We start from the raw sequence: 113,528 nt of genomic DNA, 5'->3' as shown, positions 1-113,528 counted from the left end.
ATGGTCGCGGTGGCGGGCTGCGTTGCGCAAGCCGAGGGCAAAGAGATCGTCACGCGTGCGCCGGTGGTCGACATCGTGGTCGGCCCGCAGAGCTACCACCGTCTCGCCGATCTCGTCGCCGAGGCAGGATCTGGCGGCAGGGCCCTGGTCGAGACCGAGTTCCCCCCCGAGGACAAGTTCGCGCATCTGCCGGCCCGGACAAGTGAGCGGAGACAAGTCTCCGCGTTTGTCACCGTGCAGGAGGGCTGCGACAAGTTCTGCACGTTCTGTGTCGTTCCTTACACGCGCGGCGCGGAATATTCGCGGAGCGTGGGAGAGATCGTCGCCGAGGTGGAGCGGCTTGCCGCGCGCGGCGCCCGCGAGATCACTCTGCTCGGGCAGAACGTGAACGCCTATCACGGCAACGGTCCTGACGGGAGGCCGTGGACTCTGGCGCGCCTGTTGCGGCGGCTTGCGGAAATTCCGTCGATCAAGCGGCTACGCTACACGACGAGTCACCCGCAGGACATGGACGACGAGCTGATCGCGCTGTTCGGCGACGAGAAGAAGCTCATGCCCTATCTCCATCTGCCGTTCCAGGCGGGCTCCGACCGCATCCTCGCGGCGATGAACCGAAAGCATACGGCGGATGAGTACGAAGCGCTGATTGCCAAGGTGCGGGCGGCGCGGCCGGACATCGCGCTCTCCACAGATATCGTCGTCGGCTTTCCCGGCGAGACAGACGAGGATTTCGCCGACACCATGGCACTCGTGCGCCGCGCCCGATTCGCGCAAGCCTTCTCATTCAAGTACAGCGCGCGGCCGGGCACGCCGGCGGCGGGCCTCGAGGACCAGGTGCCGGAGGCGGTGAAAAAACAGCGGCTCGCGGTTCTGCAAGGCTTGCTCGAAGGCAGCCGGCATGACTTCGACCGGCAGACGGTCGGACGGAGGCTGCCGGTGCTGTTCGATGGCAAAGGGCGGAAACCGGGACAGGTCGCCGGGCGTTCACCTTATCTACAGGCTGTCCACGTAGAAGGCCCCGAAACGCTGATCGGCCATATCGCCGAGGTTGACATCTCGGCCGCCGGACCGAACAGTCTTACCGGTGTCATAAAATCGGGATTTGAATGGCGCGAGCCAGTTCAGGCGGCCGTTTGACCAGCAAGGCCAGCGTTCGGAAAGCATCCTTGGCACGCGGGCGTGGAGCGGCGGCGAAGCGCGCGAGCGCGGCGCGGATCAACGGAAGCGGAGAGCCGACAGTCGTCTATTTCGACGATATCAGGCTCGTGCGCGATCTCCTCGGCGACTATGACGCAAATCTTGCCGTGCTCGAAGATCGCCTCGGCGTTGAAGCAGTGGTGAACGGCAACGCCGTCGCCTTGCGTGGCCCAGACGAAGCCTGCGCCACGGCGAAGTCGGTGCTCGAACAGCTCTATGCCAGGTTGTCGCAAGGCGAAGCGATCGGCGCCGGCGAAGTGGTCGGCGCGATCCGCCACGCCCGCGTGGCCGAACCCGACGAGGATGCCGACGCGGGCGTCACGGTTCCCACCGCGCAGCAGATCCGCACGCGCAAGCGCCTCATCACGGCACGCACGCCGGCGCAAAGCGCCTATCTCGAATCGCTGCAGCGCAATGATCTCGTGTTCGCCACCGGCCCGGCCGGCACCGGCAAGACGTATCTCGCCGTGGCCTTCGCCGCGGCGTGTCTCGAAGGCGGGCGTTGCGACCGCTTGATCCTGTCGCGACCGGCCGTCGAAGCCGGCGAGCGCCTCGGCTTCCTGCCCGGCGACATGCGCGAGAAGGTCGATCCCTATTTGCGTCCACTCTATGATGCCCTTTATGATGTGCTCGCGCCCGAACGGGTCGAGCGTGGGCTCGCCACGGGCATAATCGAGATCGCGCCGCTTGCTTTCATGCGCGGACGCACCCTCTCCCATGCCATCGTCATTCTCGATGAGGCGCAGAACTGTACGGCGGTTCAGCTCAAGATGTTCCTGACCCGGCTGGGCGAAGAGAGCAAGATGATCGTGACCGGCGACCCGACCCAAGTCGATCTGCCGCCGGGCAAGGATTCCGGCCTCAACGAGGCGATCGACATCCTGCGCGGCATCGACGAGATCGACCACATCGCCTTCACCAAGGCGGACGTGGTGCGCCGCGAGCTGGTGGGCCGCATCGTCGAGGCCTACGAATCCGTCCCCCAAAAGGGTGGGCGCAAATGAGCGAAGGCGGCCCTAGTCGCAACAGCGCCGAGCCTGCCCAACGGGCGGAGCTTGTGGTCGAGGTCGTCCGCCACGGCGGCGCTCGGGAAGCCAGTGGGATCAGCGACGCCACCGTTGAACTCGCCGCACATGCTGCGTTTGCCGTGGCCCCTCCCCGACCGCCCGCGTTCTACGAGATCACCATCGTCCTGACCGACGACGTGGAGATGCGCGAGATCAACCGTTCCTGGCGCGACAAGGATGCCCCCACCAACGTGCTGTCGTTTCCCGCAGGCGATGCGCCCGGCGAGCCGCGCTTTCTCGGCGATGTGGTGATCGCCTATGAGACCGCGCTCAAGGAGGCGATCGAGTCGGGCGTCCCGCTCGCCGACCACATCTCGCATCTCGCGGTCCACGGCATTCTCCATCTGCTTGGCTTCGACCACATAGACGACGAGGCGGCGGAGCGGATGGAAGGTTTGGAGAGAACGGCCCTCGCCTCGCTCGGCGTCGCCGACCCTTATCGAGGCGGGGAGACCGCCCTTGCGGAGGTATCGCCATGAGCAGCAGTCCGTCAGCCGAGCAGGAGCTCGAGGCTGAGCAGACGCCGCGCGTCGAGGAGGACACGACCTGGTTCGAACGCCTGCTGCAGACGTTTGGCCTCGGCGAAGAGCCGGACCTGCGCGAGCTGATCGAGGACGCGCTCGCCCGCAGCAAGAGCGACACGTTGAGCGCTCAGGAGCGCAGCATGCTGCTGCGCATCCTGCGCTTCGGCAAGCTCACGGTCGAGGACGTCATGGTGCCGCGTGCCGATATCATCGCCGTGGAGGAAGGCGTCAGCCTCGAGGAGCTGACGCGCGTATTCCGCAAGGCGGAGCATTCGCGGCTTCCCGTCTATCGCGAAACGCTCGACGATCCGCGCGGCATGATCCACATCCGCGATCTGATGTCGTGGATTACCGAGGAGGCGAACGGCGAGGACGGCAGCCTCGATCTTGCCAAGGTCGACCTCAAACGCAGCGTCGGCTCGATCAACATCGCGCGCGAGCTGATCTACGTGCCGGGCTCCATGTCGGTGCTCGACCTCTTGCTCAAGATGCAGACTTCGCAGCTTCACCTCGCACTCGTGGTCGACGAGTATGGCGGTACCGACGGCCTCGTCTCCATCGAGGACCTTGTCGAGGAGGTGGTCGGCGAGATCGCCGACGAGCATGACGTCGAGGAGGAGCCGCTGATCCGCGTCGATCAGCGGCTCGGGCTGATCGCCGACGCGCGCACGCCGGTCGAGGAAGTCGAACAACATCTTGGCATCGAGCTGGTCCCGGAGGAGCACGAGGAAGACATCGATACGCTGGGCGGCGTCGTGTTCTCCATCGCCGGCCGCGTTCCGGCCAGGGGCGAACTCGTGCATCATCCGACCGGGATCGAGTTCGAGGTTCTCGAGGCCGACCCGCGCCGCATCAAGAAACTGCGCATCCACCTGCCCAAGTCCTCTGAACCCTCGGCAGCTTCCACATCGACTTCTGAGAGCCAGAAATCCTAATGTGGCCGAGCCCGGGGCTCTCCCCTCCTCCTTGAGGGGGACGTGAAGTGGCGGGACCATGCTGAGCACGGCGACGTGGGTCGCGAACTTGAGGGGATGGCGGCGGGCGGCGCTCGCGTTTTCGCTCGGTGCGCTCTCGGTTCTTGCGTTTGCGCCGGTCCACGCTTGGCCCGTACTATTCCTGACGTTCGGCGGACTTGTCTGGTTGCTCGACGGGTGCCATGCGGTGGATGCGGCTCGCGGGGTCAAGCTCAAATGCGCCGCATTCAACGGCTTCTGGTTCGGTTTCGGCTACTTCCTAGCCGGGCTCTATTGGGTCGCCGAGGCCTTTCTCGTCGAGCCGTGGCGGCACGGCTGGCTTGTTCCCTTCGTCATGACGGCGTTGCCGGCCGCCATGGCGCTGTTCTATGCGGCGGCCTGCGCGCTCGCCATAACCATGTGGCGGCCCGGCGGAGGCCGTATTTTCGCGCTCGCCATCGCATTTGGCCTAGCGGAGTACGCCCGCGGCCATGTGCTCACGGGGCTGCCGTGGAACCTGATCGGCTACGGGCTGCTCCCGGAGGGCCCGCTGATGCAACTCGCAGCGCCTTTCGGCGTTTATGGCTTAAGCCTCATGGCGGTTCTTATCTTCGCGGCACCCGCCGCGACGTGGAGCGCGGAGGGCGGTTTTAGCAAAGGCACGGCGGCATTCGCTGTCGCGTTCCTCTTTGCGCTAGGCGTTGGCTATTGGTGGGGCGACCGGCGGCTTGCGGCTGCGACGGTCGAAGAGACGGGGGTGAGACTGCGGATCGTGCAAGCAAATATCGATCAGGCGAACAAGTGGCGGCCCGAGAACAGCGCCGAGATCTTTGCCGACTATCTCGATCTCACAAGTTCGGCCGGGCTCGATCAGATCGATCTCGTAATCTGGCCGGAGACGGCGGTCCCGTTTCTGCTCGCCGACACGCAAGAGGCGCTCGAGGCCATCGGCGGGGCGCTGCCGCCGGACACCTCGCTCCTTGTCGGCTCGGCGCGCCTCGTCGAGGAGCGTGACGAGGCGGGGCGGCTTGAGACAACGCGTATCTATAACAGCCTGCTCGTGATCGACGGCAACGGGCAGGTTATCGGCCACTACGACAAGATTCATCTCGTGCCGTTCGGTGAGTATCTGCCGTTCCAGGATTTTCTGGAGAGCCTCGGCTTCATGCAGATGACGGGCGTTCGCGGCGGCTTTAGCGAAGGCGCCGGACCGCGGTTCCTTGCCGTTCCGGGCGCGCCGCCGGCGAGCCCGCTCATCTGCTACGAGATCATCTTCCCGGACGACGTGGTCGACGCAAATGCGAGGCCCGGCTGGATGCTGAACATCACCAACGACGCGTGGTTCGGATCGAGCGCGGGACCTTATCAGCACTTCCACCAGGCACAGGTTCGCGCCGTCGAGCAAGGCCTGCCGGTGGTCCGCGCCGCCAATACCGGCATCTCCGCGGTGATCGATCCTTACGGCCGGGTTCTCGCCGAGATCGGTCTCGGCGAGAAAGGACTAATCGACGCAGGACTGCCCAAAGTGGGCCAGAAAACTCTTTTCGTCCGGATAGGATCGGCGCTGGAAGTCGTGATTTTGGCGCTGGCGATCGCCGGCTGGCTGGCTTGCGGGTGGCACGTTGGAAAGGGAAAAGTGCGAAAGAATTTGAGCTAACTTGACGGGGCAAGGTGCCCCCCCTATGAACCTTCCGAGATGGGCCCCCCATCAAGACTCTGAGGAACCTTCTTTTTTCAGCTTTGGACTGGTGGAATCGAATGGCAGGTAAGAAGCCTAACCCCGTTGATACGCATGTCGGAAGCCGAGTGCGGCTACGTCGAATGCTGCTCGGCATGAGTCAAGAGCGTCTCGGCGAGAGCATGGGATTGACGTTTCAGCAGGTGCAGAAATATGAGAAGGGCGTGAATCGAATCGGCGCGAGCCGGTTGTTTCAGATCTCGAGAATTCTCGACGTCCCGGTGCAGTTCTTTTTCGAGGAGGCACCGCATATCGGCGAACCCGGCGCGGCGAAGGGCATGGCCGAACCAGACTCCGAAGCCTTTATTCTGGAGTTTCTGAACAGCCGGGAAGGACTCGAACTCAACCGCGCCTTCGTCAAGATCGGCGATGCCAAGGTTCGCAAGAGCGTGGTCGATTTGGTTCGTGCCTTGAGTACGAGCAACTGAGTTACGCGGTTCCCTAGGCTAATCGTCGGGACTTGACCTCCGGGCCAACGGTTGTCAGAACCGGGCGCGACTTTTGAGCCCGCCCGGCCATTCTCTCTTTTTTTGGGGGTACGACGTGTCCCGCGCAAATTACCTCTTTACCAGCGAGTCCGTGTCGGAAGGCCACCCCGACAAGGTGTGCGACCGCATCTCCGATGCGGTGGTTGATCTCTATCTGGCCGCCGATCCCTATTCGCGCGTCGCCTGCGAGACGCTTGTCACCACCAACCGAATCGTGCTCGCCGGCGAAGCGCGCGGACCCGACACGGTGACGCCCGAGGCCATCGAGGCGGCGGCGCGGCGCGCGGTGCGCGAGATCGGCTACGAGCAGAAAGGCTTTCACTGGAAGAACGCCGAATTCGAATACTACATCCACGAACAGTCCGCCGACATCGCCCGCGGGGTGGATGCCGACGCGGCGAGCGCCAAAGACGAGGGCGCGGGCGACCAGGGCATCATGTTCGGCTATGCCTGCCGCGAGACCGAGCCGCTCATGCCGGCGCCGATTTTCTATGCGCACCGCATCCTGCACGAGATGGCGAAGGCACGGCACTCCGGCCGTACGCCGGAGCTCGGCCCTGACGCCAAGAGCCAGGTCACCCTCGCCTACGAGGACGGCAAACCGGTGCGCGCCGCTGCCATCGTGGTGTCGACTCAGCACGGCGAGGACGTGAGTCAGGAGCGGGTCAAGGAGATCGTGTGCGGCTTCGTCGACGAGGTGATGCCGCAGGGCTGGGTCAACGGCCACACGAAATTTTATGTCAACCCGACTGGGCGCTTCGTCATCGGCGGCCCCGACGGCGACGCCGGGCTCACCGGCCGCAAGATCATCGTGGACACATATGGCGGCGCGGCGCCGCATGGCGGCGGGGCGTTCTCCGGTAAGGACCCGACCAAGGTGGATCGTTCGGCGGCTTACGCCGCGCGCTACCTCGCCAAGAACGTGGTGGCGGCGGGGCTCGCCGACAAATGCACCCTGCAAGTTTCGTACGCCATCGGCGTGTCGCAGCCGCTGTCGCTCTACGCCGACCTGCACGGCACGGGCAGCATCAGCGAGGACGATTTGGAGAGGGCGCTGCGCCAGGTGATGGACTTGAGCCCGCGCGGCATCCGCGAGCATCTCGGCTTGAGCCGGCCGATCTACGAGCGCACCGCAGCCTACGGCCATTTCGGACGCCAGCCCGACAACGACGGGGGCTTCTCGTGGGAACGGCTCGACCTGGTCGAGCCGATCCGCGCCGCGCTCACCTAGCTTCTCATTTTTTACCAGGAACCTGTCATGGCCGGGCTTGTCCCGCCTACGCTTCGGCGGGCGAAGGCCCGGCCATCCACGTCTTTACCTCAAAAAAAAATCGTGGATGCCCGGCACAAGGCCGGGCATGACGAAGGGATAATGGTTGACGACCGTAGCCGACAATTGACCGAGACCCGCCCCCTCAGGTCCTATGGCCGGCGCAAGGGCAAGCGCTTAAGCCCGCGCAAGGAGCGGCTGGTCGCCGAACTTCTGCCGCGGCTCCGCCCCGACCTGAAGACGGCGGCACCGCGCGACCTTCGTACCCTGTTCCCTGTGCCGGTCCGCGAGGTGTGGCTCGAGATCGGCTTCGGCTCGGGCGAGCACCTGCTCTGGCAGGCTGAACGGCACCCCGATGTCGGATTCATCGGCTGCGAGCCCTTCATCAATGGGGTCGCCACCTTGCTCGGGGCGATCGAAGACCGCGGCCTAAAAACGATCCTCGTCCATGACGGGGACGTGCGCGACGTGCTTGCCTGGTTGCCGGACGGCGCCATCTCGCGCGCGTTCCTCCTGTTTCCCGACCCCTGGCCCAAGAAGCGGCAGCTGAAACGGCGGCTCGTTTCGCCGGAGCTCATCGACTCGTTGGCGCGCGTGATGGCGTCGGGCGGCGAGATCCGCTTCGCCAGCGACGATATCGACTACGCCGATCAAGCCGCGCTTATAGTGTCCGGCAGCGGCGCCTTTGCCGGGCTTAACCGCCGCTGGCAGCGCCCTGACGACTGGCCGGAAACGCGTTATGAGCGGAAGGCCTTGAGCGAGGGCCGCAAGCCCGTCTATCTCAGTTGGCGGCGTGTTTAACGAGCATCGGTGAGCACCATGCGTCCATTCGTTCTTGCTTTGATGATGTCTCTCATGGCGGGCGCAGCCCACGCCGAGACCGACATCGCCGCCACCTGCTACCGGGATTGCGAGGCAGCGACGGCCTCCAATCCGGAGTTCAAGGCGTGTCTTGCCCGTGCAGCAGACGCGGCGGACGAGAAACTGAACGCCGCCTACAAGGCGCTTCAAGGATCGGTGCGCGCCGCCTCCAAGGAGATGGGCCAGCCCCCGGATCCTCAGCTCGCGTCGCTTACCGCCGCCCAGAAGAGTTGGATCGCCTATCGCGACGCCAACTGTAGCTTCGAAGACGAACTCGCCTTCGGCGGAACCGCAATCGGCGGCAACTATTCGGCGTGTCTCTGCGCCTTGAGCCATGAGCGCATTGCCGATTTCGCGCGGATTCGCCGGCACTTGCTGCTGGGTGACTGAGCAGAAGGCCGCTTGAAACCTTCGGAAAAGGCCGTATATTAGCGGCCAACTCATGATTGGATTTGATCAGGGGTGGGCCGCGGCCCGCTCCTTTTTGTTAGGTTCTTGAGGCTCCCTTCTTTCAGGGGCACGAGCCCCGCCATCGATGTCGAGCCAGACAGTCAACGAAGACCGCCGCTTCACCCGCGAGACGGGCCAGGAGCGGGCCGTTGCCGACCTCGCCGAGCCAATGCTCGAGGAACTCGGCTTCCGCTTGGTGCGGGTCAAGATTTCGGGCCGCGACGGCGGCACGGTGCAGATCATGGCCGAACGGCCGAACGGCGAGATGACGGTGGAGGATTGCGCGACCATCAGCCGGCGGCTGTCGCCGGTGCTCGACGCGTACGACCCGATGCCGGGGCAATATCGCCTCGAGGTTTCCTCGCCCGGCATCGACCGGCCGCTGGTCCGCCCGAGCGACTTCGCGTTGTGGACGGGCTACGAGGCCAAGGTCGAGCTGAAGGAGCCGGTCGATGGCCGCAAGCGCTTCAAGGGCCTAATCGAAGGCGTGGTCAAGGACGAGGTCCGCATGCGGATTGAGCTCGAAGGCAAGGCCGAGCCGGTGACGATCGGCCTTCCCTTCGCGCTCATCAGCGAGGCAAAGCTCGTGGTCGACATGGGCGGCTTCCGGGCGGACCTCGCGGGCAAGAAGCCGGTGCATTGAATTTCCGCGGCGGCAATAGGCTGTCGCAATGAACGCAACTTAGTTGGAGGCTTAACAGATGGCCCAGGCAGGCGTCAGCGCCAACAGGCTGGAGCTCTTGCAGATCGCCGACGCGGTCGCGCGCGAGAAGGCGATCGACCGCCAGGTGGTGATTACCGCCATGGAGGACGCGATCCAGAAGGCGGCCAAGTCCCGCTATGGCAGTGAGAACGAGATCAAGGCCGAGGTCGATCCCAAGACCGGAGAGATCTCGCTTGCGAGGCTGCTGGAAGTCGTCGAGGACGTGACCATGGAGGCGACGCAGATCTCGCTCGCCGAGGCGCGGCGCAAGAACCCGGCGGCGCAAGTCGGCGACTTCATCGCCGAGCCCCTGCCCCCGCTCGATTTCGGCCGTGTCGCGGCGCAGAACGCCAAGCAAGTCATCGTGCAGAAGGTGCGCGAGGCCGAGCGGGAGCGTCAGTATGATGAGTACAAGGACCGTGTCGGCGAGATCGTCAACGGCATCGTCAAGCGCGTGGAATACGGCAACGTCATCGTCGATCTCGGCCGTGCCGAGGCCATCGTACGCCGCGACGAGACCCTGCCGCGCGAGAACTTCCGCTACGGCGACCGCATCCGCGCCTTCGTCTACGACGTGCGCCGCGAGCAGCGCGGCCCGCAAATCTTCCTGTCGCGCACCCATCCCGAATTCATGGCCAAGTTGTTCGCGCAGGAAGTACCTGAAGTCTACGAGGGCATCGTCACCATCAAGTCGGTGGCGCGCGATCCGGGCAGCCGCGCCAAGATAGCGGTGGTCTCGCGTGACTCTTCGATCGACCCCGTCGGTGCCTGCGTCGGCATGCGCGGTAGCCGCGTGCAAGCGGTGGTGAACGAGCTTCAGGGCGAGAAGATCGACATTATTCAATGGTCGCCGGATGCCGCCACGTTCATCGTCAATGCGCTGGCGCCCGCCGAGGTGGTCAAGGTCGTACTAGACGAGGACGCCGAGCGCATCGAAGTCGTGGTGCCAGATCAGCAGCTGTCGCTCGCCATCGGCCGCAAGGGCCAGAACGTGCGGCTCGCCTCCCAGCTCACCGGCTGGGACATCGACATCATGACGGAGGCCTCGGAGTCGGAGCGCCGCCAGGCGGAGTTCGCTGAGCGCTCGGCCACGTTCATGGAGGCGCTCGACGTCGACGAGGTGATTGCCCAGCTGCTGGCCTCCGAGGGCTTCTCCTCGGTCGAAGAGGTGGCCTTCGTCGAGCCGTCGGAAATCTCCTCCATCGAAGGCTTCGACGAGAACACCGCCGACGAAATTCAAACGCGCGCCCGCGAGCATCTTGAGAAGCTCGAGGCGGAGCTCGACGCCAAGCGCAAGGCGCTCGGCGTCGCCGACGCGCTCATGGAGGTGCCGGGCCTCAATACGGCAATGCTGGTGGCGCTTGGTGAGAACGGCGTGAAGACGGTCGAGGACCTGGCCGATTGCGCCACAGACGATCTGGCCGGCTGGAGCGAACGCAAGGACAAGGAAACGATCCGCCATGGCGGCATGCTCGACGGCTTCGGCCTGTCGCGCCCGCAGATCGAAGACCTGATCCTTTCGGCGCGGGTCAAGGCGGGGTGGATCAGCGAGGCCGACCTCGTGGCGGAGGAAACAGAGGGCGAGAGCCAGTTCGAATCCGAAGCAGAGGCCGAGGCTCCCGCAGGTGACGCGGCGCCGGCCGGCGACGCCGACGCGTCATGAGACGGCTGGGAGACAACGCTGTTGCGGCTAGAGACGAGCGAGCGACACGAGATGGAGACGGCGGAGGCTTCGCGCCGCTGCGCCGTCACGCGCGCGCAGCGTCCGCGGGACGAGCTCATCCGCTTCGTGCTGGGGCCTGACGGCGCCGTTGTCCCGGATCTGAAGGAAAAGCTTCCCGGCCGCGGCGTATGGCTCACGGCGGCCCATGACGTCGTGGCCGAGGCCGTCAAACGCAAGGTTTTCGGCCGGGCGCTGAAAGCCGAGGCCACGGCCCCCGGGGGGCTCGCCGATCAGGTCGATGCGCTTCTCGCTAGCGCGGCGCTCCATGCGCTGTCCTTGGCGAACAAGGCCGGCGAGGCCGTGTTCGGCAACGCCAAAGTCGAGGAGGCTCTGGGAAAAGGGCGGGTTCTCCTCCTGATTCACGCATCTGACGCCGCCGAAGATGGTTGCCGGAAGCTTGACGGCAAGGCGCGAAGCGCCGGCGGCGGGGCCGGGATTCCCGCGATTCGCGCCTTCAGTGCGGATGAATTGGGTTTGGCATCGGGCCGGACAAATGTGATACATGCTGCCCTCATCCAGGGCGGAGCGGCTCGAAGGTTCCTCGCGGCAGCCTCGCGCGTAGAGCGCTACCGCAAGGGTAGTGCCGCATTTGCAAGCCGAAACGGATTGGATACGGACAAAGAATGAGCGAAACGAACGAGACCGAAGGCAAGACTCGCGGGCGCAAAATGACGCTCAACGTGCGCCGAACCGTGGAGTCCGGCCATGTGCGCCAGAGCTTCAGCCATGGGCGCTCGAAGTCCGTTCTGGTCGAGAAGAAGAAGCGCCGGTCGATCGGATCGGCCGCCGCGTCGCAAACCATCGAGGAGCCCAAGGAGAAGCCGAAGGCCGCGCCGCGCGTCACCGAGGCGACGCCTAGGATTGCGGCCGACGAGGCGCGGCAGCGCAAGCCCGGCGTCGTGCTGAAGCAGCTCTCCGAAGAGGAGAAGGACCTCCGCGCCAAGGCACTCGAAACCGCCAAGCAGCGCGAGGCCGAAGAGCGCCAGCGCAAGGAAGAGGAGCGGCTGGAGGCCGAGCAGAAAGCGCGGACTAAAGGCGAGGAGACCGCCCGTAAACACCTCAAGGAAGAGGTTGACGAGCAGCCTGCCCGCACACCCGACGCCCGCCACAAGAAAAGCCCGACGGCGCCGCGGCGCGGCGAGGAGCGTCGCGTCCGCGGCCGCCTCACCATTACCAATGCGCTCGACGAAGAGCAGCGCCAGCGTAGCTTGGCTTCGCTGAAGCGCCACCGCGAGCGGCAGAAGAAGCAGGTGATGCCACAGTCCGCGCAGAAGATTCAGCGCGAGGTGGTGATCCCCGAGGTGATTACCATTCAGGAGCTTGCCAACCGCATGGCCGAGCGCGGCGTCGACGTCATCAAGTTCCTGATGAAGGACGGCGAGATGCACAAGATCACCGACGTGATCGATTCCGACACGGCGCAACTCATCGCCGAGGAGTTCGGCCATACCGTGCGCCGCGTGTCCGAGGCCGACGTGGAGGAAGGCTTCATCGGCGCCGAGGACCATGCCGAGGATCTCCAGCCCCGCGCGCCGATCGTCACCATCATGGGCCATGTCGACCACGGCAAGACGTCGCTGCTCGACGCCATCCGCGTGGCGAACGTCGTCAGCCAGGAAGCCGGCGGCATCACCCAGCATATCGGCGCCTACCAGGTCGAGGTCCCGTCGGGGCAGAAGATCACCTTCATCGACACGCCGGGCCACGAGGCGTTCACCGCCATGCGCGCTCGCGGCGCCAAGGTGACCGACATCGTCATTCTCGTGGTCGCGGCCGACGACGGCGTGAAGCCGCAGACGGTCGAAGCCATCAATCATGCCAAGGCGGCCGGCGTGCCCATGATCGTCGCCATCAACAAGATGGACAAGCCGGGCGCCGACCCGAAGCGCGTGCGCACAGACCTGCTCAGCCATGAGATCGTGGTGGAGAGCCTGGGTGGCGACACGCTCGAGATCGAAGTCTCAGCATTGAAGAAGACGGGCCTCGACAAGCTGCTTGAGGCAATCGCGCTACAGGCCGAAGTGCTGGAGCTCAGGGCAAATCCCCACCGCGACGCCGAAGGTGTCATCGTCGAGGCCAAGCTCGAGCGGGGCAGAGGCCCGGTCGGCACGGCGCTCGTTCAGCGCGGCACGCTCAAACTTGGTGATCTGGTTGTGGCCGGGTCGTCCTATGGCCGCGTTCGCGCCCTGATCGACGACCTCGGCGAGCAGGTGAAGGAGGCCGGCCCCTCGGTGCCGGTCGAGGTGCTTGGGTTCGACTCGGCGCCCGAGGCCGGCGACCAGTTCGCGGTGGTCGACAGCGAGGCTCGTGCCCGCGAGATCACCGACTATCGCATGCGCGAGCGGCGCAAGCGGCTTGCCGTGGCCGGCCAACGCGGCAGCCTCGAGCAGATGATGAGCCAACTGAAAGAGGCCGGCGTCAAAGAGTTTCCGCTCGTGGTCAAAGGCGACGTGCAGGGCTCGGTGGAGGCGATTACTTCGGCTCTCGGCAAGCTCGGCACCGACGAAGTCCGGGCGCGCATCGTGCACTCGGGCGTCGGCGGCATCACCGAGTCAGACGTGTCACTCGCCTCGACCTCGGGCGCGGTCTTGCTCGCCTTCAATGTGCGCGCCAACGCCCAGGCCCGGGAAACGGCCGAACGGGAGGGCGTGGAGATCCGCTACTACGCGGTGATCTACGATCTCGTCGACGACATCCGCCAGGCCATGTCCGGTCTGCTCGCGCCCACTGTGCGCGAGACGTTCCTCGGCAACGCCGAGATCCTCGAAGTGTTCACCATCTCCAAGGTGGGCAAGGTGGCCGGCTGCCGCGTCACAGAGGGCAAGGTCGAGCGCGGCGCCCATGTCCGGCTGATCCGCGACAACGTCGTGGTACACGAAGGCAAGCTCTCCACCCTCAAGCGCTTCAAGGACGAAGTGAAGGAGGTGGTGGCCGGGCAGGAGTGCGGCATGGCGTTCGAAGGCTACCAGGACATGCGCCAGGGCGATGTCATCGAGTGCTTCGAGGTCGAGCACGTCCAGCGCACGCTTTAAGCCGCTTCAAACACAGGACCGTCATGGCCGGGCTTGTCCCGGCCATCCACGATTTTGACCTGGTGATGAAATTCGTGGATGCCCGCACTTCGGCCGGGCGTGACGAGTCTAGTAGGATTAGGCATGATCAACCGAGACAAAGGAAAGGCCCCCTCGCAACGCCAGCTCAAAGTGGGCGAGCTGATCCGCCACGCGCTGGCCGAGATCCTCTCGCGCGGCGAGGTCTTGGACCAGGTGCTGGCGCGCCACTCGCTCACCGTGGCGGAGGTGCGCATGAGTCCCGACCTCAAGCTCGCCACCGCCTATGTCATGCCGCTCGGCGGCGGCGAGGCTGACGAGGTGGTCGCCCATCTCGAGCAGCACAAGCGCTTCCTGCGGGGTGAGCTTGCGCGGCGGGTGAGCCTCAAGTTCATGCCGGAGATCAGGTTCAAGGTGGACACCTCGTTCGAGGCTTCGGCCCGCATCGATGAACTGCTCGCCTCGCCGGAAGTTTCCCGCGATCTCGACGACTAGCAGCCTGAAGCCGAGGGCGAGAGCATGGCGCGGCAGCGCAAAGGCAAGGCGGTCAGCGGCTGGCTGATCCTCGACAAGCCGCAAGGCATGACCTCGACCAGAGCGGTGGCGCGGGTGAAGCGCCTCTACGACGCAGCCAAGGCCGGGCATGCCGGCACGCTCGACCCGCTTGCCACCGGCATCCTGCCGATGGCGCTCGGCGAAGCGACCAAGACCATGCCGTTCGTGGTCGAGGGCAGCAAGGCCTATCGCTTCACCGTGCGGTTCGGGACCGAGACCGACACCGACGACGCCGAGGGCGCCGTGGTGGCCACTAGTGAACATCGGCCAACCCGCGCGGAAATCGAGGCGGCATTGCCCAAGTTCACCGGCGAGATCGAGCAGGTGCCCCCGCGCTACTCGGCGCTCAAGGTCGAGGGTGCGCGCGCCTACGACCTCGCCCGCGACCAGGAGGACTTCGAATTGGCGCCCCGCATCGTGACCATCGAGCGCCTCGCCCTCGTAGATCATCCCAATGCCGACCATTGCGTCTTGGAGGCCGAATGCGGCAAGGGCACGTATGTGCGGGCGCTCGCCCGCGATCTCGGCCGCGAGCTCGGCACTCTCGGCCATGTGGAGGCGTTGCGCCGAACCCGGGTTGGCGTGTTCGGCGAGGAGGACGCCATCACCCTCCACGAGCTTGAGGCCGCGGCGAGCGCAAGTGGCGAAGAGGTCTTGCTCGGCCTGTTGCGACCGGTGGAGACCGCCCTCCAGGACCTCACGGCGCTCTCCTTGACCGCCGCCGATGCCGCCAGGCTCCGGCAAGGCCAGGCCGTATTGTTGCGCGGCCGGGACGCCCCGATCATGAGCGGGACGGCCTACGCCGTCTCACGCGGGGCGCTGATCGCCGTGGGCGAGGTGGTCCAAGGCGAGTTCCGCCCCCGGCGCATCTTCAATCTGCCGCACTAGCCTCCGGCGGGTCCGGGTTTTTCCGAAACTTCGTTGCCTGTATGGACCCATAGATTCCGCTAGCCTCGGGCCGGATAATCCCTATATTGCAGCGGTTGCGCGGGCCCTTCGCGGGCCAAACGCGCCACTTTGAACCGACCGTGCTGGACGACATCCCGGCCCGGCCATGTCAAACTCCAAACAGCAAGGATCATCCGATGTCGATCAGCGCTGAGCGCAAGCAAGAGCTCATCAAGGAATACGCGACCAAATCCGGCGACACGGGGTCTCCCGAGGTCCAAGTCGCAATCCTGACTGAGCGGATCACCAATCTCACCGAGCATTTCAAAACGCACGGCAAAGACAATCACTCGCGTCGCGGGCTGCTGAAAATGGTCAGCCAGCGGCGCCGGCTGCTCGACTATGTCAAGTCGGCGGACCAGGACAGGTATCAAAAGCTCATCAACCGGTTAGGCATCCGTCGGTGACGCCCGTGTCGAGGCAGAGCCGCTTTTGGTTCGAGCTTTACGCATTTTGAACGGGCCAGTCCTCGTGCCACTAGGCGACAGGGACGGTCTTATCTTTCCCCACTCATTGGGACATGAACATGTTCGATAAACACACCGTAGAAATCGAATGGGCCCGACGCCCGCTCAAACTCGAGACCGGGCGCATCGCCCGGCAAGCCGACGGGGCCGTGCTGGCCACCTATGGTGAGACATCCGTTCTTGCCACCGTCGTCTCCGCCAAGGAGGAAAGGGCCGGCATCGACTTCTTTCCTCTGACCGTGAACTACCAGGAAAAGACCTTCGCCGCGGGCAAGATCCCCGGCGGCTATTTCAAGCGCGAGGGACGCCCGACCGAGAAGGAGACCCTGACCTCGCGGCTGATCGACCGGCCCATCCGGCCGCTGTTCGCCAAGGGCTTCAAGAACGAAACGCAAGTCATCGCCACCGTGCTGTCGCACGACATGGAGAACGACCCGGACATCGTGGCCATGGTCGCGGCTTCCGCGGCACTCACTCTCTCCGGGGTTCCCTTCCTCGGGCCGATCGGCGCCGCGCGCGTCGGGTATATCGAGGGCAAATACGTGCTGAACCCGATGGTCGACGAAATGCCCGAGACGAAGCTCGACCTCGTGGTCGCGGGCACCGCCGACGCGGTGCTGATGGTGGAATCGGAGGCCAAGGAGCTGCCCGAGGACATCATGCTCGGCGCCGTCATGTATGGGCACCAGCATTTCCAGCCGGTGCTCGACGCCATCGTCAAGCTCGCCGAGCGCGCGGCCAAGGAGCCGTGGGAGCTTAAGGCCGTGGACAACGACGAGGTGCTGGCGCGCGTGCGTGAAATGGCGGAGGGCGGATTGCGCCAGGCTTACAGCATCGCCAGCAAGCAGGAGCGCCGCGACGGCGTGGCTCAGGTCAAGGAGACGGTGGTCACCTCGCTCGTTCCTGCGGACGACGACGGCGCGATGGCGGCGAAGGTGGCAAGCGCCTTCAAGGAGGCCGAGAAGGACGTGGTCCGCTCAGGCATTCTCGAGACTTCGAGGCGCATCGACGGGCGCGATCTCGTGACGGTCAGGCCGATCTCCTGCGAGGTCGGCATCCTGCCGCGGACCCACGGCAGCGCGCTCTTCACCCGCGGCGAGACCCAGGCGCTCGCCGTCACCACGCTCGGCACGGGCGAGGACGAGCAATATGTCGACGCGCTCCAGGGCACCTACAAAGAGACCTTCATGCTGCACTACAACTTCCCACCCTTCTCGGTCGGCGAAGTCGGCCGCATGGTCGGTCCCGGGCGCCGCGAGATCGGCCACGGCAAACTCGCGTGGCGCGCCATTCATCCGGTACTGCCCGACCGCGAGAGCTTCCCCTACACCATCCGCGTCGTGTCGGAGATCACCGAATCGAACGGCTCCTCCTCCATGGCCACGGTGTGCAGCTCCTCGCTTGCCATGATGGACGCGGGCATTCCGCTCAAGCGCTCCGTCGCCGGCATCGCCATGGGGCTGATCAAGGAAGGCGACAAGTTCGCCGTCCTGTCCGACATTCTCGGCGACGAGGACCATCTCGGCGACATGGACTTCAAGGTGGCGGGGACCTCCGAGGGCGTCACGTCGCTGCAGATGGACATCAAGATCACCGGCATCACCGAGGAAATCATGAAGGTCGCGCTCGATCAGGCACGCGGCGGCCGCATGCATATTCTCGGCGAGATGGACAAGGCCCTCAACGCGGCGCGGCCCGAGCTCGGCGAATATGCGCCGCGCATCGAGACCATCCACATCCCGACCGACAAGATCAGGGAGGTGATCGGCTCGGGCGGGTCGGTGATTCGCGAGATCGTGGCGGAGTCCGGCGCCAAGATCGACATTTCCGACGACGGCACGGTCAAGATCGCCTCGGCCAACGCCGAATCGATCCGGGCCGCCATCGCTCGTATCAAGTCGATCGCCGCCGAGCCGGAGGTGGGCGAGATCTACCAGGGCAAAGTCGTCAAGGTGATGGAGTTCGGCGCCTTCGTGAACTTCTTCGGCCCGCGCGACGGCCTGGTGCATATCTCCCAGCTCGCCGATGGCCGGCCGAAGGCCGTCACCGACGTGGTCAAGGAAGGCGACCAGGTATGGGTCAAGCTGCTCGGCTTCGACGAGCGCGGCAAGGTCAGGCTATCAATGAAGGTTGTCGATCAGAAGACCGGCAAGGAAATCGAACGGGCTGAGGCGAGCTAAGGCTCCATGAGCCATCAAGTCTGACGGCTTAGAAAGGGGCGCTTCGGCGCCCCGATTTTTTTGGATTGGGCGACTAGCCGGCGGGAGCTACCGCCACTTTGGCGTCTTTGGCACAGCGCGTGCCGATGATCGAGTACTTGTTGTTTTTGAGTTGCCAGGCAGCGGCCTCGGCATGGCTCTCTCTAATGCAGCTCACAACATCCGTAAATTCATTATCCGGAAGTTTGTACTCCCGGCAATCTTCTCCGGTTGCCGCGAGGCACACCATGACAATCACTTCGAACATCATTCCTCCTTGATAGCTCCTTGGCTCGGTCTCGGCCCAGAGCGCGCTGGCCTACTGGGCGGCCTCACGCCGGGTCGCTTTCTCGACGGCGTTTTCCAGCTCCTCGGCTTGTTCCATCGCCTTAAGCGAGGTCAAATTCGGCATGGCCGTGGTCGAGTAGCCGCAATCCACGAAGTGGATTTCACCGGTCACGGCGCCCGACAAATCCGACAAGAGATAGAGGCCGGCGCCGCCGACCTCGTCGAGCGTCGGCGAGCGGCGCATCGGCGCATGGCGCTGCTGGAAGTGGAACAACGTGCGTGCATCGGAAATGCCGGCCCCGGCGAGCGTGCGCATTGGCCCGGCGGAGAGCGCGTTGACCCTGATGCCCTGGGGGCCAAGATCCGAAGCGAGATACCGCACGCTCGCTTCGAGCGCCGCCTTGGCTACGCCCATGACGTTGTAGCACGGCACGACCCGCGTCGAGCCGCCATAGGTGAGCGTCAGGAGCGATCCGCCATTGGGCATCATCGCGGAGGCCAGCTTGCAGATCTCCGTAAACGAGAAGCACGAGATCACCATGGTGTGCTCGAAATTCTTGCGCGTGGTGTCGCAGTAGCGGCCCTTGAGCTCGTTGCGGTCGGAGAACGCCAGCGCATGCACGACGAAATCGAGCGAGCCCCACTTTTTCCGGATCACCTCGAACACACGCTCGACGCTCTTAAGGTCTTCAACGTCCGCTTCTTCGATGATCTTGGCGCCGATCGATTGGGCGAGCGGGAGGGCGCGACGGCCGAAGGCCCCGCCCTGGTAGCTGAAGGCAAGCTCCGCCCCCTGCCCGTGCAGCACGCGGGCGATGCCCCAGGCGATGGAGCGGTCGTTGGCGACGCCCATCACCAGCCCCCGTTTTCCCGCCATCAACGGGGCCGGCTCAGCAATGTCTCTTGTTGTTGTCATGGTACTTACTCTGTTTAGGGTTGATCTCCGCCGGCTCCCCGGTCGTCAATTCTCCAAACGGCGGAACACGAGTGTGGCGTTGGTGCCGCCAAAACCAAAGCTGTTCGACATTACGGCGTTAATGGCCACACCATCCTCGCGCTTCCGCACGATGGGCATATCGGCAACCTCGGGATCGAGGTTCTCGATATTGGCCGACTCGCAGATGAAGCCGTTGTTCATCATGAGCAGCGAATAGATCGCCTCGTGCACGCCGGCGGCGCCGAGCGAGTGGCCGGTCAATGATTTGGTGGCGCTTATGGGCGGGCATTTGTCGCCGAACACTTCGCGGACCGCCTCGATCTCGCGCACGTCGCCGAGGGGCGTCGAGGTGGCGTGCGGGTTGATGTAGTCGATCTTGCCGCCGTCGAGATTCTGCATGGCCATGCGCATGCAGCGCGCCGCGCCCTCGCCGGACGGCAGCACCATGTCGAAGCCGTCGGAGGTGGCGCCATAGCCGATCAGCTCACCGTAGATCTTGGCGCCGCGCGCCTTGGCATGCTCAAGCTCCTCGAGCACGACGACGCCGGCGCCGCCGGCAATGACGAAGCCGTCGCGTGCGGTGTCGTAGGCGCGGCTCGCCTGTTCGGGCCGGTCGTTGAAGTCCGACGACATGGCGTTCATGGCGTCGAACAAGACGGACAGCGTCCAGTCGAGCTCCTCGCCGCCGCCGGCGAAAACGATGTCCTGCTTGCCGAGCTGGATCAGCTCGCCGCCATTGCCGATGCAATGGGCGGATGTCGAGCAAGCCGAGGAGATGGAATAACTCACGCCTTTGATGTGATAGGGCGTCGACAGAGTGGCCGAGTTGGTGGAGCACATGGCCTTCGGCACCTCGAAGGGTCCGACTTTCTTGGGCCCCTTCTCGCGGGTGGTGTCGGCGGCCTGGACGATGGCGCGCGTGGACGGACCGCCGGAGCCCATGATCAACCCGGTACGCTCATTGGAGACGTCCGTCTCCTCCAGCCCTGCGTCGCGGATGGCCTGCTCCATCGCGATGTAGTTCCAGCCCGAGCCCGCGCCCATGAAGCGGCGCACTTTGCGGTCGATCATGCCTTCCCAATCGAGCTTGGGCGCGCCATGCACCTGGCAGCGGAACCCGAGCTCCTCATACTTATCGGCCTTGACGATGCCGGACTTCGCCTCGCGCAGCGAAGCGAGCACCTCCTGGGCGCTATTGCCGATGGAGGACACGATGCCCATGCCGGTCACGACCACGCGTTTCATGGGGTCAACGTCCTTGAAGCCAACGCCGCACAGGATCAAACACCGGCGGGAGCGGCTTCGCCCGCCTGGAACAGGCCGACCTTGAGGTCCTTGGCCGTGTAAATCGTCTCGCCGTCGGCCTTCAGCCAACCATCGGCCGTGCCAAGGGTGAATTTACGGCGGATCACGCGCTTGAGCTCCACAATATATTCGAGCTTCTTCATGGTCGGCAGCACCATGCCGGTGAACTTCACCTCGCCGACGCCGAGCGCGCGGCCCTTGCCGGGGGCGCCGAGCCAGCCGAGGAAGAATCCCAGCATTTGCCACAGCGCGTCGAGCCCGAGGCATCCTGGCATGACGGGATCGCCCTTGAAGTGGCAGGCGAAAAACCAGAGGTCGGGCTTTACGTCGAGCTCGGCCACGATCCGGCCCTGGCCGTGCTCGCCGCCTTCCTCCTCGACTTGCGAGATGCGGTCGAACATCAGCATCGGCGGCAACGGCAGCTGGGCGTTGCCGGGGCCAAACAGCTCGCCTCTGGCGCAGGCGAGGAGGTCCTCATAGTCGAATTGGCCTTTCCGTTCGGCCATCGGTTTCAGCACTCTCGTAGTCCCTTGCTGTAGACTGGAAATCTGGGGGGTTTCCTAACACAGACGCGGGGTCATCAAAAGCCCGCGGACGAAGCTCCAGAAACCCGTCTCTCAGGTCGCGGAACCCGAGCCAGCCTCGTCTTCCGGCGCTTCAGGACCGGCCGGCGCCGGTGGCGTCCTCAGCAAGCACGGCTCAGCCCCGCACGACGAGGGAGCGCTTGGCTTCGAACAGCGCGACGGCGCGCTCGACGTCCGGCTCGTCCAGCTTCGCCTCGTGAAGCGATTCGCGAAACAGCGCCACAGCCTGATCGAACGCCGCGGAGGAGATGCCCATGCTGCGGTGCACGTGCCTGATTTGCTCATCAGGAATGCTCGCCGGGCCGCCGAGGAGCGAGCAAATGAACCGCGTCTGATGGTTGATCAGGCGCGGCATGTCGACGCTCGCGAAGTAGGGCGCGACCACTTCGGACTCGAGCACCTTATCGTAGAAATTCAGCACGATTCCGGAAACGGCACCGAAACCGCCGATTTTGTCAAATAGGGATCGGCTCATTGGAATGCCCAGGCGAGGCCCATCTCGCTACCACTCGGGGCATTTGCATAGGGCTGAAGGGGTGTTCGCGTCGAGTGCTTTCCACCGGCTAAGCAGTGGCAAAAAGTCAGCCAGGGCGCGGCGTTGCGGCGGACGTGCCTTCAGCCTATATTTCCGTAGCTAACCCTTTGTCTGAGTATACGGCAACGATGGAACGACTGCCCCAAGGGCCACGACAGACGCCCCCCGATACGACGACCGGGGATGTTGCCGAGCTGTTGCGCGGCGCCGGCTTGCGCCCCACGCGCCAGCGGGTTGCGCTCGCGCGGCTCCTATTCGCCGAGGGCGACCGCCACGTGACCGCCGAGAAGCTGCACGAGGAGGCCTTGGCCTCTAAGGTGCCGGTGTCGCTCGCCACTGTGTACAACACCCTCCACCAGTTCACTGAAGCCGGACTGCTGCGAGAGGTCGCCGTCGAGGGCGCCAAGACTTATTTCGACACCAATACGTCGAACCACTACCACTTCTTCTGCGAGCGGAGCGGGAAGCTCCTGGACATCGCGACCGGCGCGATCCGCATCGAGGGCCTGCCGGAGGCGCCCGACGGTATGACAATTTCGCGTGTCGACGTGCTGGTTCGGCTCGTGGCGAAGGACGAGCGCTAGTCCGCCTTTGCCTGCCTATTTCACCTCTTCGCCGCGATAGACGCCCCACAGCTTGTCCTGCTCGGCGTAGCCGGAGTACCCCTCGACGGAAAGTTCACACCACTCTCCGTCGCAGGACATCACATCGCCGAGCACGCCCGACTGAAGCTGCGCCACGGGCCGCGCACCCGTTGAACGGCTACTGTGCAAGGTGACGCTTCCCTCGCCCTTGGACCAGGGGCTGACGAGCACCGTGCGCCGGCCGCTCAGCAGACTGTGAAATACCCAGCCGTCGGCGCCTTCGCTGTCGCGCACACGGCGCCAGTTCTCGGACTCGGCGATAACCTCGACGGGAAGGCCGGCGCGGGAGAACACCCAGACGATGGACTGGTCGGTGCTCGGCCCCCGCCGCACATTCACCTTGTCGGACTTGAGGCTGACGAAACGTGGTACGCGGAGGCCCGTCTTGGAGCCGTCCACGGCGGCCTGCTTGACGCCGTCCTCGGCCGCTGCGCCCCCGGCACCAACGGCTACGGCCAGCCCCAAGGCCACCCCAAATCCGATCACAACGCGATAGCGCACCGTCTCATCCCCGCCTTGGCATGCTGCCGGCCGGAGCAACCCCCGAATCGGCATTCTCTCAATGACGGAGAAAAGTGAAAGGATCGTGGCTCAGGGCTTTTTCCCGGCCCCTACGCCAATATGACGCTTTATCTCGCAAAGCCCCTTCTGTTAGACAAAGCGCGCAAAACTACCGCTTGGCAATCAATCTGGGGGAACCTCCCCGCCCCTGGCCTCCTTACGGGACACGTTATGGCTTCTGACCGATCGCTCGTTATCGTCACGCGTAAGCTCCCCGATGTCGTGGAGACACGGCTCAGGGAGCTGTTCGACGCGCGGCTCAATCTCGACGACAAGCCCTTTTCGCGGGAGGAGCTGATCGAGGCGGTCAAGACGGCGAACGTGCTCGTGCCGACCGTCACCGACCGCATCGACCGGGCCGTGCTCAGCCAGGCCGGCCCCGACCTCAAGCTCATCGCCCAGTTCGGCACCGGCGTCGACAATATCGACCTCGACACGGCGAGGAACCGCTCGATCCTCGTCACCAACACGCCCGGCGTGCTCACCGAGGACACCGCCGACATGACCATGGCGCTGATCATTGCGGTGCCGCGGCGACTTGCAGAGGGCGCCGCCTTGCTGCGCGACGGCACCGACGAATGGCACGGCTGGTCGCCCACTTGGATGCTCGGACATCGCATCTACGGCAAGCGGCTCGGCATCGTCGGCATGGGACGCGTCGGTCAAGCGGTGGCGCGGCGGGCCAAGGCGTTCGGCCTCCAAATTCACTATCACAACCGCCGGCGGGTGGCGCCCGACGTCGAAAAGGCGCTGGAGGCGACCTATTGGGACAGCCTCGACCAGATGCTGGCGCGCATGGACATCATCTCCATCAATTGCCCGCACACGCCGGCGACCTATCACCTGTTGTCGGCACGGCGCCTGTCGCTGATGAAGCCAACCGCCTACATCGTCAACACCGCGCGCGGCGAGGTGATCGACGAGAACGCGCTCGCGCGCATGATCGAGAACAACGAACTGGCCGGCGCCGGCCTCGACGTGTTCGAGCACGAACCGGCGGTCAATCCGAAACTGCTCAGAAGCAACAAGGTGGTGGTGCTGCCCCATATGGGGTCGGCCACGGTTGAGGGCCGCGTCGACATGGGCGAGAAGGTCATCATCAACATCAAGACCTTCCTGGACGGCCACGCGCCGCCCGACCGCGTCCACCCCGCGATGTTCTGATCCAGGGGACAGACGTCAGAGATCAGAAATCAGTCTTTCTGATCACTGATTTCTGACTTCTGATCCCCTGATGTGCTCGGGGCGGAGACCCATGCCGATCAGCCGGGCCGGGATGCGCCGGAGCCTGGGGAAGCGGTTGAGCAGCTTCGCCACCAGGGGCAGTTTCGGCCGCGCCGTCATGGCAAGCACGTTGGAGATGACGCGGTTCTGCATGAAGATCTGGATCGCCTGAGTCATCTCGGTCGGCCATTGGCGCCTTTTCTGCACCAGGCGCAGCACGTCTTCCGTAACCTTTTCTTCCCGAAGAGGCCCGGCCAGAATGTTGGCGGCGGCGACCGCGTCCTGAATGGCGAGATTGATGCCCACACCGCCGATCGGCGACATGGCGTGCGCCGCATCGCCGATGCACAGAAGGCCCGGGCGGTACCAGCGCTTGAGGCGATCGACGCGCACGGTGAGCAGCTTCACGTCGTCCCAGGAGGCGAGCTCGCGCACGCGGTCTGAGAGCTTGGGGTTCAAGGTGGCGATATCGAGGCGGAAGGCCTCGAGACCGCGGCGGCGCAGCTCGTTGAAGCCACCCTTGGGAATGACGAAGGCGCACTGCCAGTAGTCGCCGCGGTTGAGCATGATGAAGAACCGCCCTGCCTCGATGTGGCCGAAGCTGTCGGACCCATCGCCAGGCTGCTTGGAGAGGCGCAGCCACAGCACGTCCATGGGCGCGCCGAGGTCCTCGACCTCCAATCCTGCGAGCTTGCGCACGACGGAGTGTCTGCCGTCGGCGCCGACGACGAGATCGGCACGAATGTCGAGCTCACCCTGGGGCGTTGCCGCCTTCAAGCCGATGACCCGATCGACGTCGGTGATGAGCTCGTCCACCTCCGCCTGCATGCGAAGGTGAAATGTCGGATAGGCTTTGGCCGCCGCGGCGAGGAAGTTGAGAAAGTCCCATTGCGGCATGAAGGCGATGAACTTGCAGTGGGTCGGCAGGTGCGAGAAGTCGGCGATCATGACCTGCTCTTCGCCGATGTGGGCGCTGAGCTCGCTCACTTTCTGATGCGGCTGCTTGAGGAACTCATCGAGCAGGCCGAGCTCGTACATGACCTCGAGGGTAGAGGGGTGAATGGTGTCGCCGCGGAAATCGCGAAAGAAATCGGCGTGCTTCTCCAGCACGACGACCTCAACGCCGGCCCGCGCCAAGAGGAAGCCGAGCATGACGCCGGCCGGCCCGCCGCCGGCGATGGCGCATTGCGTAGTAAGACTCTCAGTGCCCATGACCGCCTTGATAACGGGATTTGGTTAACGCCGGCCTCGCCGTTTGCGTTCGCGGGGACTAGCCGCCGGCCTCCGCCATGAACTTGCGGTGGTGCGACAGGTCGCGGAACCGCGGATTGCGGCCATTCAGCGGGTTTTCCGGGTCCCAGCCGTAGCTCACGACCGCGAACCGTGCCTGGAGAGCATCGTAAAGAAGGAGCCGGGCCACGAGTCCCTCGCCGAGGCCGAGCAGCTCCTTCACCACCTCGACCGCCTGGAGGCAGCCCATGACACCGGCTACCGCGCCGAGAATACCGGCCTCCGAGCAGGGCGGCACGGTGCCTTCGGGCGGCGGCTCTGGGAACAGGCAACGATACGATGGCCGCGGCTTGCCGTCCCCGTCCGTCTCGAAGGCGCGGAACGTGGTGAGCTGGCCGTCGAACGGGCCGACCGCGGCGAACACGAGGGGCAGCTTGGCAAAGTAGCAGGCGTCGTTAACGAGATAGCGCGTGGCGAAATTGTCGGAGCCGTCGGCGACGATGTCATAGCCGCGTACGATGTCGAGCGCGTTCTCAGGGACCAGGCGCGTGGTGTAGAGCTTTGCCTCCACATGCGGATTGAGGCGCTCGATCGCCGCCGCCGCGCTCTTGGTCTTGGCGCGCCCCACGCTCTTTGTGTCATGAGCCACTTGGCGCTCGAGATTGTCGAGGCTCACGCGGTCGTCGTCGATGATGCCGATAGTGCCGATCCCCGCCGCGGCAAGATAGAGAATGAGCGGCGAGCCGAGGCCGCCGGCGCCAACCACGAGCACGCGCGAGCCTTTCAGCCGCTGCTGGCCTTCGCCGCCGATCTCCTTCAGCACCAGATGGCGCTTGTAGCGCTCGATTTCTTCGGGGGTGAGCATGGTCGGACTGTATGCCATCCCCGCCATTTCGTCATTGCCGGGCTTGTCCCGCCTACGCGGGCCGAAGCCTTTGGAAAGTGGTTCAGCCGCTTTGCTTCGGCGGGCGAAGGCCCGGCAATCCACTGGTGACTCCGCAACCTGCCGCCCCGCCCTATTGGATGCCCGGAACAAGTCCGGGCATGACGAAGGCACGCTTGAGGGATAAAGCTGGTTCTGCCGCGCAATTATCCGGTGGAGCCGAAGCCGCCCTGCCCGCGCGTCGTATTCTGAAGCGCGTTGGCCTCGACGATCTCGACATGGGTCACGGGCGCGATCACGGCCTGGGCGATGCGGTCGCCGCGCTGGATGAGAAACGTCTCGCTGCCGAGATTGATGAGGATCACCATGACCTCGCCGCGATAGTCGGCATCGATGGTGCCGGGGCTGTTGAGCACGGTGACGCCATGTTTGAGCGCAAGGCCTGAGCGCGGCCGCACTTGCGCCTCGTAGCCTCGCGGCAGTTCGAACACGAGCCCGGTCGGCACGAGGGCGCGGTCGTTCGGAGCGAGCGCGACGGGTGCGCCCTCCCGCACGGCAGCCATGAGGTCGAGGCCAGCGGCATGGTCCGATTGATAGGCGGGGAGCGGCAGACCCTTGGCGTGGGGCAGGCGCAAGATCCGAAGCTGCACGCTCATTCGGCGGCCGAGCGCACGGTGGCCAAGGCTTCCGCGGCACGGGCAAGGAGCCGGGCCGCCATCTCATCCTTGCTCATGGCCGGCCAGTCCTCGACGCCGGCGCCCGTGACGAGATGCACGCGCGTGCGGTCGCCGCCCATGATGCCGGTTCCGCCCGACACGTCGTTGGCGACGATCCAGTCGGCCCCCTTGGCGCGGCGCTTGGCGGCGGCGTTGTCCACGACGTTCTCCGTCTCGGCGGCGAAGCCGATGACGAGGCCGGGGCGTTGCGGACCCCGCACCGCAATGGTCGCCAGGATGTCCGGGTTCTGCGCGAGGATGAGCGAGACCTCGCCGTCTCCCTGCTTCTTGAGCTTCTGCGCGGCTTCCGCTGCGGCGCGCCAATCGGCGACGGCCGCCGCGCAGATGGCGATATCGGCGGGGAGCGCATCGAGCACAGCATCCAGCATCTCGTGCGCCGTCTCGACCTTGAGCACGGTCGCGCCGTCAGGGTCGGGGAGCGCGACAGGCCCGCTCACCAAGGTCACGCGCGCGCCGAGGGCTGCAGCGGCGCGGGCGAGCGCATGGCCCTGCTTGCCGGACGAGCGGTTGGCGATATAGCGCACAGGATCGAGGGGCTCATGGGTGGGACCGGAGGTGATCAGCACATGGCGGCCGGACAGCGGGCCCTGCTGCTTGGCGGCGAGCAGCCGCTCGATCGCCTCGATGATGGCGGCGGGCTCTGCCATGCGGCCTGGGCCGTATTCGCCGCAGGCCATCTCGCCCTCCTCGGGGCCGACGAAATGGATGCCGTCGGAGCGCAAGGTCGCCAGGTTCCGGCGGGTCGCGGGATGCTGCCACATGCGCACATTCATGGCTGGCGCGGCGAGCACCCGCTTGTCGGTGGCGAGCAGCACGGTGGAGGCGAGGTCGGAGGCCGTGCCCGTCGCCATCTTGGCAAGAAGGTCGGCGGTCGCAGGCGCCACCACGACGAGGTCAGCCTCTCGCGACAACCGGATATGGCCGATCTCAGCCTCGTCCTTGAGGTCGAACAAATCGGTGAAGCACTTCTCCTCGGAGAGCACGGCGAAGGAGAGCGGCGTGACGAACTCTGCGCCGCCAGCCGTGAGGATCACGCGCACCGATGCACCCCGCTCCTTCAAGCGGCGCACGAGCTCGAGGCTCTTATAGGCGGCGATGCCGCCGCCGACGATGAGCAATATGCGCTTGCCTTGCACCTTCGTCTCTCACTCCGCTGTCATTCCCGCGAAAGCGGGAATCCAGTAACCACCGATCTTAGCAATAACTGACTGCACTGATTACTGGATTGCTCGGCCCTTCGCCCGCCGAAGGCGGGTCAAGCCGGGCAATGACAAGAAAATAAGGCGTAATGGTCAACAATCAAAACACCAGCGCGAGAGCGATGGCGACGAGGGCGATGGCGCCGACCCAGACGCCGATCCTGGTCCAGCGGCCACGCCGTCCTTGCGCCTCGGCAAGCCGCTCCACCGAGTGGTCGTCGAGATGCATGCCCTCCTCGACCATGGCGGTGAAGGCGTCCACCGTCCGCTCGGCCTGGAGCAGGAACTTCGGGATATCACCCATGAAGCGGCCCACCGAGGCCGCGCTCTCGGCCGCCTGCTCGAACCGCGCGCCCGCCCCGAACTGGCTCTCCATCCACTCCTTCACCACGGGCTCCGCCGTGACCCAGATATTGAGGTCTGGGTCCATGTTGCGGCCCACGCCCTCGACCACAACCATGGTCTTCTGCAGGAGGAGAAGCTCCGGCCGGGTCTCCATGTCGAACACTTCGGTGTATTGGAACAGTTGGCCGAGCAGGTGCGCCATGGAGATCTCGCTCGCCGGCCGGTCCATGATCGGCTCGCCGATGGCGCGCAAGGCTTGGGCGAACTGCGCCACCGAGTGCTTGCGCGGCACATAGCCGGCGTCGAAATGCACCTCGGCGACGCGGAGGTAGTCGCGGGTGATGAAGCCGTGCAGGATTTCGGCGAGGAAGCGCCGCTCCTTCATGCTGAGGCGGCCCATGATGCCGAAATCCACGGCGACGATGCGCCCCTTGTCGTCGACGAAGAGGTTCCCGGGATGCATGTCGGCGTGGAAGAAGCCGTCGCGCATGGCATGGCGCAGGAAGGTTTGCACGAGCCGAGCGCCTAATTCTTTCAGGTCGTGGCCGGCGGCGTGCAGCTTGTCGTGCTCGGCGATGGGGATTCCGTCGATCCACTCCAAGGTCAGCACGCGCCGCGCGCTCCGCGTCCAATCGACCTGTGGCACGCGGAAGCCTTCGTCGTCCTTCGAGTTGTCGGCCATTTCGGAAATGGCCGCCGCCTCCATGCGCAAATCCATCTCGATGGCGACGGATTTCGCCAAGGTGTCGACCACGGCGAGGGGGCGAAGCCGCCGCGACGGCGCATGGAAGCGCTCGATCATGCGCGCGGCGAAGAAATATGAGTCGAGGTCCTTCTGGAAGCGCTGCTCGATGCCGGGGCGGAGCACTTTGACGGCGACCTCCTTCAGCGTGCCGTCCGGCGTCTTCACCTTGGCCTTGTGCACCTGGGCGATGGACGCCGCGGCGACCGGCGGTCCGAACTCCACGAACAGCTGCTCAATCGGCGCCTCCAGCGCCTCCTCAACGGCCTTCACCGCCTCTTCTTGCGAGAAGGGCGGCAGGCGGTCCTGAAGGGTCGAGAGGTCGCGCGCCAGCTCGCGCCCGATGATGTCGTCGCGGGTGGCGAGGAACTGGCCGAGCTTGATGTAGGAGGGGCCGAGCGAGGTGAGCGCCTTGGACAGCCGCGCCTCATTGCCCGAGGCCCTGCCGTTCTTGCGGAGCGGCGCGGTGACCCGGCCGAACACGCCGAGCGGTCCCGGTAGATTGGCGTGGTCGGGGAGCACGCGCGCGCCGGACCAGGCGATGGTGGCGCCAGCCTTGGTGAGCCGCGCCATATTGGCGATAGCGTTCACGTCATTGCCTCATCACAAACGCCAGCCGGAATGGAGCGCGGCGATGCCGCCGGTCAGATTGCGATAGCGCACGCGGTCGAAGCCCGCATCTTCTATCATCCCCATGAAGCTTTCCTGATCGGGGAAGCGCCTGATGCTTTCGACGAGATAGCGATAGGCCTCGGCGTCGCCGGCGACAAGAGCGCCGAGCCGCGGGATCGCGTTTAACGAATAGGCGTCGTAGAGCGTGTCGAGCAGAGGCATCTGGACGCTGGAAAACTCAAGGCACAGGAAGCGACCGCCCGGCCGGAGCACGCGAAACGCCTCGGCGAGCGCCTTATCGATATGGGTGACGTTGCGGATGCCGAAGGCGATCGTATAGGCGTCGAAGCTCGCGCTCGGGAACGGCAACGCCTCGGCATTGGCCTGGACAAAGCTGAGGCGCTGCACCTTCCCGGCGGCCCGCGCCCGGCCAGCCTCGATCATCGCCGCGCTGATGTCGCAGATGACGGCGCGGCCGCCCTCCCCCGCCTCCGCCAGAAAACGAAAGGCGATGTCGCCAGTGCCGCCGGCGACATCCAGCAGCGCAAACGGAACGGCGCCTTTCGGGGGGTTGAGCGCGTCGATCAGGTCGGCTTTCCACAGCCGGTGGAGACCGCCCGACATGAGATCGTTCATGAGGTCGTAGCGGGGCGCGACCCGGGCGAAGACCTCGTTCACCAAGCCCTGGCGCGCGCTTTCCTCCACAGGCGCGAAACCGAAGCTCGTCTCAGGGGCGCCGGAAGGCCGATTTTTCAGGTGTTCGGACATGCGCGGGACAATAGCGCACGGCCCAAGTTCAGGCTATTGTTGCACCGCAATGAACTTTCTTCCGCACTGCGGTATGAAGGACGGCCATGCCTGAATTGCCTGAGGTCGAGACGGTGCGCCGGGGTTTGGAGCCTGTCCTGGTCGGCAACGCGTTCGCGCGGGTCGAGCAGCGTCGCCCCGACTTGCGCTTTCCCCTGCCGAAGCGGTTTGGCGAGCGGCTTCAAGGCCGCACCGTCGAGGCGCTCGACCGGCGCGCCAAATATCTCTTGGCGCGGCTCGACGACGGCGAGGTTCTCGTCATGCACCTTGGCATGACCGGCCGCTTCTCCATCGATCACGCAAATGGCGCCGTGGCCTCGCCAGGGCAGTTCGCTCACGAACAACGAAAGGTCCCGAAGCATGAGCACGTCGTGTTCCATCTCGGCGACGGCACCGCAGTTCGCTATAGCGACACGCGCCGATTCGGGATCATGGACCTTGTGCCGGCAAAGGCGCTCGAGAGCCACGCGCTGTTCAAGGGGCTCGGCGTCGAGCCGCTCGACGATGGACTCAGCACCGAATGGCTCGCCTCTAAGCTCAAGGGGAAGGCCACGTCGATCAAAGCGGCGCTTCTCGACCAGCGGCTGATCGCGGGGCTCGGCAATATCTATGTCTGCGAGGCGCTATACCGCGCCGGCATCTCGCCTTTGAAGCTCGCCGGATCACTCGCCACGAAATCCGGCATGCCAACCAAAAAGACGGAAACGCTCGTCGAAGGAATCAAGGCGGTGCTGATGAGCGCCATCAAGGCCGGCGGCTCGTCGTTGCGCGATTACCGGCACACCGACGGCAGGCTCGGCCGCTTCCAGCACCGCTTCAAGGTCTACGGCCGCGAAGGCAAACCCTGCCAAAGGAAAGGATGCGGCGGCACCGTCCGCCGCATCGTCCAGGGCGGCCGTTCGACCTTCTACTGTCCAACCTGCCAGAGATAAGGGAACTGACACACATGTTTGTCGAAGACATCGCAAGGGGCGAGCAAGCGTCCGGGGCAAGTTCCTATGAGACGCTGATCGTTACCAGGAAGGGCAAGGTCGGGCTCATCACGCTCAACCGGCCGCACGCGCTCAACGCGCTCAACACGCTCCTCATTAGCGAGCTGAATCGCGCGTTGAAGGCGTTCGAGGCGGACCCCGCCATCGGCGCCATCGTCATCACCGGAAACGAGAAGGCGTTCGCCGCCGGCGTCGACATCAAAGAGATGCACACCAAGACCTTCGTTGAGGCCTATGGCAGCGATTTCCTCGCGCCGTTCGACAAGATCGGCAACATCAGAAAGCCGATCATCGCCGCGGTGGCGGGCTACGCGCTCGGCGGCGGCTGCGAGCTTGCCATGAGTTGCGACATCATCCTCGCCGCCGACAACGCCGTGTTCGGCCAGCCGGAGATCAATCTGGGCATCATGCCTGGCGCCGGCGGCACGCAGCGGCTGACGCGCGCGGTAGGCAAGGCGAAGGCCATGGAGCTTTGCCTGACCGGGCGGTACATGAAGGCCGAGGAGGCCGAGCGGTCAAATCTCGTGAGCCGGGTGGTGCCTGAGGCGGAGCTGATGGACGAGGCAATGAAGGTGGCCGACAAGATCGCCAACCTGTCGCAGCATGCGGTGATGATGATCAAGGAGGCGATCAACCGCGGCTTCGCCACGACGCTCGCCGAGGGCACGCGGTTCGAGCGCGGTCAGTTCTATTCGCTGTTCGCGACCGAGGACCAGAAGGAGGGCATGGCCGCGTTCATCGAGAAGCGCAAGCCCGAGTTCAAGAACCGCTAGAGCCCGCGTTCCCTGCCTTTGAGCCTCCCGCCTCACCGCCGGTGAGTAGTAGTATTGTACCCTGTCAGCCGCACGGGAGGGGGCCATGCAGGGAAAGGTCACGGTCATCGCGTTTCATCGCGCCAAGCCCGGTAAGGAAGAGGCGCTGCGCAAGGCGCTCATTGCCGTGTGCGCGCCAACCCGCGCCGAGAAGGGCTGCCTCAACTACGATCTCCACGCGTCCCCCGACGATCCATGCCTCCACGTGTTCCACGAGAACTGGGAGTCGGAAGCCGATCTCGACGCGCATCTCGCCTCGCCGCATATCGATGCCTTCCGCGCCATCGCCCCCGACCTCCTCGCCGAGCCGCCCGACATCACGCGATGGTATGAGATCAAGGAGTAGTGCGCCGCGACCGGAGTTGACGCATCTCGGGGCGCTCGCTATAGAGCACGGCAAATCTCCCGTTTCTTTAGCCTTTCAGCCGTGGGTTGCGGCCCGAGGGGCGCACCTTAAGGATCCTGAAAATGGCCAATACCAAGTCGGCAAAGAAAGCCGCTCGCCAAACCGTCCGCCGCACCGCCGTCAACAAGACGCGGCGGAGCCGCATGCGCTCGTCCGTGCGCACGGTTGAGGAGGCGATCGCCTCCGGCAACAAAGAGGCCGCTCGGGCCGCCCTGAAGGAAGCCGAGCCGGTCATGGCGCGCACGGCACAGAAGGGCATCCTTCACCGCAAGACGGCGTCGCGCAAAGTCTCCCGCCTCGCCAAGCGCATCAGCGCCATGGGCGGCGCTTAGGCAAAAAAGGGCGGGGGCTGTTGCCCGAACGCCACAGCGATTGCGCACGGTTCTCTGCGCAACATGTCAATTCGACGAATATATCAATTGCTTGACAACCGGCCGCCGGTGCAGCCGGACGATGCTTATCCACCGACTCGCCTCTAGAAAAAAAAATCTTAGGGCCCGGCCTGCGCCAATTGCCCTGCTTTTGCCGGCCAGGGGGCCAGATGCCCGGCGAATCAGGCTTGCGGCACAGAGGCTTGGAGAGAAGGGCTAACCGCTCCGATTACTGGTCATTCGGCGCCGGCGGCCGCCGTTCCATCGCTTGATCGGCGCGGTTTGCGTGTGTATAGTCTAACCATCCGAACGGGGAAGTCCCCTCCTTAACAATCGAGTATCTTGGCCCACGGTGTTCGCCGGGACAGAATTTCTTTGTCTTCGGAGTAAGGAGCCATGCAAAGCTTGTGGAATGCTTATGCGTAAGCTGTGAATCTCGCGGGTGAAAATTGGCTGAAGTCACCCCATATTGTCGTCAACAGAAGAACTGTTCTTGCGTCGTGCTCAGATTTTTTGGGGAGGAGGCTCGATCTTGGGCGCGCAGTCTAACGAAAACGCGGTCGACGAGGTGAATGTGGCGACGGCCTGGAAAGGCCTCATGGAACACCCTCGGTCGCAGCTCGTGGATGTGCGCACCCGCGCGGAGTGGACATATGTCGGGATTCCCGATCTCGGGCCCGTGGGCAAACGCGCTGTCCTCGTCGAGTGGCAGACGTTTCCCGACCAGTCCGTCGACCCGCGCTTCGCCGATCGCCTTGCCAACGAGTTGAAGGCGCTCGGCGTCCAGTTGGACGACGACCTCTTCTTCATTTGCCGTTCGGGTAGCCGGAGCTTGGCCGCGGCCAAGGCGATGGCGGACGTGGGGTATCGTGCCTGCCACAATGTCTCCGAGGGGTTCGAAGGACCGCTCGACGACGAGAGGCATCGCGGCTCCGTGAAAGGGTGGAAGGCGATCGGGCTTCCCTGGCAGCAAAGCTAGGGGCCGATCGATTGGGACGGTCGTGGCTGTCCGCGTCGGTCAAGTTGGCTGCTCAAGTATCTTGCGTGCGGTGCGTAGTGGCGCGAACGAAATGAATGGGAAAGAGCAAGAACCGTGGCACAAGCACATGCACAACGAGAGGAGCAGTGCGCCCCGAGCGATGCGTGGGCGAGAGTCAAGACCCGGCTGCGCGGCGAGCTTGGCGAGGACGTGTACGCAAGCTGGTTCAGAGGCGTGGAGGTCGAGCAGGTGGACGGCGGCATCGTCCATCTCACCGTGGCCACCCGCTTCCTCAGGAACTGGCTGCGCACGCACTACTATGAATCCGTTCTGAGGTTCGCGCGCGCCGAATGGCCGACGGTCGAGCGTGTCGAGTTCACGGTCAGGCAGCCGCATTTCAATATCGAGCCGCCGAAGGAGCAGCCATGCGAGCGGCGAATGCCGGCCGCGCCGGTGGCCGATCTTGCGCCGCTGCCGATGCCGTTGCGCACCGGCTATGGCGGCTTCGAAGGCTCGCCGCTCGACCCGCGGCTTAGCTTTGCGAGCTTCGTGGTCGGGGCGTCGAACAAACTCGCCCATGCCGCGGCGCAGCAGGTGGCGGCCGCCTTCTCGAGCCCGCAAGCGCCCTTTAACCCTCTGTTTCTCCATGGAAATGTCGGGTTGGGCAAGACTCATCTGCTGCATGCCATCTCCTGGGAGGTGAAGCAGCAAAAGCCCGAGGCAGAGGTGCTCTATCTCACCGCCGAGCGCTTCATGTCCGGCTTCGTCCAAGCCTTGCGCGCGCGCGATGCCCTCGCCTTCAAGGAGAAGCTCCGCAACATCGACATTCTCCTGATCGACGACATGGAGTTTCTGCAAGGCCCGACCATCCAGCAGGAGTTCTGCCACACCTTGAACTCGCTGATCGACGGCGGGCGCCAGGTGGTGGTGGCGGCCGACCGCGCGCCGACGCATCTCGACAAGCTCGATATGCGCATGCGCTCGCGGCTGGGCGGCGGCCTGGTGGCCGAGATCAAGGCCATGGACTACGACCTCAGGCACAAGATCCTGGAGAAGCGCGCGCAGGAAGCCTGTGCCGAAACGACTGGGCTCGACGTATCGGAAACGGTGCTTGCGTTCCTCGCCGAGCGACTGACGGAAAGCGGCCGCGAGCTCGAAGGAGCGGTCCACCGTTTGCGCGCGAGTTATCAGCTCACCGACGAGCCGGTGACCATCGTGGTCGCCGAGCAGATCGTGCGCGATCTCATGCGCGGGACGGAGCCCCGCCGCGTGCGCATCGACGACATCCTGAGGACGGTGTCCAAGCACTACGGCGTCAACCGCAGCGATTTGTTGTCGGGGCGGCGTAACCGCTCGATCGTGCGGCCGCGGCAGATCGGCATGTATCTCGCGAAGCTTCTCACCTCGCGTTCGCTGCCCGAAATCGGCCGGCGGTTCGGCAATCGCGACCACACCACGGTGCTACACGCGATCCGCAAGATCGAGCAACTCATGACCGACGACAACCAACTCCGCGAGGAGATTGAGCTTCTGAAGCGCTTGCTGCGCGACTGAGGGGGAAGGGCGGAGGGAGCCTTGGACCAAACCAAGGCCTCCCGCCGCTCTTGCAAATTGCCCCTCGCCGGGTCAAGTTCGACCAGGATTTCCGCCCGCCTCGCCAAGGCTTTCACCAGGGTCGGACCGGAGCCGGTAAGAGCTTCGGGCTGGGTTCACCCGGCATAAAATGCGTCAATTTTCGGGGTATTCTCCAACCATGCGCCTTACCATCGACAAGCCGGGTCTCGCCAAGGCGCTCGCCCACGTGGCGAGCGTGGTCGAGCGGCGCAATACCATCCCCATCCTGTCGAACGTGCTGCTGGGCGCGGGCGCCAACGCGCTCAAGCTGACCGCGACCGACCTCGACATGGAGCTCGTGGAGACGGTGCCCTGCCAGTCTAAGGGGGACGGCGCGATCACGGTGCCGGCGCATATGTTCTACGACATCGTGCGCAAGCTGCCCGAGGGGAACGAGATCACGCTCGAGCGCGACGCCGAGCAGGAGCGGCTCGTCATCACCAGCGGGCCGGCGCAGTTCTCGCTCCAGACCTTGCCGGCTGACGACTTCCCGGCGCTCAGCGTCGACGATCTCGGCCATGCCTTCCCCCTGTCGGCCGCCGAACTCAAGCGCTTGATCGAGAAGACGCGCTTCGCCATCTCCACCGAGGAGACGCGCTATTACCTGAACGGGATCTACCTCCATGCCGCGGAGAGCGGCGGCAAGCCGACATTGCGGGCGGTGGCCACCGACGGGCACCGGCTTGCCCAGGTCGAGCAGCCGCTCCCCTCAGGCGCCAAGGGCATGCCGGGCGTGATCGTGCCGCGCAAGACGGTGCTCGAACTCTCCAAGCTCGTGGAGGACGCCGACGGCGAGGTGCGCATCGAGCTGTCGCCGTCGAAGATCCGCGTCACCGCCGGCCGCGTGATCCTCACCTCGAAGCTCATCGACGGCACCTTCCCCGACTATGAACGTGTGATCCCGCAAGGCAACGACAAGCGCATGGAGGTGGACAACGCCGCCTTCGCCCAGGCCGTCGACCGGGTCTCCACCCTGTCGAGCGACAAGGGCCGCGCGGTGAAGCTCGCGCTCACTGACGGCAAGCTGGTGCTGTCGGTCAACAATCCGGACTCCGGCAGCGCCACCGAGGAGCTGCCCGTGGACTACGGCTTCGACCCACTCGAAATCGGCTTCAACGCCCGCTATCTGCTCGACATTTCGGGGCAGCTGGAAAGCGGCACCGCCGAGTTCCAGCTCGCCGACCCGGGCTCTCCCACCATGGTGCGTGACGTGAAGGACGCGTCCGCGCTCTACGTGCTCATGCCGATGCGGGTATGAGGGCAAAAGCGCGCGAAGAGGGTCACGGCGAGGCGTTGGCGGCGGAAGGGACCGGCCACGCGCCACAGCGCCTCTACGTCAAGGCGCTCATGCTCAGCGACTTCCGCAACTACGCAAGCGCGCGGCTCGAGCTCGACGCATCGCCGGTCGTGCTCGTGGGCGACAACGGCTCGGGCAAGACCAATCTGCTCGAAGCGGTGTCGCTGCTTGGCGCGGGTCACGGCCTGCGCGGACGACCCTATGGCGAGCTCTGCCGCAAGGACGGAAACGGTGGCTTCGCCATCGCCGCCACGGTCATGTCGCGCCACGGCGAGGTGGATATCGGCACCGGCTTCATGCCCGGCACCCGCGAAGAGGGCGCGGGCCGCACCGTGCGCATCGCCGGCAAGGAGAGTAGCACCGGCGCGCTCGGCGACTACGTGCAGCACGTGTTCCTCATTCCCGCCATGGACGGCCTGTTCACCGGGCCGGCGTCCGAGCGGCGGCGCTTCCTCGACCGGCTCGTGCTCGCCGTCGATCCCAAGATGCGCAAGCCGCTCGGCCGCTACGACCGGGCCATGCGCCAACGCAATCGACTGTTCCAGATGCGCGAATATGCGCGCGCACTGTTCGAGGGCCTCGAGGAGCAGATGGCGGAAGCCGGCACGGCGATCGCCGCGGCGCGGCTCGACGCGGTGGCGCGGCTCTCCGGCCTGATCGACGAGACGCGCGCAGCGCGGGGCGACGGCCCCTTCCCGCATGCGGTGCTCGCGCTGGAAGGAACGCTCGAGAGCGAGCTTCAGGCGCGCCCGGCCACCGAAGTGGAGGACCTGTTCCGTCTCATCCTGGAAGAGGGCCGCGAGCGCGACCGTGCGGCGTCACGCACTCTTGAAGGGCCGCACCTAAGCGACCTTATTGTGGTGCACGGGCCCAAGAATGTGCCTGCGCCGCACTGCTCCTCGGGCGAGCAAAAGGCGCTGCTTCTGGGTCTCATTCTCGCCAAGGCGGATTTGATCAAGGCACTCGAAGGCACCTCCCCGCTCGTCCTCCTCGACGAGGTCGCGGCGCACCTGGATCAGGCCCGGAGAGAGGCGCTTTTTGGCGAAATTCTGCGGCTTGGGGCCCAGGCCTGGTTGACTGGAACAGACCGGGAACTTTTTTCGCCGTTGGCGCAAGACGCCCAAATCTTGGCCGTGAATCGGGGTATTATCGCAGCGTGATTCTGAGGGCTGCCCGAGCCGCCCGACAAGACCAACAACGACCTCCAACAACCACCCTCCAGGGAACCATGACACCGGCTGCAAAACGCAAAGCAGAAGCCGCCGCCGATTACGGCGCAGAGTCGATCAAAGTGCTGAAAGGCCTCGACGCCGTGCGCAAGCGGCCGGGCATGTATATCGGCGACACCGACGACGGCTCGGGCCTCCACCACATGGTCTACGAGGTGGTGGACAACGCCATCGACGAGGCGCTCGCCGGCTTCTGCGACGAGATTCACGTCACGCTCAACGCCGACGGCTCGGTGACGGTGGAGGACAACGGCCGCGGCATCCCGACCGAGATCCACAAAGGCGAAGGCGTGTCGGCGGCCGAAGTGATCATGACCCAGCTCCACGCCGGCGGGAAGTTCGACCAGAACTCCTACAAGGTGTCTGGCGGACTGCACGGCGTCGGCGTGTCGGTGGTGAACGCGCTGTCGAGCCACCTCGAGCTGATCATCTGGCGCGACGGCAAGGAGCACGCCATTCGCTTTGCCGACGGCGTCGCCAAGGCGCCGCTGAAAGCCGTTGGCGATGCGGGCGGCAAGACCGGCACGCGCCTCACCTTCGTACCGTCGACCGTCACCTTCACCATGGTCGACTTCGACTATGCGACCCTTGAGCACCGCCTGCGCGAGCTTGCCTTCCTGAATTCCGGCGTGCGCATCACGCTGTCGGACCATCGCGGCGTCGAGCCGAAGGTCGAGGAGATGCACTACGAGGGCGGATTGCGCGCGTTCGTCAAATTCCTCGACCGCACCAAACACCCGCTCATCAACGAGCCCGTGGTGGTCGAACGGACGCAAAGCCGCATCACGGTCGAGGCGGCGCTGTGGTGGAACGACAGCTACCACGAGAACGTGCTGTGCTTCACCAACAACATCCCGCAGCGCGACGGCGGCACGCATCTCGCCGGCTTCCGCGCGGCGCTGACGCGCACGGTCAACACCTATGCCGCGGAGTCGGGCATCGCCAAGAAGGAGAAGGTGGCGCTGACCGGAGATGACGCGCGCGAGGGACTGACTTGCGTTCTGTCGGTCAAGGCGCCAGACCCGAAATTCTCGAGCCAGACCAAGGACAAGCTCGTGTCCTCAGAGGTGCGCCCGGTGGTCGAGGGCGTGATGGCGGAGGCGCTGTCGCAATGGTTCGAGGAGAATCCGGGTGAAGCGCGCAACATCGTGCAGAAGATCGTCGAGGCCGCGGCCGCGCGCGAGGCCGCCCGCAAAGCCCGCGATCTCACCCGCCGCAAGGGCGCGCTCGACATGGCCTCCCTCCCCGGCAAGCTCGCCGACTGCCAGGAGCGCGATCCCGCCAAGTCCGAGCTATTCCTGGTCGAGGGCGATTCCGCCGGCGGCAGCGCCAAGCAGGCGCGCGACCGCGCGTTTCAGGCGGTGCTGCCGTTGCGCGGCAAGATCCTCAACGTCGAGCGCGCGCGCATCGACAAGATGCTGTCGAGCGCCGAGATCGGCACGCTCATCACCGCGCTCGGCACGAGCATCGGCGATGAGTTCGATCTCGCGAAGCTCCGGTACCACAAGGTCATCATCATGACCGACGCCGACGTGGACGGCTCGCACATCCGCACACTTCTGTTGACGTTCTTCTACCGGCAGATGCCGTCGGTGATCGAGGCGGGCCATCTCTTCATCGCCCAGCCTCCCCTCTACAAGGTGAAACGCGGCAACCAAGAGCGCTACCTCAAGGACGAGAAGAGCCTCGAGGACTATCTCATCGGCGAGGGCCTGGAGGACGCCGTGCTGATGACAGGCGACAATGCAGCGCGCGGCGGCGGCGACTTGCGCGACATCGTCGAGACTGCGCGCAAGGTCACCGCGATCCTCAAGGGCCTGCACAGCCGCTATCCGCGCTTCGTCGTCGAGCAGGCGGCGATCGCCGGCGCGCTCAACCCCAAAGTGCTGAAGGACACCAAGCAGGCGCAGGCCGCGGCCGCCTATATCGCCAGGCGCCTCGACGCGCTATCTGAGGAGACCGAGCGCGGCTGGCACGGCGAGGCGCTTCAAGAGGGTGGCTTGCGCTTCTGGCGCGAGTTGCGCGGCGTGATGGAGTCCCACCTGATCGACGGGCCGTTCATCGCCTCCGCCGACGCGCTCAAGCTCGACCACTATGCGCCCCATCTCCAGGAGGTCTACGCCAAACCCGCCACCTTGAAGCGGAAGGAGACGAGCCTCGCCGTGCATGGACCCTCCGACCTGCTCGATGCGGTGATGGAGACCGGCCGCAAGGGGCTCTCGCTCCAGCGCTACAAGGGCTTGGGCGAGATGAACCCGGAGCAGCTGTGGGACACCACGCTCGATCTCGAAACGCGCACCATCCTCCAGGTGAAGATCAAGGAAGGCGAGGATGCCGACGACATCTTCTCGCGGCTGATGGGCGACTTGGTCGAGCCGCGGCGCGAGTTCATCCAGGAAAACGCGCTGCAAGTCGCCAATTTGGATGTGTGAGGATTGTTGGACAACCGCCGCCAATGAGTCCGACCGTCCTTCGCGAGAAGGGCTATCGCTTTTTCTTCTTTTCGAGGGAAGAACCCCGCTGCCGCATTCACGTTGAAACGCCTGGCGGCGAGGCAAAATATTGGCTAGAGCCACGATTGGCATTGGCCCGCAATCATGGCCTATCCAGCAAGCAGCTCGCAGAAGCCGAAGCGATAATCGAGGCAAACCATGGCAGAATCATTCGCGCTTGGCACGAGCACTTCGGGAGCTGAGGTCACACATGTCTCCTCCCAAGGCGTGTGGCTGCTGGCTCGCGAGAAGGAGCTGTTTTTGCCCTATGAGCAGTTCCCGTGGTTCAAGGATGTTCCTCTCGCAGCCATTCTCAAGGTGGAGGAACCGCGGCAGGGGCATTTCTACTGGCCGGACCTCGATGTCGACCTGACGGAAGAGATCATTGAGCACCCGGAGCGCTTTCCACTGAAATCTCGGGTGAAGTAAGGCTTCGACCCACCCCATCCCCCACCCCTTAACGGCATGGCAAGGCGGAGGCCTTAGGGTTACCGCCACAAGGAGCCTTGCGCGGGGCGGTCAGCTGCCCTAGCGGGCTCCTGTTCGTGCGTTCAGTTCGGGGCGGCAAGGCATGCAAGGGGCGCGGCGGGGCGTAAGACCCGGATCTGGCGGACGACGGCGCGCGGGCCCCGGCGACCGCGCGCGTCGGCCCCAATCGCGCCGCGGGCCGGCAAGGCGCAAAGGCCGGCTTTGGCGCCTCCGCCGCGCGGTCAGGCAGCATCCTTATTTGTTCAAGGCGCTCCGCTTCGGCCTGCTTGCCGCCATCTGGGGCACCATCATCCTCGCCGGCGCGGTGGTCTATTTCATCGCCAAAGTGCCGGACCCGATCCTCGCCACCCTCGACGACCGGCCGCCCAACGTGACGATCCTCGCCGCCGACGGCACGGTGCTCGCCGAGCGCGGCTTACGCCGCGGACACATTCGCGTCGAATCGCTGCCGCCGCATCTCATCAAGGCGGTGATGGCGACGGAGGATCGCCGCTTCTATCACCATTACGGCATCGATCCCGTGGGTCTCGCCCGCGCCACCTATCGCAACGTGAGCGCCGGCGCCGTGGTCGAAGGCGGCTCGACCATCACCCAGCAACTCGCCAAGAACCTGTTCCTCAAGCCGGAGCGCACGATGACGCGCAAGCTGGAGGAGCTGATCTACGCCGTGTGGCTCGAGCAGCGCTTCACCAAGGACGAGATCCTCGAGCTCTATCTCAACCGTGTCTATTTCGGCGGCGGCACCTACGGCGTAGAGGCCGCGGCGCGGCACTATTTCGGCAAGTCGGCGCGCGCCGTCAGCCTGCCCCAGTCCGCGCTGCTGGCCGGGCTTCTCAAGGCGCCGTCGCGCTACGCGCCGACGCGGAGCGCGACCCTAGCGAGCGCGCGGGCCGACCAAGTGCTCGACAACATGGTGGACGCAGGCTTCCTGTCCGCGGAAGAGGCCGCCGCCGCGGCGCGCCAGCCGCTCACCTTGCGCGCCAAGGGTGACGACACAGGCTTTCCCTACACGGTCGATTGGGTGGCGGAACTCTTGCCGGAATATGTCGGCGAGCACGAAGGCGACCTCGTCGTCGAAACCACGATCGATGCGAGTCTTCAGCGCGCAACACAGGAACGCTTGCGCAAGCTGCTGGACGGCGAGGGCGCGGCGCACGGCGCCGGCGAAGGCGCGGTGGTGGTGCTCGATCCATGGGGCAGCGTGAAGGCGCTGGTCGGCGGGCGGTCCTATACGCTCTCCCCCTACGACCGGGCGATCAAATCGCTGCGTCAGCCCGGCTCGGCGTTCAAGCCGTTCGTCTACCTTGCGGCGCTGGAGAGCGGCTACACGCCCGACTCGGTCGCCTATGACGGGCCGGTTAATATCGGCGGCTGGACGCCCGAGAACTACACCGACGACTACAAGGGCCAGGTGACGCTGCGCTACAGCATGGCGCACTCGCTGAACACGGTGGCGGCCAAGCTCACCGCCGATGTCGGCGCCTGGCGCGTGGTGCGCACGGCGCGGCGCCTCGGCATCAATTCCACCTTGCATGCCCAGCCGTCGATTGCGCTCGGCACCGCCGAGGTGACCTTGCTCGAGCTGGCCGGCGCCTACGCGCCGTTCGCCAATGGCGGCCAGGGCGTGCTGCCCCACGTCATCACGCGGGTCACGAACGGCGACGGCAAGGCGCTCTACCGCCGCCGCCAGTCGACCACCGGCCAGGTGGTGGCGCTCAATCACGTGGGCGCCATGAACGACATGCTGAACGCCGCCATCATGCGCGGCACGGGCAAGCGCGCGGCGATCCCGGAGCATGCGGCGGCCGGCAAGACCGGCACCACCCAGAATTCCCGGGACGCCTGGTTCGTCGGCTATACGGCGCACTATGTGGCCGGCGTGTGGATCGGCAACGACGACGGCGCGCGCATGAGCAAAGTGACGGGCGGCACTTTGCCGGCGGAGCTATGGCACGACACCATGTTCTACGCCCACCAGAACAAGCAGCCCCTGCCGCTGCCAGGCACGCACGGCCCGCGTCCGCTACAAGACGCCATCGCCGTCCGCATGCCATGGTCCTCGCCCTCCACGAAGAACAAAGGTGGCCAGGACATGCCGCTCTATCAGCGTGTGCTCGGGATTTTCGGCGGCGGCTAGCCGGTCCGCTATTCGATGCTGCGCTTCGGCGAACGGCCTTGCGAGGAGGGGTGCATCCCCTCGGCGCCGTAAGCATGCAGGCTCGATCCATATTTGCGCAGCCAGTTCCGTGCCTCCTCGTGGCGCGGCATGGTGCGGGCGACAAGCGACCAGAAGCGCGGCCCGTGATTCATGTGGGCAAGATGCGCCACTTCATGCGCGGCGAGATAGTCGAGCACGAAGGGCGGCGCGAGCAAGAGGCGCCAGGAGAAGGACAGCGCACCTGACGTCGAGCATGAGCCCCAGCGCGTGGTCTGGTCGCGCACATAGATCCGCTTCGGCGTCAGATCGAGACGCCTGGCGTGCAGATCGACGCGAGCCTTGAGGTCGAGATGGGCCTGGCGCTTCAGCCAGTCGAGCAGACGCCGCGATGCGTGCACCTTCTCGCCCGACACATGAAGGCGCGGCAGACGCCGGGCCGAGACGCGCGCGCCCGCCGGCCATGCCGGCGCGGCCTTCGCGGCCTCCGGCTCCTCGACCCAGACGACGCCGCGGCGGCGCACCGCGCCGGCGAAGCGGATGACGTGGGCGAAGCCGCGCAGCGGAATGATGGCGCCGTCAGCAAAGGGCACGGGGTCCGGCAGGATGGCCACCCGCTCTTTCAGCCAGTCGAGATGGCGCGACAGGAACTCGTCGGCGTCGGCGAAGCTCGAATAGAGCGGCATGGTCAACAGGGCGCCGCGCCGCGCTTCGCTCACCTGCAGGCTGAAGCGTCTCGCTCGCGCGCTGCGCCTAAGGATCATCGGGATTTCCAAGCCCCGAATCTTGACCTCGATGGTCTCCCCGCGCCCGAGATTGAGCCGCTTTAGCATCGTAAACGCTCCCTACTAACGCCCTTTGCCACCCCGAATCTGAGGGGACATACAGTAGCACAGGGACTTACAGGAGCGCGCGCCTCTGCTTTAGGCAGCCCGCCTGAAAGCCCGCGCCAAAATGCCTCTGCGGCGCTGATTGGCCCTTAAAAATGCACGGATTTTCGGGAGTATTTCGGCCCGGAAGCGCGAACCATTAAAAACGCCGTAGTGGCCCACGCCGGGCTGCAAATGGTGGGCGCGCATGGTCTCATGGAGGCTTTTGCACAAAATATGTGCAGCCGCCGTCTGGCCTATCCCGGAAATATCGTCCTTCTCACCCTCAACGGTCATGAGGGCCACCCGATGGACCTTGCTTGGGTCGACTGGGACGCCACGGTGGAGCATTTCACCCTTGGGAAGCTTGTGCTCGAGGAACACGGTCTCGATGGTCTGGAGGTAGTATTCGGCCGTCAGGTCCATCACGGCCAAGAACTCGTCGTAGAACTCGCGATGCTTGTCGGCGGAGTCGCCGTCGCCGCGTATGAGATTGTGAAACAGGTCGCGGTGCGCCGTGAGATGCCGGTCGATGTTCATGCCCATGAAGCCGGAGAGCTGGAGGAAGCCCGGATAGACGAGGCGCATCATGCCCGGATAGGGCCACGGGACCTGAGTGATGACGTTATGGCGAAACCAGCTCAGCGGCTTGCCGTCGGCGAAGCGATTGACGGCGGTCGGACTCATCCGCGCATCGATCGGCCCGGCCATGAGGATCATGGAGCGCGGCACGAACCAATCGCCCCGTGCCTCCATCAGCGAGACCGCGGCGAACACCGGCACGGTCGGCTGACACACCGCCATGACGTGCACCTTGCCGCGGAAGTAGCGCAGAAATTCAATGATGTAGTCGATATAGACGTCGAGGTCGAAGGGGCCTGCGGCGCGCGGCACGAAGCGCGCGTCCTGCCATTCGGTGACATAGACCTCGTGATCGGGGAGCAGGTCGCGCACCGTGCCGCGCAGCAAGGTCGAGAAATGCCCGGCCATGGGCGCCACGACCAGCACCTTCGGATCGTTGCGCCGACGCGACGCAGGCACGTCGCGCTCGAAGTGAACGAGGTTGCAGAACGGCTTGGCGATGACCGGCCGCTCGTGCACCGCGACCTCGCTTCCGTCCACCGCAACCTTGTCGATCCCCCAGGCCGGCTTGCGGTAGCGGCGCGTCGAGCGCTCGAACAATTCGAGCGCGGCGGCAGCACCGCGGCCGAGTGGCGTATACGACGCCGGATTGAGTGGATTCCGGAATAGAAGCCGGTAGGCGTCGGCCGCAGCCCGCGCAGGACGCAGCGCAGCCTGGTTCAGCTCATAAAGGTGGTACAGCATGAATCCCTCCGACTAAGCAGCAGTCTAATGCTGCATCGCGGAATCAAATGGTGATTCTATGCTGCACTGCAATGACACCTTGCCGCAGGGGCATCGGCCGCGCGGCTAAAGGTAGCGTCGTAGGGTTTCCGCCATCTTCGTCGCGGGTGTGCCGTAAGGAATGTGCGTGATGTATTCGCCGTCAGGGCCCATCAAATAGGCAAGCGCCGAGTGATCGATGCTATAGGCGTAATCACCCTGCTTATCCTTGTGCTCAAACTTGCTGTACGTGACACGGTACGCTTTCGCCGCTTGCGCGACAGCTTCGGGCGAGCCGGTCAGCCCGACAAAGTTCGGCCCGAAATTCTCCACATAGGCGGTCACCACGTCCGGCGTGTCACGTTCGGGATCGAGCGAAATAAAGATGGGGACGACTTTCTTCGCATCGTCGCCGAGCCCGTCCAACGCCGCCGCCATGACCTGCAACTCAGCCGGACAGATGTCGGGGCAATGTGTGAAGCCGAAGAACACGAGCATATGACGCCCGCGGAAATCCTGATCGGTGACAGTCTTGCCGTCCTTGCCGATGAGCGCGAACGGCCCGCCAACGAGCGCTTTGCCGGACGTCTGGACGCGCGCGTTTTGCGTATCTGTGTTGAGGATGAGGAGCCCGGCGCCAATCAGCGCGCCGCCAAGGAAGCCGGCAAGGATGACGAGAAGCAGAGACCGTCGCATGTGCGTTACTCACCAAGCTGCAGCAAGGTGCCGTTCTCGCGCGCGCTGCCCAGGAACCAGCTGAACGTGGCATAGCCCGCCACCAGATAGACCGCATTCAGTCCGAGCGCCCACCACAGCCGCGTCGCATCGAAGGTGTGGTGCAAGAGAATGGAGCGCATGCCTTCGAACACGTGGGTCGGTGGCAGCGCGAGCGCAACCGGCTGGAGCCAATCTGGCAGCACCGACACCGGGTAATACACGCAACAGAGTGGCAAGAGCAAAAAGGCGAGCGACCAGGCAAGCTCCTCTGCGCCAAGCCCATAGCGTAGGATCACGCCGGCGGCGATCAAGCCGAGCGACCAACTGGTCAGCACGAGGACGAAGAAGAACGCGACCAACGCGAGCCCGAGATCGAGCAGGTTGAAGCCGAAGAGGAAATAGGCGGCGATGGCGACCGGCACCATGCTGACGCCAAGCCGGATGATGCTCCATAGGCTGAGCGCGGCGACAAGCTCGTAGGGGCGCAACGGGCTCGTCAGCAGATTGCCGAGATTGCGCGACCACATCTCCTCGATGAAGGTGGTGGAGAAGCCGATCTTCGAGCGGAACAGAATATCCCACAAGAGCACCGAGCCGATGAGCACGCTGGCCGCTTGCGCATAGGGATTATCGGTACCAGCGAGATAGGTCTGCAAAAAGCCCCAGGTGAGCATCTGGAGGAACGGCCAGTAGATTAGCTCCACCAGCCGCACGCCGGAGCTGCGCAAGAGGTAGGTGTAGCGGCGGACCAGCGCCCCCACGCGCCGGAGCGAAGCCTGAAGTCCGCTCGGCGGCAGGAGTACCGGCTCGACGTTTCCGATGGCCGTTCGGTAGGCGGTCATGACGCCTTCCTCGGCTGTTCCTCGACGTCGCGATCGCTTGCGTGTTTGGTGCGCCCGCGCACGAGATCGAGGAATACGTCCTCCAACGTCTCCCTGCCGTAGCTTTCGATCAGTGCCTTCGGCCTCTCGTCCTCGATGATGCGCCCCGCTTGCAGCAGGATGACGCGATCGGCGAGGCGCTCCACCTCGGCCATGTTGTGCGAGGCGATGAGGAGGGTGGCGTTCCGGCTCCGCGCATAGTCCTTGAGCTTCTGCCGGACCCAGTCGGCAGTATCAGGGTCGAGCGAGGCGGTTGGCTCGTCGAGCAGCAGAAGCTCGGGTGCGTTGAGCAGCGCCTTGGCGAGGCCGACCCGCGTCTTCTGGCCGGCGGACAGCTTGCCGGTCGGCCGGTCGAGGAGCGGCTCGATCTGCAAATGCGCGGCGACAGAGGCGATGCGGTCGGTCGCGTTGGCGATGCCGTAGAGACCGGCATAGACAGTGAGATTCTGCCTGACCGTGAGCCGCTGCGGGAGATCGACGTAGGGACTTTGGAAGTTCATGCGTTGGGCTACGTCGAAGCGATTGCGGCTCATATCGGCGCCGAACACAAGCACTTCGCCCGCGCTCGGCTTGACGAGGCCGAGCAGCATGGCGATGGTCGTTGTCTTGCCAGCGCCGTTGCCGCCAAGCAGCGCCACGGTCGTGCCGGCGTCGATGGTAAAACTAATGTGATCGACGGCGGTGACGGCGCCGTAGCGCTTTACGAGCCCGCGCACGACCACGGGCGCGCCGGCGAGGTCCCGGCCGGCGTCTGTATCTTTACAAAAATTCGCGGCCGTTTCGTTCATGGCCTTGCGCTGCGCGTCCGCTTTGTCGGAATTATGGCTCGACGCCACGTGCTAGGGTTCAACTATGGCCGCCCTCGACAATAGTCAAACCGCCAGTCAAACCGCCCGCCGTGCCACGGTGCCGGAGTGGCTGCGCGCGGGCGAGAGCAGGCTCAGGCTCCAGACCATCGTACGGTTGCGCTGGCTCGCCGTGCTCGGCCAGAGCATCACGGTGATCGGCGCCTATTGGGTGCTCGGCATCGACCTGCCCATCGGCGGCTGCCTCGCGGTCATCGCTCTGTCGGCGTGGCTCAACGTGGCGCTGCGCATCCGCTACCCGGCGAGCCAGCGGCTCAAGAGCAACTACGCCCTCATGATGCTGGGCTACGACATCCTCCAGCTCGCGGCGCTGCTTTATCTCACCGGCGGGCTGGAGAATCCCTTCGCCTTCCTGCTCATTGCGCCGGTTACCGTGTCGGCCTCGACCTTGCCGCTCAGGATCACCGTGGCGCTCGGCGTGCTCGCCATCGGCGCGGCCACTCTGCTCACGACGTTTCACTATCCGCTTCCCTGGTTCAGTCATTCGACCTTGGATCTCCCACTGCCTTACGTGATGGGGGTGTGGGCGGCGGTGGTGTCGGGCATCCTGTTCATCGGCTTCTATTCGTGGCGCACGGCCGAGGAAGGACGGCGCATGGCGGAGGCGCTCGCCGCCGCCGAGATGGTGCTCGCCCGCGAGCAGAAGCTGTCGGCGCTCGACGGACTTGCCGCCGCGGCGGCGCACGGGCTCGGCACGCCGCTGGCGACCGTCGCCGTGGTCACCAAGGAACTTTTGCGCGACGCCAAGCCGGACGATCCTCACTACGACGATCTTGTGCTGTTGCGGGCGCAGGCCGAGCGCTGCCGCCAGATCCTGTCGGAGCTCGCGGGGCACGGCGAGCAGCTCGACATCATCGTCTCGCGCATGCCGGTGAGCCATCTGATCGAGGAAGTGGTGGCACCGCACCGGTTCGTGGACTTGCCGATCGAGGTGAAGACCGGTCCAGCCGAAGGCGCGGAGCCAGGCAGCGCCGCGGCGCGCGAGCCGGTCGCCCAACGCAATCCCGGCGTCATCTACGGCCTCGGCAATCTCGTGGAGAACGCCATCGACTTCGCGGCGAGCAAGGTCGAGGTCGACGCACACTGGTCGGAGGATGACGTGACCGTGGTGGTCGCCGATGACGGCTCAGGCTTCCCGCCGGACGTGCTGGAGCAGCTCGGCGAACCGTTCATCACCACGCGGCCGAGCGAGAGCTGGGACGAAGAGGCGCCTGACGATGTCGGTATGGGGCTCGGCTTCTTCATCGCTAAGACGCTGCTGGAGCGTTCCGGCGCGCGGCTCGAGCTCGCCAACCGGCCGGAAGGGGGTGCCATGGTCAAGGTGGTCTGGCCGCGGGCGAAATTCGAGCAGGCGCCGGGCAAGGACGTGGCGGAGCCCATGCCGTTCATCTAGGTCCCCGCTTGCCGCGCGCCGTCTTTGTTTGGAATCCCGCAAAAACGCCCAAAGTTCGCTTCGAATCCTGTAATAACGTCTAAAAAAACCTATCCGGTTCATCCTGATGTGCGACCGGCTGATGGCGAGGCTTGCTTGGCGGGGCGAAAGCGCATACCTCTACGCCAAAGAAATTCGCCAATTCGCCTGGGAAGTTACGCCAAAGTTGGGCCGGAGCAGCGTGAGAGGAGCCCGGCTATGGACATGCAATATTTCCCGGCGACGCCGCAGAGCGCTCGCGTGCCCCAGGACCAAACCCTTCTAATCGTCGACGACGATCGCGCCTTTCTCGCCCGGCTCGCCCGCGCCATGGAGGCGCGCGGTTTCGAGGTCGAGGCGGCCGCCTCAGTCGAGGAGGGCCTTGCCTCGCTCAGGCGGCGCCCGCCGGCCTTCGCCGTCGTCGACATGCGGCTCGAGGACGGCAACGGCATCGACGTCATCGCGGCGCTCAAGGACCTGCGTCCCGACGCAAGAGCCGTGGTGCTTACTGGTTACGGCAATATCGCCACTGCGGTCACCGCGGTGAAGCTCGGCGCGGTCGACTATCTGGCGAAGCCTGCTGACGCCGACGACGTCTATAACGCGCTGGTCGCGCAGGGCGACGCCAAGGCGCCGCCGCCGGAGAACCCGATGTCTGCCGACCGCGTGCGGTGGGAACACATCCAGCGGGTCTACGAGCTGTGCAACCGCAACGTCTCGGAGACGGCGCGGCGGCTCAACATGCATCGCCGCACCTTGCAGCGCATCCTCGCCAAGCGCGCCCCGAAATAACCTCCCGCGGTTACCTCCTCTCTTGTCATGCCCGGCCTTGTGCCGGGCATCCACGTCTTAGCCCGCGGTGACGAAATCGTGGATGGCCGGGACAAGCCCGGCCATGACGGGGATATTGGAAATCTAACTCTCAAATCCGCAGCCGGGGTCGAGGTGATGCTGCAAGCGCAGCGCCGCCGCCCGCGCGAAGGACAGCATCATGGCTCTGCGCCGCGCCGCACTGAGCCGCGCTTCGGCCGGCTCGCGCAAGAGCTCTGCGCCATAGCGGTCGGCAAGGATGAGCCCGGCCGCGTCCGGGATCACCTCGCAGGGGAAGTCGGCGGCGACGGCAAAATAGAGGCGGTCGCAATAGTCGAGATATTCGTGCCACTTCCCGTCGGTGCGATAGTCGATGAGGCAGGACTTGATCTCGACAATGAGAATGTCGCCAGACCCCGAAAGCGCCACCACGTCGGCGCGGCGGCCGTTGGCGAGCGGAAGCTCGGTCAACACCGAGTGGCCTAGCGCGCGAAACGTGCGGCAGACGCCACGTTGTAGCGCGGCTGCGGCCTCGGACTGGCGGCCGTCGAAAATGTGAAGCGGATCCTGGCCTTGGGTGTCCGTCTCGAGCACGGGGATGCTCCCTAGAATCAAGCAATCGTCACGGAATTGTGCATGGTTGATCATTTCGCGAAGCGGAACAAGCTGGTAAATCGCGTGTTTTGGGACAGGGCCCCGAACCCCCGGAGGGACCATGAGCCTCAGTCATAGCGTTCTCGCCGAGGCCCGGCGCGGAACCGAGCCGAAGTCTACATCCCAGCACGATCGCCTGATGGAAACGCGCCGCCTGTCGCTCGAGCTGGCGGAGCCGCTCAGCGACGAGGATCAGGTCGTTCAGGCGATGGACGACGCGAGCCCGACCAAATGGCACCTCGCGCACACGACATGGTTCTTCGAGGCGTTTCTGCTCACGCGCTTCCTGCCAGACTACCGGCTGTTCGACGAGACCTTCGAGTATTGCTTCAACTCCTACTATGAAAGCGTCGGGCCGCGGCATCCGCGCCCGAAGCGCGGGCTGCTCACGCGGCCTTCCGCGAACCAAGTGCGCGCCTATCGTGCCCATGTCGACGAAGCGCTCGACCGCCTGGTGGCGGACAGCATGCCCAAGGAGGCGACCGAGCTTGTCGAGCTCGGCATCAACCACGAGCAGCAGCATCAAGAGCTGTTGCTCACGGATATCCTGAGCCTGTTCGCGTCGGGCCCGCTCAAGCCGGCTTATCGCGGCAGCAGGCCTGGCGTGCCGGCGGCAACGCCTGCGCCGCCGACTTGGTCCGCGTTCGACGGCGGCATTTTCGCGGTGGGCCATAACGGCGACGGCTTCGCCTACGACAACGAAGGCTCCCGGCACGAGCAGCTGATCCGCCCGTTCAAGCTCGCCGGTCGCTGTGTCACCAATGAAGAGTGGATCGCGTTCATCGAAGATGGCGGTTACCGTACCCCGACCCTGTGGCTCGCCGACGGTTGGGCCACCGTCAATACGAATGATTGGCGCGGCCCGCTCTATGTCGAGGAGGCTGACGGCGGTTTCATGCAGATGAGCCTCTTGGGCTTCCGCCCCGTCGATCCCGCAGCGCCGGTCACCCATGTGAGCTACTATGAAGCGGACGCCTTCGCTCGCTGGTCCGGCTACCGGCTCCCCACCGAGTTCGAGTGGGAGGTCGCGGCGGCGAGCGTGCCGGTCGAAGGGCGTACGCTCGGGGCCGGTCATTTGCGGCCCATGCCCGCGAAGCCCGGCGATGGGCTTCAACAGATGTTCGGCGACGTATGGGAATGGACGGCAAGCGCCTACCTTCCCTACCCTGGCTTCAAGACCGCTCCCGGCGCCGTGGGCGAATATAACGGCAAGTTCATGTGCAATCAGTTCGTGCTCAAAGGCGGCTCCTGCGCCACGCCCGAGGGCCATATCAGGCGCACCTACCGCAATTTCTTCTACCCACATCAGCGCTGGCAGTTCACCGGCCTCAGGCTCGCGGCGGACGCCTGATGGCAAGCGACGCGTCCTCCCTGCTGGCCGAACACCGGCACGGGCCTTCGCCGTCGGCGCGGCGCGCGGCCGCGCGCGCCGACTTCGTCGAGGCGGTGCTTAAGGGACTGTGGCGGCGGCCGCGCTCTATTCCCTGCCGCTTCCTCTACGATGCGCGGGGCTCCGAGCTGTTCGAGGCGATCACGCGGCTCGAGGAGTACTACCCGACCAGGGTCGAGACGGCGCTGCTCAAGGCCTACGGCGCGGACATCGCGCGGCTAGCGGGCGCGGACAGGGTGCTCGTCGAGTTCGGTTCCGGTTCGAGCCGCAAGACGAGTCTCCTGATCGAGGCGCTCGGCAACATTCCCGCCTATATCCCCATCGAGATCGCACCCGAATGCCTGCGCGAGGCCATGGCTTGGCTCGGGGTGCGGCACGAAGACCTCACCATCGTCCCGCTGATTGCCGATTTCACAAAGACGCGCGCGCTGCCGCCCATCGCTCAGGGCCGCCGGCGGCTCGGATTCTTCTCCGGATCGACCATCGGCAATCTGAGCCATGACGAGGCGCGGGCATTTCTCGTCAACGCCGCTCATCTCTTGGGCGGAGACGCAATGTTCCTCGTCGGCGTCGACCTGAAGAAGCCGGCGTCGATCCTCGTGCCGGCCTATGACGACGCCGAGGGCGTGAGCGCCGCCTTCAATCTCAATCTGCTTGCCCGGATCAACCGCGAGCTCGACGGCACGTTCGACCTTTCGGCCTTCGCCCATGAGGCGATCTGGAACGAGACAGCAGGACGGATGGAAATGTATCTGAAGAGCCTCGCCGATCAGACGGCGCTTGTGCTCGGCCGCCGCTTCCCCTTTGCCAAGGGCGAGCGCATCCACACCGAGAATTCGCATAAATATTCGGTGGCGGAGTTCCAAGCGCTGGCGCGCATCTCAGGCTGGCAGCCGGTGCACGCTTGGACTGACGCCGAGCAACTCTTCAGCCTGCATCTGCTGCGGGCCGGCTGACAAGGCGCTGCGGCTCAGAGCACGAAGTCTTCGGCGACCAAGGGAATGTCGCCCACGAGGTGAATTGCGAAGTCGGCGATGGCATCACCGTCGCCGCCAAGCTCGAACTGGACGATCGTGATGGCGCCGCCGAGTACGAAGAAGCGGACTTGCGGCGCAGTGCCGTCGAAGGCGAGATTGCCGATGAACACGAAATCTTGATTCTCGAACATGGCCAAGGGCGTCACATCGATCACATCGCCATCGGCCTGGCTGAAGTCGATGATAATGTCGAGAGTCCCAAGGGCAACCCCCGTTTCGTCGGATTCAAAGAAAGCGAAAGAATCTGCGCCGGAGCCGCCCGTCATAACGTCCACGCCAGGACCGCCCCGTAGCGTGTCGTTGCCGAGACCGCCGAACAGCACGTCGTTGCCGATAAGGACGATCAGGGTGTCGCTGCCGTCACCGCCCTGGAGGACATTGTCGCCGCTGTCGCCGGTGAGGGCATCGTTGAAGTTGGAGCCGATGAGGTTCTCGATGCCCGTCACGGTGTCGCCCGAGGAATCTCCGAGCCCGCCGCCCACTCCAGTTGACAAGCTGACGGCAACGGCCGAAGGCGAGCCGGCGTAGCTCGCGGTATCGATACCGGGCCCGCCGATCAAGGTGTCGGCGCCGGGGCCGCCGATCAGGGTGTCGTTGCCCGTGCCGCCGTTCAGCAGGTCGTCGCCGCCGTGGCCGAGGAGGGTGTCATCGCCGCCGCCGCCGATCAGAGTGTCGTTGCCCTCAAGTCCGCCCAAGTTGTCGTTACCACCGCGGCCTTCCAGGGTGTTGCTGCCATTGTCGCCAAAGAGGACATCGCCGAAGCTCGAGCCGATGACATTCTCGATCCCCGTTAGCGTGTCGCCTGTCGCATCTCCGCCGTCGCCAATGACCAAGAGCAGGCTCACGCTAACCCCGCCAGGCGAGCCGGCGTAGCTGGCCGTATCGTTGCCCGAGCCGCCGTTAAGAGTATCGCCGCCGGCACCGCCTTCAAGCGTGTCGTTGCCGATACCGCCATTCAGCGTGTCGTTGCCTCCGCCACCCTTGAGGGTGTCGTTGCCCGTGCCGCCATTCAGCTTGTCCTTGCCGGCATTACCGAAGAGCTTATCGTTGCCCGCGCCACCGTTGAGCGTGTCCCTGCCACCGCCGCCCTTGAGGGTATCGCTGCCGCTACTGCCGAACAGCTTGTCGTTGCCGGCGTTGCCGAAGAGCTTGTCCTTGCCGCTGCTGCCGAAGAGCTTGTCGTTGCCGCCGCCGCCCTTCAGCGTGTCCTTGCCGCTGCTGCCCTTCAGCGTGTCGTTGCCGCCATTGCCGAAAAGCTTGTCGTTGCCCGGCCCGCCCTTCAGCGTGTCGTTGCCGCCATTGCCGAAAAGCTTGTCGTTGCCGCCGAAGCCAAGGAGCAGGTCGGCGGCGCCAAACCCGAAAATGCTGTCGTTGCCGTCAGTACCGAACAGTTTGTCTTTCCTGCTGGTGCCTTTGATGATTGCCATGTCGCAAGTCCTCAAATCGGCTGCGGCTCAGAGCACGAAGTCGCTTTGGAGTAGAGTGATGGCGCCGATGAGCACGATCTCAAGGTCGACCTCGGTGTCGCCGTCGCCGCCGAGATCGAACTGAACGACTGTAATGGTGGGGGCGCCAGGGACAGGAGGGGTGAATAGGAATGCGCGGGCCTGAGGGCCGGCGCCATTGAAATCGGCGTTACCGATGAAATCGAAGGCTTGGTCTCCAAAGAGTCCAATATCTGCGTCGATGGTGCTGACATCGATCAGATCGCCGTCGGCCTGGCTGAAGTCGAGGATTTCGTCGCGGCTCGCTGGGACGATCGTCGAATCGGCGATATTGTTGTAGTCGAAGGTGTCTGCGCCGGGGCCGCCGGTCAAGATGTCCCGGTCGAGACCACCGCGGAGGAGGTCGTCGCCCTCACCACCGATCAGGGTGTCGTTGCCGCCGCCGCCGAGGAGCGTGTCGTTGCCGCCGCCGCCGAGGAGCGTGTCGTTGCCGGTGTTGCCGCTTAAGGCATCGCCGCCCCCGCCGCCTTGCAAGATGTTGTCGCCACCGTCGCCGAAGAGGGAATCGTTGAAGTTCGAGCCGATGAGGTTTTCGATACCCGTCAGCGTGTCACCCGCCGCCTGACCGCCAAACCCGGCGCCGGTGGCCAGGCTAACGCCGACACCGCCAGGCGCGGTGCTATAGCTGGCCGTGTCATTGCCCGAGCCGCCGTTCAATGTATCGGGGCCGGCACCGCCTTCAAGCGTGTCGTTGCCACTGCCACCTATGAGCTTGTCGTCGCCACCGTTGCCGAACAGCTTGTCGTTGCCGCCGCCGCCCTTGAGCGCGTCGTCGCTTCCGTTGCCGAAAAGCTTGTCGTTGCCGCCGTTGCCGAAGAGTTTGTCCTTGCCGCTATTGCCAAAGAGCTTGTCCTTGGCAGCGCCGCCGATGAGCTTGTCGTTGCCGGCGCCACCGATGAGCTTGTCCTTGCCACCGCCACCTTTGAGCGTGTCGCTGCCGCCGCCGCCTTTCAGCGTGTCGTTGCCGCCCCGACCAATCAGCAGATCGGCCGCACCGAACCCGAAAATGCTATCGTTGCCGTCAGTACCGAACAGCTTGTCTTTCCTGCTGGTGCCTTTGATCTTGGCCATGTCGCAAGTCCTAAGAGCCGCTTGTCCCTTGGACTGGAAGGTAAGCGCGGCGTGGCGCATGCCAATGGTAAGAAATGAGTAGATCGCGTCGGAATTCCGCCTAAAATCGGCAGCGACGTGCCTCTCCTTGCGGGACTATTGGGCCCCAGCGCTGCCGGTCATTTCGGCCTTGATGCGGGAGAAGGGAATGAGCGGAAGTGCCGACGCTCTCCATTCGCTGACCCCGCGCGAGCGCGATTGCCTGCGGCTTCTTCGCCAGGGTTTATTCACGCCTCAGGTCGCCTCGGCCCTCGGCATCTCCGTTGCGACGCTGAACAAGCATCTGGCATCGGCACGCCGGAAACTGGGCGTCATCCGAACCGCGCATGCGCTTCTGCTCTGCCCGAGAGACGCCTTGTCAACCGGGTCCGCAAGTTGGGACGCGATCAGCGCGGTATTGGACAGTTCACCGCCGGTGTGTGATTTCGCGCGCGCCCTTGAGTCGTGCCCAACCTTTTACGAAGCATGGGCCACGCTGCGCGATCATGTCAGCGGTCTCGGCGTGACGTACTTATCGACGGTTCTGGTCGCTGAGCCGCCTGGACAGCTTACCAACGGCGCGCGCGGCCTTGCCACGTCCGCGCCCAAGCACCTGTTTGAGATGCATCAGGACATGGGTGGCGCGAACGCCGACCCAGCGGTTCGCCGCATTGCCACGGAGATGACGAGTGTGCTGGTTGACAATGAGCGCTTGGTGTACGCGTTGCTCGATGACGTACCCAAGCCGGTTGCCGCGTTGGGCCGGGCTCTCCTCGACGAAGTAGACATGCGATTCTGCCTGCACCAAGTGGACCGCGACAGCTTCACGGGCGCGCCACTGACGAATGGGTTTTTCGTCGATACTCACGCGGTTGCCGACTTTCGGCGGAACTCGGGTGGAGATCCCAAGGAGGCGTTGCAGGCTATCTCCAGGGTTTTTTGGGATTTTGTGCAAGACAAGCGGCTGCTGCGCCCGATTGCCGGCCTTACGCACCGACAGGTCGAGGTGCTGACCCTCTTGGCCCGCGGGTTCAGCCTCGAAGAATCGGCGGAACAAATGAGCGTCTCGCGCCGCTCGGTAGAGCGAACGCTCGCCGGCGCCCGCAAGAAGCTCGGCGCGCGCACCACCCCGGCCGCCATCTACCGCGCCATGGTCTACCGCGCGCTTGCCTGAGGGTTTCGTGTTGACGCAACTGGGCGCGTACCAACGGCCCAAGAGAAATGGGTGGATAGGTTCGTAATTCCGCTTAGAATCTAAGGTAGGCGCTCTCTCTCCGCGGCAGCGCCGACCGGTCATTTCGGCCTTGATGTGGGAGAAGGGAATGAGCGGAAGTGCCGACGCTTTCCATTCGCTGACCCCGCGCGAGCGCGATTGCCTGCGGCTCCTTCGTCAGGGTTTATTCACGCCGCAGGTCGCCTCGGCCCTCGGCATATCCGTCGCGACCCTGAATAAGCATCTGGCATCGGCACGTCGGAAACTGGGCGTCATCCGAACCGCGCATGCGCTTCTGCTCTGCCCGGGCGACGGCTTGGCCACCGAGTCTCCACGTTGGAGTGCAACCAGCGCGGACTTGGACGGTTCGTCGTCGATTTGTGACTTCGTAGGTGCACTCGAGACATGCGCGACTTTTCACGAGGCATGGGCTGCGCTCCGTGACTATGTCAGCCGCTTCGGCGTGATGCGAATGGTGACGTGCTTGCCCGGGCAGTCCGCCCACGGCGGCCGTCCGCTCGCCACATCCCTTCCCAACCATGTGATGCAGCTGTATGAGGACATGAGTGGGGAGGATGCAGACCCAACGATCTACCACGCCATTATGGCGCAACCGACGAGCGTTTTCTTCGACAATGAGCGTGTGCTACGCGCCGGCGACGAGATACCGCGGCCGGCTGCGGCTTTCGGGCAGGCCATGCTCGATGGCAATATGCGGTTCGCGCTGCACCAACCGGACTGCGATAGCCTCACGGCAGCGCCATTGGTGCAAGGCTTTTTCGTCGATCCTCACGCGGTCGGCGACTTTCGGCGGAACTCGGCTGGAAATTCCCGAGGGACGTTGCAGGCAATCTCCAGGACTTTTTGGGATTTCGTGCAGGACAAGCGGCTGCTGCGCCCAATGGCCGGCCTTACGCACAGCCAGGTCGAGGTGCTCGCCCTCTCTGCGCGCGGATTCAACCTAGAGGAATCCGCCGAGCAGATGAGCGTTTCGCGCCGCTCGGTAGAACGAACGCTCGCCGGCGCCCGCATGAAGCTCGGCGCGCGCACCACCCCGGCCGCCATCTACCGGGCCATGGTCTACCGCGCGCTGGTATAGGCGAGTTTCGCAAATCGAGGGGAAAGCGGCCCTAGAGCACGAAATCGCCGGACGAGAGCGCGCCCACCTTAACCAGAATCTCGAAGTCGGCCTTGCCGTCGCCGTTCCGAATCGCTCTAGACGACGCCTAAGAAGTCGCCGGCGACGAGGTCGATCTCGCCCACGAGCAGGAATTGGAAATCGACGGTAGCGTTGCCGTCGCCGCCGAGCTCGCCCTGAACAATCGTGTTGCCGCCGACGTGGACGAACCGGATCTCCCCGCCTGCTCCCCCGCTGAAGGCGGCCTCGCCGATAAACGTGAAATCATTATTTGCACCCCCGGGGACCGCATCGATGTCCGACACATCGATCACATCGGTTTGGGCCTGGCTGAAGTCGAAGATGGTGTCGGCGAACAGGAGGCTGACGGGCGCGTCGTCAACAGAGTTGTAATCGAAAGTGTCTGCGCCGGTGCCACCTGTCAGGGAGTCCAAACCCGCACCGCCGCTTAGAAGATCGGCGCCGCTTCCACCGTCCAGCGTGTCATCGTCGCCGCCGCCGATCAGGTCGTCGTTTCCATCGCCGCCATTCAGCGTGTCGTCGCCGCCGCGGCCCTCCAAATGGTTGCTGCCGTTGTCGCCGCCCAAGCTGTCGTCGAAGTTTGAGCCAATGACATTCTCGATGCCCGTCAAGGTGTCGATCGTCCCGAACCCGTCGCTGCCAGATCCGGCAAGCAAATTGATGGTGACACCGCTTGGAGAGTCGCTGTAACTCACTGTATCGACGCCCGTGCCGCCGTTCAGCGCATCGGCGCCGGAACCGCCGATAAGCGTGTCGTTGCCGGCGCCGCCGTCGAGCGTGTCGTTGCCGTCGAGGCCGAACAAGTCGTCGTCGCCGCCGCGGCCCTCCAAATGGTTGCTGCCGTTGTCGCCGCCCAAGCTGTCGTCGAAGTTTGAGCCAATGACATTCTCGATGCCCGTCAAGGTGTCGATCGACCCAAAGCCGTCGGCGGCCGCTCCAAGGCCCAGGTTGAGGGTGACACCGCTTGGCGAGTTGATGTAGCTCGCGGTATCCACCCCGGCCCCTCCGATCAGCGTGTCGGCGCCGGCACCACCGTCGAGCGTGTCGTTGCCGTCGCCGCCGTTCAGCGTATCGTTGCCGCCGCCGCCTAAGAGCGTGTCTTTGCCGCTGCTGCCCTTGAGCGTGTCCTTGCCGCCGCCGCCATTGAGCGTGTCGTTACCGCTGCCGCCATTCAGCGTGTCGTTGCCGCCGCCGCCGTCGAGCGTGTCGTTGCCGCCATTGCCGAAGAGTTTGTCGTTGCCGCTGCCGCCGATGAGCTCGTCCTTGCCGTCCTGGCCTTTGAGGGTATCCTTGCCGCCCTGACCTTTGAGCGTATCCTTGCCGTCGCCGCCCAAGAGCTTGTCGTTGCCGCCGCCGCCTTGCAGGGAATCGCTGCCCGAGCCGCCTTTCAGTGTGTCGTTGCCGCCGAGGCCGATGAGGATGTCGGCACCGCCCAGCCCAAGGATCGTGTCGCTGCCGCCGGTGCCCTTCAGCCGATCCTTTCCGTTGGTGCCTTTGATCTTTGCCATGTCGCTCTCCTTGAGGCTGAGTCGACCCAAGTCGCGCCCCTAGGGCCTTTAGCGCTGGCCGCGGCGCTCGTGGCCGCCGATTCTACGCCCGGTGCGGCTTCCGGTCTTGGACAGGAGCGACAAGGCTTGGACTGCGGCGAACAAAATCAACCTTGTCCGCCAGGTGTCAAAATCCGCCTTGCCGTCACTGGTCCGAATCGCTCTAGACGACGCCTATGAAGTCGCCGGCGACGAGGTCGATCTCGCCCTGAAGCAGGATCTGGAAGTCGACGATGGCGTCGCCGCCGCCAAGCTCGCCCTGAACGATGGTGTTGCCGCCGGTCTGGAAGAAGCGAATCTCTCCGCTCGCTCCTCCGCTGAAGGCGGCCTCGCCGATGAAGGTGAAGTCGTCGTTTCCTCCGCCTGAGACCGCGTCGATGTCCGACACATCGATCACATCGTTTTGGGCCTGGCTGAAGTCGAAGATCATCTCGACGAACGCGAGGTTGACGGGCGCATCGTCAACAGAATTGTAGTCGAAAGTGTCCGCGCCGTTGCCGCCGGTCAGGGAGTCCAAACCTGCATCGCCGCGCAGAAAATCGTTGCCACTGCCGCCGTTCAGCGTGTCGTCACCTAACTCGCCGAGGAGCGTATCGTCGGCGCCGTCACCGTCGAGCGTGTCGTTGCCGCCACCGCCGATCAAGAGGTCGTCGCCGTCGGCTCCTTCCAGGTGGTTGCTGACGTTGTTGCCCGTGAGAATATCGCCGAAGATCGAGCCGATGACGTTCTCGATACTCGTTAAGGAGTCGAACGTCCCAAACCCGTCGCTGGCCGTTCCGGTACTCAAGCTGACGGCGACAGCGCCTGGAGAGAGGCTGTACCTCGCCGTATCGGAGCCCGCGCCGCCATTCAGTGTGTCGCTGCCGCCGCCGCCGTCGAGCCTATCGTCGCCGTTGCCGCCATCGAGCGTGTCGTTGCCAGAGTCGCCGAATAGGAAGTCGGCGCCGCCGCGGCCCTCAAGGTGGTTGCTGCCGTTGCCACCGAAGATAGTATCGTTGAAGTTCGAGCCGATGACGTTCTCGATGCTTGTCAACGTGTCGCCCTGCGCATGTCCGCCAGCGGTAGCTCCGCCTTGCAGGTCGACGGTGACACTGCTTGGAGAGCCGACATAACTCGCTGTATCGACACCGCTGCCGCCAATCAGCGCATCGGCGCCGGCGCCGCCTTCGAGGGTATCGTTGCCGCTACCGCCGCTCAACGTGTCGTCGCCGCCGCCGCCTAAGAGCGTGTCCTTGCCGCCGCCGCCCTTGAGCGTGTCCTTGTCGCCGCCGCCGTCGAGGGTGTCGTTGCCGTCCTGTCCGATGAGTGTGTCCTTGCCGCCGCCACCGGAGAGGTTGTCGTTGCCGCTGCCCCCCTTGAGCGTGTCGTTGCCGTCCTGCCCTTTGAGTGTGTCCTTGCCGTCGCCACCCAAGAGCGTGTCGTTGCCGTCGCCCCCTTTGAGCGTGTCGTTGCCGTCCTGACCTTTGAGGGTGTCCTTGCCGCCGAGGCCGATGAGGATGTCGGCGCCGCCGAGCCCAAGGATCGTGTCGCTGCCGCCGGTGCCCTTCAGCCTGTCTTTTCCGTTGGTGCCGTTGATCGTTGCCATGTCGCTCTCCTTGCCGCGTTGACCCAAGTCGCCGCTGGGGCCTCTAGCGCTGGCAGCGGCGCTCGTTGCCGCCGATTCTAGGCCCGGCCAGCCCTCCGGTCTTGGACAGGGGCGACAAGGCTTGGACTGGAACCAACAAACCGGCTCGACGTTTCTCCTCGGGAGGGTTACCGTCATGACGACTGAGGAGCGGCTTCAACGGGGGATTCCCCGTGGAAACTCAGGCTGATAACTTCGGACCAGTGCGGTTTTCGACCGACGAACTGCCCGCGCGGGATCGGGTTCCTGTTAGTCGGGAAGTCTTCGGGCGGCTTGTGTTCCGCACCGAGATCGAGCCGGCATCGAGCGCGCTGTTTCATGCCGATGTGACCGTGCGCAACGTACCCGGCCTCACACTGGTATCCTCAGTCATTTCCCCCGTACGCCTCTCACGAACCCCCGCACTTCTCGCCGACGGCAACGATGATGTTGCATTGCTCGTGAGCTCATCACCGTGCATGGCGTACCAGCGTGGACGCGAGGTACGGTACAGCCCTGGGGAGGCTGTCGCATTATCGGTCTCGGAGATCGGCACAACGTTCTCGCCGTCCGCCTCGCAGCATCTCTGCATCCGCATCCGCCGCGCCGCGCTCGCGCCGCTCGTGGCCAATCTCGACGACGCGGTAGCGCTGCGACAAATCCCGCCCAGCAACGAGGCGTTGCAGTATCTCTTGCGCTATATTCGCCTCCTGCAAGAGCAACAGGCTTTTGCCGATCCCGCGCTCGCTCGGAGCGCCGCCCTCCACCTGCGCGATCTCATTGCCCTGTTACTTGGCCCTACACGCGACGCAGCCTTCGTCGCCGAAGGGCGCGGCCTGGCGGCAGCGCGTCTGCAAGCGATCAAGGGCTACGTCGCCGATCATCTCGGTGACGGCGGGTTGACGGTCGGCGCGGTGGCCGCGCGTCATCGCGTCACGCCGCGCTACGTGCAGCGTCTGTTCGAAAGCGAGGGGACGACGTTCTCCGAGTTCCTGCTCGACCAGCGCCTCGCGCGCGCCCGGCAGATGCTCGCCGATCCGCGTTACGCGGGCTGGCGGGTGAGCGCGATTGCGCTCGAAGCGGGGTTCGGCGACGTGTCCTATTTCAACCGCTGCTTCCGCCGCCGCTTCGGCGAATCGCCGGGGCATATCCGCCCGCGGAGCGGCGAGATCACCGACTTTGGACCTGACAAGATGATGTAACGCGATGTGGAGAGGGATCTCCCCGTGGAAACTCAGGCTAACAATTTCGGACCGGTCCGGTTTACGACCGACGACCTGCCCGAGCGGGACCGGGTTCCTGTCTGGAGGGAGTTCTTCGGGCGGTTTGTGTTCCGCACTGAATTCGAGCCGGCGCCCGATATACCGTTTCATGCCGACGTGACTGTGCGCGGTGCGCCCGGCCTCGAGTTGGTGTCGTCCAGCTTCTCGCCGGGGCGGCTTTCACGCACGCCTGCTCTTGTGGCTGACGGGAACGACGATGTCAGCTTGTGCGTGGCTACGTGCGGCGGCGCGCTTTCCCAGCTCGGTCAGGAGATCCCATTCAGCCCCGGCGATGCGATCGTGGCGATGGCGGTGGAACCCGGAACGTGGACGGCGCACGCTGCCGCCCGCTATCGCTGCCTCCACGTACGCCGTGCAGACATGGCGCCCCTCGTGGCAAGCCTCGATCCTACTGCGGTGTTGCGGCGGGTCAGGCCGGACTTGGAGGCGCTGCGATACCTTCTTGGCTATATGCGCTTCCTCGAAGAACAAACTTTTGCCGATCTTGATCTCGCTCGGGCATCCGCCCTTCACCTGCGCGACCTCTTCGCGCTTGTGCTTGGTCCAACGCGCGACGCCGCCTTCGTCGCCCAACACGGCGGCTTGGCCGCCGCACGTCTGCAAGCAATCAAGCGTCATATCGTGGAACGTCTGGGCGACGGCCGGTTGACGGTCGGCGCGGTGGCCGCGAGGCATCGCGTGACGCCCCGCTACGTGCAGCGTCTCTTTGAACGCGAGGGAATGACGTTCTCGGAGTTCATGCTCGACCGACGCTTGTCGCGAGCACAGCAAATGCTCGCCGATCCGCGCTACGCCAGCTGGCGGGTCAGCGCCATTGCGCTCGAGGCGGGGTTCGGCGACGTGTCCTACTTCAACCGCTGCTTCCGCCGTCGCTTCGGTGAAACGCCGACCGCCTTTCGCCTCTAGTGGCTACGCGCGAGTGAACAGTCCATAAAGCCAGCCCATCGCCGCGCCGAAGCCGCCAAGGATCAACAGGACCGAGATGATGAGCTTCGGGTCGCCGCCGAAGAAGAGCGGAAAGCGGCCGGTGATCAGCGGCACGAGGATAAAGACGCCGATCAACGCCGGGCCAACAAGGCCGAAGATCAGGCCTTTGACCGTCAGGCTGCCGCCGGGGATGCTCCCCTGGATCAGCGCGAACAGCACGCCCCACAGCCCGCCCCAGAACATGTCGCTCAGGATCTGGGGAAGCCCGGTCATGGCAGCGGGCGCCATCGACCATGGTATGCGCGGGAAGAGACCCGCCTGCAGGAGTATGAAATTGATGATCTCATGCACGGTGACGACGGCGATCGCCGCCGCGAGGAATCCCATGAGCAGATTCTTGAACGATACCTCCATTGTTCTCTCCCTCCCTATCGAGAGGAACACGCTATCATTTTTCAGGCCTGCGCCGACTAACGCTCGCGTCTCGATTTAGGGGTGAGACTTTCCCGGTCCGGCCGGGCGAATTATCCATTGTCCTGAAATGGGTTACGGGCAGCTTGCGCCGGGTTGACCCTCCGGGGCATTGTGCGCGGCTTGCAAGCACAGAGAAGGATAGAGCGTGGCTGATCTACCAACAGGCGATGCCGTGATCGGTCAATCGGGCGGCCCCACCGCGGTCATCAATCAGTCGTTGGCCGGCGTCGTCGAGGGCCTCATGCAAGGTCTCGCCGCCTCGGGCAAGGTCAAGCGCATCTTCGGCATGCGTCACGGCGTGCGCGGCATCGCCAAGGGCCGCTCGAGCGATCTGGTCGATCTCGGGGCGATTCCCGTGGCGCGGCTGGAGCGGATTGCCGGCACTCCATCGGCGGTGCTTGGCTCGACGCGCGACAAGCCTGACGACGCCTATTGCGATAAGATCCTCGAAGGCTGCCGCGACCACGACATCCGCTATTTCTTCTATATTGGCGGCAACGATTCGGCCGACACGTGCCGCATCGTCAGCGAGAAGGCGCGCGCCTCGGGCTACGAGCTCCGCTGCTTCCACGTGCCGAAGACCATCGACAACGATCTGCGCGAGAACGACCACACGCCGGGGTTTCCGTCCGCCGCGCGCTTCGTGACGCTCGCGCATATGGGTGATGCGCTCGACAATGCCGGCCTCGGGGGCATCAAGATCAACGTCATCATGGGGCGGCACGCGGGCTTTCTCGCAGCCTCGGCCGCGCTCGCCCGGGGAGCCCGCGAGACCGACGCCGATCCGGCCAAGCGCCCCGCGCCGCATCTCGTCTATGTGCCCGAGACGCCGTTCCTCATGGATAAATTCCTGACCGACGTGGAGGCGGTGTACACGAAACTCGGCCGCTGCCAGATCGCCGTCAGCGAAGGCATAAGCGATGCCGACGGCAAGGAGATCGGCCCACAATTGATGCGCACGGGCGAAGTCGACGCCCACGGCAATATCCAGCTTTCGGGCTCGGGCGCGCTCGGTGACGGTCTCGCCGATCGCATCAAGACGGCACTGACACCTAAGGGCGGCAAGAGCCCGCGCGTGCGCGCCGACACGTTCGGCTATCTCCAGCGCTGCTGGCCGTATGTATCGCCGGTCGATGCCGAGGAGGCGCGTGCCGTCGGGCGGTTTGCCGCTGATCTCGCCGCCAAAGGCGACGCGGGCGCTTCCGTTACCATCGTGCGCACCTCGAACGCGCTCGACAGCTATCGCAGCGCCTGCGGCCGCGCCGATCTCTCTGCAGTGGCACGCCATACGCGCCACATGCCGGCCGAGTTCCTCGCAGGCCGCAACAATGTGAGCCCGGCGTTCTACGACTATTGCCAGCCGCTGGTGGGCGACCTACCGGAGTTCGGGAAACTGTAGCGCCTTCTACGTCTCCACCAGCTCGCGCACGTAGGTCGGCAGCGCGAAGGCGGCGACGTGGACGTCGGGTCGCCAGTAGCGGGTGGGGAAGGCGCCGGCCTTCGCGTAGCGCCTGGCAATTTTCTTCACCTTGTGCTGCCTGAGGTCCTTGTTGTCCGTGGCCCAGCCATAGGACATCGGGCCGCCGAAATAGCTCGGCGTGGTGGCGAGATAGCAGAAGGCGTCGGCGAACAGGTCGCGGAAATAGCTGACGCTCTGCTTCAGCTCGGAAGCCTGCAGGAAGGGCAGCCCGTTCTGGGTGACGAGAATGCCGCCGGGGCTGAGCGCCCGCTGGCAGTCGGTGTAGAACTCCTTGGTGAACAGCACGGCGCCCGGTCCGACGGGATCAGTGGAATCCACCATGATCACGTCGAAGCGCTCGTCGGTCTCGTGCACGAATTTGGTGCCGTCGGCGATGACGATGCGCGTGCGCGCGTCGTCATAGGCACCTGCCGAGACGTCCGGGAAATGCTGGCGGCAGAGATCGATCACGCCGCGGTCGATCTCGCATAACGTGGCGGTCTTCACCTCCGGGTGCTTTAGCACTTCGCGCAGCACGCCGCCGTCGCCGCCGCCGACGACCAGCGCCTTCCTCGCCTTACCGTGCGCGAACAGAGGCACATGCGCCATCATCTCGTGATAGACGAATTCGTCGCGGGTAGTGAGCTGGACAATACCATCCAGCATCATCACCCGGCCATAGTCGCCGTTCTCGACGATGATCAGCTGCTGATGCTCGGTCTCGCTATCGAAGAGGACCCGGTCCGCTTTCAGGCGGACACGGTGGCTTCCATGGAGCGTCTCTTCGACCCACCGTTCCATCGCTGAATTTCCTTACCCCGAAGTTGCTCCTTGACGACCACCTTGCGAGGCGAAAAGGCCTCTTTCAGCACGTTGATGGCCGCCCGTGGATTGGTATGGCCGCACATGAAGACATCGAGCGCGGCATAGCCATATTCGGGCCAGCTATGGATCGAGATATGCGACTCGGCGAGGACCGCCACACCCGACACGCCGCCATTTGGCGTGAAGTGATGGAGATGAATATGCAGGAGCGTCGCTCCCGCCACCTCCACACACCGCCTCAGCGTTTGTTCGATGTGGTCTAGTTCGTCGAGCCGCTCTGCCCGAACGAGATCGATGATGAGATGGGTGCCCGCATAGCGAACCCCGTCGCGCTCACAGAAAAAGTCCTTGCGTCCCTCTCCGTCGGGAGAGAGGCACCGGGAAAGCTTTTCTTCCGTTTGGGCGGTGCTTGAACCATGATCCAAGTCCATCCCCAATTGGAAGAGGGCGTCACTGGACATGGCGTCCTCCCCAACCAGCAGATGTTCAAGTTAAACGAGCCGCTATTTACACCTGCGTTGCGGCGATGCAAGAGGTTTTTGGGCCGGGGCAGCAGAAAGATCGTCGGGGGAGGCCCCGGCTGGCAACTCCGAGGCCACTTGGCGACTTCTTGTGACAGGCCCCATGGCCGCCGGTGCCGGAGAGGAGGACTCGCTCATGGAGCGACGGCAGGGCAGGATGGCTTCTGCACTCCTCGCGGCGTGTCTCGTAGCGGGACTGACCGTTAAGGCTGGCGAGGTGCGCGCCGCCGAGCTGCTCCCACGTCTCGGCACCGCGCTCGACGCCACCTCCGTGTCGGGTCTCTCGTCCGGCGCCTACATGGCGGGGCAGATCGAGCTCGCCCACGCAAAGAACATTGTCGGTGCCGGAATCGTCGCCGGCGGTCCGTTCGCCTGCGCCGAGACCGCCGCGTCTCGGGTCTTTCCGTTCTGGCCAACGGCGGTAGGGCAGAATGCGGCGCAGGCCCTCTATCAGTGCATGAGAACGACCTTGGGACCGCCCGACCCCGAGAGGTTGGTGGACCGGGCCAAGGAGTTAGCCGATGGCGGGGTGATCGATCCGCTCGACGCGCTCGCCGCCCACAACGTCTATCTCTATTCCGGCGATGACGACCAAACCGTGACACGGCCGGTGGTCCAGGCGGCAAAGCGCTTCTACGACGTGGCAGGTGTGCCGGCGGGCAATGTCACGCTCGTCGAGGGTCAAGGCGGGCACGCCTTCATCACCGAGGAAGGCGGCGCGGCCTGCGGCCTCTCCGAGGAGCCCTTCGTCAGCGACTGCGACTACGACCAGGCGAAGGCGATCCTTGCCTGGATCTACGGCCCGCTCGAGTCGCCATCCGCCGAGCCGCAAGGGGAATTCCTGGTATTCGACCAGACGGCGTTCGCCGGGCCGGGCGACGGCATCGCCGACGAAGGCGTGGTCTACGTGCCGCCGGATTGTGCCGAGACGCCCGGCTGCCGCGTCCATGTGGCGCTTCACGGCTGTAGCCAGGGGCGGGAGAAAGTGGGCGAGGCGTTCGTGCAGGGCGCAGGCTTCGCCGAGATCGCCGATTCAAACCGTCTCGTCGTCCTCTTCCCGCAAGCGGAGCCGGGCCCGTACAACCCGGAGGGCTGCTGGGACTGGTGGGGCTATACGGGGCTCGACTATCTCGGCAAGGATGCGCCACAAATCAAAGCCATCTGGTCCATGGTCGAGCATTTGGCGAAGGCGCACGAATGACCGTGATCGACGACGAGGCGCTACTGATCTTCGAGGCGCCGCTCGGCTCGGACCTCTACGCCCAGGCGCTCCGCTTGCGCCGGGAAATCCTGCGCGAGCCTCTCGGCCTTAAGGTCACGGCGGAGGAGCTCGCCGATGACGCCATGCGTCAGCACTTCTGCGCCGTGTCGTGCGGCACCGTGGTCGGCACGGTGTCCTTGCGGCCGCTCGACGAGACGACGCTCCAGCTCAAACAGATGGCGGTGGCCGAGGCGCGCCGCCGCATGCGGATCGGCGCGCGGCTCCTCGCCCACGCGGAAGGCTGGGCCAGAGCCGGCGGCTTCCGCCTCATGGTGCTGCACGCCAGGATCGGGGCCGAGGGCTTCTATTTCCGGCTCGGCTATGGCGCAGAGGGCGAGCGCTTCCTGGAGCACACCATCCCCCACATCAGGATGACCAAGCGCCTCGGCTAGGCCGCCGCGCCGCTTTTTCCCTTGCCGACTTCGAACGTCTCACCGGACAAAAACTTCCGGTTCTCTTCCCTGATCTTCGCCGCGGCGTCGTCATAGAGGAAGGGCAGAAAAGCATAGCGCTTGCCCTTGGTCACGGGAGTCGCCTCGTGCAGCAGCGAGCAGGAGAACACGACCGCGCCGCCGGTCGGCGCGCGATAGGTGCGGGACCCGAACTCGGGGAAGCGCAAGTCCCCCCCTTCGTAGTCTTCGGCATTGAGGTTGACCGTGCAAGCGAACCGGCGATGCGCGGTGCCTTTGGTCGTGTTGTCGCGATGGGCGCGGAAGAAGCCGCCTGTTCCTCCGTCGTAGCAGGCGACGACGTAGCGCTCGATGCGGGTCACATCATACTGGTATGCCTTCTTGATCTCGGGAACGATCCTCCGCACGAAGCGCGCGCGGATGGCGGCGCGGAGTTGCTCGTATTCAGGGGCATCGTCAAGGTTGAGGTCGCTGCGCCGCTTGAAGCCATGATCCTTGACCTCGACGGTCTTGCCATCCTTCTCGCGCATGAAGCCAGATTCACGCCCGCCTTGCTTGTCGTAAAGCTGAATCAGCTCCTTGCAGAATTGCGGCTCAAACACGCGAGGCAGGATCAAGATCGGGGCGCAGATTTCCGTCGCGGCATGAGCGTCGACCGGCGGCAGAGCGCCCAGCAGCTTGCCGAGGGCGTCGTTGTGTTGACCCGAGTCGGCGAGGGGCAGGTTGGCAATCACGCGCATGAAAGGATCGAGCACAAGGGTAAAAGGCCGAAAAGCAAGACGGTCCCCACCGTCCTGTCCGGCATCAACAGCGCCGTATGCTTCGCTGACCTTGCGATCGAGATCGAAAAAGTAGCGAATGCCAGGCAACATCTCAGCGGCGCGGGCCTCGTGCTCGTCGTCGGGATCGACGCTCACGCCGAAGAAGGCGAGCTTGCCGTCGTCGAACAGAGGGCGAAGCGTCGTGGTGACATGCTTGAGCACTTCCGTGCTCGCCGGATGGGAAGCGCTGCCGAAGAAGGTCAGGACGACATAGCGCCCGGCCACGGTATCGAAGTGGAACTGCGGGTTGCTGGTCGAGCGGCAGGTGAACCAAGGGACCGGATCGCCGACAAAGAACTGAGTTTGGGCCATGGGCGCACTCCCGCGCTGCGCTTGCCAAGATTTGTCTATCCCGGCATGGGAGTGTAGCGGGATCGGCTAGGCTGGCAAGGACGGTAAGCCCAAGGTGCAAATGTCATTGAGGAGGATCGCAAAATGAGCGTGGAGGTGGGCGACAAGGCCCCGGCATTTACCCTGCCGGCGGACGGCGGCGGCAAGGTGTCGCTGAAGGACCTCAGGGGCAAGACCGTGGTGCTCTACTTCTATCCCAAGGACGACACGTCGGGCTGCACGGCCGAGGCTTGCGCCTTCCGCGATGCCGAGCCGGACTTCTCCAAGGTGAAGGCACAAGTCATTGGCATCTCGAGGGACGCGGTGAAGAGCCACGATGCGTTCAAGGCGAAATACGGCCTTTCCTTCCCGCTCGTGTCGGACGAGGACGGCAAAGTGTGTGAGGCCTACGGCACTTGGGTGGAGAAGAGCATGTACGGGCGGAAGTACATGGGCATCGAACGCTCCACGTTCTTGATCGACGGCAATGGCGTCATTCGCAATGTGTGGCGCAAGGTGAAAGTCCCGGGTCATGCCGAAGAGGTGCTGAAGGCCGCCCAGGCGCTGAAGTAGCTCCATGCCCTTCGGGCTCCCCGGCAAATTCTCGGTAATGCTGGCAGCGATTCTCTTGGTCGCGGCGGCGGGGATCGTGCTGCCCCGGCTGTACCGCGTCGCCCTGCTCGGCTCTGGCTACATGGCGCAAACCTTATGCGCCGGCGTGTTCGTATCGGGGCGCCCCTTCGACGCGCTGATGACGGAGGACCTCGATGGGCCGGGCCTTGGACTCCTTCGCTATTTCCAGCCGGTCCTCGACCGCGACGGCAAAAAGGCATCGGCTTCTCTCCACGGTTTCGCCACCCAGACTTCGATTCACCGCGAGGGGCTCGGCTGCACGCTTGTCGATGGCGCGGACGAAACGGCATTGCGGGCGCAGGCGAAGGGCCTGTTCACGGGCGTCGAGCTTCAGACCATGGACGCAGAATGGCCCGAGGGCGAGCTTGTCTCGCTCGGGCCGCTTCCGAACGAGGTGACCAGTCCGGCCCTCGAACAGGCGGTCAACGCCATCTTCTCAGAACCTGATCCGGCACATCCCCGCAACACCCGCGCCCTCGTCGTGGTGCATGGCGGGCGCATCGTGGCCGAGCGCTATGCACCCGGCTTCGACGCGCAGATGCCGCTCATCGGCTGGTCGATGACCAAGACCTTGACCAACGCGCTGGTGGGCCTACGCGTCAAGTACGGCGCGATCGCGCTCGATGACGACACGCTGATGCCTGAGTGGCGGGAGGAAGGCGACCCGCGCCGCGCCATCACATTGAACGAGCTGATGCGCATGACAAGCGGGCTCGAATTCGACGAGAGCTATTCCAACGATCTCAGCGACGTCGCTCAGATGCTGTTCGTGCAGGGCAACGCGGCGCGCTTCGCCGCGTCACAGCCGCTCGCGCATGTGCCGGGCACGTACTGGTCCTATTCGAGCGGCACCACCAACATCATCGCCGGCGTATTGCGCGAGACCTTCGCCACCGAGCGCGAGTATTTGCGCTTTCCGCATGAGCAACTGTTCGCGCCGCTCGGCATGCGGAGCGCCGTGCTCCAGCCGGACGCTTCCGGCACGTTCATCGGTTCGTCGTTTCTCTACGCCTCGGCGCGCGACTGGGCGCGGCTCGGGCTGTTGTTCCTGCGCGACGGACTGTGGCTTGGAGAAAGGTTGTTGCCGGAGGGCTGGGTCGCCTACACGCTCACCCCGACGGAGCAGGCGCCCGAGGACCAATACGGCGCGCAAGTTTGGCTCAAACTCATCGAGTCGCCGCGGCTTGGCGAACCGCCGATGCCGGACGATGCCTATTATATGCTCGGCTATAACGGGCAGGTGGTGGCGATCGTGCCGTCGCGCGATCTCATCATCGTGCGGCTTGGGCTGACGCCGGAAGGCGGCGATTGGGACAATGCGCGCGATCTTGCGCCGCTGGTGGAGGCGTTCGCCCCTCGCAGTCGATAGACGCAGAACGGGGCCGCATCGCCGAAGGCGAAGCAGCCCCGTTGCAAGCTCAGATCGTGCCTACTCGGCAGGCGTCTCGGCGGGCGGCTCTGACGGCGTCTCGGCCGGAGGCGCGGACTCAGCCGGCGGCGCCTCTGGCGCGGCCGTTTCCTCCTTGGCGCCCCCGCACTGGTTGGCGGACAGGCCGACGAGCGCAATCGATGCAGCCGCGGCGATCAAAAGAAATCTGCGCATGTGAATCTCTCTCCTCAGTTGCACGCACCTGATGGTTTCTGGGCAATTTCTTGTCCTGGCGCGGGAGTAGGCAAAATAGCCGACTACCGAGCTAAAAACCATAGGGACCCCAGAGTATCCCCAGGGGTGAACGCCGTGCGCTTTCCTTGTGTTCCAATGATCCTCGGACGCCCGGTCTCAACTGGCAAACAGGCATTTGGGGAAGGAAATTGGCGCACCCGACAGGATTCGAACCTGTGACCTCTGCCTTCGGAGAACAGTGGCCCATCCGAAATTCGTTATATATCAACGTCTGAGGGTTTCACCAAAGTTGCGTTTTGGGCACCTGTTGCCAACGCGTTCACGGTTTCGAGGTTCAATGAACCTCAAGGGCACTGCCCCCGTGCTCGTTTGTTCACGCGAGGGTTTCACGAGGGTTACAGCGTACGTAAGAGCACTGCCCACCTAAGACAGTGCCCTTAGGGCACTGTCTCCTTTCCTGGTTCGTTTATGCACGTGGCGCCTGTCAGTGACCCGTATATGGTTGCACGCTTTGGGAGGTATCCATGGTGAAAGCTGTCAGGGTTCTTCTAATGCTATCGCTACTCCCATCACTCGGCATCTCGATTACGAGAGCAAGTCCTGAGGAGTATAAGGACGCGATCGACGCCTACGAGTCGGCCGCCAGCGATGTGGACGCGGCCCTTCAAGCCTACAGTTCTTGCATTTCCACCAGTGAGGGAAGAGACGACTGTTCGCTGGAGTTCAGCGTCCTGCAATCGGCCCAAGACGATTTTGAATCAGCCGTTTCTGACTACGATTTCGAGTGCTCATAAATGAAGCTATACATGCTCGCAGCGATTGCCCTTCTGACTTCAGCACTGGCTCATGCCAAGCCGCTTGTCGTTGTGGAGACCAGTTGCATCGAGTGTGCGCCTGACCAGCCGGACGATCAAAACGAGGTCATCGAGCCCAAGAACCCACTCTCGGAAGATCAACGCGACATCGCCAGGATGGCGCGTGTTTACAGGTACTACCTGAGCCGTGGGGAGACGGCAAAAGCCGAAGGAGCGGCCAGGGCGCTCTTGCAGGTATATCGGATGATGTCCAATCGCTTCGCCGCTATTTCCGCTGCGGCACTCGAGGGGGGCGAGCTTGACGCCACCACCCGGGCCGCGCTCCGCGCGTATGCTTACATCCCTGACGGCCGCGACGTGCAGCTCCGCAAGACTTCCGACGGCCGCATTGCTTACGTCTACAAGGACGAGCAGTCCGGCAAGGTTATCGGTAAGGGCATCCTCACGCCGGACGAGATGCTCGCGCACGTCACCGCCGGCGGCATGCGGAACCTTGATGACCTTGAGGTCGCAGCCGGGGGACGCAAATAGCGCACCCAGGCCGCACACTAACACATTGATTTTTTTACAATTATCAAATCGACCGCGCGTTAAGAAGTTCAGTGAACCTAAGACCACTGTCTTTTCAGATTCTAAGTCCCTGATTTATTGGCGCACCCGACAGGATTCGAACCTGTGACCTCTGCCTTCGGAGGGCAACGCTCTATCCAACTGAGCTACGGGTGCTTCTTGCGGCCGAACCTAACCAAACCCCAAAGACTAAGCAACGCCGCCCCTGATATCGGGCTCTAGCCCGGTCCTTGCAACTCAGCCCCGAAATGTCCCCCAACGGGACGGGAGGCGGGCGCTATGGAGCTCAACCGGGACCGGGTGGCGTGGGTCGACTACGCCAAAGGGTTCTGCATCGTCATGGTGGTGATGATGCACGCCACTTTGGGCGTCGAGGAGGCCGCGGGCGCCACGAGCTGGATGGGGGCGCTCGTCGCCTTCGCCAAGCCGTTCCGCATGCCCGATTTCTTTCTCATTTCGGGATTGTTCCTCGCCCGCGTGATCGACCGCAACTGGCGCGACTACCTCGACACCAAGGTCGTCCATTTCGCTTATTTCTACGTGCTGTGGGTCACCATCCAGTTCGCCTTCAAGGCGCCGGTATTCGCCGCCGATCTTGGCTGGGCCGGCGTGGCCGAGGCCTATGCGCTCGCCTTCATCGACCCCTTCGGCACGCTATGGTTCATATACCTCCTGCCCATCTTCTTCGTGGTCGCCAAACTCACCCGCGACGTGCCGCAAGTGATGGTGTGGTTCGCCGCAGCGCTCCTGCAAATCGCCGGGGTCGAGACTGGCTGGACCGTCGTCGACGAGTTCTGCTCCCGCTTCGTCTATTTCTATTCGGGCTATGTGCTTGCCCCTTACGTGTTCGACTTCGCCGCGACGGCCGCGGGCAACCGGGGCGCCGCGCTCCTGTTCCTCGCCGCCTGGGCCGTGTTCGAAGCCGTGATGGTGTTCGGGGGTTACTCTGAGTTTCCGGTCGTGAGCCTCGGCCTCGGCTTTCTCGGCGCGCTCGCCGTGGTGGCCGCGTCGGTGCTGCTCTCGACGCGGGACTGGGCGTTGCCGTTGCGCTACGCCGGCGAGAACTCGATCGTGGTCTATCTTGCCTTCTTCCTGCCGATGGCGGCGACGCGGATGGCGCTGCTCAAGCTGGCGCCCGGCCTCGATCTCGGTGTCGTCGCCCTCGTCGTAACGGCGGCGGGCGTGGTGACGCCACTGATTGTGCACACGCTCGTCAAGACCACATCGTTGAGGTTCCTGTTCCAGAGGCCGGGATGGGCCAAGCTGCCGCCGGCCGTGCCGCGGCCCGCCACGGCGGCAGCCTAGGCAACGCCACACCGCATCCTATCAACTCCATAGGCAAACGGTATTTCAGGTCGAATGCCGACTGTCGCATCGTGTTGCGATCAAGCGTCGGCCTGCGCCAAAGCATGACTTGACGCAAGAAAGCATTGGCGTAGGTATGCGTCTCAACCAACTCAGGCTGGGCAAGCCTATGGAAAAGAAGAAAATCCTCGTGCTTGGCGGCGGCTTTGGCGGCGTATTCGCGGCGAAGGCGCTGGAAAGGCTCGGCCGCGGCCAAGTCGAGGTCGAACTCGTCAACAACAATAACTACTTCGTCTTCCAGCCGCTGCTGCCTGAGGTCGCGGCATCGACGATCAACTCCGCCGACGCGGTCGTGCCGCTCCGCCAGCTTTTGCGCAACGTCCAGGTGCGGCAGGCGCGGGTCATGGGCATCGACTTCGCCAAGAAGACGGTGGTCGTCATGCAGGGTGCGCGGCTGACCCCCGTCAACCTCGAATACGACGAGCTGATCATCGCGCTCGGCACCGGCGTCGACCTCGCGCGTATCCCAGGCATGGCCGACCACGCGTTGACCATGAAGGACCTGACCGACGCGCACCGCCTGCGTACCCATGTCATCGGCTGCTTGGAGACGGCCGACGTGACCACCGAGGCGGTGGTCAAGAAGCAGTTGCTCACCTTCGTTGTCGTCGGCGCCGGCTTTTCCGGCGTCGAGACCGTCGCCGAGGTGCACGAACTGGTGCGCAGCGCGCTGAAATACTATCCGAACATCAAGCCGGATGAGATCCGCATGTATCTCATCGAATACGCCCCGCGCATCTTGCCCACGTTCCCCGCCGATCTCGCCGAATATGCGACGAAGCAGATGCAGAGCACCGGCATCGAGGTGCTGACCGGCGTCGGCACCAAGTCGGCCACGTCCACGGGCGTCGCGCTCACCGACGGCCGCACCATCAATACCAGCACCATCGTCGCCACCATCGGCAACGGACCGCACCCGCTCGTTTCGACACTCGGCCTCGACCTGCATTGGGCCCGCATCAAGACGGACCGCTACATGCGGGTGCCGGGAAAGGAACACGTGTGGGCGCTCGGCGACGCCGCGCTGATTCCGCTGGTCGACAATCCCCAGGAAGACCCGGCCGACTATGCCACGCAGACGGCCCAATTTGCGGTCCGCGAGGGCTATCAGCTGGCAGCCAACATCATGGCCAAGCTCAGCGGCAAAGAGCTGAAGCCGTTTGCCTACACGTCCAAGGGCTCGCTCGCCTCGCTCGGCATGAGCAAGGCGGTCGCCGATGTCTATGGTGTCAAACTGTCCGGCTTCGTCGCCTGGCTCCTGTGGCGCGGTTTCTACCTGTCGTTCTTGCCGGGCTTCACCGCAAAGTTCCGCGTCGGCCTGAACTGGCTGCTCAACAGCGTCATGCCGCCGAACATCGTGCAACTCAGGATGCCGCCGCCGGCGACCCGCTACATCCATTACTGGAAGGGCGACAAGGTGTTCGAGCCCGGCATGCTGATCGACGGCTTCTACACGGTGATCAACGGCCGCTTCAAGCTCACCATCGACAACCCCGACACCGGCGAGCATTTCGAGAAGGTGTTCGGGCCCGGCGAGCATTTCGGCGAGCGGGTTCTGGTGCGCTCGGAGCTCAGAACCGGGCTGGTCGAGGCGCTCGAGGACGGGCTGCTGCTGTTCATCGCCCAGAAGGACTTCACGCGCTTCGCCAAGGCCTTCCCGTTCCTCGACAACTATTTCAAGGACTATATCGAGCGGACCTTTGGCGGCGCAGACAAGGCCTTCGCTCCCGGCTCGACCAACCCCCCGGAGCTTGCCAAGACGCCTTAGGCCTTACTCAGCATCCAAACGAATCCGCTTTGCGATTCCTGACGGATCGGCCAAATCCGGATCTTGAGGCGTGCAGCCCTCGGAGCCGCTCACCGCGGCCGCTTCACAACGCAATTCAGCCTCGGCTGCCGTTTCACGCTGCGCCAATCGAAAGGCATCGTAAAGCGTCGGCACCCCGGAACGCATCGCCTCCACCAGATTCCGCGTGAAGGTTGCCGAAATGAGGTCGGCAAAGGCAATCTCGTGTGCGCGCGACGAGGCCATGATGGCGATCTCCCTGCCCTTCATCCGGGGCGGCTTGGAGGCGATCGCGTCGTCTGCGCCCGAGGCCTCGCAGGTATCGAGAATAACCAAAGTCGATTCGGCGGGGAGAGCTTCGATCAGTCGGGCAAGCTCGGAACCGGTCAACCAAATTCCGGCCTGGACTGCGTAAAGCGCCGCAAACGGGAATGAAGTTGACCATAGAAGGAGGGTCTCTTCGTCACCCTCGCTCGCGGTATCGCTCCAGTTGGGCAGGAGCATGCCATGCCCGACGTAGTAGACGATTACGGTCGAATCCGGAGGCATCGCGCCCTTGAGCTTGGCAAAGGCTTCACGGACCGCCGGTGCCGTCGCTTGTTCGTCGACGAGCGTCGTAATCTGGCCCGATGGCACGCCCATCAGTTCTCGCGCCGCGTCGGCAAATTGCGTGACGTCATGTCGGCACACCTTCTGCGGTAGCCAGGGAAGGCAGGAGCCGATGGCAAGAACATAAGTTGAAGCGGTATCAGGCGGGTTCGACGGCGCGGCGGAAGCCGAGTCCGTCGTCGAGGCTCCGAAAAGCGCGGCGGTCAGCAAAACGGCCGCACACAGCCATCTTCGACGCCGCAGTCGCTGCGCCATCACTCGCTCGGTTTTGGGGCCGTGTTCGCAGTGGCGGTGCAGGCTTCCAGCGTCGGGAATGTCTGACCGCTGATCTTGCCGCAGTCGGCCTCGGTCTGGGCGATGACGCAAACGTCCTGTATCCGGCAAAACGTGCCCATGGGGATGTCGCCCGGTCCCATCTTCGCGGTGTGCAGAGTCGCTCCGGTGACGGGCATCGCGAGCGTCAGAAGTGCAAGAGCGCTTTCGAGCATGGCTCTTCTCCGATGTCACGTCTATCTGATCGGTCACTCGCCCGGCTGTGGCGCTGCGCTCGCAGCGCCGGCGCAGGCATCCAGCGTCGGGAATGTCGTGCCCCCGATCCTGCCGCAGTCGCTTTCGGTCTGGGCTATGACGCAGACGTTCTGTACGCGGCAGAACGTGCCCATGGGAATGTCGCCCGGTCCCATGTTCGCGTCGTGGACGGTCGTGCCGGTAATGGGCATTGCGAGCGTCAGAAGTGCAAGAGCGCTTTCGAGCATGTGCTCTTCTCCGATGTCGAGGCTACCTCCCCCAGATTACACCAATCGTGAGGATGGGGACGAACCATTCCGGCCTACTGACGGCAGGCCAAATGATCCTTATATTGCCGCCATCATGACAACCGAAAAGGCCACCACCCCCGCATCGGGCAAGCCGGTCGCGCGCGGCGACCACGTCTACCTGATCGACGGCTCGGGTTACATCTTCCGCGCCTATCACGCTCTCCCACCGCTCACCCGGCCGTCGGACGGGCTGCCCGTGGGCGCGGTGCACGGCTTCTGCGGCATGCTGTGGAAGCTGCTTCGGGAGACGGGCGAGCTTGCGCCGCCGACCCATATGGCGGTGATCCTCGACTACTCCGCCAAGACCTTCAGGAGCGACCTGTTCGACGGCTACAAGGCCAACCGGCCCGAGCCGCCTGAGGACCTGATCCCGCAATTCCCGCTGGTGCGCGACGCGGTGCGCGCCTTCAACGTCGCCTGTATCGAGAAGGAGGGCTACGAGGCCGACGACCTGATTGCCACCTATGCGCTTGAGGCACTCGACGCCGGCGCCGACGTGACCATCGTCTCGTCCGACAAGGACCTGATGCAGATCGTTCAGCCCGGCGTCGTCATGTACGACACCATGAAGAACAAGGTGATCGGCGAGGCCGAGGTGATCGAGCGGTTCGGCGTGCCGCCGTCGAAGGTCATCGAGGTGCAGGCGCTGATCGGGGATTCGTCCGACAACGTGCCCGGCGTGCCGGGCATCGGGGTCAAGACGGCGGCGCTCCTCATCAACGAGTTCGGCGATCTTGAGTCGCTGCTCGCCCGTGCCTCAGAGATCAAGCAAGAGAAGCGGCGCGAGAACCTCATCTATTTCGCCGACCAGGCGCGGCTATCGAAGACCTTGGTGATCCTCGACGCGCATGTGCCGCTCGATGTGCCGCTGGCCGAGACCGCGGTGCGGCAGCCAGAGTCGGAGGCCCTGCTCAGCTTCCTGCGCAAGCTCGAGTTTTCGACCTTGCTGCGGCGCATCGCCGACGGCTTGGGGGTGGAGGCGCCGGAGGGCGCTGCGCCGCCACCGGCGACGAAAGCGCGCAAGAAGGACGACTACGACCATCCCTTGCGGCGGGGGCCGCGCGGCGACTTCGTGGCGAGCCGGCCGGCGCCGGAGGCTGCCAAGAGCGGCCCAAGCTCGCCGGCGGAGCTCGCCATCGAGCGGGCGAGCAGGCTCGAAGGCATCGCCTTCGACCGCGCCAACTACGAGACGGTGACGGAGGCCGAGCGGCTCGGGGATCTGTTGGAGGCGGCGCGCTTCCAGGGTCATTTCGCCTTCCGCGTGAAGCTGAATTCGGCCGACCCGATGGTGGGCGAGATCGCCGGCGTGGCGCTGGCGCTGATCCCCGGGCACGCGGCCTATGTGCCGCTCGCGCACCGCGCGGGCGATGGGCTCGATCTCGGCGGCGAGACTGCGGTCAAGCAAATCCCCATGCGCGCTGCGCTCGATCTGTTGAAGCCCCTCCTCGAAGACGACGCGGTGCTCAAGATCGTGCAGAACGCCAAGTTCGACATGGTGGCGCTTCACCGCTACGGCATCGCGCTCACCGCAATCGACGACCCCTGCCTCATGTCGTATGCGCTCGACGCGGGCCGCGCCGAGCATCTGCCGGATCAGCTCGCGGGCTCGCTGCTCGGCTATACCTGCCTCACCGAGAAGGAAGTGATGGGGTCAGGCAAGTCGGCGGTCGGCTTCGACCGCGTTTCGGTCGAGCGCGCCACGGAATATGCGGGCGAGGAGACCGATATCGGCTTGCGCCTGTGGATGATCCTGAAGCCCCGGCTGGCGGCAGAGTCGGTCACGACGGTGTACGAGACCTTGGAGCGGCCGATCGCGCCGGTGCTGGCCGAGATGGAGCGCACCGGCATCAAGGTTGAGCGGGCGGCGTTGGCGAGCCTCTCGGGTTCCTTCGCCCAGACCATCGCCCAGCTCGAGGACGAGATCAGGGCCCTCGCTGGAGAGGAGTTCAATATCGGCTCGCCGAAACAGCTCGGCGAGATCCTGTTCGACAAGATGAGCCTGCCTGGCGGCCGCCGAACCAAGACCGGCGCGTGGAGCACCGACGCGGCGGCGCTCGAGGAACTCGCCGCCGAGGGCCACGAGTTGCCGCGTAAGGTGCTCGACTGGCGGCTCCTCGCCAAGCTCAAGAGCACCTACACCGATGCGCTGCCGGCCCATATCCACCCCGACACGGGGCGGGTGCATACGTCCTACCAGCTTGCCTCGACCACCACCGGGCGTCTCGCCTCGACCGAACCGAACCTCCAGAACATCCCGGTGCGCACGGCCGAGGGCCGCTCGATCCGCAAGGCGTTCGTCGCCGAGAAGGGCAAGAAGCTGATCTCGGCCGACTACAGCCAGATCGAGCTTCGCGTGCTCGCGCACATGGCCGACACGCCGACCTTGCGCCAAGCCTTCGCCGACGGCCTCGACATTCACGCCATGACGGCGAGCGAGATGTTCGGCGTGCCCATCGAGGGGATGAACCCGGCCATCAGGCGCCGCGCCAAGGCGATCAATTTCGGCATCATCTACGGCATCTCGTCGGTGGGCTTAGCGGCACAGCTCGGCATCGGGAGGAGCGAGGCCGGCGCCTACATCAAGACCTATTTCGAGCGCTTTCCCGGCATCAAGGATTACATGGAGCAGATGAAGGCGGAGGCGCGCCGCCAGGGCTACGTCAAGACCCTGTTCGGGCGGAAGGTCCACTACCCGGAGATCAACACCAAGAACCCGAGCTTGCGCGGTAATTTCGAGCGCGCCGCCATCAACGCGCCGATCCAGGGCACCGCCGCCGACATCATCCGCCGCGCCATGATCCGCATGGCGGCGGCGCTCGAAGAGGCAGGGCTGTCGGCGCGCATGCTGCTCCAGGTGCATGACGAGCTCGTGTTCGAGGCGGCGGAGGAGGAGGTCGACAAGACCATGGAGGTGGCGAGAGGCGTGATGGAGAACGCGCCGGCCCCCGCGCTCACGCTCAAAGTGCCGCTGAAGGTCGACGCCCGCGCCGGCGACAACTGGGAAGCCGCGCATTAATGGGCGTCATCCCGGCGCAAGCCGGGATCCAGTGCAACCCCCAACAACACCTACTCCGTCATGACCGGGCGAAGTCCCGGCCATCCACGATTTTCTTTAGGCCAAGACGTGGATGCCCGGCACCTGCCTGCGCGAAGCCGAAGCGCCTAGCTATTCCGAAGCGCGTGCCGGGTTAGGCTTCGCTTCGGCGAAAGGCAGGTAAAGCCGGGCATGACTGTGTTGTGTGGAACGGTGGTACGCTCCAACCGTTTAGTGCGCGGGGGCGACGCTCCAAGGAGGCGAGCCATGGGCAAATGCGCGCAATGCGGCAACGACTACGACAAGAGCTTCGAGGTGGTCATGGCCGGCCGCACCACGACCTTCGATAGCTTCGAGTGCGCCATCCAGGCGCTGGCACCGACCTGCCCCCATTGTGGGGTGCGCATCGTCGGCCACGGCGTGGAGCATGACGGCGCGATCTTCTGCTGCGTGCATTGCGCCAAGAAAGAGGGCGTGTCGGGCCTCGTCGACCGCGATTGACCTCATCCCTCCCGGCGAGGGGAGGGATTCCTTGCCGCGGCAATATCAGCGCTTCACCGGGCGGACGACGGCGATGATGTTGGTCTGCACGATGCCGTCGACGGCGGAGATGTTCTCAAGGATCGCCTTGGTGCCATCGCCTGCGTCCGTGCAGTCGAGCTGAGCGACGATCTTGTCGTCCGCCAGGACCACGACGTTGGCGAACGCGCAGTTGGCCATGCTAAGCGCCTTGAGCGCGTTGACGGCATTCGTGGCGTCGGCCGAGCCGCGCAACTCGATGAACAGATAGATTTTCACCATCGCGGCAATCTCCTCCCCGGTTTGCCACCGGCGCCTACTTTCGGGGCGTTCAACAGAGTAAGCTCAAAAGCCCCGCAAAGGAGGTCCCATGCGCTCCGTGCTTCGCCTGATCAGTCTGCTCGTTCTTTGCCTCTCTGCCCAGCCGGCTTTAGCGCTCCCCGCGCCCATGTCGGAGGCGGAACTCTTGGAGAAGAGCGACCTCGTGGCGCTGGTCCGCGTGCTCTCCGTCACCTGCACCAGCGTGACCAAAGACGACAAGACCGGCGAGGACCTGCCCGGCTATCTCGCCAAGCTCGAGGTGATCGAGGTGAAGAAAGGCGACGTCAAGCCGGGCGAAGAGGTGCTGGTTACCTTCCGCGCCATTCCCAAGGGCATGCTCGGGCCGTGGACGGTCTACTACTACCCGGGCGAGGAGGTATGGACGCACCTGATGCTGCGCAGCGGCGGGGTAACCTATGCCTCGACCTGGTGGAACGCCAAGGGCGAGCCGGTGAAGCCGCCTGAGACCACGGACCTGCCGACCAAAGTCGGCGAGTCCGTCGTGATGAAAGGCACGCCGTAAGGGCGCTCTTGACTTTAAGCCTTAGAGCGCGTCGAGCCAGTCGTTGAACAGCTTGACGCTCGCTTCGTTGCAGGCCGGCGCGTAGCGCGCCGTCTCGGCGCGCATGTGGTTGAGGTCGACTTTTGAGTTGGCAAGCTCGAGCGTGTGGCCGATTAGCCAGCGCTCCATGTCGCGCTGCGGCAGCTCGACGTGGAACTGGAGCGCCAGCACCTTCGGGCCGTAGGAGAAGGCTTGGTTCGGGGTCGGCGGCGTGGAGGCGAGCCGCGTGGCGCCGGCCGGGAGATCGAACGTATCGCCGTGCCAATTGAGCACGCGCAGGCCTTGCAGTGCGCCGAGCGGCGAGGCCTTTCCCTCGTCGGTCAGGGTCAGCTCGTCCCAGCCGAGCTCCTTCTGGCTATTGGGATAGACGCGCGCCGCGAGCACGGCGGCGAGCGCCTGGGCGCCGAGGCAGATACCGACCACGGGCGTGCCCTTGTTGACCACCGCCTCGATGGTGGCGAGCTCGTCCTTCAGGAACGGATAGCGGTCGATCTCGTAAATGCCGATAGGGCCGCCGAGCACGACGACGAGGTCCGCGTCCTTCGCCGGCGAGAGGTCGTCGACGCCGGCTTGCAAGTAGCGAAGCGTGACGCCGCGCTCCTCGAGCACGGGGCCGAGCGTGCCGGCATCCTCGAAGGCCACATGGTAGATGGCGACGGCGTTCTGCATGGCTTCCCTCGTCGGCTCCTGAGCCTTACGCCATCTTGCGCCGGCCTGCCGAAACTTATTGGCAATTAGCGACGCCCGTTTGACCATTCGCGACACAGGCCAGCGCTCAGATTACGCGCGCCACACCTTGGCGGCGGGGGTCGCCGGCGCCTTCCACCCCGCCGTCGCCGTGGCGCCGCGCCGCGTGAACTCCCCCAAAGAACAGGTTCTGCGCCGGCCAGGCGTGCGCTTTCTCGCCGAGCGCATTGAACGCCGTCACGGCTTCCTCAGACAGCTCTGGCTCGAAGCTCGTCGTACCGTCACGCTCGACATGGAGCCGCGGCGCCATGACTGCGTCCTCTAGGCTCATGCCGTGGTCGAGCAGATTGACCGCCACCTGAAGGATGGCGGTGCGGATGCGGTTCGAGCCGCCGGTGCCGAGCGCGGTCACAGTGCCGTCGGACTGTAGAATGACGGTCGGCGCCATCATGGAGGAGAGGCGCATCCCCTCGCGCCACGCATCGAGACCGCCGCTGGCGAGGTCCTCCTCTCCCAGCATGTTGTTCAGCATGAAGCCGAAATCGCCCACGATGAAACCGTCGCCCTCACCGTTCGACAGGCTAACCGCCGCAGCGTTGCCGTCGGCGTCGATGACGCTGATATGGGTGGTGCCGCGATAGGCGGCCGGGTTCCGCCAGGCCGCGCGCATCTCCTCAAAGAGCACGCCCCCGGAGAGCCGCTCGGCAAGCCCTTCACCGTGTTTGCCGCGGGCCTCGTTGGTCGCCGTCATCGCCGCATGCAGCGCCAACGCATCGACGGCGGAGCCGTTCCCTGCCGCCTCCAGATACGCAAGGCCGAAAGCGATGAGCGCGCCACTCGCGGCGGGCGGCGGGTTGAGCGCCACGGTGGCGCCGGCGTGCGGCCAGACCAGCGGATCGCGCAGCACGACGCGATAGCGCCTGAGATCGTCAGTGGTGAGATGGCCGCCGAGATCGCGCGACTGCGCGACGATCGCTTGGCCCACATCACCATCGACGAAGAGGCGCGCGCCGTCTTCGGCGATCCACTCCAGTGTTTCCGCGAAACCTTCGTTGCGGAACGTTTCGCCCGCCACCATTAGCTTGCCGCCCGGCGCGAAGATGCGCGACACGCCTTCGCTCGCGGTGAGGATCGGCGCGATGACGGTGAAGAGATAGGCCTGGAAGGTGGTGAGCGGGAAGCCTTGGCGGGCGGCGCGCACCGCCGGCTCGACCAGCCGCTTCATCGGCAGCCGGCCAAGCGCCTCGTGCATGGCGAAAAGTCCCGGCACCACGCCGGGCGTCGCGCTCGACCCCAAGCCGATATGGAATTCCTGCTTGGCCGGCCCAAAATCGGCGTGGATCGGAAAGAACGAGACTTCGCTTGCGGGACAGCGTTTCAGAGGCGTCTCGACGAAGAAATCGAACAGTTTGACCTGATCGCTCCCGTCCCGGCGCGCCATGAGGAATCCCCCGCCGCCAGGCGAGCAGAACACGGCCTCAGCGACGAACGCCATGCACACGGCGGCCAGCGCCGCGTCGAAGGAGTTGCCGCCGTCCTCGAGGATTTCAGCCGCGGCGGCCGCAGTCAGCTCATGACCTGCCGCGACGACGCTCTTTCCGGTCTTCATGGCGGTTGCCTAGGGCGAACAGCCTCGCGCGGCAAGCCCTCGGCTCATACGAGCTCAATGCGGGCGCGATGGCCGCGAGCCGCAGCGATGCGTTCGTCACGGGTCACGAGCGACGCATCGAGCGCTTCGGCCAAGGCGACGTAGGCCGCGTCGTACGCCGTAAGGCTGTCGCGCAGCTCCCAAATCCGCGGCAACAGAATATCATGCGGATAGCGGATGAGTGGCAACTCGCGGAGGTCTTCCAAGGCTACCCGGCAGCGATCATTGGAGACCTGGCCACTCCGTGCGTAGCGCCTGAGCGCTTGGGTGACCTCCAAGTCAAGCAGGTATGGTGCGTGAAGCGAGTCGGTCGACTCGAAAATCCGCCTCATCGCTGGTCCAGCAGGCCGTGTCGGTAGGAGCACCTCTAGCAGCGCCGACGCGTCGATCACGATCACCGGCTATCACGCTCGGCGCGAATGACGTCTGCTGGCGACTCGCTCAGGTCGACAGGAGCCCTTGCCTCGATTCGCGCACGCAACTCCTCGAGTGTTGGCCGCTCGGCGACGCGCCTGAGTTCAGTAAGCAGGTAGTCGGACAGCGACATCCCAGCGTTAGCGGAGCGGGCCTTGAGCCGCCTGTGAAGCGCATCGGGAACATTGCGTATCTGGATCATCTTGGACATGTGCAAAGCATGCTCACATGCGATGCACATGTCAAGCTTCTGGCATTTTGGCTCGTGTGTTGCCGATTGCTATCCGTCAACCCAGGCGCTTTTCGAGCGCGGCAAGCTCGTCCCTCAGGCCCTTCGGCAACTTATCGCCGAAGGTGGCGAAATGCTCCTTGATGAGCGGCAGCTCCGCCTTCCAACCTGCGGCGTCGACCGTGAGCAACTCCTTCAAGGCCGCATCGTCGATGTCAAGGCCGTCGGTGTCGAGCGCCTCTTCCGCCGGCACTTTGCCGACCGGCGTGTCGGCCGCTTCGGCGGTGCCGTCGCAGCGCTCGAAGATCCATTTCAACACGCGGGAGTTCTCGGCGTAGCCCGGCCACAGGAACTTGCCCTCCGGGCTCTTGCGGAACCAGTTGACGTAGAAGATCTTCGGCATCTTGTTGCCGCCCTTCTCGCCCATCTTCAGCCAATGGGCGAAGTAGTCGCCCATGTGGTAGCCGCAGAACGGAAGCATCGCCATCGGATCGCGGCGCAAATCGCCGATCTTGCCGGCGGCAGCGGCGGTCTTCTCCGAGGCCATGATGGAGCCCAGGAACGTGCCGTGCCGCCAGTCCTCGGCCTCGATGACGAGCGGCACCACGGTGGCGCGGCGGCCGCCGAACAGGATGGCGTCGATCGGCACGCCCTTGGGGTCCTCCCACTCCGGCGCGATCACGGGGCATTGCGCTGCCGGCGCCGTGAAGCGGGCGTTGGGGTGCGCGGCGGGCCGACCCGCGTCGGGCGTCCAGGGCCGGCGCATCCAGTCAATGGCTTTCGCCGGCTTGTGCTTGGTCATCTCCTCCCAGTAGACGTCCTCGTCGTCGGTCAAGCCGACATTGGTGAAGATGCAGTTCTTATCGAGCGCCTTCATCGCATTGAGGTTCGACGCCTCGGATGTGCCGGGCGCCACGCCGAAAAAGCCGGTCTCGGGATTGATGGCGTAGAGCCTGCCGTCCTCGCCGAACTTCATCCAGCAGATGTCGTCGCCGATCGTCTCGGCCTTCCAGCCCGGGATCGTCGGGTTGAGCATCGCAAGATTGGTCTTGCCGCACGCGCTCGGGAAGGCGGCGGCCATGTACTTCACCTTGCCCTTGGGGTTGGTGAGCTTGAGGATCAGCATGTGCTCGGCCATCCAGCCTTCGTCGCGCGCCTTGACGCTCGCGATGCGGAGCGCGTGACACTTCTTGCCGAGCAGCGCGTTGCCGCCATAGCCTGAGCCGTACGACCAGATCTCGCGCGTCTCGGGGAAATGCGAGATGTACTTGGTCTTGTTGCACGGCCACGGCACGTCGGCGGTCTGCGGCGTCGGCAGCGGATACCCCACCGTGTGCATGCCGCGCACGAAATCTTCGCTGTCACCCAGCGCCTTCAGCACCTTGTCGCCGACCCGGGTCATGATGTGCATGTTGGCGACGGCATAGGCGCTGTCGGTGACCATCACACCGATGCCGGCGATGGGGGAACCAACCGGGCCCATGGAGTAGGGTACCACGTACATCGTGCGGCCTTGCATCGCGCCGTCGTAGAGCTTGCGCAGCGCCTCCTTCATCTCCGCCGGGTCGAACCAGTTGTTGGTGGGGCCGGCGTCCTCCTTGTTCTTCGAGCAGATATAGGTCTGGTCCTCGACGCGGGCGACGTCGGCGGGATCGGAGCGGACGAGAATCGAGTTGCCGCGCTTGTCGGGGTTGAGCCACATGGCGGTGCCGCAATCGACCATGAGCTTCAAGAGCTCCTGGTACTCTTCCTTCGAGCCGTCGCACCAGTGTAGATCGTCCGGCTTGAACAGTTCTTTCGCCTCCTCGACGAAAGCGAGCACTTTCGGATTAGTCGTCTTGGCCACTCCGGCCGCAATCTTCGACTGAACGCTCATGCGGTTTCGTTCCCAGATTTCGGATCGGTGGAAAGTCGGTCGGTATCGCCCACTAGCTACCCTGAACTCAGAAGGCTTTCAAGGAAGGTCCTATGACAAGGCCACCGGTCAGGACGGTTCGGCCGTAGCCCTCGCCTCCTCAGCAAGACGGACGAGCTCTTTCCGCGCGCCCTGCGGCGTCGTCACACGTTCGGCGAAGAGGATACGGCGGGCATCGGTGCCAAGCGCGATATCGCAGCCTTCGGGGTCAATGCCGGTCATGCGCCACGGCCCGGGATCGCCGCCGGTAAAGGCCAGTGCATAGAGGGCGATCGCGTCGGCATGGTCGTCGTTCATGTGGGCGATGATGCCGGGCTCCGCAGCGATCAGAGCTTCAGCCCCGTCGAGTGACACGAGGAGATCGGCGGCGTCGAGATCGAAGATCCGCCCGAAGCCGCCGATATAGTGGGCATCCTCTAGGCTCAAGCGCCAGAAGGCAAAATCCGGAAAATCGGCATAGAATGCGGCTTCGGGGTGCCGGGCGAGGAAACGGCGCGGCGGCTCACCGTCCTCGACCTTCTCGGCCCTGCCGCGGAGGGTGACGCGGGCTCCTTGCAGGGGATCGGCCTGGTCACCCGAGCCGTCGATCAGGACCGAGGCGCGCGGGTCGCGTGCGAGGTTGCGGGTATGCCGGGCCAGGGTGGAAATGAGGAAGATAGGGGCGCCCGCCATGTCCGTGGCAAGCGTCACCAGCGAGGCGTAGGGGTAGCCTGTAGGGTCATCGATAGTGGCCAGAGACCCCTTGAATGCCCGGCGCACCAGGGTGCGCGCATCGGCCGCAATCTCAGCCTTCGCGGGCATTTGTGGAGAGTTATTTACTTGCGCCATAACGATATTTGTTGCATCCCGATAAAGACGGGTGTGGCGCAAGGCGCCGCGATGCTGCCACGTTTAGGGGCAGCCCTATGACCATACACCCATCATTCGCGTCAACGCGCAAAAGGCCCCCAATGCCCACAATCGCCCTTGTCGACGACGACCGGAACATTCTGACCTCCTTGCGCATGGTGCTCGAGGCGGAAGGCTACAAGACCCAGACCTACAATGACGGCGCGAGCGCGCTCGACGGCTTCTCGGAGAACCCGCCCGATCTCGCCATTCTCGACATCAAGATGCCGCGTATGGACGGGATGGAGCTTCTGCGCCGCCTGCGCCAGAGAAGCGAGCTGCCGGTGATCTTCCTCACCTCCAAGGACGAGGAGATCGATGAGCTGTTCGGCCTCAAGATGGGCGCCGACGACTTCATCCGCAAACCCTTCCCCCAGCGGCTCCTGGTGGAGCGGGTGAAGGCGGTGCTCCGCAGGTCCCAGCCGCGCGAGGCGGCTGCCCAGGTCGAGGACAAGTCGAAGGTGCTGGAACGCGGCAAGCTCAAGATGGACCCGGAGCGCCATACCTGCGTATGGGACAACCGCCCCGTCACCCTCACCGTGACGGAATTCCTGATCCTTCAGGCGCTTGCCGCGAGGCCGGGGGTGGTAAAAAGCCGGGACGCGCTGATGGATGCGGCCTATGATGACCAGGTCTATGTCGACGACCGCACCATCGACAGCCACATCAAGCGATTGCGCAAGAAGTTCAAGGCTGTCGACCAGAGCTTCGACGTGATCGAGACGCTTTATGGCGTGGGCTACCGGTTCAAAGAGTGATGCGCGATGACCGCCGAGACCGACAGGTCCTGGCATCAAGCTGACTCCTCGACCAAGGAGCGCGTCCGCCGTGCCGTACGCATCGGCTTCGCGCGCGTGAAACGCTTCCCGGGGTGGATCGCCGAGCACCGCCCCTTCCGTCACGGTTTTTCAAGCCTGACGCGCCGCATCGTGGTGCTCAACCTGATCGGCCTCGCTATCCTCGTCTCCGGCATTCTCTACCTCAATCAGTTCCGCGCCGGGCTGATCGACGCCAAGGTGCAGAGTCTCCTCACCCAGGGCGAGATCATCGCGCGGGCGATTGCCGCTTCCGCCGGCGTCGACACCAACGAGGTGCAGGTCGACCCGGAGAAGCTCTTGGAAATCGAGCTCGGCCAAGCCGGCGCCGGCGACGACGGCACCGCGTTCTCCAACAACTCGCTCGGCTTTACCATCGATCCCGAGCGGGCGGCGCCGATCTTGCGCCCGCTAGTCAAGCCTACGGGAAGCCGCGCCCGCATCTACAACCGCGACGGCGCCTTGATCCTCGATTCCGACACGTTCTACTCGCGCGGTGAGGTGCTCCGCTACGACCTGCCCCCACCGGATACCGGCGAGCCCGACGCTCTCAGCAAATTCTGGCAGGCGATAACCTCGCGCATGCGGCAATACGAGTTGCCGCCCTATACCGAGATCGGAGGGGCCAACGGCAAGGCCTACCCCGAGGTGGCGACGGCGCTCACCGGCACGTCGGTGCCGATCGTCCGGGTCAACGACAAGGGCGAGGTCGTGGTATCGGTGGCCGTGCCGGTGCAGCGCATGCGCGCCGTACTCGGCGTGCTTCTGCTGTCGACCCGCGGCGGCGATATCGACAATATCGTCGCGGCGGAGCGCTGGAGCATCTTCCGCGTGTCGTTGTTCGCCGGCGCCGTCACCTTCGTGCTGTCGCTCATTCTCGCCAATACCATCGCCGGCCCGGTGCAGCGGCTTGCGGCGGCCGCAGAGCGGGTGCGCCATAGCGTCAGGGCGCGCGCCGAGATTCCCGACTTCACCGACCGCTCCGACGAGATCGGCCATCTATCCGGCGCGCTGCGCGACATGACCAACGCGCTCTACCGCAGGATCGACGCCATCGAGAGCTTCGCCGCCGATGTGGCGCATGAGCTGAAGAACCCGCTGACCTCTTTACGGAGCGCTACCGAGACCCTGCCGCTCGCCAAGACCGACGAGTCGCGGGAGCGGCTGCTCGAGATCATACAGCACGACGTGAGACGGCTCGACCGCCTGATCAGCGATATCTCCGACGCCTCGCGCCTCGACGCCGAGCTTGCCCGCGAGGACGCGAAGCCCGTGAGCATGGACGATCTCTTGCGCGCCACGGTGTCCTTGTTCAACGACATTCATCGCGACGATACGCCCGAAGTGGTGCTCGACATCGCTTATGCGCCCGGCCCCCATCCCTACCGGGTCACGGGCCATGACAGCCGCCTGCACCAGGTCATCGTCAACCTGCTCGAGAACGCCATCTCGTTCTCCCCGCCGGATGGCCGCGTCGCCGTCGTGGTCCGCCGCATTGGGCCTGAGATCCAGATCGCGGTAGAGGACGAGGGACCGGGCATTCCGCCGGAAAACCTTGAGCGCGTCTTCGAGCGCTTCTACACCGACCGGCCGCAAGAGAATTTCGGCCAGAACTCGGGGCTCGGCCTCAATATCTCGCGACAAATCGTGGTCGCGCATGGCGGACGCCTCTACGCCGAGAACCGGCCGCCACAAGGCGCCGGCCGTGGCAAGGGCGATGTTCCCGCAGGCATGAGCGGCGGCGCACGCTTCGTGATCCGCCTGCCGGCAGCATAGGGATCAGCGGACAGACGAGAGGCTTATGTGGCGCGTGAGCTCGTTCATGGCACCTGCGTCGCCCTCGGCAACCGTGCGGCCTTGCTGCGGGGCGGGGCGGGCGCGGGAAAGACGGACCTTGCGTTGAGGTTCCTCGCCCTGCCAAGAGACGGCGAGCTTCGCCCCGTACTTGTCGCCGACGATCAAGTTTGGGTGGAAGCGCAAGGCGACCGCCGGGCCATCGCTTCAGTGCCCGAGACGATCGCCGGAATGATCGAGGTGAGGGGATTGGGAATTGCCGAAATGCCCTTCCTCGCGGAGGCGCCGCTGGTTTTGGTTTGCGACCTGGTGGGGGCGGACGAAGTGCCCCGCATGCCGCCCGATCCATGGGAGCGCACGACGATCGCAGGCGTGGCAATCCCTTCGCTCAGACTTTCAGCTTTCGAGGCATCGGCACCCTTGAAGCTGAAAATGGCGCTTTTGCTCGCGCCGGAACAATGATCGTGGGGACGGCCTTCGGGGCTTGCGCATGACCCCTCTCCCGACAAAGATAGCGGCCCTTGGCCGGGGGGCCTTCACCTGAAGAGGCAGCATGATCGGCGTTGTCATCGTTACCCACGGCAAGCTTGCACGCGAATTTCGCGCGGCGCTCGAACATGTCGTGGGCCCGCAGGAACAGATCGCCACCATCTCGATCGGACCGGACGACGACCTCGACGTGCGGCGCAGCGACATGCTGTCAGCGCTTGCCAGCGTCGACTCCGGCGACGGAGTGGTCGTGCTTACCGACATGTTCGGCGGCTCACCGTCCAACCTCGCCATCTCCGCCATGGAGAATTCTAACGTTGAGGTGATCGCCGGGGTCAACCTGCCGATGTTGGTCAAGCTCGCGAGCGTGCGCGGCGAGTGCGGATTGGATGAGGCGATCTCGCAGGCGCAAGAGGCAGGACGCAAGTATATCAGCGTCGCAAGCCAGATCCTGTCGGCGAACTAGCGCCGTGGCGAAGGCGCGCCACATTACCGGCGAGCGCGAGAAGGGTGTCCTCGCCGAGGTGGTCATCCCCAACAAGAAGGGCTTGCACGCCCGCGCGTCTGCTCAGTTCGTGCGTTGCGCGTCGAGCTTCAGCGCCAATGTCAAGGTGTCGCGCGAGGGGCACACGGTTGGCGGCACCTCGATCATGGGGCTGATGATGCTCGCCGCCGGCCAGGGCCATTCCATCCTCATAGAGGTGGAGGGCGGGCAGGCGAAGGAAGCGCTCGCCGCGCTCGTGGCGCTGGTCAAGAACGGCTTCGGCGAAGAGGATTGATCGGCGGGAGCGATGGCAATCAAGCCGCCCGAGCTTCTATACGGCGTCGATGAACAACCGCCGCCAGCGCGCCTCGCGATCCTCGGACTGCAATACGCTGTTCTGATCGGCGTCTACCTGATCTTCGTGGTGATGGTGGCGCGGGCCGCCTCGGCGTCGGCAGAGGTGACGCAAGACCTCGTCGGCCTCGGGTTCATCGTCCTTGCGGTCGGCACGTTTGCGCAGGCCTATCGCGGGAAGTTCTTCGGCTCGGGCTATCTCGCGCCGCCCGTGTTCTCCGCCATCTATATCGGACCGGCGATCCTCGCGGCCGAGGCTGGCGGCCTGCCGGCAGTGGCGGGAATGACCATTTTCGCCGGGCTGACCGAGGCGGTGCTGTCGCGTCTCTTAAGGCGACTCAGGGTGGTGTTCCAGCCGACCATCGCCGGGTTCACGGTTCTCGTCGTCGGTTTCGAACTTGGCCTGGTCGGAATTGCCAAGACGCTCGAGATCGGCAAGCAGGAACCCGCCTATTGGCCCCACGTTTTCGTCGCGTTTGTCACGCTCGCGGCCGCAGTTGCCCTCAGCATTTGGGGCCGTGGGGTGTGGCGCCTGTCGTCGGTCCTGCTTGGCGTCGTCTCCGGCCTCGCCGCCGCTCTTGCTTGGGGCATTGTCGACGCCGCCGCACTCACATCGATCGGCGCAGCCCGCTGGATCGCCCTGCCCAACCCGTCCTTCCTCTCCTACTCCTTCGAAGCGTCCCTCATACCGGTATTCCTCGCCGCCGGATTTGCCGCCACGCTTCGGACCATCGGCGTGGTCACCACCTGTCAGAAGATCAACGATGCCGAATGGAAGCGGCCCGATCTCGATAATATCGAGAAGGGCGTGCTCGGCGATGCCGTCGGAGCAGTTGCCGCCGGACTCCTCGGCTGTCTCGGCACGTCGTCGGCGCCGAGCCTTGTCGGCGTGTCCAGCGCGACCGGCGCCACGAGCCGCGCCATCGCCTTCGCCGCCGCGTCGCTCCTTGCCGTCTTCGCCTTTCTGCCGAAGGTGGCGGCTGCCGTGACCGCATTACCATCGGAGATTGCCGGCGCGGTGCTGATCTTTACCGCGTCCTTCATGATCACGAGCGGGATCGAAATCGTTGCCTCGCGGAGCTTAAGCACGCGTGCCTGTTTTGCCCTGTCGATCGGCCTTCTCCTCGGCCTCGCCACGCAAGTGAATGCCGGCTACTTCCGCGCGCTGCCGGGGCCTTGGAACGACGTGCTCGGCAGCATGCTGACCGTCAGCCTCGCTGCCGCGATCGGACTGACGCTGCTGTTTCGCATCGGCATCCGCAGGAAGGATGCGATGGTGTGGCGTACGTCCGACGCACTCGCAGGCTTCGGACGCTTCCTCGACAAGGAGGCGGCCGCCTGGAAACTCAACGCAGAGCTTGTCGAGCGCGCCAAAGATGGAGTCGCCGGCGTCGTGGCTCACCTCAAGGAGGGACACTTCATCGATGCTCCACTCGAAATTTCGGCGAGCTATGACGGGATTGATCTCCTGGTCGAGCTGAAATATCGCGGGCGTGCCCCGAGCCTCGGCGCTGTGGAGCGGGGACACGAGACGGTGCACGAAGAAGGGGCGGTGACCGCGGGTTTGAAGAGCTTTGCCGCCGGCGCGCACGCCGACCGGACTGCCGTCGCCGTCGATCGGGGCAATGTCTCGATCAAGCTCTGGTTCAGTGCCTGAGAGACTTAGCTCTTCCCGGCCTTGACTCCAGGGTCTTGAGATAAGATATAAGGAGTTCTTTATATCTTTATACAGCCAAGAGCGGAGACGGCATGAACTACCACGTCAAGGACATCGGGCTCGCCGACTGGGGCCGCAAAGAGATCGCCATTGCCGAAACTGAGATGCCGGGCCTCATGGCCGTGCGCAGGGAATTCGGCAGCGCAAAGCCCCTCAAGGGCGCGAGAATCGCCGGCTGTCTGCATATGACCATCCAGACCGCGGTTCTCATAGAGACCTTGAAGGCGCTCGGCGCCGAGGTGCGCTGGGCCTCGTGCAACATCTTCTCCACTCAGGACCATGCCGCGGCGGCGATCGCCGCAACCAGCACGCCGGTCTTCGCCGTCAAGGGCGAGACGCTCGACGAGTATTGGGACTACGTCGACCGCATCCTCGAATGGTCGGGCGGCGAGACGGCAAACCTCATCCTCGACGACGGCGGCGACGCCACGCTCATCGTCATTCTCGGCTCGCAAGCCGAGACGGACTCGTCGGTGATCGCCAAGCCGACCAACGACGAGGAGGCGGCGCTATACGCCACCATCAAGAAGCGGCTCGCCCGCGACCCCGGCTTCTACTCCAAGGTCAAGGCGAACTTGCGCGGCGTGTCGGAGGAGACCACGACCGGCGTGCACCGCCTCTACGAGATGGAGAAGAAGGGCACGCTCCCCTTCCCCGCCATCAACGTCAACGACAGCGTCACCAAGTCGAAATTCGATAATCTCTACGGCTGCCGTGAGAGCCTGCCGGATGGCATCAAGCGCGCCACCGACGTCATGCTGGCCGGCAAGTACGCCGTGATCTGCGGCTACGGCGACGTCGGCAAAGGATGCGCCGAAAGCCTGAAGGGCCAGGGGGCCAGAGTCGCCGTCACCGAGATCGATCCGATCTGCGCGCTACAGGCGGCAATGGAAGGCTACGAGGTGACGACCATGGAGGAGGCGGCGCCCAAGGGCGACATCTTCGTAACCGCCACCGGCAATAAGGACGTCATCACCGTCGACCATATGCGCGCCATGCACGACCGCGCCATCGTCTGCAATATCGGCCATTTCGACGCCGAGATCCAGGTGAGCGGCCTGCGCAATTTCCGCTGGCACAACGTCAAGCCGCAGGTCGACGAGGTCGAATTCCCCGACGGCAAGCGCATCATCCTCCTGGCCGAGGGACGCCTCGTCAATCTCGGTTGCGCCACGGGCCATCCGAGCTTCGTGATGAGCGCCTCTTTCACCAACCAGGTGCTGGCGCAGATCGAGCTGTGGCAACATGCCGGCAAGTACGAGAACAAGGTCTATGTGCTGCCGAAGCATCTCGACGAGAAGGTCGCCTCACTTCATCTCGGCAAGCTCGGCGCCAAGCTCACCAAGCTCAATCCCGAGCAGGCGGCCTATATCGGCGTGCCGGCCGAGGGCCCATTCAAGCCTGACCACTACCGGTACTAGGCGAAACCCCACCTGGTGCCAAATGGCTAGTTTGCGTCGGCCGCCCCCTTCCGCGCCTCCTCCAGCTTGGCAATATCCTCCGGCGTGAGCTGCGGGCGGTCCATCCTTATCGTCAGCTTGTTCAGCTTCGCGGTCAGGGCAAATGGCGGCTTGTAGTCCGCGTCGTTGACCCCGGTGAGCGTGTCGGAGCCGATGTCGAAGCTCTCGTCCCACTGCAAAATCAACGGCAGGGTCTTCTCCATCTTCCTGGTGGCCACGACCTTGCCGTCGACCTTCAGCGTTCCTGTGCCTGGCTGGCCGATGCCGCTGAAATTGTTGTAGGCCAGTGTGCCGGGACCCATGCCGTCATAGACGAAGTCGAACTCGACTGTGTGTGTTCCCGGGGTCAGGGCGTCCGGCCCTTCCCATTTCAGGCGTTCGAGATCCACCATGTTCCACAGGAATACCGGCTTGCCCTCCAGGAGATAGAAGCCGTAGCCGCCGAAGCGCCCGCCCGAGGTGAGGATCATGCCTTCAGCCCCGCCTTCCGGCACCTCAATGTCGGCGGTGATCGTGTAGGAGGTGTTCAGCAAGAGCGGCGAGTCGCCTTGCGGCAGGCCAACCATCGGACGCGTGTAGACGAACTCGCTGCGTCCCGCGGTGATGTTCGGGCGCGGCGCGACCATACGGGCAGCAACCGAGGCGTCCAGCGGAAAGACCTGATACTTCTTCGCTTCCGCAACGAACTTCTCCCGCATCTCGGCGACCTTGTCCGGGTGTTCCGCGGCGATGTCCGTCGACTGGTTGAAATCGTTGCTCAGGTCATAGAGCTGGAAGACCTGATTGTTCAGCGGATCGGGATTGGCAGGGCCGAAAGCCTGCCATGGTGCGCGATTGACCTTGGTGCTCAGCAGCCAGCCATCGCCCATTGGCCCATCATCTCGAAATACTGGGTCTTGTGCCGGGACGCCGCCTTGGCGTTCTCCGCTTCGAAGGTGTAGGCGAAGCTCGTGCCCTCGATTGGGGCTTGCGTGATGCCGTCGACCATCTCGGGCGCGGCGATGCCCGCGGCCTCAAGGAGCGTCGGCACCACGTCGATGACGTGGATGAACTGCTCGCGCAGACCGCCTTTGTCCTTGATGCGCGCCGGCCACGACACGGCCATGTTCTGGTTGATGCCGCCGAGCCTGGAGGCATTCTGCTTGAACCAGTCGAACGGCGTATCGAACGCCCACGACCAGCCGGCCGACATGTGATTGTAGGTCTGCTCGGTGCCCCAGACGTCGTAGAACTTCATCTGCACGTCGACCGGAATCTCGTTTAGGCCGTTGAAGAACGCCACCTCGTTCGGCGTCCCCAAAGGTCCGCCCTCGGCGCTCGTGCCGTTATCGCCGTTGACGTAGATAACCAGCGTGTTGTCGAGCCTGCCAAGGTCTTCGAAAGCCTGGATCACCCGGCCGATTTCGTGATCGTTGTAGGCCGCGTAGGCGGCGAAGACCTCGACCTGCCGGATGAAGAGCTTCTTTGCCTCGGGGGTGAGCTCGTCCCATGGCTTGAGAAGGTCTTTCGGCCAGGGCGTCAGCTTCGCATCTTGGGGGACGATGCCGAGACGCTTTTGGTTCTCGAAGATTCGCTCGCGCAACTTTTCATAACCGTCGTCGAAAAGATGCATCGCGTGGATCTTGTCCACCCATTCCTTGGTCGGGTGGTGCGGCGCGTGCGTGGCCCCGGGCGCGTATTTGATGAAGATCGGCTTGTCCGGCTGGGTCTGGTGCATGCGTGAAATGTAGTCGATGGCATCGTCGGCCATCGCAGTCACCAGATTCCAGGTGCCTTCCTTCCCCCGGAACGGATAGATCTGCGTGGTGTTGCGGAAGAGATTCGGTTGCCACTGGTTGGCGTCGCCGCCGACAAAGCCGTAGAAGTACTCGAAGCCCATGCCGGTCGGCCACTGGTCAAACGGTCCGACCTGGCTCGCCGCGAAGGCCGGCGTGTTGTGGTCCTTGCCGAACCATGAGGTCGCGTAGCCGTTGTCGAGCAGGATGCGGCCGATCGTTGCTTTGTCTTTGTTGATGATGCTGTTGTAGCCGGGGAAGCCGGTCGACTGCTCGGCGATCACGCCGAAGCCGGCCGAGTGGTGATTGCGGCCCGTGATGAGCGCCGCCCGCGTCGGCGAGCACAATGCCGTCGAGAAGACTCTTGTATAGCGCAGCCCCTCATTCGCAATCTGGTCCATCGTCGGGGTTGGGATCACCCCGCCGAAGGTGCTCGGCACCCCGAAGCCAGCATCGTCGGTAATGATCAGCAGGATGTTCGGCGCTTCCTTCGGCGGGACCACGCGCGGCGCCCACCATGGAGTGGACTGCAAGGCGTCGTCCTTGATCACGCCGCCGAATGCGGGATCGGGCGCCGGAAGCTGTTGTCCGTCGATCGTCGTCGTGGCGCTGGGCGATCCCGGCGTGCCGATGGTCTCTTCCGCTTGCGCTGGGGTCATGCCCACGGCGAAAGCCAGGCAGGCGCCGAGGAGCCCACCGCGAACGAAGGGCGCAATCAACAAGGTCATGGCCTGAGAGTGAGATTGCCGCAATTCGCCCTCCCTTTTCGGTTGTAATGCCTCCGCGCACGTACCGAGCTCACACGCCTGGCCGTCAAGCCATCCAAAAGATAGCAGCGAGCGATGTCTGAATCTTGTCATTTCGCGCCGAGGCGTGGCTGCCATATCGCGGTTTGAGATGCGGCTTGGACTGGCGCGATGCCGATTGACGCTTGTGACCGATGTCATCATGTGGCAGGGATCGGCCGCTTATTGTCACGGCTGCTCTGAGCTTTCATGGGGAAATCGAAGTTCACCCCCGGCGGTTTTCGCCTTGCAGTCAAGCGCGCCTGCGCGGGGCGCGGCCTGTTCGCGCTTGAGCGCATCCCGAAGGGCGTATGCATCGTCGAGTATACCGGCCGCGAGATCACCGAAGAGGAATGGCTCAAGAGCCGCAGCCGTTACCTGTTCAAGGTCACCGAGAAGAAGACCATCGACGGCTGGGACAAGAGCAACCTCGCGCGCTACATCAATCACTCCTGCCGCCCCAATTGCGAGATCGAAATCCGCAAGGGCCGCGTGTTCGTCATGGCCAAGCGCGGGATCAGGCCCGGCGAGGAACTCGCCTACGACTACGGCAAGGAATATTTCGACGACATGATCAAGCCGATCGGCTGCCGTTGCCTCAAGTGCCGCCCCGCGAAGTCATCTCAAAGAAAACGGTCTTAGATCAGAGAGAATCACTCGCGCCGCGTTGTGACCCGGGGCGCCGGTTACGCCGCCCCCGGGATGCGCGCCAGAGCCGCAATGATAAAGCCCGCGTAGCGGTCCCCGGTAGTCGGCGTAGCCGAGCATGGGCCGCGCCGAGAACAGCTGGTTTAGAGTGAGCGCGCCATGGAAGATGTCGCCACCCACGAGGCCGAACTCGCGCTCGAGATCGAGCGGGCTTAGGGCTTGGCGCGCCACGACGCTCGTGGCGAAGCCGGGCGCGTAGCGGTCGACCGTCGCAATCATGAGATCGGCAACCTCGTCCCGCGCGTCATCCCAGGAGCGGCCGTTAGGCAATTCGGGCGCCACGTGCTGGCAGAACAGGCTCGCGACGTGCGCGCCGGGCGGCGCGAGACTGTCGTCGAAGGTCGAAGGGATCAGCATTTCGATGATCGGCTCCCGACTCCAGCCATGCGCCACGGCATCGCGATAGGCGCAGTCCATGTAACCGAGGCTTGGGCCGATGATGATGCCGGCGCCGTGATGCGGCTGTGCGGTCTTGCCCGGCAACGCGGCGAAGCTCGGAAGCTCCGACAAGGCCACGTTCATGCGGAACGAGCCGGAGGCGCATTTGAACTTCCGCATTCTGTTGAGAAAGTCGGAGGGCAACGCCGATTCCGGCGTGAGGCGCGTATAGAGCAGCTTCAGATTGACGTTGGCGGCGAGCGCGCGCCCTTTCACGATGCGGCCGTCCCTCAATGCGACGCCGACGGCCCTGTCCCGTTCGATTAGGACCTCCTCGACCTCGGCGCCGGTCTCGATCTCGACGCCGCGCTCGGCCGCGGCCTTGGCCATGGCTTGAGTGATCGCCCCCATGCCGCCCATGGCATGGCCCCAGGCGCCCTTCTTGCCGTTCACCTCGCCGAAGGCATGGTGCAGCAGCACATAGGCGGTGCCGGGATCGAACGGGCTCGCATAGGTCCCGACAATGGAATCGAAGCCGAGCAGGGCCTTGAGCGGCTCCGACTCGAACCATTCGGACAAGAACTCTGCCGCCGGCTGAGTGAAGAGGTCGAGGAACAGGCGCTGGTCCTCCAGGCCGAGACGGCGCACGCTGTTGCCGAGGGAGGCGGCGCGCGCGAGCTCGCGGAGGCCGCGCCAGCCAAAGCCCTCCACCACGTTTGGCGGCGGGCGCAGCACGAGGCCGCGCAAAGCGTCGGCGATAACCGTCAGCTTTGCGGAGTATTCATCGTAGCGCTCCGCATCGGCGGCGCTGAACTTCGCGATCTGGGACTTCGTGCGTCCTTCCCCGGTCAGCAGGTAGCCGCCGTCCGGGAGCGGCAGGAAGTTCATCGCCGGCCGCTCGACAATTCTCAGTCCGTGCCGGTGCAGCTCAAGATCGGCGACGATCTTGGGCTGGAGCAGGCTCACGGTGTAGGACGCTGTGGAGTTGCGAAAGCCGGGATGGAATTCCTCGGTGACGGCCGCGCCGCCGACGATAGCGCGCCGCTCCAGCACCTTCACCTTCAGCCCGGCACGGGCGAGATACGCGGCACACACGAGGCCGTTGTGGCCGCCGCCGATCACCACGACGTCGAACTGCTGAGCGTCCCGATTTGTCCTGAGGGAGGCTGGCACCGTCACCTTGAGGTCAGCTTGGTTTTGTCGGGGCGGAAGCTAGCACAGCAGCGAGGCGGCGGTCTTGGCGGTCCGGTTCCGGCATTGTCCCCAATGTCCGGATAGTCCTCGCCCCAGCGGTGAGAATCACTCATCCTTGCTGCTCCAGACATGCAAGGGGGGCAGAAGCATGGGCTGGCGTAAGGGAGCTTGCATTGTCCTGATTCTTGCGCCGCTTGCGGTTTCTCCGGCGCGGGGCGCCGAGGCACCGCCGTTCGACTGGAGCGGCTTTTACGCCGGCTACCATCTCGGCGGCGCGCTCGACCTCGTGGATGTCGACGACCCGTTCGGCCCGTCGATCTTCGGCGATATCGTGCGCACGCCTGGGCCATTGGCTGGCGGCCAAATTGGCTACAACTGGCAGCGGGGGGCGGGCCTGCTCGGCTTCGAAGCTGACATCAGTTTCGCCGATCTCGACGGCACCAACACCTGCTTCGCCTTCAGTGGGAACTACATCAGCGCGAACTGCCGGGCAGAGATCGACGCCCTCGGCACGATCGCCGGCCGGCTGGGATGGATCTTGCCCTCGGACGGCCGAACGCTCCTCTTCGGCAAGGCCGGCTTGGCCTGGGCACATGGCGATATCGATGCAAAGCCAAATGGCGGCCTTGGCTTGCCGGGAACAAGCGACGACGGGGTGACGTGGGGCTGGACCGTGGGCGCCGGCGTGGAACGGGCCATCACCCCACGGTGGACCGCGAAGGCCGAGTACGGGTTCCTCTCGTTCGACGAGGACTTCGCCGCGCCGTCGAGCCGATTTCAATCGGCGCCGCCGCTTGGACCGCTCGCCGCTTTCCCTGGGTCCCGGACCGACCTGTCCCAGAACCTGCATCAATTCAAATTGGGAATGAACTACAAGCTCGGCGCCACGCAGGGGGCCGAGCAAAGGCCCCGCTCAGCCGGGGATCCCGCGAGGCGTTATGCGCTTACGGCTGGTCTGCGCTACGTGCATGGGTGGGGCCAGTTCCACAAGGATCTCGGCATTCCGTTTAGAGGCGTGTCGTCGCTCGCGTCGCGGCTGACCTACGACAATACCTCTATCGACGGCGGTGAAGCGTTTGCGCGGCTCGACACGCCGTTCGGGCTGATGGTCAAAGGCCTAGTCGGCGGCGCGACCAGCGGCGGCAAGCTGAACGACGAGGACTGGGCTCTTCCGTTTCCGACAGCCTTCGTGCCGTATTCAAATACGCTGTCGCGCGTCGACAACGACATCGATTACGGGATCATCGATGCGGGCTATGACGTGTGGCGGGGCGCAGGCTATTCGGTCGCGCCGTTTATCGGCTACAGCCGGTTCGAGCAGGATATGACCGGGATTGGCTGCGTGCAGCTTGCCAACCGATTTTCCGACTGCGTCCCGTCCCTGCCGAACAATTTGCGCGCCATCACCGAGGACGACACCTGGGAAGCACTGCGGCTTGGTGCCGTGGCAGACGTGACCATCACTCCACGGGTCAATCTCACCGCCGAGGCCGCGTATCTGCCTTATGTGAAGTTCAGGGGCGTCGACGACCACCTCCTGAGAAATCTCGTGTCGCCTGAACATGGCGAAGGCACCGGCGTGCAGCTCGAGGCGGCGCTCTCCTATGCCGTCACCGACGCCTTGAGCCTCGGCGTCGGCGGCCGCTATTGGTCGATGTGGACGACGAGCGGCAATGTCAATTTCGGCGGCACGGGCACGATCGTTCCCATGCGCTACGCCGCCGAGCAGGCGCACCTCCTGGTGCAAGGCTCCTACAAATTCGGCTTCGCCCCCGCGCCGTGATTGACCTGCAGGGAAGCGCAGCATGCGCATGCTGTGCTAAAATCCCCCCGTCCAGTTTTTGGGAGGCGCGAAGATGGTGCGTGGCGCTCTCTTGACGTTGGCAGTTGCGGCCCTGATCGGGCCTTCCGCAGCCGCCGCGCAGTGTGCGCGCATCGGCGAACAGGTCTGCCGGAGCGGCTCGCTCTACACGTGCGAATCCTGCGGCGCCGTGAATTGCCTTGTCTTCTCGGGCAGGTCTTGCGGATACGAAGTTCCAGCCGCATCCCTCGCCGGCACGTGGTCGGGCTCCGGCCACCAGACAGGCGGCGGTGCTCCGCGGCAGAACTACCCCGTCGTCATGACCATCAACTCCGGAGGGGGGACGATCGACTACCCCTCCCTCAAATGCGGCGGCTCGCTCATGGAGTTGTCCAACAGCGGAACGTCAGCCGAGTACCGGGAGCGTATCACCTACGGTAACTGCATCGACGGCGGCACGATCAGCGTCAGTTTCGCCGACGGCAAGCTGCATTGGGTCTGGACCGGGAGCGGCATCGGCGTCACCGCCATGCTCGAGCGGCGCACCGAGTAGGCGTTGCCCAATTAACCAAAGCACGCGCGGCTGTGGGCAAGACTCGGCGAAGCAGCTAGTCTAGCCGTGATTCGCCTTGGGTTTCGCGGGGCCGGCCGGCTCCGGCGTTTCAGTCTGTGGCAGCGTGAGCGGCGCGAGGCGGGGCCAAACGCGAGGGTCATGGGCGGCGGCGTGGAGCGAGGGGACCATGCGGACCAGCGAAGGCGAGGTGACACCTGCTTCAAGGTGGCCCACGGTGCTGTTGCGCGTATTCGTGTCTGTCATTCCGTGCTCGATGCTCACCGTCGACGCTGCCCTGGCCGAGGAGACCGCGGGCTTCGACGCACGGACCCTGCTCACGCTTGGCATCAATCTCGGCATCATCGCCTTCGCCGTGGGCACGGCCATCGCCTTCCTGCGCGCCACGAGAGCCGCACGCCGGCAAGAAGCCAACGCGACGATCGAGGCAGAGCGTTACCGCTTGAGCGAAAGCACGCTCGAGACCGTGCTCGCCGCGGAGCCGCAAGCTTTGCTGACATTGTCGGAGGAGGGAGAGCCCGAGCTTCTCGTCTCCAACCTGCCTTCGAGCTTCGGCGTGCCGCGCGACCCTGAGCGCCTGCTCAACTTCGCGGGTTGGCTCGACGCCCAATCCACGGGCGAGCTCGACCTCGCGATGCAGGCACTCGCCGAGCGCGGCGAGGCATTCAACCTCATGCTGCGCACCAAGCGCGGCAGATATGTTGAAGTCGACGGCCGCACGGCCGGACGGTCGCTGGTTTTCAAAGTCCGCAACATCGCCGGCCAGCGACTCGAGCTTGCCGAGCTCGCCGCCAGGCACAGGGAACTCGAGGAGCAGGTGGCGAGCTTGCGCGCACTGCTCGATGCCGAGGCACAGAAGGGCGAGCGATCACGGCCCGAGAGCCGGCCGAACACCGAGACCCGGTTCCGCAGCTTCGACCGGCTCGCCACCGCTTTTGCCGTGTTCGATTCGCGCCAGCGCCTCGCGCATTTCAATCAGGCCTATGTCGACCTCTGGCAACTCGATTCGGAGTGGCTCGCCAGCCATCCCAGGGACGGCGAGATCCTCGACCGCTTACGTCAGGCGCGCCGGCTCGAGGAGCGCGCCGACTATCGCGACTGGAAGCAAACCTGGCTCTCGGCCTACGGTTCGAACAAGCAGGTGGAAGACCGTTGGCACCTGCCCGACGGGCGCACGTTGCACGTGATCGCCGACGCCAATGGCGAGGGTGGCGTGACCTATCTCTACGAGAACGTGACCGAGCAGATCGCGCTCGAGAGTCGTTACAATGCGTTGATCCAGGTGCAGCGGGAGACGCTCGACATGCTGCGCGAGGGCGTCGCGGTGTTCGCCGCCAACGGACGCCTCAGGCTCTATAACCGCGCCTTCGCCGCTATCTGGCGGCTGTCGCCGCGTCAGCTCGACGCCGAGCCGCATGTCGAGGACGTTATTCAATGGTGCCGGGCGCTATACGACATGCCGGAGGAATGGGAGCGCACCAAGGCGGCGGTGACGGCGATTGTCGCCGAGCGCCGCCCCTATGAGAGCCAGTTCGACCGGCCTGATGGATGTGTGCTCGCTTGCGCCGCGCTGCCGCTGCCCGACGGCGGCACACTCCTCACCTATTCCGACGTCTCGGACTCAAAACGCGTGGAGCGCGCTCTGATCGAGAAGAACGAGGCGCTGGAGGCCGCCGACCGTCTCAAGAGCGAGTTCGTCTCGCATGTCTCCTACGAGTTGCGGACGCCTCTTAACAGCATGCTGGGCTTCGCCCAAATGCTCGCCGAGCCAGCCTTCGGCCCGCTCGGCGCCAAGCAGCGCGAATATGTCGACGACATCTTGTCGTCAGGGACGACGCTCAGGGCCATCGTCGACGACATCCTCGACCTCGCCACTATCGACGCTGGCACACTCGAACTCAAGCTCGAGCCGGTCAAGGTCCGAGATGTCATCGAGGCGGCGCGGCAGGGCGTGGAGGAGCGCCTCAAGCAGGATGGCGTGAGGCTGGAGGTCAAGATCGCCCCCGGCGTCGATCGGTTCGTGGCAGACGCTAGGCGCGTGACGCAGATCCTCTATAATCTCCTGTCCAATGCCATCGGCTTCTCGGCCCAAGGCGAGACGGTCAGGTTCGCTTGCGGCCGGGAGGGGTCCATGATTGCGTTCATCGTCGAGGACAGGGGTGTCGGCATTCCGGAGGATCGGCAACGGACCGTGTTCGACCGTTTCGAAAGCCGCACGCAAGGGTCGCGCCATCGCGGTGCAGGGTTGGGGCTATCCATCGTCAAGAGCCTCGCCGAGCTCCACGGCGGCACCGTCTCGCTCGTCTCGACCCCGGGACAGGGCACCCGAGTCAAGGTCCTGCTGCCGCTCAAGCAAGAGGCCGCGCCTGAGGCGGACCTCGAGGCGCCGCGCGTGAAAGCAAGCCGCGCCGGATGACCGCGGACTGGCGGCTTGACGATGTCGATCTTGCGGGGATCGGCCTTCTGGCAAGCCGCATCGCGCTTAGCCTCAAGCCCGGCGACATCGTTACCCTGAGCGGACCGCTCGGCGCCGGCAAGACAACATTCGCGCGGGCGCTTGTGACCCATCTCGGCGGCGAAGGCGAAGTGCCGAGCCCGACCTTCGCGCTGATGCAGCGCTACGAGACGCCGCGCCTCACGATCTGTCATTGCGACTTCTATCGCATCGAGCCGGCGGAACTCGATGAGCTCGGTCTCGACGACGCGCTAGTCGAGGGCGCCCTCGTCATAGAGTGGCCCGAACGCGCGAGCGTGTGGCTGCCGCCCGACCGCCTCGATATGGCGATCGAGGAGACGGCCTCACCGACGGCGCGCAGGGTCGTGCTGGCGGGGCATGGAGCCTGGGGTGCGCGACTTGACCGTTTGCGTGCGCTATCAGGTTTTCTCGACACGACGACCTACGCCAGCGCCGATGCGCAATATCTGCAAGGGGATGCTTCAACGCGCGCCTATGCGCGGCTCGTGCAACCGGACGGCACGGCCATCCTCATGAATGCGCCGCGGCAGCCCGACGGTCCGCCGATCCGCGACGGCAAGCCCTATAGCGCGCTCGTGCATCTCGCCGAGGATGTGACCCCGTTCGTCGCGGTGGCAGGCGCGCTGCGGGAGCGCGGCCTGTCAGCGCCGGAGATTTATGCCTTCGATCTCGACAAGGGCTTTGTCGCGCTCGAGGATCTCGGCGATCACGTGTTCGGCGCCGAGGTGGCGCGGGGTACGCCCCTCGCCGAATTATGGGGGGCGGGGGTCGATGTGCTGCTGGCGCTCGCCGAAACGCCGCCGCCCGCCGCGCTGCCGATCCCGGGGCATACCGCTTACCGGCTTCCCGATTACGACTCGGACGCCATGGTCATCGAAGCCTCGCTGATCATCGACTGGCTGTGGCCCGCCGTGCATGGCCGCAAGACGCCTGAGGCGCTCCGTGAGGAGTTCGAGGCCCTGTGGCTGCCGCATCTCAAGCAGGCAGCGAAGGCCGACCTGGGATGGGTGTTGCGCGACTTCCACTCGCCCAACCTCATGTGGCTGCCCGAGCGCAGGGGCATCGAAACAATCGGCATTCTCGACTTCCAGGACGCCCTCAAGGGGCCCCTCGCCTACGACCTGGTATCACTCCTCCAGGACGCCCGGCTCGATGTTCCCGAGGCGCTTGAACGGGACCTGCTCGACCGGTACTGTGCCGCCAGAAAAACCAAGGCCGAGCCGTTTTCGAGCACTCAATTCCGCACCCTCTATGCAACGCTCGGCGCGCAACGTCACTCGAAGATCCTCGGCATCTTTGCACGGTTGGCGAAACGTGACGGAAAGCGCGGTTACCTCGCACATATTCCGCGCGTCGCGCGCTATCTCGAGCGCAATCTCGCGCACCCGGCGCTTGCCGACCTGCGCGCGTTCTACGCGCGCGAGTTTCCGCGCGCCGGCGACCTGCCGCCGCCGGCACTTTAGGGGGCTTTGACATGACCACAGCGCGGACGGCGATGGTGCTTGCCGCGGGCTATGGCGAGCGCATGCGCCCGCTCACCGACCGCATGCCGAAGCCGCTCGTGCCGCTCGCAGGCCGCGCGCTCATCGACCATGTGCTCGACCGCCTGGCCGGCGCCGGCGTCGAAACGGCCATCGTCAACGTGCACTACCTGCCCGAGCAGATCGAAGCGCATTTGCGCGCGCGCGCCGGACGAGCTCCGAAGACCCTCGTCTCCGACGAGCGTGGACTCCTGCTCGACACCGGCGGCGGCGCCAAGAGGGCGCTCGCCGACCTCGGCGCCGGGCCGTTCTTCATCCACAATTCGGACTCGGTGTGGAGTGAAGGGCCGCTGCCGGCGCTGCCGCAGATGCTCGACCTGTGGGACCCTCAGCGCATGGATTGCTTGCTCCTGCTCGCGCCACTCGCGACCAGCATCGGCTACGCCGCGCGCGGCGATTTCGACATGACCGCGGACGGCCGCCTGTCGCGGCGCGGCGACAAGGAAAGGGTGCCGTTCGCCTTTGCCGGCGTGTCGCTGTGCGAGGCGAGCCTATTCGACGGCGCGCCGGAGGGGCCATTCTCGCTCAACCTCCTGTGGGACCGGGCGCTCGTCAACGGCAGGCTGTTCGGTGTGCGCCTCGACGGGCGCTGGATGCATGTGGGCACGCCGGCGTCGCTAGAGGAGGCCGAGGCCTTGTTCGAGCATGAAGGTGCCTGAACCCCGCTCAAGCCCCCGCCTCTACACCATCCCGCCCTCGGCGCCGTTCCTTACCACCCTCGCCAGGGCGATCCTTTCCGGCGACCTGCCGCTCCCTGGCGGCCCAAAGCCGGATCCCCTTACCCTGCCGCTCACCACGATCCATCTGCCGACGCGGCGCGCGGCGCGGGGCCTACGCGAGGCATTTCTCGCCGAAGCCGGCGGCGCGGCGCTGCTCCTGCCGCGCATCCACGCGCTCGGCGATCCCGACGAGGAGGCCGCCATCATCTTCGGCGCCGAAGGCTCGGACGATGCCGACGGCGCTCTCGGCGCACCCGCCATCGGCGCGTTGCCACGCAGGCTTGCGCTCATGCGGCTCATCGGCGCTTGGAGTAATACCCCGGCGGCCGCCGCGACCGAAGCCGAGATCGAGTCGGTCCGCTGGGTGAACAGCCCTGGCCAGGCGTCGAGCCTCGCCGCCGACCTCGCGCGGTTGATGGACTTCGTCGAAACCGAAGGTGCCGATTTCTCGGGGCTCGATGCGCTCGTGCCGGAGAACCTCGCCTCCCACTGGGAAGCAACGGTCGAGTTCCTCAAGATCGTCACCAAGCACTGGCCGCAATATCTCGCGGACAACGGTCTGGTATCGCCGGTGACCCGGCGCAACCTGCTAATGGCGCAAGAGGCCGAGCGTCTGGCGCGAGGGTCGCCCTACCCCGTGATCGCCGCCGGCTCTACGGGCACGGTGCCGGCCACGGCGCGGCTCCTTGCCGCCATCGCCTCCCTGCCGAACGGCGCGGTCGTGCTGCCCGGCCTCGATATCTCTCTCGACGACGAAAGCTGGGCGAGCCTGGCAGCGCATCCAGAGCATCCGCAGACCGGCATGGCGGAGCTGTTGCGCAAGCTCGGGGCGGAGCGGCGCGATGTCGCCTATGTCGCCGGCAGCACGCCGGACGGAGCCGCCCGCGCGCGGCTTCATCTCGTGAGCGAAGCGCTGCGTCCCGCCGAGACCACGGACGCATGGCAGCGTTACCTCGAAGCAGATGCGCTCGCGCCTGAGGGCCGCGCAAGCTTCGCCAACGCACTCGCCGGTATTCGCCTGGTGGAGGCGCCGACCGCCCACGACGAGGCGGAGGCCATCGCGCTCATTCTTAGGTCGTGCATCGAGACGCCGGGCAAGACCGCGGCGCTAGTCACGCCGGACCGCGTGCTGGCGCGCAGGGTCGCGGCGCGACTCAAGGGCTTTGGGCTCTCGATCGACGATTCCGCCGGCATCCCTGTCGCGCGCACGGTGCCCGGCGCGTTTCTCGACCTCGTGCTCGGCGCGGCCGAGACGGACTTCGCGCCGCCCGAACTGATGGCGCTGCTCAAGCATCCTTTGGTACGGCTCGGCCGAGAGCCGGCGGAGATTCGTGCGGCCGCGCGGGCGCTCGAACGTGGCGTCTTCCGCGACATCTATGTGGGCCAAGGGCTCGACGGGATCGCCAAGGCGCTGTTTGCGGCGCGCGGCGCGCGTAAGCGACGCCCCCTGAGACTGACACAAGAGGAGCACGATGCGGCACTCGGCCTGGTGCGCGATCTGGAGCGTGCCTTCGCGCCGCTTGCCGAGCTGTTCGCAAGCCCCTCACCGCAGTCGGCCTCCCTCTTCGCCAAGGCGCATGCCACTGCCTCCGAGGCGCTCGCTCGCGATGCCACGGGTTCTACCGCCGCGCTGTGGCAAGAGGACGCCGGCGAGGCCCTGACCGTGCTCCTCGCCGAGCTCATCAGTGAGGGCGAAGGTTTGCACCTTTCAACGCGCGACTATCCCGCCTTCTACCGCAGCCTCCTGGCCGGGCAGGTGATACGTCCGCGGGCCGCCGCCCATCCTCGGCTCTTCATCTGGGGGCCGCTCGAGGCGCGCCTCCAGCATCCCGATGTGGTCATTCTCGGCAGCCTCAACGAAGGGGTCTGGCCGCGCCCGCAGGAGGCCGGCCCCTGGCTCAGCCGGCCCATGCGCGACAAACTCGGCCTGTCGCCTCCGGAACGGCGCACCGGCCTCAGCGCCCACGATTTCGCCCAGGCGCTCGGCGCGCCGTCCGTCTATCTCACCCGCGCCCTGAAGGTGGAAGGCGTGCCTACCGTGCCATCCCGCTGGCTCCAACGGCTTCAGGCGCTGGTCGAGGCGTCCGGCCTCACCCACAAGATCAAGCCGCAAGAGCCGTGGGTCGCCTGGGCGCGGCTGCGCGACCAAGCGGATGGGTTCAGGCCGGCCGAGCCGCCAAAGCCTTGTCCGCCCGCCAACGCGCGGCCGCGCGAATTGAGCGTGACCCGCATCGAGCGGTGGATCGCCAACCCGTACGAGATCTTCGCCAAGAACATTCTCAAGCTCGAACCGCTGAAGCCGCTCGGCGCGGAGCCTGACGCGGCGATGCGCGGCTCGATCGTGCACGAGGTGCTTAGCGCGTTCGCCCAAGCCTACCCCGACTCCCTCCCGGACGTCATCTCTGGCGAGTTGATGGCGACCGCCGACGATTTGTTCGCCAAGCTCGGGGGCGCGGCGCGAGTCGAGGCGTTCTGGCGGCCGCACTTCCAGCGTTTCGCCAAATGGTTCGCTGCCACCGAGCCTCAGCGCCGCGCCGCCATCGCGCGAACCCATGCCGAGGTGAACGGAGCGCGCGACATCACGCCGAGCTTTCGTCTGAGGGCGCGCGCCGACCGCATCGATGTGACACGAGACGGCGGCGTGGTGATTTATGACTACAAGACCGGCAAGCCGCCATTGGCAACGCATGTGGATGACCTCTACGCGCCGCAGCTCTCTCTCGAAGCGGCGATTGCCGAGGCGGGCGGCTTCGCCGATATCGGCGAGCGCGCAGTGCGCGAGCTTCGCTACATCCGCGTATCGGGACGAGACGAGGGCGGCGAGGAGCGGCTCGCGGGGACGGCAGAAGCCCATGCTCTGGCAGCCACCGCACTGGAAAGCCTGACGAGACTCATCGCCCACTTTGCCGACACTGAGACCCCCTACGAGGTGAAGCGCCGGGCGGCGGCAGCCTTCAGGGACATCTATCGCTATGACGAGTACGAGCACCTCGCCCGCGTCAAGGAATGGCTGACGCAAGAGGCCGAGGAGGACTGGCGATGAACGCGTCCCTCCTCCACGAGGCCGACGCCAATCAGAGGCGTGCGTCGGACCCTGGCGCTTCCGCCTGGGTCTCCGCCAATGCCGGAACGGGCAAGACGGCGGTGTTGGTGAAGCGCATCCTGCGCCTGCTGCTCGCCGGCGCGCGCCCTGAGTGCATCCTCTGCCTGACCTACACCAAGACGGCGGCGGCGGAGATGCAGAACCGCCTGCTGGAAGAGCTTGCCGCCTGGGCGACGGCGCCGGACCCGGAGCTGCGCGAAAGACTTGCCGCGCTCATGGGGCATGAGCCCGAGGACAGTAACACACGTGTCGCGCGGCGTTTGTTCGCGAGGGCGCTCGAAGCGCGCGGCGGGCTCAAGATCCATACCATCCACGGCTTCTGCGAGCGCCTGTTGCAGCGTTTCCCGCTCGAATCCGCAGTGACACCACATTTCGCAGTGCTCGATGAGCGGGAAGCCGCACTGCTGAAGCGCTCCGCGTTCGACGCGGTGATTGCCAAGGCCGCGGAGAATCGGGACAGCCTGCTCGGCCGGGCGCTCGACACAATTATCACCGTCACCGGCGAGGAGTACTTCCGTCAAGTGATCGACGCAGTGCTGGCAAAGCGCGTCGAGCTTGCCCGCATGGTGGCGCATCACGACGGACTCGCGACCTGGGCGGAGGAAGAGGAAGGCGCGCTGAAAATGCTGTTCGGCGTGGCGGAGGACGCGGAGGACGCGCTGACTGTGGAGCTTGCCGCCGTGCTCGACGATGCCGCGATCGAAGCCATGGTGTCGGCGCTTGTGAGCTACGGGTGCACGCAGGACGACGGCAAGACGGCGGACGGACTGCGCGAGGCGCTCGGCAGCACGGGCGAGGCGCGCGCCGCATCGCTCAGGGACGCCTTCTTCACAAGCGACGGCAAACCGCGCGCGCGGGTATGCGGCGCCGGGTTTCGCAAGGACGCGACGCAGATCGCGGCGGCGCTCGACGCCGCAAGGGATCGCATCGCCGAACTCGATCTCAAGCTCGCGCTGCTTCGCGCCGCGAAAGCGAGCGGCGCGGCGCTCGCGCTCGCCGACGCCATCCAGGACGATTACGCGCTGCGCAAGATCGCCGAGGCAACGCTCGACTACGACGACCTCATCGTCAAGACGCAGGCTCTTCTGTCGCGCTCCGGCGCCGCGGCCTGGGTGCTCTACAAGATCGACGGCGGCGTCGATCACATCTTGGTGGACGAGGCACAGGACACGAACCCCGAGCAGTGGTCCATCATTGAGGCGCTGGCCGAGGAGTTCTTCGCCGGCGCAGGCGCCCACGAGGGTACGCACACCTTGTTCGCGGTCGGCGACGAGAAGCAGTCGATCTACAGTTTCCAGGGCGCAAACCCCACGCGCTTCGGCGAAGTTGGCCGTGCCTTCCGGCAGCGCGCCGCCGCTGCGCAGGTCACCTGGCACGACGTCCCCCTCAACCTTTCGTTTCGGTCGACCGTGCCCGTGCTCGACGCCGTGGACGTCGTGTTCGCAAGACCGCAAGCGGCTCAAGGCCTCACCTTCATAGACAGCGCGGTGATCAAGCATCACGCTCACCGGCAAGGCGAGGCGGGGCTGGTCGAGCTGTGGGAGGTCGAGGCCGAGACGCGACCGGAGCCGGCGCCGGCATTCGAGCCGTGGAACGAAGGCGCGGGCGGGGCACGCTCGGTCGATGCGCTGTGCAAGCGCATCGCCGCGGCCATCAGGGGATGGCTCGACCGCCGCGAGCCTTTGGCATCAGCCGGCAGGCCGATCAGGGCGGGCGATATTCTCATCTTGGTGCGGCGGCGCGAGCCATTTACCACGCCGATGATCCGGGAGTTGAAACGCTTGAATGTGCCGGTCGCGGGCGCCGACCGCATGCGGCTGATGGACCAGATCGCCGTTGAGGATCTGGTCGCGCTCACCGACGTGCTGTTGATGCCTGAGGATGATCTTGCGCTCGCCGTGGCGTTGAAGAGCCCGCTATTCGGCCTTGACGACGACGCGCTGTTCGACCTGGCGCACGAGCGCAAAGGCTCGCTGTGGGCCGCGTTAAAAGAGAAGAGCGACGATCACCGTTTCGGCGAAGCGGCGGCGCAGCTCAAAGCGTGGCGGTCGCACGCCGACCTCGTGCCGCCTTACGAGTTCTTCTCCGAGGTGCTTGGCGCCGAAGGTCAATTGATGCGCAAACGCATGCTGACGCGGCTCGGTCCTGAGGCGGCGGAGGCTATCGACGAGTTTCTCGACGCGGCGCTCGCCTACGACCGGGAGGCGGCGCCGTCGCTACAGGGCTTCGTCAATCAGCTCCGCGCGGGCGACGTCGAGATCAAGCGCGACATGGAGCAGGATCGCGACGAGGTACGCATCATGACCGTGCACGGCGCCAAGGGCCTGCAAGCGCCGATCGTGTTCCTGCCGGACACCTGCATGCGGCCGCGGCCGCAAGGGCCGCAGCTCTTTCCCGTAGCTCGGCAGGGCACGCCGCCCGAGACGGTCACTCATCTCGTGTGGGCGCCGGGTCGGCCGGGACTGGAAGCGATCGCTGAGGCGAAGGAGGCGCTCAAACGCGCCGACATCGAGGAGTATCACCGGCTGCTCTATGTGGCCATGACGCGGGCGCGCGATCGACTCTATGTGTGCGGCTGGCAAGGCCTGAGAGAGCCGGAAAGGGACTGCTGGTACCATCTCGTGCGCGACGGCCTCGATGGCCACCTCGCTGTGGTGGAAGGGCCTGGCGGGGGTACGGCGCGCAGGATGGAGAGCGCGCAGTCGAAGCAAGTGGGGGGAGAGGAGGCGCAAGAGGCCGAGCGCGAGGCGGCGCCACTGCCCGACTGGGCGCTGCGGCCGGCGCCGCCGGAGCGCGTACGCAGCCGGCTTGCGCCATCGCGGCGTGCGCTTGGCGCCGGCGAGGAGGCCGAGGCGGACAC

At 64.9% G+C, this 113,528-nt stretch carries 103 protein-coding genes, 1 tRNA gene and 1 pseudogene (1 of these 105 running past the window's edge); 65 read left to right on the top strand and 40 right to left on the bottom strand.

The features are described from left to right. The 17 genes from miaB to pnp form a co-directional block, all read left to right on the top strand. Positions 1-1,137, top strand: partial view of a tRNA (N6-isopentenyl adenosine(37)-C2)-methylthiotransferase MiaB gene (gene miaB / locus ACRECX_RS06125; protein WP_431557935.1) — the 3' portion only. It extends 261 nt beyond the left edge of the window; only the last 1,137 of its 1,398 coding nucleotides appear in the window; its start codon lies beyond the left edge, outside the window; the stop codon is at positions 1,135-1,137. A gap of 29 nt (positions 1,138-1,166) precedes the next feature. Continuing rightward, a complete protein-coding gene (locus tag ACRECX_RS06120) occupies positions 1,167-2,201 on the top strand; it encodes a PhoH family protein (protein WP_431557934.1) in 1,035 nt (344 codons plus the stop codon). After that, a complete protein-coding gene (gene ybeY, locus ACRECX_RS06115; RefSeq protein ID WP_431557933.1) occupies positions 2,198-2,743 on the top strand; it encodes an rRNA maturation RNase YbeY in 546 nt (181 codons plus the stop codon). Before ACRECX_RS06120 ends, ybeY begins: the two co-directional genes overlap by 4 nt. After that, positions 2,740-3,723, top strand: coding sequence for a hemolysin family protein (locus ACRECX_RS06110; protein ID WP_431557932.1), 984 nt, complete (start codon positions 2,740-2,742; stop codon positions 3,721-3,723). The genes ybeY and ACRECX_RS06110 overlap by 4 nt, the downstream gene beginning before the upstream one ends. A gap of 58 nt (positions 3,724-3,781) precedes the next feature. Then, positions 3,782-5,398 (top strand): apolipoprotein N-acyltransferase, encoded by a 1,617-nt coding sequence (lnt, locus tag ACRECX_RS06105; protein ID WP_431557931.1) that lies wholly within the window; start codon positions 3,782-3,784, stop codon positions 5,396-5,398. A 101-nt stretch (positions 5,399-5,499) separates the two neighbouring features. Further along, the gene (locus tag ACRECX_RS06100) at positions 5,500-5,907 is read left to right on the top strand and encodes a helix-turn-helix domain-containing protein (RefSeq protein WP_431557930.1); all 408 of its coding nucleotides are present in this window, start codon (positions 5,500-5,502) and stop codon (positions 5,905-5,907) included. Positions 5,908-6,022: 115 nt separating this feature from the next. Next, positions 6,023-7,198 (top strand): methionine adenosyltransferase, encoded by a 1,176-nt coding sequence (metK, locus tag ACRECX_RS06095; RefSeq protein ID WP_431557929.1) that lies wholly within the window; start codon positions 6,023-6,025, stop codon positions 7,196-7,198. Positions 7,199-7,339: 141 nt separating this feature from the next. Then, positions 7,340-8,038, top strand: coding sequence for a tRNA (guanine(46)-N(7))-methyltransferase TrmB (gene trmB, locus ACRECX_RS06090; protein WP_431557928.1), 699 nt, complete (start codon positions 7,340-7,342; stop codon positions 8,036-8,038). 18 nt (positions 8,039-8,056) lie between these two features. Further along, a complete protein-coding gene (locus tag ACRECX_RS06085; protein WP_431557927.1) occupies positions 8,057-8,488 on the top strand; it encodes a lysozyme inhibitor LprI family protein in 432 nt (143 codons plus the stop codon). A 145-nt stretch (positions 8,489-8,633) separates the two neighbouring features. Beyond that, on the top strand, positions 8,634-9,191 hold the full coding sequence (rimP, locus tag ACRECX_RS06080) for a ribosome maturation factor RimP (protein ID WP_431557926.1): 558 nt from the start codon (positions 8,634-8,636) through the stop codon (positions 9,189-9,191). Positions 9,192-9,249: 58 nt separating this feature from the next. Then, entirely contained in the window at positions 9,250-10,914 is a 1,665-nt protein-coding gene (gene nusA / locus ACRECX_RS06075; RefSeq protein WP_431557925.1) for a transcription termination factor NusA, read from the top strand. A gap of 21 nt (positions 10,915-10,935) precedes the next feature. Further along, complete coding sequence (locus tag ACRECX_RS06070; protein ID WP_431557924.1) at positions 10,936-11,601, top strand: RNA-binding protein; 666 nt, start codon at positions 10,936-10,938, stop codon at positions 11,599-11,601. Then, positions 11,598-14,006, top strand: coding sequence for a translation initiation factor IF-2 (gene infB, locus ACRECX_RS06065; RefSeq protein ID WP_431557923.1), 2,409 nt, complete (start codon positions 11,598-11,600; stop codon positions 14,004-14,006). The genes ACRECX_RS06070 and infB overlap by 4 nt, the downstream gene beginning before the upstream one ends. A 123-nt stretch (positions 14,007-14,129) precedes the next feature. Then, positions 14,130-14,519, top strand: coding sequence for a 30S ribosome-binding factor RbfA (rbfA, locus tag ACRECX_RS06060; RefSeq protein WP_431557922.1), 390 nt, complete (start codon positions 14,130-14,132; stop codon positions 14,517-14,519). Positions 14,520-14,543: 24 nt separating this feature from the next. Next, the gene (truB, locus tag ACRECX_RS06055) at positions 14,544-15,467 is read left to right on the top strand and encodes a tRNA pseudouridine(55) synthase TruB (protein ID WP_431557921.1); all 924 of its coding nucleotides are present in this window, start codon (positions 14,544-14,546) and stop codon (positions 15,465-15,467) included. Positions 15,468-15,664: 197 nt separating this feature from the next. Continuing rightward, on the top strand, positions 15,665-15,934 hold the full coding sequence (gene rpsO / locus ACRECX_RS06050; RefSeq protein ID WP_431557920.1) for a 30S ribosomal protein S15: 270 nt from the start codon (positions 15,665-15,667) through the stop codon (positions 15,932-15,934). 119 nt (positions 15,935-16,053) lie between these two features. Continuing rightward, positions 16,054-18,174 carry a polyribonucleotide nucleotidyltransferase gene (gene pnp / locus ACRECX_RS06045; RefSeq protein ID WP_431557919.1) on the top strand — a complete coding sequence of 707 codons (2,121 nt, stop codon included), beginning with the start codon at positions 16,054-16,056 and terminating at the stop codon, positions 18,172-18,174. A gap of 73 nt (positions 18,175-18,247) precedes the next feature. On the opposite strand, the gene ACRECX_RS06040 is transcribed toward pnp, so the two are convergent. The 5 genes from ACRECX_RS06040 to ACRECX_RS06020 form a co-directional block, all read right to left on the bottom strand. Further along, the gene (locus ACRECX_RS06040; RefSeq protein ID WP_431557918.1) at positions 18,248-18,460 is read right to left on the bottom strand and encodes a hypothetical protein; all 213 of its coding nucleotides are present in this window, start codon (positions 18,458-18,460) and stop codon (positions 18,248-18,250) included. Between the two features lie 51 nt (positions 18,461-18,511). Then, positions 18,512-19,396, bottom strand: coding sequence for an enoyl-ACP reductase FabI (fabI, locus tag ACRECX_RS06035; protein WP_431557917.1), 885 nt, complete (start codon positions 19,394-19,396; stop codon positions 18,512-18,514). A gap of 45 nt (positions 19,397-19,441) precedes the next feature. Further along, positions 19,442-20,662, bottom strand: a complete 1,221-nt coding sequence (gene fabB / locus ACRECX_RS06030) for a beta-ketoacyl-ACP synthase I (protein WP_431557916.1) — start codon at positions 20,660-20,662, stop codon at positions 19,442-19,444. 35 nt (positions 20,663-20,697) lie between these two features. Further along, on the bottom strand, positions 20,698-21,228 hold the full coding sequence (fabA, locus tag ACRECX_RS06025) for a 3-hydroxyacyl-[acyl-carrier-protein] dehydratase FabA (RefSeq protein ID WP_431557987.1): 531 nt from the start codon (positions 21,226-21,228) through the stop codon (positions 20,698-20,700). 193 nt (positions 21,229-21,421) lie between these two features. After that, a complete protein-coding gene (locus ACRECX_RS06020) occupies positions 21,422-21,781 on the bottom strand; it encodes a truncated hemoglobin (protein ID WP_431557915.1) in 360 nt (119 codons plus the stop codon). Positions 21,782-21,969: 188 nt separating this feature from the next. Here ACRECX_RS06020 and irrA point away from each other — a divergent pair, with 188 nt between their 5' ends. Beyond that, positions 21,970-22,425, top strand: a complete 456-nt coding sequence (gene irrA / locus ACRECX_RS06015) for an iron response transcriptional regulator IrrA (protein ID WP_431557914.1) — start codon at positions 21,970-21,972, stop codon at positions 22,423-22,425. Between the two features lie 15 nt (positions 22,426-22,440). On the opposite strand, the gene ACRECX_RS06010 is transcribed toward irrA, so the two are convergent. Continuing rightward, positions 22,441-22,986, bottom strand: coding sequence for an SH3 domain-containing protein (locus tag ACRECX_RS06010; protein ID WP_431557913.1), 546 nt, complete (start codon positions 22,984-22,986; stop codon positions 22,441-22,443). Positions 22,987-23,217: 231 nt separating this feature from the next. Between ACRECX_RS06010 and ACRECX_RS06005 the strand changes: the two genes are divergently transcribed. Continuing rightward, complete coding sequence (locus ACRECX_RS06005; RefSeq protein WP_431557912.1) at positions 23,218-24,210, top strand: 2-hydroxyacid dehydrogenase; 993 nt, start codon at positions 23,218-23,220, stop codon at positions 24,208-24,210. A 42-nt stretch (positions 24,211-24,252) separates the two neighbouring features. Here the strand turns inward: ACRECX_RS06005 and ACRECX_RS06000 are convergent, their stop codons facing one another. From ACRECX_RS06000 to ubiE, 6 genes are all read right to left on the bottom strand, one after another. Beyond that, positions 24,253-25,482: an FAD-dependent oxidoreductase gene (locus ACRECX_RS06000; RefSeq protein WP_431557911.1), complete on the bottom strand. Its 1,230-nt coding sequence runs from the start codon at positions 25,480-25,482 to the stop codon at positions 24,253-24,255. A gap of 58 nt (positions 25,483-25,540) precedes the next feature. Beyond that, positions 25,541-26,383 carry a HesA/MoeB/ThiF family protein gene (locus tag ACRECX_RS05995; RefSeq protein ID WP_431557910.1) on the bottom strand — a complete coding sequence of 281 codons (843 nt, stop codon included), beginning with the start codon at positions 26,381-26,383 and terminating at the stop codon, positions 25,541-25,543. Between the two features lie 206 nt (positions 26,384-26,589). Then, positions 26,590-27,039 carry a dUTP diphosphatase gene (gene dut / locus ACRECX_RS05990; RefSeq protein ID WP_431557909.1) on the bottom strand — a complete coding sequence of 150 codons (450 nt, stop codon included), beginning with the start codon at positions 27,037-27,039 and terminating at the stop codon, positions 26,590-26,592. After that, positions 27,036-28,256, bottom strand: a complete 1,221-nt coding sequence (gene coaBC, locus ACRECX_RS05985; RefSeq protein ID WP_431557908.1) for a bifunctional phosphopantothenoylcysteine decarboxylase/phosphopantothenate--cysteine ligase CoaBC — start codon at positions 28,254-28,256, stop codon at positions 27,036-27,038. Before coaBC ends, dut begins: the two co-directional genes overlap by 4 nt. Before the next feature lie 163 nt (positions 28,257-28,419). Further along, a complete protein-coding gene (gene ubiB, locus ACRECX_RS05980) occupies positions 28,420-29,997 on the bottom strand; it encodes a 2-polyprenylphenol 6-hydroxylase (RefSeq protein WP_431557907.1) in 1,578 nt (525 codons plus the stop codon). 12 nt (positions 29,998-30,009) lie between these two features. Then, on the bottom strand, positions 30,010-30,786 hold the full coding sequence (ubiE, locus tag ACRECX_RS05975; RefSeq protein ID WP_431557906.1) for a bifunctional demethylmenaquinone methyltransferase/2-methoxy-6-polyprenyl-1,4-benzoquinol methylase UbiE: 777 nt from the start codon (positions 30,784-30,786) through the stop codon (positions 30,010-30,012). 86 nt (positions 30,787-30,872) lie between these two features. Here ubiE and mutM point away from each other — a divergent pair, with 86 nt between their 5' ends. From mutM to ACRECX_RS05915, 12 genes are all read left to right on the top strand, one after another. Beyond that, a complete protein-coding gene (gene mutM / locus ACRECX_RS05970; RefSeq protein ID WP_431557905.1) occupies positions 30,873-31,757 on the top strand; it encodes a bifunctional DNA-formamidopyrimidine glycosylase/DNA-(apurinic or apyrimidinic site) lyase in 885 nt (294 codons plus the stop codon). Between the two features lie 14 nt (positions 31,758-31,771). Continuing rightward, positions 31,772-32,590: an enoyl-CoA hydratase gene (locus ACRECX_RS05965; RefSeq protein WP_431557904.1), complete on the top strand. Its 819-nt coding sequence runs from the start codon at positions 31,772-31,774 to the stop codon at positions 32,588-32,590. Positions 32,591-32,675: 85 nt separating this feature from the next. Next, on the top strand, positions 32,676-32,975 hold the full coding sequence (locus ACRECX_RS05960; RefSeq protein ID WP_431557903.1) for a putative quinol monooxygenase: 300 nt from the start codon (positions 32,676-32,678) through the stop codon (positions 32,973-32,975). A 122-nt stretch (positions 32,976-33,097) separates the two neighbouring features. Further along, positions 33,098-33,367, top strand: coding sequence for a 30S ribosomal protein S20 (gene rpsT, locus ACRECX_RS05955; RefSeq protein ID WP_431557902.1), 270 nt, complete (start codon positions 33,098-33,100; stop codon positions 33,365-33,367). 637 nt (positions 33,368-34,004) lie between these two features. Next, positions 34,005-34,385, top strand: coding sequence for a rhodanese-like domain-containing protein (locus ACRECX_RS05950; RefSeq protein ID WP_431557986.1), 381 nt, complete (start codon positions 34,005-34,007; stop codon positions 34,383-34,385). Between the two features lie 114 nt (positions 34,386-34,499). Beyond that, positions 34,500-35,939: a chromosomal replication initiator protein DnaA gene (gene dnaA / locus ACRECX_RS05945; protein WP_431557901.1), complete on the top strand. Its 1,440-nt coding sequence runs from the start codon at positions 34,500-34,502 to the stop codon at positions 35,937-35,939. A 199-nt stretch (positions 35,940-36,138) separates the two neighbouring features. After that, the gene (gene dnaN, locus ACRECX_RS05940; protein WP_431557900.1) at positions 36,139-37,257 is read left to right on the top strand and encodes a DNA polymerase III subunit beta; all 1,119 of its coding nucleotides are present in this window, start codon (positions 36,139-36,141) and stop codon (positions 37,255-37,257) included. After that, positions 37,254-38,456, top strand: coding sequence for a DNA replication/repair protein RecF (gene recF / locus ACRECX_RS05935; protein WP_431557899.1), 1,203 nt, complete (start codon positions 37,254-37,256; stop codon positions 38,454-38,456). The genes dnaN and recF overlap by 4 nt, the downstream gene beginning before the upstream one ends. A gap of 68 nt (positions 38,457-38,524) precedes the next feature. After that, positions 38,525-40,957: a DNA topoisomerase (ATP-hydrolyzing) subunit B gene (gene gyrB, locus ACRECX_RS05930; RefSeq protein WP_431557898.1), complete on the top strand. Its 2,433-nt coding sequence runs from the start codon at positions 38,525-38,527 to the stop codon at positions 40,955-40,957. A 23-nt stretch (positions 40,958-40,980) separates the two neighbouring features. Further along, positions 40,981-41,220 (top strand): DUF4160 domain-containing protein, encoded by a 240-nt coding sequence (locus tag ACRECX_RS05925; protein WP_431557897.1) that lies wholly within the window; start codon positions 40,981-40,983, stop codon positions 41,218-41,220. Beyond that, positions 41,177-41,446, top strand: a complete 270-nt coding sequence (locus ACRECX_RS05920; protein WP_431557896.1) for a DUF2442 domain-containing protein — start codon at positions 41,177-41,179, stop codon at positions 41,444-41,446. Before ACRECX_RS05925 ends, ACRECX_RS05920 begins: the two co-directional genes overlap by 44 nt. 298 nt (positions 41,447-41,744) lie before the next feature. Further along, positions 41,745-43,643: a transglycosylase domain-containing protein gene (locus tag ACRECX_RS05915; RefSeq protein WP_431557895.1), complete on the top strand. Its 1,899-nt coding sequence runs from the start codon at positions 41,745-41,747 to the stop codon at positions 43,641-43,643. Positions 43,644-43,651: 8 nt separating this feature from the next. Here the strand turns inward: ACRECX_RS05915 and ACRECX_RS05910 are convergent, their stop codons facing one another. From ACRECX_RS05910 to ACRECX_RS05890, 5 genes are all read right to left on the bottom strand, one after another. Next, positions 43,652-44,494: a M48 family metallopeptidase gene (locus ACRECX_RS05910; protein WP_431557894.1), complete on the bottom strand. Its 843-nt coding sequence runs from the start codon at positions 44,492-44,494 to the stop codon at positions 43,652-43,654. A gap of 90 nt (positions 44,495-44,584) precedes the next feature. Continuing rightward, positions 44,585-45,856, bottom strand: coding sequence for a polyhydroxyalkanoate depolymerase (locus ACRECX_RS05905; protein ID WP_431557893.1), 1,272 nt, complete (start codon positions 45,854-45,856; stop codon positions 44,585-44,587). Positions 45,857-45,961: 105 nt separating this feature from the next. Continuing rightward, positions 45,962-46,570 carry an SCO family protein gene (locus ACRECX_RS05900; protein ID WP_431557892.1) on the bottom strand — a complete coding sequence of 203 codons (609 nt, stop codon included), beginning with the start codon at positions 46,568-46,570 and terminating at the stop codon, positions 45,962-45,964. Between the two features lie 5 nt (positions 46,571-46,575). Next, positions 46,576-47,433, bottom strand: a complete 858-nt coding sequence (locus ACRECX_RS05895; RefSeq protein ID WP_431557891.1) for an ABC transporter permease — start codon at positions 47,431-47,433, stop codon at positions 46,576-46,578. Next, positions 47,430-48,260, bottom strand: coding sequence for an ABC transporter ATP-binding protein (locus ACRECX_RS05890; protein WP_431557890.1), 831 nt, complete (start codon positions 48,258-48,260; stop codon positions 47,430-47,432). Before ACRECX_RS05890 ends, ACRECX_RS05895 begins: the two co-directional genes overlap by 4 nt. 64 nt (positions 48,261-48,324) lie before the next feature. On the opposite strand from ACRECX_RS05890, the gene ACRECX_RS05885 reads away from it, so the two are divergent. Both ACRECX_RS05885 and ACRECX_RS05880 read left to right on the top strand, forming a co-directional pair. Then, complete coding sequence (locus tag ACRECX_RS05885) at positions 48,325-49,731, top strand: ActS/PrrB/RegB family redox-sensitive histidine kinase (protein WP_431557889.1); 1,407 nt, start codon at positions 48,325-48,327, stop codon at positions 49,729-49,731. 243 nt (positions 49,732-49,974) lie between these two features. Then, positions 49,975-50,541 (top strand): ActR/PrrA/RegA family redox response regulator transcription factor, encoded by a 567-nt coding sequence (locus ACRECX_RS05880; RefSeq protein ID WP_431557985.1) that lies wholly within the window; start codon positions 49,975-49,977, stop codon positions 50,539-50,541. Between the two features lie 123 nt (positions 50,542-50,664). Here the strand turns inward: ACRECX_RS05880 and ACRECX_RS05875 are convergent, their stop codons facing one another. Continuing rightward, positions 50,665-51,153, bottom strand: coding sequence for an MmcB family DNA repair protein (locus ACRECX_RS05875; RefSeq protein WP_431557888.1), 489 nt, complete (start codon positions 51,151-51,153; stop codon positions 50,665-50,667). A gap of 121 nt (positions 51,154-51,274) precedes the next feature. Between ACRECX_RS05875 and egtB the strand changes: the two genes are divergently transcribed. After that, the gene (egtB, locus tag ACRECX_RS05870; RefSeq protein ID WP_431557887.1) at positions 51,275-52,564 is read left to right on the top strand and encodes an ergothioneine biosynthesis protein EgtB; all 1,290 of its coding nucleotides are present in this window, start codon (positions 51,275-51,277) and stop codon (positions 52,562-52,564) included. Further along, positions 52,564-53,559 (top strand): L-histidine N(alpha)-methyltransferase, encoded by a 996-nt coding sequence (gene egtD / locus ACRECX_RS05865; protein WP_431557886.1) that lies wholly within the window; start codon positions 52,564-52,566, stop codon positions 53,557-53,559. Before egtB ends, egtD begins: the two co-directional genes overlap by 1 nt. Before the next feature lie 14 nt (positions 53,560-53,573). On the opposite strand, the gene ACRECX_RS05860 is transcribed toward egtD, so the two are convergent. Together ACRECX_RS05860 and ACRECX_RS05855 are read right to left on the bottom strand one after the other, a co-directional pair. Continuing rightward, entirely contained in the window at positions 53,574-55,067 is a 1,494-nt protein-coding gene (locus ACRECX_RS05860) for a calcium-binding protein (protein ID WP_431557885.1), read from the bottom strand. 27 nt (positions 55,068-55,094) lie between these two features. Next, on the bottom strand, positions 55,095-56,216 hold the full coding sequence (locus tag ACRECX_RS05855) for a calcium-binding protein (RefSeq protein WP_431557884.1): 1,122 nt from the start codon (positions 56,214-56,216) through the stop codon (positions 55,095-55,097). A gap of 187 nt (positions 56,217-56,403) precedes the next feature. Between ACRECX_RS05855 and ACRECX_RS05850 the strand changes: the two genes are divergently transcribed. Both ACRECX_RS05850 and ACRECX_RS05845 read left to right on the top strand, forming a co-directional pair. Continuing rightward, positions 56,404-57,408: a response regulator transcription factor gene (locus ACRECX_RS05850; protein WP_431557883.1), complete on the top strand. Its 1,005-nt coding sequence runs from the start codon at positions 56,404-56,406 to the stop codon at positions 57,406-57,408. A gap of 148 nt (positions 57,409-57,556) precedes the next feature. After that, positions 57,557-58,546 carry a response regulator transcription factor gene (locus ACRECX_RS05845; protein WP_431557882.1) on the top strand — a complete coding sequence of 330 codons (990 nt, stop codon included), beginning with the start codon at positions 57,557-57,559 and terminating at the stop codon, positions 58,544-58,546. A 116-nt stretch (positions 58,547-58,662) separates the two neighbouring features. Here ACRECX_RS05845 and ACRECX_RS05840 read toward each other — a convergent pair whose 3' ends face one another. Both ACRECX_RS05840 and ACRECX_RS05835 read right to left on the bottom strand, forming a co-directional pair. Continuing rightward, complete coding sequence (locus ACRECX_RS05840) at positions 58,663-60,114, bottom strand: calcium-binding protein (protein ID WP_431557881.1); 1,452 nt, start codon at positions 60,112-60,114, stop codon at positions 58,663-58,665. Between the two features lie 202 nt (positions 60,115-60,316). Then, positions 60,317-61,738 (bottom strand): calcium-binding protein, encoded by a 1,422-nt coding sequence (locus tag ACRECX_RS05835; protein WP_431557880.1) that lies wholly within the window; start codon positions 61,736-61,738, stop codon positions 60,317-60,319. A gap of 212 nt (positions 61,739-61,950) precedes the next feature. On the opposite strand from ACRECX_RS05835, the gene ACRECX_RS05830 reads away from it, so the two are divergent. Both ACRECX_RS05830 and ACRECX_RS05825 read left to right on the top strand, forming a co-directional pair. After that, a complete protein-coding gene (locus tag ACRECX_RS05830) occupies positions 61,951-62,958 on the top strand; it encodes an AraC family transcriptional regulator (RefSeq protein ID WP_431557879.1) in 1,008 nt (335 codons plus the stop codon). Positions 62,959-62,982: 24 nt separating this feature from the next. Continuing rightward, positions 62,983-63,945 carry an AraC family transcriptional regulator gene (locus ACRECX_RS05825; RefSeq protein WP_431557878.1) on the top strand — a complete coding sequence of 321 codons (963 nt, stop codon included), beginning with the start codon at positions 62,983-62,985 and terminating at the stop codon, positions 63,943-63,945. 3 nt (positions 63,946-63,948) lie between these two features. Here ACRECX_RS05825 and ACRECX_RS05820 read toward each other — a convergent pair whose 3' ends face one another. Further along, on the bottom strand, positions 63,949-64,380 hold the full coding sequence (locus ACRECX_RS05820) for a hypothetical protein (protein WP_431557877.1): 432 nt from the start codon (positions 64,378-64,380) through the stop codon (positions 63,949-63,951). A gap of 205 nt (positions 64,381-64,585) precedes the next feature. On the opposite strand from ACRECX_RS05820, the gene ACRECX_RS05815 reads away from it, so the two are divergent. Further along, positions 64,586-65,839 (top strand): diphosphate--fructose-6-phosphate 1-phosphotransferase, encoded by a 1,254-nt coding sequence (locus ACRECX_RS05815; RefSeq protein ID WP_431557876.1) that lies wholly within the window; start codon positions 64,586-64,588, stop codon positions 65,837-65,839. 6 nt (positions 65,840-65,845) lie between these two features. On the opposite strand, the gene speE is transcribed toward ACRECX_RS05815, so the two are convergent. Both speE and speD read right to left on the bottom strand, forming a co-directional pair. After that, on the bottom strand, positions 65,846-66,700 hold the full coding sequence (speE, locus tag ACRECX_RS05810) for a polyamine aminopropyltransferase (RefSeq protein ID WP_431557875.1): 855 nt from the start codon (positions 66,698-66,700) through the stop codon (positions 65,846-65,848). Further along, positions 66,649-67,185: an adenosylmethionine decarboxylase gene (gene speD, locus ACRECX_RS05805; RefSeq protein ID WP_431557874.1), complete on the bottom strand. Its 537-nt coding sequence runs from the start codon at positions 67,183-67,185 to the stop codon at positions 66,649-66,651. The genes speE and speD overlap by 52 nt, the downstream gene beginning before the upstream one ends. Positions 67,186-67,402: 217 nt before the next feature. Here speD and ACRECX_RS05800 point away from each other — a divergent pair, with 217 nt between their 5' ends. After that, positions 67,403-68,446, top strand: coding sequence for an extracellular catalytic domain type 2 short-chain-length polyhydroxyalkanoate depolymerase (locus tag ACRECX_RS05800; RefSeq protein ID WP_431557873.1), 1,044 nt, complete (start codon positions 67,403-67,405; stop codon positions 68,444-68,446). Beyond that, a complete protein-coding gene (locus ACRECX_RS05795) occupies positions 68,443-68,898 on the top strand; it encodes a GNAT family N-acetyltransferase (protein ID WP_431557872.1) in 456 nt (151 codons plus the stop codon). Before ACRECX_RS05800 ends, ACRECX_RS05795 begins: the two co-directional genes overlap by 4 nt. On the opposite strand, the gene ACRECX_RS05790 is transcribed toward ACRECX_RS05795, so the two are convergent. Beyond that, a complete protein-coding gene (locus ACRECX_RS05790; protein WP_431557871.1) occupies positions 68,895-70,049 on the bottom strand; it encodes a 2OG-Fe(II) oxygenase in 1,155 nt (384 codons plus the stop codon). The two genes, ACRECX_RS05795 and ACRECX_RS05790, sit on opposite strands and share 4 nt — an antisense overlap. A 123-nt stretch (positions 70,050-70,172) precedes the next feature. On the opposite strand from ACRECX_RS05790, the gene bcp reads away from it, so the two are divergent. Further along, the gene (bcp, locus tag ACRECX_RS05785; protein WP_431557870.1) at positions 70,173-70,640 is read left to right on the top strand and encodes a thioredoxin-dependent thiol peroxidase; all 468 of its coding nucleotides are present in this window, start codon (positions 70,173-70,175) and stop codon (positions 70,638-70,640) included. A 4-nt stretch (positions 70,641-70,644) separates the two neighbouring features. Further along, positions 70,645-72,069 carry a serine hydrolase domain-containing protein gene (locus ACRECX_RS05780; RefSeq protein ID WP_431557869.1) on the top strand — a complete coding sequence of 475 codons (1,425 nt, stop codon included), beginning with the start codon at positions 70,645-70,647 and terminating at the stop codon, positions 72,067-72,069. Positions 72,070-72,129: 60 nt separating this feature from the next. Here ACRECX_RS05780 and ACRECX_RS05775 read toward each other — a convergent pair whose 3' ends face one another. After that, the gene (locus ACRECX_RS05775) at positions 72,130-72,303 is read right to left on the bottom strand and encodes a hypothetical protein (RefSeq protein WP_431557868.1); all 174 of its coding nucleotides are present in this window, start codon (positions 72,301-72,303) and stop codon (positions 72,130-72,132) included. An 827-nt stretch (positions 72,304-73,130) separates the two neighbouring features. Between ACRECX_RS05775 and ACRECX_RS05770 the strand changes: the two genes are divergently transcribed. Further along, a complete protein-coding gene (locus ACRECX_RS05770; RefSeq protein WP_431557867.1) occupies positions 73,131-73,670 on the top strand; it encodes a hypothetical protein in 540 nt (179 codons plus the stop codon). Positions 73,671-73,788: 118 nt separating this feature from the next. Here the strand turns inward: ACRECX_RS05770 and ACRECX_RS05765 are convergent. After that, positions 73,789-73,865: transfer RNA gene (locus ACRECX_RS05765), tRNA-Arg, on the bottom strand. A 123-nt stretch (positions 73,866-73,988) separates the two neighbouring features. Between ACRECX_RS05765 and ACRECX_RS05760 the strand changes: the two genes are divergently transcribed. Both ACRECX_RS05760 and ACRECX_RS05755 read left to right on the top strand, forming a co-directional pair. Beyond that, complete coding sequence (locus ACRECX_RS05760) at positions 73,989-75,014, top strand: acyltransferase family protein (RefSeq protein WP_431557866.1); 1,026 nt, start codon at positions 73,989-73,991, stop codon at positions 75,012-75,014. A gap of 136 nt (positions 75,015-75,150) precedes the next feature. Next, the gene (locus ACRECX_RS05755; protein WP_431557865.1) at positions 75,151-76,842 is read left to right on the top strand and encodes an FAD-dependent oxidoreductase; all 1,692 of its coding nucleotides are present in this window, start codon (positions 75,151-75,153) and stop codon (positions 76,840-76,842) included. A 3-nt stretch (positions 76,843-76,845) separates the two neighbouring features. Here ACRECX_RS05755 and ACRECX_RS05750 read toward each other — a convergent pair whose 3' ends face one another. Genes ACRECX_RS05750 through ACRECX_RS05740 form a run of 3 tightly spaced genes read right to left on the bottom strand, consistent with a single transcriptional unit; the run spans position 76,846 to position 78,224 of the window. Further along, entirely contained in the window at positions 76,846-77,724 is an 879-nt protein-coding gene (locus tag ACRECX_RS05750; RefSeq protein ID WP_431557864.1) for a caspase family protein, read from the bottom strand. Beyond that, positions 77,724-77,957, bottom strand: a complete 234-nt coding sequence (locus tag ACRECX_RS05745; RefSeq protein ID WP_431557863.1) for a hypothetical protein — start codon at positions 77,955-77,957, stop codon at positions 77,724-77,726. The genes ACRECX_RS05750 and ACRECX_RS05745 overlap by 1 nt, the downstream gene beginning before the upstream one ends. A 33-nt stretch (positions 77,958-77,990) precedes the next feature. Continuing rightward, complete coding sequence (locus tag ACRECX_RS05740) at positions 77,991-78,224, bottom strand: hypothetical protein (RefSeq protein ID WP_431557862.1); 234 nt, start codon at positions 78,222-78,224, stop codon at positions 77,991-77,993. A 115-nt stretch (positions 78,225-78,339) separates the two neighbouring features. On the opposite strand from ACRECX_RS05740, the gene polA reads away from it, so the two are divergent. Both polA and ACRECX_RS05730 read left to right on the top strand, forming a co-directional pair. Continuing rightward, complete coding sequence (polA, locus tag ACRECX_RS05735; protein ID WP_431557861.1) at positions 78,340-81,303, top strand: DNA polymerase I; 2,964 nt, start codon at positions 78,340-78,342, stop codon at positions 81,301-81,303. A gap of 285 nt (positions 81,304-81,588) precedes the next feature. Then, entirely contained in the window at positions 81,589-81,822 is a 234-nt protein-coding gene (locus tag ACRECX_RS05730) for a hypothetical protein (protein ID WP_431557860.1), read from the top strand. 45 nt (positions 81,823-81,867) lie between these two features. Here ACRECX_RS05730 and ACRECX_RS05725 read toward each other — a convergent pair whose 3' ends face one another. Further along, entirely contained in the window at positions 81,868-82,122 is a 255-nt protein-coding gene (locus ACRECX_RS05725) for a hypothetical protein (protein WP_431557859.1), read from the bottom strand. 88 nt (positions 82,123-82,210) lie between these two features. On the opposite strand from ACRECX_RS05725, the gene ACRECX_RS05720 reads away from it, so the two are divergent. Further along, a complete protein-coding gene (locus ACRECX_RS05720) occupies positions 82,211-82,684 on the top strand; it encodes a hypothetical protein (protein WP_431557858.1) in 474 nt (157 codons plus the stop codon). 21 nt (positions 82,685-82,705) lie between these two features. On the opposite strand, the gene ACRECX_RS05715 is transcribed toward ACRECX_RS05720, so the two are convergent. The 6 genes from ACRECX_RS05715 to ACRECX_RS05690 form a co-directional block, all read right to left on the bottom strand. Beyond that, positions 82,706-83,392, bottom strand: a complete 687-nt coding sequence (locus ACRECX_RS05715; protein WP_431557857.1) for a glutamine amidotransferase — start codon at positions 83,390-83,392, stop codon at positions 82,706-82,708. Positions 83,393-83,498: 106 nt separating this feature from the next. Continuing rightward, positions 83,499-85,019 carry a gamma-glutamyltransferase family protein gene (locus ACRECX_RS05710; protein ID WP_431557856.1) on the bottom strand — a complete coding sequence of 507 codons (1,521 nt, stop codon included), beginning with the start codon at positions 85,017-85,019 and terminating at the stop codon, positions 83,499-83,501. Between the two features lie 44 nt (positions 85,020-85,063). Continuing rightward, positions 85,064-85,450 carry a type II toxin-antitoxin system VapC family toxin gene (locus ACRECX_RS05705; RefSeq protein WP_431557855.1) on the bottom strand — a complete coding sequence of 129 codons (387 nt, stop codon included), beginning with the start codon at positions 85,448-85,450 and terminating at the stop codon, positions 85,064-85,066. A gap of 2 nt (positions 85,451-85,452) precedes the next feature. Then, complete coding sequence (locus ACRECX_RS05700) at positions 85,453-85,683, bottom strand: FitA-like ribbon-helix-helix domain-containing protein (RefSeq protein WP_431557854.1); 231 nt, start codon at positions 85,681-85,683, stop codon at positions 85,453-85,455. Between the two features lie 76 nt (positions 85,684-85,759). Continuing rightward, positions 85,760-87,577 (bottom strand): phosphoenolpyruvate carboxykinase (GTP), encoded by a 1,818-nt coding sequence (locus tag ACRECX_RS05695; protein ID WP_431557853.1) that lies wholly within the window; start codon positions 87,575-87,577, stop codon positions 85,760-85,762. A gap of 108 nt (positions 87,578-87,685) precedes the next feature. After that, positions 87,686-88,417, bottom strand: a complete 732-nt coding sequence (locus ACRECX_RS05690; RefSeq protein WP_431557852.1) for a HugZ family protein — start codon at positions 88,415-88,417, stop codon at positions 87,686-87,688. A gap of 149 nt (positions 88,418-88,566) precedes the next feature. On the opposite strand from ACRECX_RS05690, the gene ACRECX_RS05685 reads away from it, so the two are divergent. From ACRECX_RS05685 to ahcY, 7 genes are all read left to right on the top strand, one after another. Continuing rightward, positions 88,567-89,262, top strand: coding sequence for a response regulator transcription factor (locus ACRECX_RS05685; protein WP_431557851.1), 696 nt, complete (start codon positions 88,567-88,569; stop codon positions 89,260-89,262). Between the two features lie 6 nt (positions 89,263-89,268). Continuing rightward, positions 89,269-91,095 carry a stimulus-sensing domain-containing protein gene (locus ACRECX_RS05680; protein ID WP_431557850.1) on the top strand — a complete coding sequence of 609 codons (1,827 nt, stop codon included), beginning with the start codon at positions 89,269-89,271 and terminating at the stop codon, positions 91,093-91,095. A gap of 27 nt (positions 91,096-91,122) precedes the next feature. After that, positions 91,123-91,575 (top strand): HPr kinase/phosphorylase, encoded by a 453-nt coding sequence (locus tag ACRECX_RS05675; RefSeq protein ID WP_431557849.1) that lies wholly within the window; start codon positions 91,123-91,125, stop codon positions 91,573-91,575. A 91-nt stretch (positions 91,576-91,666) separates the two neighbouring features. After that, positions 91,667-92,068 (top strand): PTS sugar transporter subunit IIA, encoded by a 402-nt coding sequence (locus tag ACRECX_RS05670; RefSeq protein WP_431557848.1) that lies wholly within the window; start codon positions 91,667-91,669, stop codon positions 92,066-92,068. A gap of 4 nt (positions 92,069-92,072) precedes the next feature. Continuing rightward, positions 92,073-92,381, top strand: coding sequence for an HPr family phosphocarrier protein (locus ACRECX_RS05665; protein ID WP_431557847.1), 309 nt, complete (start codon positions 92,073-92,075; stop codon positions 92,379-92,381). Between the two features lie 12 nt (positions 92,382-92,393). Then, the gene (locus ACRECX_RS05660) at positions 92,394-94,097 is read left to right on the top strand and encodes a uracil-xanthine permease family protein (RefSeq protein ID WP_431557846.1); all 1,704 of its coding nucleotides are present in this window, start codon (positions 92,394-92,396) and stop codon (positions 94,095-94,097) included. A 92-nt stretch (positions 94,098-94,189) separates the two neighbouring features. Next, positions 94,190-95,578, top strand: a complete 1,389-nt coding sequence (ahcY, locus tag ACRECX_RS05655; protein ID WP_431557845.1) for an adenosylhomocysteinase — start codon at positions 94,190-94,192, stop codon at positions 95,576-95,578. Between the two features lie 26 nt (positions 95,579-95,604). Here ahcY and ACRECX_RS05650 read toward each other — a convergent pair. Then, positions 95,605-98,051: pseudogene (locus ACRECX_RS05650) on the bottom strand (arylsulfatase). A 336-nt stretch (positions 98,052-98,387) separates the two neighbouring features. Between ACRECX_RS05650 and ACRECX_RS05645 the strand changes: the two are divergent. Next, positions 98,388-98,819, top strand: a complete 432-nt coding sequence (locus ACRECX_RS05645; protein ID WP_431557844.1) for an SET domain-containing protein — start codon at positions 98,388-98,390, stop codon at positions 98,817-98,819. Here the strand turns inward: ACRECX_RS05645 and ACRECX_RS05640 are convergent. Then, a complete protein-coding gene (locus tag ACRECX_RS05640; protein WP_431557843.1) occupies positions 98,796-100,436 on the bottom strand; it encodes a phytoene desaturase family protein in 1,641 nt (546 codons plus the stop codon). The two genes, ACRECX_RS05645 and ACRECX_RS05640, sit on opposite strands and share 24 nt — an antisense overlap. A gap of 169 nt (positions 100,437-100,605) precedes the next feature. Here ACRECX_RS05640 and ACRECX_RS05635 point away from each other — a divergent pair, with 169 nt between their 5' ends. The 7 genes from ACRECX_RS05635 to addA all read left to right on the top strand — a co-directional run. After that, a complete protein-coding gene (locus ACRECX_RS05635; protein WP_431557842.1) occupies positions 100,606-102,240 on the top strand; it encodes an outer membrane beta-barrel protein in 1,635 nt (544 codons plus the stop codon). Positions 102,241-102,313: 73 nt separating this feature from the next. Next, positions 102,314-102,811 carry a hypothetical protein gene (locus tag ACRECX_RS05630; protein ID WP_431557841.1) on the top strand — a complete coding sequence of 166 codons (498 nt, stop codon included), beginning with the start codon at positions 102,314-102,316 and terminating at the stop codon, positions 102,809-102,811. A 187-nt stretch (positions 102,812-102,998) separates the two neighbouring features. Continuing rightward, positions 102,999-105,245, top strand: a complete 2,247-nt coding sequence (locus ACRECX_RS05625) for a PAS-domain containing protein (RefSeq protein WP_431557840.1) — start codon at positions 102,999-103,001, stop codon at positions 105,243-105,245. Then, complete coding sequence (tsaE, locus tag ACRECX_RS05620) at positions 105,242-106,768, top strand: tRNA (adenosine(37)-N6)-threonylcarbamoyltransferase complex ATPase subunit type 1 TsaE (protein ID WP_431557839.1); 1,527 nt, start codon at positions 105,242-105,244, stop codon at positions 106,766-106,768. The genes ACRECX_RS05625 and tsaE overlap by 4 nt, the downstream gene beginning before the upstream one ends. Positions 106,769-106,779: 11 nt before the next feature. Then, complete coding sequence (locus ACRECX_RS05615; protein ID WP_431557838.1) at positions 106,780-107,505, top strand: nucleotidyltransferase family protein; 726 nt, start codon at positions 106,780-106,782, stop codon at positions 107,503-107,505. Beyond that, complete coding sequence (gene addB, locus ACRECX_RS05610) at positions 107,492-110,608, top strand: double-strand break repair protein AddB (RefSeq protein WP_431557837.1); 3,117 nt, start codon at positions 107,492-107,494, stop codon at positions 110,606-110,608. The genes ACRECX_RS05615 and addB overlap by 14 nt, the downstream gene beginning before the upstream one ends. Continuing rightward, positions 110,605-113,528, top strand: a 2,924-nt coding sequence (gene addA, locus ACRECX_RS05605) for a double-strand break repair helicase AddA (protein WP_431557836.1), incomplete at its 3' end; no start/stop codon positions are given. The genes addB and addA, both read left to right, overlap by 4 nt.

It is taken from the genome of Methyloceanibacter sp. (genome assembly GCF_050726195.1).
Taxonomy (GTDB): Bacteria; Pseudomonadota; Alphaproteobacteria; order Rhizobiales; family Methyloligellaceae; genus Methyloceanibacter.
The sequence above is the reverse complement of the archived record's forward strand: the minus strand, read 5'-3'. Positions and strand labels throughout refer to the sequence as shown.

Excerpts from the sequence above, each read along its gene's own strand:
- ybeY (WP_431557933.1), top strand. The coding sequence starts at position 2,198 with ATGAGCGAAGGCGGCCCTAGTCGCAACAGCGCCGAGCCTGCCCAACGG.
- ACRECX_RS06110 (WP_431557932.1), top strand. The coding sequence starts at position 2,740 with ATGAGCAGCAGTCCGTCAGCCGAGCAGGAGCTCGAGGCTGAGCAGACG.
- lnt (WP_431557931.1), top strand. The coding sequence starts at position 3,782 with ATGCTGAGCACGGCGACGTGGGTCGCGAACTTGAGGGGATGGCGGCGG.
- ACRECX_RS06100 (WP_431557930.1), top strand. The coding sequence starts at position 5,500 with ATGGCAGGTAAGAAGCCTAACCCCGTTGATACGCATGTCGGAAGCCGA.
- trmB (WP_431557928.1), top strand. The coding sequence starts at position 7,340 with ATGGTTGACGACCGTAGCCGACAATTGACCGAGACCCGCCCCCTCAGG.
- ACRECX_RS06085 (WP_431557927.1), top strand. The coding sequence starts at position 8,057 with ATGCGTCCATTCGTTCTTGCTTTGATGATGTCTCTCATGGCGGGCGCA.
- rimP (WP_431557926.1), top strand. The coding sequence starts at position 8,634 with ATGTCGAGCCAGACAGTCAACGAAGACCGCCGCTTCACCCGCGAGACG.
- nusA (WP_431557925.1), top strand. The coding sequence starts at position 9,250 with ATGGCCCAGGCAGGCGTCAGCGCCAACAGGCTGGAGCTCTTGCAGATC.
- infB (WP_431557923.1), top strand. The coding sequence starts at position 11,598 with ATGAGCGAAACGAACGAGACCGAAGGCAAGACTCGCGGGCGCAAAATG.
- rbfA (WP_431557922.1), top strand. The coding sequence starts at position 14,130 with ATGATCAACCGAGACAAAGGAAAGGCCCCCTCGCAACGCCAGCTCAAA.
- truB (WP_431557921.1), top strand. The coding sequence starts at position 14,544 with ATGGCGCGGCAGCGCAAAGGCAAGGCGGTCAGCGGCTGGCTGATCCTC.
- rpsO (WP_431557920.1), top strand. The coding sequence starts at position 15,665 with ATGTCGATCAGCGCTGAGCGCAAGCAAGAGCTCATCAAGGAATACGCG.
- pnp (WP_431557919.1), top strand. The coding sequence starts at position 16,054 with ATGTTCGATAAACACACCGTAGAAATCGAATGGGCCCGACGCCCGCTC.
- ACRECX_RS06040 (WP_431557918.1), bottom strand. The coding sequence starts at position 18,460 with ATGTTCGAAGTGATTGTCATGGTGTGCCTCGCGGCAACCGGAGAAGAT.
- fabI (WP_431557917.1), bottom strand. The coding sequence starts at position 19,396 with ATGACAACAACAAGAGACATTGCTGAGCCGGCCCCGTTGATGGCGGGA.
- fabB (WP_431557916.1), bottom strand. The coding sequence starts at position 20,662 with ATGAAACGCGTGGTCGTGACCGGCATGGGCATCGTGTCCTCCATCGGC.
- fabA (WP_431557987.1), bottom strand. The coding sequence starts at position 21,228 with ATGGCCGAACGGAAAGGCCAATTCGACTATGAGGACCTCCTCGCCTGC.
- ACRECX_RS06020 (WP_431557915.1), bottom strand. The coding sequence starts at position 21,781 with ATGAGCCGATCCCTATTTGACAAAATCGGCGGTTTCGGTGCCGTTTCC.
- irrA (WP_431557914.1), top strand. The coding sequence starts at position 21,970 with ATGGAACGACTGCCCCAAGGGCCACGACAGACGCCCCCCGATACGACG.
- ACRECX_RS06005 (WP_431557912.1), top strand. The coding sequence starts at position 23,218 with ATGGCTTCTGACCGATCGCTCGTTATCGTCACGCGTAAGCTCCCCGAT.
- ACRECX_RS06000 (WP_431557911.1), bottom strand. The coding sequence starts at position 25,482 with ATGGGCACTGAGAGTCTTACTACGCAATGCGCCATCGCCGGCGGCGGG.
- ACRECX_RS05995 (WP_431557910.1), bottom strand. The coding sequence starts at position 26,383 with ATGGCATACAGTCCGACCATGCTCACCCCCGAAGAAATCGAGCGCTAC.
- dut (WP_431557909.1), bottom strand. The coding sequence starts at position 27,039 with ATGAGCGTGCAGCTTCGGATCTTGCGCCTGCCCCACGCCAAGGGTCTG.
- ubiE (WP_431557906.1), bottom strand. The coding sequence starts at position 30,786 with ATGTCCGAACACCTGAAAAATCGGCCTTCCGGCGCCCCTGAGACGAGC.
- mutM (WP_431557905.1), top strand. The coding sequence starts at position 30,873 with ATGCCTGAATTGCCTGAGGTCGAGACGGTGCGCCGGGGTTTGGAGCCT.
- ACRECX_RS05965 (WP_431557904.1), top strand. The coding sequence starts at position 31,772 with ATGTTTGTCGAAGACATCGCAAGGGGCGAGCAAGCGTCCGGGGCAAGT.
- ACRECX_RS05960 (WP_431557903.1), top strand. The coding sequence starts at position 32,676 with ATGCAGGGAAAGGTCACGGTCATCGCGTTTCATCGCGCCAAGCCCGGT.
- rpsT (WP_431557902.1), top strand. The coding sequence starts at position 33,098 with ATGGCCAATACCAAGTCGGCAAAGAAAGCCGCTCGCCAAACCGTCCGC.
- ACRECX_RS05950 (WP_431557986.1), top strand. The coding sequence starts at position 34,005 with ATGGAACACCCTCGGTCGCAGCTCGTGGATGTGCGCACCCGCGCGGAG.
- dnaN (WP_431557900.1), top strand. The coding sequence starts at position 36,139 with ATGCGCCTTACCATCGACAAGCCGGGTCTCGCCAAGGCGCTCGCCCAC.
- recF (WP_431557899.1), top strand. The coding sequence starts at position 37,254 with ATGAGGGCAAAAGCGCGCGAAGAGGGTCACGGCGAGGCGTTGGCGGCG.
- gyrB (WP_431557898.1), top strand. The coding sequence starts at position 38,525 with ATGACACCGGCTGCAAAACGCAAAGCAGAAGCCGCCGCCGATTACGGC.
- ACRECX_RS05925 (WP_431557897.1), top strand. The coding sequence starts at position 40,981 with ATGAGTCCGACCGTCCTTCGCGAGAAGGGCTATCGCTTTTTCTTCTTT.
- ACRECX_RS05920 (WP_431557896.1), top strand. The coding sequence starts at position 41,177 with ATGGCAGAATCATTCGCGCTTGGCACGAGCACTTCGGGAGCTGAGGTC.
- ACRECX_RS05910 (WP_431557894.1), bottom strand. The coding sequence starts at position 44,494 with ATGCTAAAGCGGCTCAATCTCGGGCGCGGGGAGACCATCGAGGTCAAG.
- ACRECX_RS05905 (WP_431557893.1), bottom strand. The coding sequence starts at position 45,856 with ATGCTGTACCACCTTTATGAGCTGAACCAGGCTGCGCTGCGTCCTGCG.
- ACRECX_RS05900 (WP_431557892.1), bottom strand. The coding sequence starts at position 46,570 with ATGCGACGGTCTCTGCTTCTCGTCATCCTTGCCGGCTTCCTTGGCGGC.
- ACRECX_RS05895 (WP_431557891.1), bottom strand. The coding sequence starts at position 47,433 with ATGACCGCCTACCGAACGGCCATCGGAAACGTCGAGCCGGTACTCCTG.
- ACRECX_RS05890 (WP_431557890.1), bottom strand. The coding sequence starts at position 48,260 with ATGAACGAAACGGCCGCGAATTTTTGTAAAGATACAGACGCCGGCCGG.
- ACRECX_RS05885 (WP_431557889.1), top strand. The coding sequence starts at position 48,325 with ATGGCCGCCCTCGACAATAGTCAAACCGCCAGTCAAACCGCCCGCCGT.
- ACRECX_RS05880 (WP_431557985.1), top strand. The coding sequence starts at position 49,975 with ATGCAATATTTCCCGGCGACGCCGCAGAGCGCTCGCGTGCCCCAGGAC.
- egtB (WP_431557887.1), top strand. The coding sequence starts at position 51,275 with ATGAGCCTCAGTCATAGCGTTCTCGCCGAGGCCCGGCGCGGAACCGAG.
- egtD (WP_431557886.1), top strand. The coding sequence starts at position 52,564 with ATGGCAAGCGACGCGTCCTCCCTGCTGGCCGAACACCGGCACGGGCCT.
- ACRECX_RS05860 (WP_431557885.1), bottom strand. The coding sequence starts at position 55,067 with ATGGCAATCATCAAAGGCACCAGCAGGAAAGACAAACTGTTCGGTACT.
- ACRECX_RS05855 (WP_431557884.1), bottom strand. The coding sequence starts at position 56,216 with ATGGCCAAGATCAAAGGCACCAGCAGGAAAGACAAGCTGTTCGGTACT.
- ACRECX_RS05850 (WP_431557883.1), top strand. The coding sequence starts at position 56,404 with ATGAGCGGAAGTGCCGACGCTCTCCATTCGCTGACCCCGCGCGAGCGC.
- ACRECX_RS05845 (WP_431557882.1), top strand. The coding sequence starts at position 57,557 with ATGAGCGGAAGTGCCGACGCTTTCCATTCGCTGACCCCGCGCGAGCGC.
- ACRECX_RS05840 (WP_431557881.1), bottom strand. The coding sequence starts at position 60,114 with ATGGCAAAGATCAAAGGCACCAACGGAAAGGATCGGCTGAAGGGCACC.
- ACRECX_RS05835 (WP_431557880.1), bottom strand. The coding sequence starts at position 61,738 with ATGGCAACGATCAACGGCACCAACGGAAAAGACAGGCTGAAGGGCACC.
- ACRECX_RS05820 (WP_431557877.1), bottom strand. The coding sequence starts at position 64,380 with ATGGAGGTATCGTTCAAGAATCTGCTCATGGGATTCCTCGCGGCGGCG.
- speE (WP_431557875.1), bottom strand. The coding sequence starts at position 66,700 with ATGGAACGGTGGGTCGAAGAGACGCTCCATGGAAGCCACCGTGTCCGC.
- speD (WP_431557874.1), bottom strand. The coding sequence starts at position 67,185 with ATGTCCAGTGACGCCCTCTTCCAATTGGGGATGGACTTGGATCATGGT.
- ACRECX_RS05800 (WP_431557873.1), top strand. The coding sequence starts at position 67,403 with ATGGCTTCTGCACTCCTCGCGGCGTGTCTCGTAGCGGGACTGACCGTT.
- ACRECX_RS05795 (WP_431557872.1), top strand. The coding sequence starts at position 68,443 with ATGACCGTGATCGACGACGAGGCGCTACTGATCTTCGAGGCGCCGCTC.
- ACRECX_RS05790 (WP_431557871.1), bottom strand. The coding sequence starts at position 70,049 with ATGGCCCAAACTCAGTTCTTTGTCGGCGATCCGGTCCCTTGGTTCACC.
- bcp (WP_431557870.1), top strand. The coding sequence starts at position 70,173 with ATGAGCGTGGAGGTGGGCGACAAGGCCCCGGCATTTACCCTGCCGGCG.
- ACRECX_RS05780 (WP_431557869.1), top strand. The coding sequence starts at position 70,645 with ATGCCCTTCGGGCTCCCCGGCAAATTCTCGGTAATGCTGGCAGCGATT.
- ACRECX_RS05775 (WP_431557868.1), bottom strand. The coding sequence starts at position 72,303 with ATGCGCAGATTTCTTTTGATCGCCGCGGCTGCATCGATTGCGCTCGTC.
- ACRECX_RS05770 (WP_431557867.1), top strand. The coding sequence starts at position 73,131 with ATGCTCGCAGCGATTGCCCTTCTGACTTCAGCACTGGCTCATGCCAAG.
- ACRECX_RS05760 (WP_431557866.1), top strand. The coding sequence starts at position 73,989 with ATGGAGCTCAACCGGGACCGGGTGGCGTGGGTCGACTACGCCAAAGGG.
- ACRECX_RS05755 (WP_431557865.1), top strand. The coding sequence starts at position 75,151 with ATGCGTCTCAACCAACTCAGGCTGGGCAAGCCTATGGAAAAGAAGAAA.
- ACRECX_RS05750 (WP_431557864.1), bottom strand. The coding sequence starts at position 77,724 with ATGGCGCAGCGACTGCGGCGTCGAAGATGGCTGTGTGCGGCCGTTTTG.
- ACRECX_RS05745 (WP_431557863.1), bottom strand. The coding sequence starts at position 77,957 with ATGCTCGAAAGCGCTCTTGCACTTCTGACGCTCGCGATGCCCGTCACC.
- ACRECX_RS05740 (WP_431557862.1), bottom strand. The coding sequence starts at position 78,224 with ATGCTCGAAAGCGCTCTTGCACTTCTGACGCTCGCAATGCCCATTACC.
- polA (WP_431557861.1), top strand. The coding sequence starts at position 78,340 with ATGACAACCGAAAAGGCCACCACCCCCGCATCGGGCAAGCCGGTCGCG.
- ACRECX_RS05730 (WP_431557860.1), top strand. The coding sequence starts at position 81,589 with ATGGGCAAATGCGCGCAATGCGGCAACGACTACGACAAGAGCTTCGAG.
- ACRECX_RS05725 (WP_431557859.1), bottom strand. The coding sequence starts at position 82,122 with ATGGTGAAAATCTATCTGTTCATCGAGTTGCGCGGCTCGGCCGACGCC.
- ACRECX_RS05720 (WP_431557858.1), top strand. The coding sequence starts at position 82,211 with ATGCGCTCCGTGCTTCGCCTGATCAGTCTGCTCGTTCTTTGCCTCTCT.
- ACRECX_RS05715 (WP_431557857.1), bottom strand. The coding sequence starts at position 83,392 with ATGCAGAACGCCGTCGCCATCTACCATGTGGCCTTCGAGGATGCCGGC.
- ACRECX_RS05710 (WP_431557856.1), bottom strand. The coding sequence starts at position 85,019 with ATGAAGACCGGAAAGAGCGTCGTCGCGGCAGGTCATGAGCTGACTGCG.
- ACRECX_RS05700 (WP_431557854.1), bottom strand. The coding sequence starts at position 85,683 with ATGTCCAAGATGATCCAGATACGCAATGTTCCCGATGCGCTTCACAGG.
- ACRECX_RS05695 (WP_431557853.1), bottom strand. The coding sequence starts at position 87,577 with ATGAGCGTTCAGTCGAAGATTGCGGCCGGAGTGGCCAAGACGACTAAT.
- ACRECX_RS05690 (WP_431557852.1), bottom strand. The coding sequence starts at position 88,417 with ATGCCCGCGAAGGCTGAGATTGCGGCCGATGCGCGCACCCTGGTGCGC.
- ACRECX_RS05685 (WP_431557851.1), top strand. The coding sequence starts at position 88,567 with ATGCCCACAATCGCCCTTGTCGACGACGACCGGAACATTCTGACCTCC.
- ACRECX_RS05680 (WP_431557850.1), top strand. The coding sequence starts at position 89,269 with ATGACCGCCGAGACCGACAGGTCCTGGCATCAAGCTGACTCCTCGACC.
- ACRECX_RS05670 (WP_431557848.1), top strand. The coding sequence starts at position 91,667 with ATGATCGGCGTTGTCATCGTTACCCACGGCAAGCTTGCACGCGAATTT.
- ACRECX_RS05660 (WP_431557846.1), top strand. The coding sequence starts at position 92,394 with ATGGCAATCAAGCCGCCCGAGCTTCTATACGGCGTCGATGAACAACCG.
- ahcY (WP_431557845.1), top strand. The coding sequence starts at position 94,190 with ATGAACTACCACGTCAAGGACATCGGGCTCGCCGACTGGGGCCGCAAA.
- ACRECX_RS05645 (WP_431557844.1), top strand. The coding sequence starts at position 98,388 with ATGGGGAAATCGAAGTTCACCCCCGGCGGTTTTCGCCTTGCAGTCAAG.
- ACRECX_RS05635 (WP_431557842.1), top strand. The coding sequence starts at position 100,606 with ATGGGCTGGCGTAAGGGAGCTTGCATTGTCCTGATTCTTGCGCCGCTT.
- ACRECX_RS05630 (WP_431557841.1), top strand. The coding sequence starts at position 102,314 with ATGGTGCGTGGCGCTCTCTTGACGTTGGCAGTTGCGGCCCTGATCGGG.
- ACRECX_RS05625 (WP_431557840.1), top strand. The coding sequence starts at position 102,999 with ATGCGGACCAGCGAAGGCGAGGTGACACCTGCTTCAAGGTGGCCCACG.
- tsaE (WP_431557839.1), top strand. The coding sequence starts at position 105,242 with ATGACCGCGGACTGGCGGCTTGACGATGTCGATCTTGCGGGGATCGGC.
- ACRECX_RS05615 (WP_431557838.1), top strand. The coding sequence starts at position 106,780 with ATGACCACAGCGCGGACGGCGATGGTGCTTGCCGCGGGCTATGGCGAG.
- addB (WP_431557837.1), top strand. The coding sequence starts at position 107,492 with ATGAAGGTGCCTGAACCCCGCTCAAGCCCCCGCCTCTACACCATCCCG.